This is a genomic window from Glaciihabitans sp. UYNi722 (assembly GCF_040549465.1).
In the GTDB taxonomy this organism is placed as follows: domain Bacteria; phylum Actinomycetota; class Actinomycetes; order Actinomycetales; family Microbacteriaceae; genus Lacisediminihabitans.
Window position 1 is genome coordinate 1 of sequence record NZ_JBEPTL010000013.1, and the last position, 106,795, is coordinate 106,795.

Genomic DNA, 106,795 nt, shown 5'->3' on the forward strand with positions numbered 1-106,795 from the left:
CTTCCCAGCCGGGAACAACGGTCCGATCACCGCCCACGCCTCATCAGAAACCACATCACGCGACATCCAACAAGACTCGCCCACGACCACCCAAACCCGCTTTAGCAACACGCCCTAGCCCCACTCGTCGGCGAGCCCGCGCTACCGGTAGCTTCCGGTCAGGCGTACCGCGCCGCCGTTGACGCCCTTTGCGCCCTGCTCGAAGCCCGCGATATCGCGCTCTGAGGTTGAGATGGTTCCGACCGTCCAGGCCGGAATACCGTCCGTCGCGAGCTTCTCGATGATGCCGTCTACGGCGTGCGCCGCGACGACGGCGATCATACCGATGCCGAGATTCCAGGTTCCTTCGGTCTCTTCGAGGCTGATGCCGCCCCACTCAGCGACTACATGGAAGACCGGCTGCGGCGACCAGGTTGCGCGATCGACCTCGACCCAGCTGCCGATCGGCAGTACCCGCGCGAGGTTGGCCGCGATTCCACCGCCGGTGACGTGGCTGAGCGAGTGCACGGAGGTGCCGAGGCGCGGGTCGGAGAGCAGGCGCAGCAGGGGGGCGGTGTACAGCTTCGTCGGCTCGAGCAGCACTTCGCCGACGAGTCCGCCGAGTTCCGCCGACTGGTCAGAATAGGAGATGTTGCGGCCGGCAAGAATGTGCCGCACAAGCGAGTAGCCGTTCGAGTGCAGCCCGGATGACCCGAGCGCGACGACCACGTCGCCATCGGCCACGAGGTGGGAGCCCAGCAGCGCGTCGGACTCGACGGCGCCGACGGCGGCACCGGCGACGTCGTAATCGTCCGGTCCGAGGAGGCCAGGGTGCTCTGCCGTCTCCCCGCCGACCAGGGCGGTGCGAGTCTCGCTGCAGGCACGTGCGATGCCGGCCACGATATCCGCGATCCTGGTCGGAACGACCTTGCCGCAGGCGATGTAGTCGGTCATAAAAAGCGGCTTGGCGCCGACGACAACGATGTCGTCGACGACCATTCCCACGAGGTCGAATCCGATCGTGTCGTGCTTGTCAATGGCCTGGGCGATCGCGACCTTCGTGCCGACGCCGTCGGTGGAAGTGGCGAGCAGTGGCTTGGTGAAGGTCTTGAGGAAAGACACGTCGAAGAGACCGGCGAATCCGCCGACACCGCCGAGAACCTCAGGGCCGTGGGTCTTCGAGACCGCCGACTTCATCAGCTCGACGGCCAGGTCGCCGGCCGCCGTATCGACGCCGGCCTCTCGATAGGAGGTGGAGGAGTTCTCGGTCACGCCTCAAGAGTACCGGCGGGCTGTTACTCAGCCTTCACGGGCCTGGGGACAAATGTCGTATGCGAGACTAGAAGCGGCCCGAATCCGGGCGACAGCCACCTTGAATAATGGAGCCCGCTAGCGCATGTGCGGCATTGTCGGCATCGTTTCTTCGGAACCCGCCAACCAACAGGTCTACGACAGCCTCCTGCTTCTGCAGCACCGCGGTCAGGACTCCACAGGAATCGCCACCGCAGAAGGCCGGACCTTCCATATGGTGAAGGCTAAAGGCCAGGTGCGCGAGGCCTTCCGCACCCGTGACATGCGCGCCCTACCGGGCAACATGGGACTCGGTCACTGCCGCTACGCGACCAAGGGCAACGCGGCCAACGAGCAGGAAGCCCAGCCGTTCTATGTGAACGCGCCCTACGGCATCGTGCTGGTGCACAACGGCAACCTCACCAATACGCGTGAGCTGACCGAAGAACTGTTCCACATCGATCGCCGGCACCTCAACACCACCTCTGACACCGAGCTGCTGGTGAACGTGCTGGCACACGAACTGCAGGAGCAGGTGACCGGGCCCGACCTCGATCCCGACCAGATCTTTGCCGCCGTCGAGCGGGTGCACGAACGCGTCGAAGGCTCCTACGCCACCATCGCGATGATCCCCGGATACGGCCTGCTCGCCTTCCGCGACCCATTCGGCATTCGCCCCCTCGTGCTCGGAAAGCGCACCAGGGGCTTCGTTGGCACCGAGTGGATCGTGGCATCCGAATCTCTGGTGCTGGAGAGCGGCGGCTACGACTTCGTTCGGGATGTCGCGCCCGGCGAGGCGATCTTCATCGCTGTCGACGGCGAGATGACCTCCAAACAGTGCGCGAAGAACCCGCGCCTCGTGCCATGCTCCTTCGAGTACGTGTACCTCGCTCGCCCCGACTCGATCATGAACGGTATCTCGGTCTACGAGGCCCGTCTGCGACTCGGCAACCGCCTCGCCGACACGATCGCGAAGTACACGCCGATGGGTGACATCGACGTGGTCATGCCGATTCCGGATTCCGCCCGCCCCGCCGCGATGCAGGTGGCCCAGAAGCTCGGCGTGGAGTATCGCGAAGGCTTCTACAAGAACCGCTACGTCGGCCGCACCTTCATCATGCCAGGCCAGGCGGAACGCAAGAAGTCAGTGAAGCAGAAGCTGAATGCCATGGGCAGCGAGTTCACGGGCAAGAATATTCTCATCGTCGACGACTCGATAGTGCGCGGCACCACCTCGAAGGAGATCGTGCAGATGGCCAGGGAAGCCGGGGCCAACAAGGTCACCTTCACCTCCGCAGCGCCGCCGGTTCGCTTCCCACACGTGTACGGCATCAACATGCCGTCACGGCAGGAACTCATCGCCCACAACCGCAGGATCCCCGAGATCAACACCGAGATGGGTTCCGACAACCTGATCTACCAGGAGGTCGCCGACATGCAGGCGGCCATTATCGAGGGCTCGGATGTCGAAGCGCTCGAGATGAGTTGCTTCACCGGCGAGTATGTGACCGGCACTGTCACCCCCGAATACCTGGCCTGGGTGGAGAAGACGCAGCTCAGCTAGCGGCGTTCGCGACCGCTCCAGCCGCGGTCGACAGCTTGTGTCGAAATCGACCGCGCGGGGTTGTGTTATCCGCGCGCCGGTTGCAACAGGCGCGCGGATAACACAACGCCGCGCCAATGCCCCAGCTTGGCGGGACGAAGCCGCAGTCGCCCGCAGCAACCCGGGCCAGCTCAGTCCTGCTGGATCTCACCCTCAGCAGGCTCCGCGTCGACCGGCTCCGCGCCAAGAGGCTCGGCGTCGACGGTGGTGTGCTCCGCGTCGAGCGTCTTCGCCCGCCGATTCGACAGCAGGTCGAGGAGGATCGCCACGAGGGCTCCCGCGACCGCTCCGACCGGAATCCCGTACAGCGCGAAATAACCGAAGAGTGCGCCGAACCCGACGTTGGGATCGATGGGGAAGAGCGCCGTGAGGATGAAGGTGACCGCAGCACCGAGCCCCGCACCCAGGATGATGAACACGGGATACTTGGGCGCGCGACGAATGCGTACCTGGGTGACCGCCGTGGTTCCCTGCGGTTCCGGGGTCTCGGTCTCGTTGCTCATAGGACTATTGTCCCTCGTCAGCCCGGTCCCACCTGATCGGCAGGTTCTGGCTGAGGTCCGCGCGCGAACCGGATGCCGAGATACGGCCCTCGGAGAGCACGGTCGCCCACTCCTCACCGCCGGTCGCGATCGCGAGCCAGGTGAGGGCATCCATCTCGACGACGTTGGGCGGTGTGCCCCTGGTGTGACCGGGTCCCTCGATGCACTGGATCGCCCCGAACGGCGGAACGCGCACCTCGACCGAGTTGCCGGGAACCTCGTCTGCGAGGAGCTGCAGGAGGTAGCGCACAGCGGTCGCCTCGGTGTTGCGGTCGGCCACCGTCGCTAACGCACGGCGCACGGCATCGCCGCCCACGGCATCCGGAATCTTGGGGAGTGGCATGTGTCAACGCTAGTGCGCCGCTGGACCGGCGGCGGGCTACAGCTGGCTTGGGTACGCTTACCGGGTGAGAATTCTCGTTCTTGGCTCCGGCGCGCGTGAGCATGCCATCGTCACCGCTCTCCTCAGCGAAAACGCCGGTCATGAGATCACCGCAGCTCCCGGTAATGCCGGCATCGCCGCCGACGTGTCGGTGATCGCTCTCGACCCGACGAACCCGGGTGTCGTCACCGAGTTCGCACTCGACAATGACATCGAACTGGTCGTGATCGGACCGGAGGCGCCCCTCGTCGCCGGCGTCGCAGATAAACTCCGCCAGCGCGGCATCGCCGTGTTCGGCCCTGGCAAAGCCGCAGCCGCGCTCGAAGGAAGCAAGAACTTCGCCAAGCGAATCATGGATGAGGCCGGCGTGCCGACAGGTCGCGCGGTTCGTGCCGGAAACCTCGGCGAAGCCATCACCGCCATCGACGAGTTCGGCGCCCCTTACGTGGTCAAAGCCGACGGTCTCGCCGCCGGCAAAGGAGTGCTCGTCACCCCCGACCGCGATGCGGCGATCGCCCATGCCACCTACTGGCTCGGTCACGGCAGTGTGCTGGTGGAGGAGTTTCTCGACGGTCCGGAGGTCTCGCTCTTTCTACTGAGCGACGGTCACAACGTGCTCCCGCTGTCACCCGCGCAGGACTATAAGCGGCTCGGCGACGACGACGACGGCCCGAACACCGGCGGAATGGGTGCTTACTCCCCGCTGCCGTGGCTGCCTGCCGGGTTCGTGGACGAGGTCATCGAAACCATCGCGCTGCCCACCATCCGCCAGCTCGCCACGGAACAGACACCGTTCATCGGACTGCTCTATTGCGGATTGATCGTGACGGACTCCGGCATCCGGGTGATCGAGTTCAACGCCCGCTTCGGCGACCCCGAGACACAGGTGGTGCTTCCGCGACTGGTCACCCCGCTGAGCGGACTGCTCTTCGCGGCTGCGGTTGGTGGCCTCGGCGAGCTGGAGCGTCCCGAGTTCTCGGATGACGTAGCGGTCACCGTGGTGCTCGCCAGCGAGGGCTATCCAGAGACCCCGATCACCGGACGCACCATCACAGGGCTCGACACCGCGCTGGCCATTCATGGCGTGTCCATCGCCCACGCGGCGACCGCCCACTCCGGCGACCACCTGGTGGCGACCGGCGGCCGGGTGCTGAGCGTCGTCGCTACCGGCGGCGACTTCACCGAGGCACGCTCCCGCGCCTACCGAGCGCTCGAAGCCATCGACCTCGAGGGTGGTCAGTACCGCACGGACATCGCGGCAAGAGTCGCCCAGTGAGTGCGATCGACCTGCCCGGCTGGACCCACGCCTACTCCGGCAAGGTGCGCGATCTCTACATCGACGAGAACACCCGGGACCTCGCCTCCGCGGATCGCGTGCTCATGGTTGCCAGCGACCGGGTGAGCGCCTTCGATTTTGTGTTGTCCCCCGGCATCCCCGGCAAAGGCGAACTACTCACCACGCTGAGCCTGTGGTGGTTCGACCAGCTGACCGGTGTGCCCAATCATCTGGTCGCCGACCATGAGATCTCCGACGATGGAACTGTCAACGATCTGATCCCGGATGCCGTGGCCGGGCGCGCGATGCTGGCCAGGACGCTCGACATGTTTCCGATCGAGTGCGTGGTGCGCGGATACCTCGTCGGCTCCGGCTGGGCCGAATACCAGCGGTCGCAGAGTGTCTGCGACGTGCCGCTGCCCGCCGGCCTGCGGAACGGCGACCGCCTGCCCGAGCCGATCTACACGCCGGCGTGGAAGGCCCCGATGGGAGAACACGACGAGAACATCTCCTTCGAGCGGACCGTGGACCTGGTGGGTGCGGATGCCGCGGAGGCACTTCGCTCGCTGAGCCTCGAGGTCTTCAGCCGGGCATCCGCCATCGCCGAGGCACGCGGTGTGATTCTCGCCGACACGAAATTCGAGTTCGGCGCGAACCGGAACAGCGGCGTCATCACCCTGGCCGACGAGGTTCTCACCAGCGATTCCAGTAGGTACTGGGATGCGGAACTCTACGCGGCGGGCGACGACGACCGGCTAGCCAGCTTCGACAAGCAGATCGTGCGCGACTGGCTGAGCGAGCACTGGGACCGTTCCGCTTCGACAGGCTCAGGGCAGGCTGGCCCTCCGCCGGAGCTCCCCCAGGAGATTGTCGAACAAACTGCCGCCCGCTACCGGGAACTCATCGAGCGGCTCACCCGCTCATGATCATCCGCGAGACCAGCTGGGATGACCCGGATGCGATCGCACTGAGGGACGCCCAGCGTGCGGAAATCGCTGAGCGCTACGGCACCCCGGACTCCGAGCCTGGCGTGGCGCCGAGCGCCGCCGACATCTCCGTCTTCTTCGTGGTCTTCGACGACGACGGGGCAGCGATCGGATGCGGCGGCCTGCGGCAGTTGGACGACACCGAGGCCGAGATCAAACGCATGTTCGTGCAGCCCGAAAGCCGTGGCACAGGGGCATCGACAGCGATCCTCGAGCGCCTCGAGCAGGAGGGTCGCGTTCGCGGACTCGGCCGCCTTGTGCTCGAGACGGGCAACCGCCAGCCCGACGCCATCCGTTTTTATCAGCGCCAGGGCTACACCCGCATCCCGAACTTCGGCTACTACGTTGACTCCGCCATCTCGCTGTGCTTCGCGAAACCCCTCATCGCGGACGACCCCGCCGGTGACGTCGCCTGCGAGGGCTGCGAGTAGCCTGGTGGACCCGACGATCGGCCAGCCGGGGTCCCCATCGCGGAGGAAGGCCACCGCAGCGCCGTGAAGATCGGTTGCGATGGCCCGGGGAGGCTCATCGCCGGCTATCGCCGTGACCCGTTCGGCGTCGAGACAGTCGAAGAAGAAGGGCACGTCGAGGCAGTGGACGGCGGACCCGTGTATGGGCGAACGCCAGGAGAATCGGTACATCCAGGTCGGGCGATACCCCGGCCTCGGCGATGCGTGGCACGGATGATCGGAGCAGTCGGTCTGTGTGGTAGCGGGCGAGCACGGCGGCGGTAGGTTCGGCGACCCTGTCGGGATTCGCGACGAGATACGATCTGCGGCGCGCACGGGTGAGCCCCAGCCGTCTGAGCCTGAGACCGGTCAGCACCCAGCGCAGCTGTCTCTTGACCGAGGAGAAGATCATGGAGAACTCATCGTCGGTCGCCCCGAGGACGAGCGGTTTGTCGGCACCCACCCCGCACAGATCGAGTCGATGGTGGGCCGGGGATGAGCACGCCATCGACGACGGGTCCGAGCCGGAGTCCATCGTCGGCTCGACGCCGGCGAGACCGGCGAGGTGCCTCGCGAGATCTTCCGCGCGCTCCTGGCTCAGGTTGGCAGTCGCGCCTGAAATGCTGTAGTCGCCACGAAAGAGATGCAGGGCCGCGGGCATCCCGAGCAGGGTCACTACAGCCCCGCCGCCCGCCGACTGACCAGCGCTAGTTACCCGATGGTCGATCCCCTGATGATGAAGATGATGTCGTCGTTCCCGATCGGAAGGCTCGCGAGCTTCCCAGGCCTGGGTCTTGGTGTGGAGGAGATCGCGCAGCTCATCGCTGCCGGCAACGCAGCGGGGTAGCGAGGAGGCGGTCTCGTTCCGCACGCACTCGTCGGGCACCTCCTGCCCACGGTGCGGGCGGAGCAGCTAGTCACCGCGACGGATGAAGCTGGCGATCAGCTCCCCGATGAGCACGGCGGTCGCGGCCGGTCCGCGCGTGGGCGTCGTCGGCAGGATGGAGGTGTCCGCCACGCGAAGTCCCTGGACCCCGTGCACCCGACCGTACTGGTCCACGACGGCGGCCGGGTCGGCTGCGCGGCCGAATTTCGCGCTGCCACAGAGGTGGATCGCGGTACCGAGGTGGCGCAGCATCCAGTCGTCGAGTGCGGTGTCATCATCGAGGATCGCGTCGGTCAGCTCGGTGAGGCGGCGGAACAGCGACCGGTAGGCATCCGTGCGCAGGATGCGCACCGTCGTACGGATGACCTCGCCCATGCGCCGCAGATCGCTCTCGGTCGACAGGTAGTTGTAGTCGATGCGCGGCTGCACATCGGGATCGGCGGAGTCGAGGGTGATCTGCCCGCGAGAAGTCTCGGCCTGCACCGCGACCAGGAAGGCGAGGTCACCCTGGTGCGCGACCTGCTGGGAGAACCGTTTGAGCGACACGCCCTTCATCGCCCGTGCGACGCGAAGCGGATGCCGCAGGAAGGTGCCTGCGCCGGCGACGGTGCCCTGCGCGCTGCCGGTGAGAAGATACCCCATCGGCTTGATCATCGGGAGTATCTCCAGGTCGCCATCGAATTGCGAACCCTCCGGCCCTTCCGAGGTGAAGTTGAGGCAGTCCGCCATCGACTGCGTCGTCGAGTAGTCGACGATGCCGCGGCGGGGCTGCCAGCCGACAGCGATGTCGGGATGGTCGCTGAAATCCGTGCCGACCCCCGGGCGATCGCTCACCACCGGGATGCCGAAACGCTCGAGTTCATCGCGTGGTCCGACGCCCGAGACGAGCAACAGGTGGGGAGACTTGACCCCGCCGGCGGACAGCACGATCTCTGCCGCCTCGATGCTGGAGACCGCACCGGCGTGTACGACTTCGACTCCGACGGCGCGCGTGCCGTCGAAGATCACCCGGCGCACGTAGCTGTCGCCCTGCACCGTCAGGTTCGCGCGCGAGCGAATCGGATTGATGTAAGCGATTCCGGTGTTGAGTCGTATGCCGTCGATGGCATTCATCGGGACTGGTCCGTATCCCGGCTCGCCCTGGTCGTTCTTGTCGGGTTCTGAGATGAAACCCAGTTCCTCTACGGCGCGGCGGAAGGCCACGGTCGCCGGATGATCCTGGGGCGGCCTCGAGATCGTCATCGGCCCCGAACCGCCGTGCACCGCTGTCTCGCCGTACTGCAGGTCGTGCTCGAGCTTGCGGTATAGCGGCAGCACCTTCTCCCACGCCCACTCGTCGTTGCCGCCTGCCGACCACCGCTCGAAATCCTGGCGTCTGGCGCGGATGAAGTAGGCGCCGTTCACCGCGGACGAGCCGCCGAGAATGCGACCACGCGCGATCGAGTACGGCAGCGAGGGCGTGAGATGCCCCATGAACGACCAGTTCTGCGGATGCCCCGGCATCGCACCCTGCACGGTGCCTGAGTCGAGCAGTTCCTTCGGGAAATCGTCGGTGGAATCGGGCACGGGACCTGCCTCGAGGAGAAGCACCGACCGTTCCGGATCTTCGCTCAGCCTCGCGGCCAGCGGCGCGCCAGCCGCGCCAGCGCCCACCACGATGACGTCGTATCTCACCCGGAGTCGCTCCATCCCTCGACTCCAGTATCAACCCGCCGGGTGGATCTCCAGGCTCGCGAAGACAGTCCTCAGCACGACGAAGGCCGCCTCGAGTAGCTCGAGCAGGTCGGCATCCTCATGCTTAAGCCACTGTTCGTAGGCGGCGAGGGATGCACCGAGAAAGGCCCACGCGATGGTCTGCGGTTCGAGATTGTCGCTTTCGATACCCAACCGCAGAGCGGCGTAGTCGGCCACGACCTGGCGCCACGCTGCGTAGCGCAGGGTCGAGTGGGCAACGAGGGCCGGAACGTTGAGCAGGAGATCCATCCGTTCCCTGTGGAACGGGATCTCCTCCGCGGGAAAGCGGTTGAACTCGACGACGGCCAGCGACAGGGCCTCAACGAGCGGGGTGTCGCTGGGAAGCATCCGCAGGAAGGAGCGCATCTGCTCGAGGCCCGCGTCGAAGTCACCCCATGGCAGGTCGTTCTTCGAGGGGAAGTAACGGAAGAGAGTGCGGCGACCGATGCCGGCGGCGATGGCCACCGCATCCACCGTGGTGTTCTCGAAACCATTCTCGATGAAGAGCTGCAGCGAGATGTGACTTAGCTCGGCGTGCGAGATAGAGGGCTGGCGTCCGATACGCGCGCCTGACGTTTTCGGCGCATTCGAAGCATCCATGGAGGTTCACCCCTTCCCTTCGGCACTCAGTGTCATTAGTCTCAGATTAGTAACGGATTTTCGCCGCTGTAGTCGATTTCTAGCACGAGGAGGACCTCATGGGACCCACCGAACAGTCAACCACCGAGACCGATGTAGTCGAGCTGGTCGAAGAAGACACCCTGGTCGAGGAGATCTCGATCGATGGCATGTGCGGCGTCTACTAAGTCGCCGACATGTCCGACCTTGATCTTGACCGCGGGTGGGATATCCATCCGCAAGTATCCGTACGACCTGAGCCCTTCGGCGCACTTCTCTATCATTTCGGCACCCGCAAGCTCTCGTTTCTCAAAGACACGACCCTCCTCGCGGTCGTGAAGTCCCTCGCGGAGTCTCCCTCCGCCCGGGCCGCCTGCCTCACCGCGGGCGTCGGCGAGTCCGATCTTCCCCGCTACCAGCGGGCACTCGCCACTCTCGCGCAATCATCCATGGTCGTCGAAAGGGCCTCATGACACTCCTCGATGCTCCCCGAACCTCCCCCTTCGTTCTCGCCCCGAAAGACACACCACGCAAGACCGAGCGTCTCGTCGATCTCTTCGAATACGGCCTGGACGCTCCCATCTGCCTCACCTGGGAGTTGACCTACGCCTGCAACCTCTCCTGCGTGCACTGTCTTTCCAGCTCCGGCCGTCGCGATCCCCGCGAACTGACCACGGATGAGGCCAAGGCAGTTATCGACGAATTCGAGCGGATGCAGGTCTTCTACGTCAACATCGGCGGCGGAGAACCCACGGTTCGTCCGGATTTCTGGGAACTCGTCGACTACGCATCCGACCACCACGTCGGGGTCAAGTTCTCCACCAACGGCGTGAAGATCTCGCCGGAGATCGCGCAGCGGCTGGTGAAGAGCGACTACGTGGATGTGCAGATCTCCCTGGATGGCGCGACCGCCGAGGTCAACGACCACGTTCGCGGACCTGGCAGCTACGCCACCGCCATGAAGGCCATGCAGAACATGTACGACGCAGGGTTCAAGGGCTTCAAGATCTCGGTCGTCTGCACCAGCCAGAACATCAGCCAGCTCGACGACTTCAAGGCCATCGCGGACAGGTTCGACGCGCAGCTGCGTCTCACCCGCCTTCGACCATCCGGCCGCGGCGCCGATGTTTGGGACGAACTGCATCCCACGCAGGCTCAGCAGCGCGAACTCTACGACTGGCTGGTCGCGCACGGCGAAGGCGTGCTCACCGGGGATTCCTTCTTCCATCTCTCCGCCTTCGGGGATGCCCTGCCAGGCCTCAACCTCTGCGGAGCCGGTCGCGTGGTCTGCCTCATCGACCCGGTCGGCGACGTCTACGCCTGCCCCTTCGCCATTCACGAGGAGTTTCTCGCCGGCAACGTCCGCTCGGAGGGCGGCTTCCAGGAGGTCTGGAAGCATTCGGAGCTCTTCCTCAAGCTGCGCGAGCCGCAGTCGGGAGGCGCATGCACCTCGTGCAATTTCTTCGACACCTGCAAGGGCGGCTGCATGGCCGCCAAGTTCTTCACCGGCCTGCCGCTCGACGGTCCAGACCCGGAATGCGTGCAGGGCTACGGCGAAGAGCTACTGAAGAACCGTAAGGAGAAGGACGGCGGACCGATCCTTCCGACCTCGTCGATCGTGGACCATTCCCACAGCACTACCCGCGCCGTACGCGAGGGCATGGGACCGGTGCAGCTCACGCTGAGCCGCCGCGCCGGGATGGCGCCGGTAAACGCAGCAGACTGCGAGCCGAGTCCGCTCACCGGGTTCAGCCCGGAAACGCCTGCGACCAGCGCAGCGCAGCCTCCGGCGAGCGATTGCGACGAGAGCCCACTGGCCGGAATGAATCTTTGGGCGAAATCAGATGCCGGTTGCGCATGCGGCAGCGGAGGAGAAGGTGCCTGCGGCTGTAGTTAGAGCCTGATTCGCAACGCGGATCGACGTGACAAGCGCCTGGTCCGCTTGCGACGGAGAGCCACGGATTACCACCCGGGATCCGCGTTGTAATGAATCGGAAGGAGCACGCGATGGGGCGTGTAGAAGGAAAAGTAGCATTCATCACCGGAGCCGCACGCGGACAAGGGCGTAGCCATGCCATCCGTCTGGCCCAGGAGGGCGCTGACATCATCGCGGTGGATATCGCCGAATCGATCCCCGGTATGGAGAGGTTCTACCCGGGTGCGACAGAGGACGACCTCGCCGAGACCGTCCGCCAGATCGAAGCCCTCGACCGCAGGATCGTCGCAACCAAGGCCGATGTCCGGGACTTCGACGGCCTGAAGGCAGCTCTCGACCGAGGTGTGGCGGAACTCGGACACGTCGACATCGTGAGCGCCAACGCTGGCATCTTCATGTTCGGCGACCAGACCCAGCTCGTCACCGACAGCGATTGGCAGACAGTGATCGACATCAACCAGACGGGCGTCTGGCACACCGCCAAGGCGGTCATCCCCCACTTGATCGAGCAGGGCACGGGCGGATCCATGATCCTCACGAGTTCGACCGCCGGGATCATGGGCACTCCGAACGTGGCCGCCTACACTGCGAGCAAACACGCCGTCGTCGGAATCATGAAGACGCTCGCGCTCGAACTCGCTCCCCACTCGATTCGCGTCAACACCGTGCATCCAACCGGTGTCGCCACGAACATGATCCTCAACGAGGCGACGTTCCGCCTCTTCATGCCCGACCAGGAGCACCCCTCGCAGGAGGAGGCTGCGAAGGTATTCCAGTCGACGAACGCGCTGCCGATCCCGTGGGTTGAACCTGTCGACATCTCGAACGCCGTGCTGTTCCTCGCCTCTGACGAAGCACGGTACATCACCGGCACCCAGCTCAAGATCGACGCCGGCTACACCCTGAAGTAGCCACTTAGCAAGTAACACACAACGAAAGGAGCACGCGATGGGGCGTGTAGAAGGAAAAGTAGCATTCATCACCGGAGCCGCCAGAGGGCAGGGGCGCAGCCACGCACGGCGACTCGCGCAAGAGGGTGCTGACATCATCGCGATCGATGCCTGCGAGGACCAGCCGAACATCCCCTACGCGGGAGCGACCGAAGCCGACCTCGCCGAAACCGTTCGCCAGGTCGAAGCTCTCGACCGCCGCATTGTCGCCACCAAGGCCGATGTGCGCGACTTCGCCGCGCTCAAAGCCGCCGTGGATGAGGGTGTAGCCCAGCTCGGACGTCTCGACATCGTGAGCGCGAACGCCGGCATCGGTGTGAACCCGCTCTCGACCGACGAAATCCCGGACGAGGTCTGGAAAGACATGCTCGACGTCAACCTGTCCGGGGCGTGGCGCGCCGCGAAAGCAGCCATCCCACACATCAAGGCTGGAGGGCGTGGCGGGTCGATCATTCTCACCAGCTCGGCGGCCGGGCTTCGCGCCTACGCCAACGCCGGTGCCTACGTGTCAGCGAAGCACGGTGTAGTCGGCCTCATGCGAACCCTCGCGCTCGAGCTCGCGCCGGACATGATCCGGGTGAACAGCATCCATCCAACCCAGGTCGACACCGACATGATCCAGAACGAAGCGACCTATCGGTTGTTCCGTCCGGACCTCGATCACCCCACGAAGGAAGATTTCGCTCCGGCCTCGCAGACGATGAACGCACTGCCGATCCCGTGGGTCGAGGCGATCGACATCTCGAATGCCGTGTTGTTCCTCGCCTCCGACGAGGCGCGCTACATCACCGGCGTGACCCTCTCGGTCGATGCCGGATCCAACATCAAGTAAGCGAAGTACAACACCCGAACACGAGCACAACCACAAACAGTCAGGAAAGAGAAGAGATCATGGGAAGACTCGAGGGCAAAGTCGCCTTCATCACCGGAGCAGCACGAGGCCAAGGCCGTAGCCATGCGCTGCGGCTGGCACAGGAGGGTGCCGACATCATCGCGATCGACATCTGCGAAGCGCTGTCGGAGAACACCTATCCCCCAGCGACCGAAGAGGACCTAACAGAGACGGTTCGACAGGTCGAAGCCCTCGACCGCCGGATCGTGGCCACGAAGGCGGATGTTCGCGACTTCGCCCAGGTGAAGAAAGCCGTGGACGACGGCGTCGCACAACTCGGCCGCCTCGACATCGTTTCGGCCAACGCCGGAATCGGTGGTACGCCGCACCACTCGGAGGACATCCCTGAAGACGAGTGGAAGAACATGATCGACATCAACCTGTCGGGCGTGTGGCGAGCGACGAAGGCTGCGATACCGCACCTCAAGGCGGGCGGGCGAGGCGGTTCCATCATCCTCACCAGTTCGGATGCCGGTCTCTTCGCCTACGAGAACATCTCCCACTACGTGTCTGCCAAGCATGGCGTCGTCGGGCTGATGCGTACGCTGGCGCTGGAACTCGCACCGGACTTCATCCGCGTGAACAGCGTGCATCCGACGACCGTCAACACGCTGATGGTGCAGAACGAGGGCACCTACAAGTTGTTCCGGCCGGACCTGGAGAATCCGACGCAGGACGACTTTGCGGCGGCGGCCACCACGATGAACGCGCTGCCGATCCCGTGGGTGGAGCCAATCGACATCTCGAACGCCGTGCTGTTCTTCGCCTCAGACGAGTCCCGCTACGTCACCGGCGTCCCCCTCGCGGTCGACGCCGGCGCCGCAATCAAGTAACACCCAAATCGAGAGAGAAGAGAACACCATGGCAGGACAACTCGAAGGCAAAGTGGCCTTCATCACCGGCGCTGCCCGCGGCCAGGGTCGCAGCCACGCGATCACACTGGCCAAGGAGGGGGCCGACATCATCGCGATCGATATCGCATCGCAGATCGACTCCGTGCCCTATCCGATGGCGAACCCCGACGATCTCGCGGAAACCGTGAAGCAGGTCGAGGCGCTCGATCGCCGGATCGTCGCCACGGTGGCGGACGTACGCGACAGAAGTGCGCTGCAGGCGGCCTTCGACAAGGGCGTCGCAGAGCTCGGACTGGTGCAGATCGTGTCGGCCAACGCCGGCATCGCACCGATGTCGCAGCATCCGACGGCGCAGGAATGGCAGGACGTGATCGACGTCAACCTCTCCGGCGTCTACCACACCGTCGAGGTGGCCAAGCAGCAGATGATCGACGGGGGCAAGGGCGGATCCATCATCCTCACCAGTTCGACGGCCGGCCTCACCGGAATCGGCGGGAATACTCCTGGCGGTCTCGGCTACACCGCGGCCAAGCACGGCGTGGTCGGCCTGATGCGCGCGTACGCGAACTACCTCGCCCAGTTCTCGATCAGGGTCAATACCGTGCATCCGACAGGGGTGAAGACACCGATGGTGCTGAATGACGCCATGCAGGCGTTCATCCAAGCGGACCCGGCGATGGGCCAGGCGATGCAGAATGCGCTGCCGGTGGACATGGTTGAGCCTGTCGACATCTCCAACGCCGTGCTCTGGCTCGCGTCGGACGCGGCACGTTACGTGACCGGAACCACCCTGCCGGTGGACGCCGGGTTCGTCAACAAGCGCTGAGCAATCGGCGGATGCCGGGTGGAGTCTCCGCCCCGCATCCGTGACCGACTGAGAAGCGTCAACAGCAGGACTGACTACAGAAAGAAGTTCTAATCATGGGAAGACTGGATGGCAAGGTCGCCTTCATCACCGGAGCCGCCCGCGGCCAGGGACGCAGCCACGCGCTGCGACTGGCTCAGGAGGGCGCGGACATCATCGCGATCGATATCGAAGACCAGATGAGCACCGTACCTTACGACATGGCGACACCCGCAGACATGGCGGAGACCGTCAAACAGATCGAAGCTCTCGACCGGCGGATCATCGCCACCAAGGCCGATGTGCGTGACTTCCACGCGGTCAAAGCCGCCCTGGATGATGGCGTCGCCCAACTTGGCAAGCTCGACATCGTCTCGGCGAACGCCGGAATCTTCAGCTTCGGCACGATGGAGGAGTTGAGCGACGACGAGTGGGACCAGCTGCATGACGTGAACCTCAAGGGCGTCTGGCACACGGCGAAGGCGGCGATCCCGCACCTGAGAGCCAACGGTGGAGGATCGATGATCCTCACCAGTTCGTCAGCGGGCGTGAAGGCCGTGCCGAACATCGGTCATTACGTTGCCGCCAAGCACGGCGTGATCGGCCTCATGAAGACGCTGGCTCTCGAGCTCGCGAACGACATGATCCGCGTCAACACCGTGAACCCGACCAGCGTCAATACCGACATGATCCAGAACGCGGCCACCGCGGCGCTCTTTGCGCCGGATCTGCCGGTCGAGGAGCGCACGCGTGAGGTTCTCGGTGAGCGCTTCAAGGTGATGAACGCGCTGCCGATCCCGTGGGTGGAGCCTGTCGACATCTCCAATGCCGTGCTGTTCCTCGCCTCCGACGAGGCGCGCTACATCACCGGAGTGGTCTTCCCTGTGGATGCCGGCCAGCTCGTCAAGTAGTCGATAGAAGCAAGTAGTCGATAGAAGTGGGGCGGCGTATCGTGCGCCGCCCCGCCACAACCCGAGGGAGAACCCGTGGCACAGAGCACCATCGCCGATACCCGGAAGCGGGTCGCGTCGCATCTCGTCGGCCGTGAGCGGGAGTTGGAACTCACGCTCGCCGCCGTCGCCGCAGGTCGCGACATCGTGCTCGAGGGGCCACCCGGCACGAGCAAGACGACGATGCTCAAGGCGATCACAGAGGAGTGGGGCATCCCGCTGCTCTTCGTCGAGGGCAACGCCGACCTCACGCCGGCCAAGCTCGTCGGGCACCACAACCCTGCACGCGTGCTCAAAGAGGACTACAGCGCAGACAACTTCGTCGCCGGGCCGCTCATCGAGGCGATGCAGAAGGGCGGGTTCCTCTACATCGAGGAGTTCAACCGGGCGCCGGAAGACACGCTCAACACTCTATTGACCGCCATGGCCGATCGCTCCATCGCCGTACCGCGGGTGGGTGTGATCGTCGCGGAGCCAACCTTCCGGGTGATCGCGTCGATGAACCCTTACGACAATGTGGGCACCACCCGCCTGTCGACGAGTGTGCACGACAGGCTCAATCGGCTCTCCATCGACTACCAGGATGCGGCATCCGAGGAGGGCATCGTGACCCTGCGCACCCATGCCGAAGGGTTGCTGCAGCAGCAGATGATGGTGGACGCCGTGGCGGTCACCCGCGCGACCCGTGAGCATCCGGACATCCGCCAGGGCAGCAGCGTGCGTGGTGCGATCGACTGCGTGCTGGTCGCTACGCAGCTGGCCGAACTGCGCGAAATCCTGAATCCGGAGGAATCGGGTTACCAGGAACTGTTCTACGACGCGATGATCGTGGCGCTCTCCGGCCGCATCCACCTCGATGAGGCGATCGAGTCGACGCCGGAGCATGTGCTGCGCGAGATCTGGGAAGACCACTTCATCCTTCAGCCCGCCATCGCGGAGCCCGGCTGAAGGGAGGTCGAGGCCGACACTCCGATGAAACGCGAGGCCTCTCCGAAGAAGAGCCGCACGCTGCAGCCGCTGAAGCGCAAACCGAAGCAGCTCGACCAACAGCCGATGGCTTACGAAGCCGGAAAGGGCGGTGCGGGCGTGGTGCTGCGCGCCGATCCGTCGCGTGAGCCGAGCACGGCAAAAGCGAAACCCGGGGTGTCGACGTCTGGTTCTACGGACGAGGACGCCGAACTCGTGCTCGCCACCGCGGACGCAGTGGATGCCGACCCCATCGTGCGAGCGCGCGCCAGACAGATCGCGGCGCGGCTGTCGATCCGCCGCCCGCGCGATGATGGCACCGGCCAGCGTGGCGTGGGATCGCTAGCCAGCCTGCCCTACCGCGGCGGCTCGGACGACATCGACCTCGACAAGACGATCGAGGTGCTCGCCGAGCGTCCGATGCCGGAAGACGAAGACATCATCGTGCACGAGCGCGTGCGAACCCGCCGTTCGGTGGTGCTCGCCATCGATGTCTCCGGATCGATGAAGGGCGAACGCGTGCCGACGGCAGCGGCGACCGTCGGCGCGCTGGCCGGCGAGTTGCAACACGATGCTCTCGCGGTGATCGCGTTCTGGTCGGATGCCGCGGTGCTGCTGCGTCTCGGCGAGCCTGTTCGCCCGATGGACCTGCTCGACACCATGTTGCGGATGCCGGCCCGCGGCCTCACCAACGTCTCGTTTCCGCTCGAGCTAGCCAACCAGCAGCTCAGGCGTGTTCCGGTGCGCGATGCCAGGGTCGTGATGCTGTCCGACTGCGTGCACAACGCGGGACCGGATCCCCGGGAAATCGCGGCGCGCCTGCCACGGCTCGACGTGCTCATCGACGTGAGCGGGGAGAAGGACATCGTCCTCGGTCGGGATCTCGCCCGAATCGGGCGCGGAAAGGCACAGCTCGTGCGCACCTATCGCGACGTGGCCCCCGCGCTGACCGTTCTCTTCGGATCGTGACCATTACTGTTATTTGGCACCGAGTGCCATTAAGCTGTGGGTAAGACTGTCCCGAGAGCGAACTGACAGATTAGGGAGAAATTCAATGGCGAAGAACGCATGGTTCGAGACCGTCGCCGAGGCGCAGCGTCGGGCCAGGAAGCGACTCCCGTCCTCGGTGTACGGCGCACTCGTCGCCGGCTCCGAGAAGGGGCTGACCATCGATGACAACATGGCGGCTTTCAGCGAACTCGGCTTCGCGCCGCACGTGGCCGGGCACAAACCGGAGCGTGACCTATCGACCACGGTGATGGGCATCCCGATCTCCTTTCCGGTGATCATCTCGCCGACAGGCGTGCAGGCCGTGCATCCGGAAGGCGAGGTCGCCGTCGCGCGTGCTGCCAAAAACCGCGGCACGATCATGGGGCTCAGTTCCTTCGCGAGCAAGCCAGTGGAGGAGGTCGCGGCCGCCAACCAGAACCTGTTCTTCCAGATGTACTGGACAGGCACCCGCGAAGCGATGGTGCAGCGGATGGATCGTGCCCGCGCCGCGGGGGCGAAGGGACTCATCGCCACTCTCGACTGGTCGTTCTCCAACGGACGGGACTGGGGAAGCCCCACGATTCCCGACAAGATGAGCCTGAAGACGATGGTCACGTTCGCGCCGAACGTGCTGCCGCACCCGAAGTGGCTCTGGGAGTTCGCGAAGACGCGTCATATTCCCGACCTGACGACTCCGAACCTCACCGCACCCGGCGGCGAGGCGCCGACATTCTTCGGCGCCTACTACGAGTGGATGCAGACACCGCCGCCCACCTGGGAAGACGTCGAATGGCTGCGCAAAGAGTGGGGCGGCCCCTTCATGCTCAAGGGTGTGACGCGCATTGATGACGCGAAGCGCGCCATCAACGCCGGCGTGACAGCGATCTCCGTCTCCAACCACGGTGGCAACAACCTCGATGGCACACCGGGGACTATCCGCGTGCTGCAGTCGGTGGCCGAGGTCGTGAACAACCAGATCGAGATCGTGCTGGACGGTGGGGTACGCCGTGGCAGCGACGTCGCGAAGGCCGTCGCTCTCGGAGCTCGCGCCGTGATGATCGGTCGCGCCTACCTCTGGGGCCTCGCCGCGAACGGGCAGGCCGGGGTGGAGAACGTGCTCGACATCCTGCGCGGCGGCCTCGATTCCGCGGTGCTCGGACTCGGGCACTCTTCCATCAAGCAACTCTCGCCTGCGGACCTCTACGTCCCGCCGACCTTCTCGCGCAGGCTCGGTGCGGATGCCGCAGCTCCGGCGACACCGGTGCGCCCGGCCCGCGCCGCGGCCGCCCCAAAGCCCATGACGAATCCTGCGACCAAGTCCCCGGCGAGGTCGACGGCCAAGGCCTGAGCGAAGTCGCGATAGCGTGATCCATAGGGAGCCCACGTGACGGCATTGCTGGCGGAGAGGGCGTGGCCCTCCGTCTCCGGCGCGCCGCTCGTACTCGTGCCGCTTGGCTCGACAGAGCAGCACGGGCCACATCTGCCGTTCTCGACCGACAGCGTGGTCGCCACAGCCGTGGCGACCGGGCTCGCCGACAGGCTCGATAACGCGATCGTCGCACCGACGATCTACTACGGTGCCAGCGGCGAGCACCAGTCCTTCCCTGGCACCGTGTCCGTCGGACATGAGGCGCTGCAGCTCATGCTCGTGGAACTCGCGCGATCGCTGTCGACCTGGGCGGGAAGCATCCTCATCGTGAACGGACACGGTGGCAATGTCGCCTCGCTTTCGGTTGTGATTCCGCAGCTGATCGCCGAGCAGCACCGAGTGGCGTGGGTGCCATGCACCGTGCGCCACGGCGATGCCCACGCGGGGCGGATCGAGACCTCCCTGATGCTGCACCTCGCGCCGCAGTCGGTTGATATGGCGAGCGCGAGCCCTGGCAACGTCTCTCCGATGAGTGAGTTGTTGCCCGCGATGCGCAAGGGAGGCACCCGGGCGGTTTCGGCATCCGGAGTGCTCGGCGATCCCATCGGAGCCACTGCCTCCGATGGGGTGGCGCTGCTCGACAAGATGATCGCGACGGCCCTGCGACGCTTCACCGCTTACGCCGTCGACGATCGAGGATGCCTGGCATGACTGACCAGCTTCCCGACGGTTTCACCGTGCGCCTCAACCGCCGGGTGCGAGTGCGCGACGGCGGCCGCGCCCTGATCGGCGGCTCCCCGACCAGGGTGCTCTACCTCGTCGACGCCGCGCGTGCCATGATTGTCGACCGCACACTGCGGATCGCGGATGCCGGCACCAGAACCCTGGCCGACCGACTCCTCGAGGCGGGCATGGCCGACCCCGTTCTCAGCTCGCTGCCTGATGCTGACGAGTCGGAGGTCACCTTCGTCGTGCCGGTGTTCGGCCGGCCGGCAGCACTTGATCGCCTGCTCACCAGCATCGGTCACGGGCGCGAGGTAATCGTGGTCGATGACGTCTCGCCCAACCGCGCCGCGATCATGAGCGTGGTCAACCATCATGGCGCACGCTTCCTGCCTCTCGAGGTGAACGGCGGACCAGCCGTTGCCCGCAATGAGGGGCTCAAGCACGTGACCACCCCCTTCGTGGCCTTCGTCGACTCGGACATCGTGCTCGATCCCCTCGCCACGTCGACACTACTCCGGCACTTCGTCGACCCGAAGGTGGCCCTTGCCGCACCGCGCGTGCTCGGGCTCGACGACGGCGGTGGCATGAACTGGATCGAACGCTACGAGGAGGCGCGGTCCTCGCTCGACCTCGGCATCCATCCGGCCACCGTCCGACCACGATCGCCGGTTTCCTGGGTGCCCGGTGCATTCCTCGTGGCCAGGCTAGACGCCATCGGAGACGGCTTCAGCGCCGAGATGCGCGAGGGCGAGGATGTCGACTTCGTCTGGCGTCTCGCAGAACAGGGCTGGCGTATCCGCTTCGAACCCGAGGCCAAGGTCTGGCATGAACACCGCCAGAGGGTCGGCGTCTGGCTTCAGCGCAAAGCCTTCTACGGCAGCTCCGCGCATCCGCTGTCGCAACGGCACCCGCACGACATCGCGCCGGCGGTGCTCGCGCCGTGGAGTGCTGGCGTCATCGTTGTGCTGCTGGCCCAACGACGCTGGTCCGTTCCCGCCGCTCTGCTGATCTCGGGCTTCGCCGTGTGGCGGATCGCCCGCAAGCTCAAGCGCAGCAAGCACCCGGTATGGGTCGCGACCGAGCTGACCACCGAGGGTGTGCTCGCGTCGATCACCCAAACAATGGCGCTATTGGTGCGACACTGGTGGCCACTCGCTGTGATCGCCGCGATCTTCTCGCGACGGATGCGGCGAGCCGTCCTGGTCTCCAGCGTGCTCGACGTCGTGCTCGAGTTCCGCCGCACGCGGCCACGGCTCGACCCGGTCCGCTTCGGGATCGCGCGCCGGCTGGACGACCTCGCCTACGGCGCGGGGGTCTGGTTCAGTGCGATCAAGGGCCGGTCTGCGCGGGCGCTGCTGCCCGACATCCGTCGCCACTGAATGTCAGTACCGAACCGTTGCGGAGGATCGAACAGGCCTGTCGTCCCTCGGGCGACGGTGACGGTGTGTTCTCCTCAGCAACGGTTGGTCACGGGCCGAGCAGCCACTCGTCGTCCGCAGACGATTTCTTCTCGCCTGAGATAGCTTTCTTCAGCGTCGCGTTCGCGATTCGTACGCCGCCGGCGCAGTCTGTACAGCGCGGATGACGGACAGGTCGAACTTCGGGACGCGGTCGAAGTCGACGAGTCCGTTCTGCTCCTGGAATGTGTCGGTCAATTGCGTATAGCAGTAACCGAACATGTTCTCGTCATCCCGAAGCACGCCGATGAGGCCCGCGAAGCGTTCGTGGAACTCGTCCCGACTGGAGACACGCTGACCGTAACCCCACGACTCGCTGCCGTCATCGTTTCGTGCAAGTTCTTCGTTCCACCAGATGCCGCCGAACTCCGAGACGAAGAACGGCTGGCCGCCGTAGGGGATGGAGATTCCCCGCTCGAACTCCCTGTTCATGAACGGCTCACCGTGTGCAATGCCACCTTGCTCTTCGGCGAAGCGTGCCGGGTCCTGCTCGTAGGAATGCGCATCCCACACATCGACCTCGCGCACCCGGTGAGAGTAACCGGACGCGTCGATGACGGGACGGCTGGGATCAGCCAGTTTGGTGGCGAGGAACATACCCCGCGTCACGTCGTCGAGCACGGTGATGCGGTCGTGCATGGCCTGATGCGTCTCATTGAGCGGGCACCAGCCGATGATGGCCGGGTGATTTACGTCGCGCTCGAGCGCTTCGAGCCACTGCGTGATGAACGACGCCGTCTGGCCCTGGTTGTGCCCAATGCCGCCGGCGCCGGACACACCCCAGTCGCCGAACTCGCCCCACACCAGGTAGCCAAGGCGGTCCGCATGGTAGAGGTAGCGCTCCTCGAACACCTTCTGATGCAGCCGGGCACCGTTGAACCCTGCCTCGAGGCCGAGCTCGATGTCGCGAACGAGGGCGTCGTCATCGGGCGCCGTCATGAGCGATGACGGCCAGTAGCCCTGGTCGAGCACGAGTCGCTGGAAGACGTGTTCCCCGTTGATGAGCACGGCGGTACCGTCGATCGCGATGCTGCGGAGTCCGGTATAGCTCGACACCCGGTCGGTAACGTTCCCGTCGCCGTCGCGCACCTCGATCTCCAGGGTATAGAGGAAGGGATTCGCGGGACTCCAGAGACGAACGTCGGCAGGGTCGAGCTGCAGACGGGCGGTGCCCGCAAGACTCATTCCGAAGCCGGCCGTCGCTGTTGCGACCAGGTCCCCCTCGGCGAAGAGCCGAATGGTGGCGGAAGCGCCTGCGGCATTGCGGCTCGGTACGAGTTCGCAGCTGAAGGAGCTGGAGTCGACGTCGGGTGTGATCCGGAAGCGGCGGAGGTGCAACGGATCGACAGCCTCCACCCACACTGTCTGCCAGATTCCTGTGGTGCGCGTGTAGTAACAGTCGGTGTTCGAGTACCAGGTGGCCTGCTTGCCACCGGCTTTCGCTTCGTGACGCGAGTCACGAGCGCGCACCACGATCGAAACCTCCTGCCCCGCGGCCAGTTCACCGAGTGGCGCCTGGAACGGGGTGAAGCCGCCGCGGTGTCGCACGGCTTCCACGCCGTCCACCCACACGGTGGCGTCGTGATCGACCGCACCGAAGTGCACGACGCCGCCCTTGCCGACCCACTCGCTCGGCACGGTGAAGCGCGTGCGATACCAGACGGCCTCCATGAAGTCCGTGTGCTCGATCCCGGATGCCGCCGACTCCGGAGCGAACGGCACCGTGATGCGGTCGGTGAGCTCTCGCTCCAGAACTCCGCGCTCTAGCCCGCTGTCGCCCTGGTCGATCTCGAACTCCCACCTGCCATTGAGGTTCATCCAGCCGTCGCGAACGAGCTGGGGGCGTGGATACTCCGGCCGTGGCTGAGGGCCGTCCTCGATGCGGCCGTTCGCTAGGGGTGCGGGAAAGGAAAGCGGGTGTTGTGTCATGTGGCGTGGTTCCGATGAATCGTGGGTGGGAGACGAATGCCGGGCAGGCCCCCGCTGCGACACACTCGCGTCGAGCGTGTCGCAGCGGAGGTCCGCGTGCTACTTCGCGTCTTTGACGGCCTTGGTCAGATCTGCGATGAACTCCTTCGCCGCTTCCTTCGGCGTCTTCTTTCCGAACTGCACGTCCTGGCTGTACCGACCGAGGATCGTATCGCTGTCTCCTGCGCCGACCGGCGTGATGGCCGGAGCATCGCCAGCGATGGCCGTCGCTTTCGAGATGACATCCGACACGATGACGTCGGTCGGTGAGAGTTTCGGCGCTATCGCTTTCTGGAAGGCGGGGTTGGCGGGCGTGCCGCGTTCCGTGCCGAACAGCTTGCCGACCTCGGGGTCGGTGGTCAGGAAGTCGATGAGCTCGGCCGCCTCAGCGGGATGCTTGGATTTGCTCGAGATCGTCCAGTACATCGAGGGCTTCAGATACTGGTACCCCTTGTGGGCGCCCTTGCGCGACGGCAGGGGGAGGAGGTCGAGCTTCTTGTCAGGTGCCGCCGCCTGGAAGGCCGTGAGCACAGCTGATGGCTGGAATGTCATGGCTGTCTTGCCGGTGGCGATGTCGGACTGGTCGATGGTGGCACTTGCGCCCTCGGCGAGCTGTGAGGCTCCTGGCGCCGCCCCGCTCTTGATCTGGTCGAGCATGTACTGCCAGTAGCTTTCGAGCACGGACTCCTTCAGCACCACGTTGCCGGATTTGTCATACAGTTCATTGCCATACTGCCTGGCCCAGAGGGTGAGCGAAGGAGTGTCACCGCCGAACGGGTTGATGCCGTGCACGCTGCCGCCGGACGCCTTGGTAACGGCCTGGGCTATGCCCGCGAGGTCATCCCAGGTCCACGAGTCGGTGTCGGGAAGGCTGATGCCGTACTTGTCGAGCATCGTTCGATTGACGATGATGCCGGTGGTCACGAGGCCGATCGGCACGCCATACATCGTGTCTTTGAGTTGACCCTGCCCTCGAATGGAGGCCGGAAGATCGGAGGTGTCGAGGATCTTGCTGTATTTGTCGAGGTCGGCGAGCGCTCCGCGTTGGGCGTAGGAGGCAAGGTACAGCTGATCGAACTGCATCACGTCAGGAGCCTGGCCGCCGGCGACAGTGGTCGCGAGCTTGTCCCAGTAGCCGGCCCACTCTGTCGACTGACCTTTAACGGTGATGTTCGGATGCTTCTTCTCGAAGAGGTCGATAGCAGTGCGCGTGAGCTTGTCGCGCGCGGCGGCTCCCCACCAGTTAAGCGAGATGGTGACGGGCTTGTCGCTGAGTGTGGTACTCCCGTCACCGCCGCCGACGGCGCAACCGCTGAGGATGAGCATCGAGACGGCGGCCGCGGCGATGCCTCCGAGCACCCGCGAATGGATAGTGCTTTTCATGATTCTCCTTCGAATGAGATGAACGGACGTGATGCAGGGTTGGGTTGTCGAGGCAGGGCTCTCACTTACCGCCGGTGGTCGCGATGCCTCGCAGGAGGAAGCGCTGGCCGAAGAGGAAGGCGAGGAACACGGGGAGGAGGGTGACGACGCTCATCGCGAAGAGCGCGCCGTAGTCGGACTGTGATTGCGAGTCGACGAAGGAGCGCAATGCCACGGACGCGGTGTATTTGTCGGGGTCGGTGACGTAGATCAGCTGGCCGAAGAAGTCGTTCCAGGTCCAGATGAAGGTGAAGATCGCGGTGGTCGCGAGCGCCGGCGTCATGAGCGGCAGCATCAGCTGCACGAAGATGCGCAGGTGCCCCGCACCGTCGATCCGTGCCGCTTCGTCGAGCTCTTTGGGGATGCCGCGGATGAACTGCACCATCAGGAAGATGAAGAACCCATCTGTCGCAAGGAACTTGGGGACGATGAGTGGCAGGTACGTGTTGATCCAGCCGAGCTGAGCGAAGAGCACGTATTGGGGGATGATCAACACGTGAATGGGCAACATCATCGTGACCAGCATCGCCGCGAAGGAGAGCCGTTTGAAACGGAAGCGCAGTCGCGCGAACGCGTAGGCCGCGAGCGAGCAGGTGACCACGTTGCCCACGATCGACCCGAACACGATGATCGCCGAGTTCAGCAGGTAGCTGCCGAACGGCTGGGCGAGCGCGTTCCATCCCTTCGTGTAGTTCTGGGTCGCGAAGGTGTCGAGCAGCAGCCCTGGATTGCCGAAGATGTGGCCATTGGGTCGGAGCGAACTCACCACCATCCAAAGCACCGGATAGAGCATGAGCAGTCCGAGCAGGATGAGCCCGACGTGCTTCCCGATGCTCGCCAGACGCTGGCGCCGCAGCAGTGCAGCTCTCTCGGCGGCACCACGGCTACGACGCTCCTCGTCGGTGAGCGGTGGCCGTGCCGGGTGGGTCGGCGCGGGGCGGGAAACGGTCTGTTGATCAGTCATCGTAGAAAACCCAATACTTTGAGGCCCAGAAGTTGATGGCGGTGGCGCCGGCAATGATGATCAGCAGAAGCCAAGCGATCGCGGAGGCGTACCCCATTTGGAAACTGCCAAATCCCTTCTGGTACAGGTACAGCGTGATGAAAAGGGTGGAGTCGGACGGCCCACCTGAGCCGTTGGACACCACGTAGGCCTGCGTGAACGACTGGAATGCGCCGATGATGCCGAGCACGAGGTTGAAGAAGATGATCGGGCTGAGCAACGGCAGCGTGATCGAGCGGAACTGCCGCAACCGGGAGGCTCCGTCTGTGGACGCTGCCTCGTAGTACTGCCTCGGAATCTGTCGGAGTCCCGCAAGGAAGATCACCATTGGCGCGCCGAACGTCCATACGTGCAGGATGATGAGCGTCGACAGCGCGGTATCGGGCGATGAGATCCATCCAGGCCCCGTGATGCCGAAGACGGCAAGCAGTGCGTTGACGAGGCCGCTCGTACCGAACACCAGCCGCCAGAGCACGGCGATCGCAACGCTGCCGCCGAGCAGGGATGGTAGGTACAGGATCGAGCGGTAGAACGAGAGGCCGCGCAGTCCGCGGTCGAGCAACACGGCGATGGCCAGCGCGACGATGAGCTGCACCGGCACCGAAACCACTACGTAAATGAGGGTCACGCCGAGCGACTGGTGCAGGCGCGGGTCCTCCAGCATTCGCTGGGCGTTCTCGAGGCCGGTGAAGTTCGGATTCTGCAACAGGTTGTAGTCGGTGAACGAGAGATACAGAGACACGATGACGGGACCGAGCGTGATGGCCAGGAAGCCGATGATCCACGGGGCGAGAAACAGTGCCGCGGCCTTGTTGTCGCGGAACTCGGACTTGTTGCGCAGCGCCGGGGTGCCCTTCTGGCCCTTCGGAACCTTGAGTGCTCGCAGCTCATTCAGGGCGCTCATCCGGCCCCCTCAATAATCTGAGGAATGGTGATTTGCATGACGCGCATCTCCTTCGATGGCTATTCTGAGTGCGGACTTGAGCTACGGTAACCGTTTGCGCTACGTAGCACAAGTCGTTCCTAAAAAAGGTTTGGTTATCCGGTGGCAGTACAATCATGACGGAATAGCCTGACTCAGGCTGGCCGACCAGGAGGTCGTGATGGCGGTGACAGCCCGGGATGTCGCGAAGTTGGCGGGCGTATCACAGCGCACGGTTTCCGATGTGGTCAACCTGCCGGGTCGGGTCGGCGCGGAGACCCGCTTGCGGGTTCAGGCCATCATCGACGAAGTAGGGTATCGGCCGAACCCGCACGCCCGCGGCCTGCGTACGAACCGCACCGGGCTCATCGCCTTCGTTGTTCCCGAGCTCAACATTCCCTATTTCTCTGACCTGGCACGCTCACTCATCTCCGAGCTCGATCAGCGGTCACTGACACTGGTAGTCGATCAGACCAACGGCGACCCTGTGCGCGAGCGGGCGGTGCTCAGCGGCGGTGCCGTATCCGCCACCTTCGATGGCGTGCTGCTGAACGCCCTCAACCTGACGGCGTCCGACGTCGAAGCCGCTGCGGCCACCCAGCCCATAGTCCTCCTCGGCGAGGAGGACTATGGGCCCAGCGTCGATCAGATCTCGGTCGATGGCGTGGGGGCAGCTTTCGCTGCGACGCGACACCTCATCGAAACCGGGTGCACTCGAATCGCGGCAATCGGCCTGCAGTCACAGGCCACGGGCACCACGGCGCAACGCGAGGCCGGTTTCGTCATGGCAATGCAGCAGTCAGGTCTCGATCCATATCGGTATATGACCGGGGTGGAATATACCCGTGAAAGCGGAGCCCAGGCAATGCGCGCCATGCTCGACCGCGAGGATCCGCCAGATGGCGTGTTCTGCTTCAACGACCTACTCGCCCTCGGGGCCATGCGTGCCGCTTGGAAACGCGGCTTCGACATTCCCGGGCAGATCGCCTTCGTCGGTTTCGACGACATCGAGGATGGAAGATACGCGATGCCATCGCTGTCGACGATCTCCCCGGATAAGGCCACGATCGCCCGACGAGCGGTCGAGATGCTCGTCGGCCGTATCGGAGGGGAGACCGGCCCCGGTCGGGCCGAGCAGGCGGGCTACGAGCTCATCGTGCGAGAGTCATCGAGGCCGCGCCGATAGGCAGCCGTGGTTCCTGCCGAGTTGCTGACCACGGACCCGGCCGGCGGGGTTGACCGCTGCGATTGCGGCGGTGGGTTGGCCGGTGCGGTTGCGGCCGTCACTCGTTCGGGTGGAGATGGGTCCATTCACCACCGCGGTCGAAGATAGTGAGGGTTTCGACAGTGCCCCGTTCCGCACTGCCCATCCAATGCGGCGTGCGGGTATCGAACTCTGCCGCTTCACCGGCGCCAAGGATGAACTCTTGATCGCCGAGCAGGATGCGCAGCCGCCCTGACAGTACATAGACCCAGTCGTAGCCCTCGTGGATACGCAACTCCGGTTTGCGGGCGCTCCAGGGAACGCTCATCCTGAAGGTCTGGTTCGACGCCGACTCCGTTGAGAGGGGCATAACGGATACCCGTCCGATCCGGCGGGCAGCCCGGGTGATGCGCGGATCGGGCACGGCGCCCGGCACCAGACCATCCAACCCCACACCCAACGCGCGAGCCAGCGGCAGCAGCAACTCGAGGTTCGGCTGGCGGTCACCGCGTTCGAGGCGCGAGATAGTGCTGGAGGAGATTCCGGTGCGCTGCGACAGCTCCGCGATGGTCTGGTCCTGCTTGCGACGGATGGATCGCAGTCGGCGACCCACCGTTGTTGCTATGGACGCCTCATCCATGAACGAATCCCTCCTGTGCCGATTCAGCAAGGATACTTGCTCTATCAGACCGCAACCTCGATGGTCGAGATATGGAACACCACACATTCGACATTGTCATCATCGGCGGCGGCCCCGGAGGGCTGAGTGCAGCCCTCGTAGCCTCCCGTGCCCGGCGATCGGTACTCGTTCTCGACGAGGGATCACCGCGCAATCGCACGGCACACGACGCCCACGGCTTCATCTCTCGGGAAGGGATCAACCCGCTCGAACTGCGGGAAATCGCTCGGGCCGAGGTCACCGGGTTCGGGGCCGAGATCAGCACAGCCCGTGTCGCATCGGTCGTTCGCGAAGACGGGGCATTCCGTATCGAGACCGACGGCGGGGACACGGTCACCGCTGGCTATGTCGTGGTCGCAACCGGCCTGCGCGACGAACTCCCTGCCGTGCCAGGGCTGCAGGAGAACTGGGGAGTCGAGGTGATCCTCTGCCCCTACTGCCACGGCTGGGAGGTGAAGGATCGGCGTCTCGGAGTTCTCGCCAACGACGTGCGCAGCCTTCACCAGGTGCAGCTGATCCGACAATGGTCGAGCGATGTGACCCTCTTCACGCACGATCTGGCGGAACCCGACGTAGAGGATGCGGCACGCCTGAACGCCCGCGGCATCCGACGGGTACCCGGCCGCGTCGAGAGGGTCGAACGCCGGGAGAAAGGGCTCGTGATCGTGCGGGATGACGGCGAGACCGAGGTCGACGCCCTGTTCATCGCGCCGCGTTTCGTTCCGAATGACGAGATCCTGCTGTCCCTCGGTGCGGAGACCGAGGACACCCCGATGGGGAGATTCGTACGAACCGACGGCACCGGCGCGACGACGGTGCCTGGGCTCTGGGCCGTCGGGAACGTCGCCGACCCCGGTTCCCTGATCGTGCATGCCGCGTCCATGGGTTCGAAGGCCGCCAGCGCCATCAACATGCAGTTGGTCGAGGCGGATATCGAGCGGGCAGTGGCCGGTCTCCGCTAGGAAGCGGGCTGATCGTCGAGGCCTTCGACGATCGCGGCGGTAATCGCGTCGAGCTGCTGCACTTGCTTCGTACTGAGCTGCGAGAACGCCCGTGCGCGTACTTCGGTCGCCTGGATCGGCGAGACCTTCTTCACCAGGCGGATGCCGACCTCGGTGAGTTGCACGATCTGCACGCGGCGGTCATCCGTCGATCTGCTGCGCTGCAGCCAACCCGATTTCTCCATGCTCACCACGGTGTGGGTGAGACGACTGGGCGAATAACGCAGCTGGGCGGCGAGCGCGCTCATCGCCAGGCGGCGACCGGATGTCTCGTACAGCACGACGAGCACCTTGTAGTGGGCGTGCGGCATGCCACCATCGCGCTGGGACTGGCGATCGAGTGCGCCGTCGAGCACGAGTGTCGCCGTCATCAGCGAGCGCCAGGCCTCCTGCTGCGCATCGGTCAATCTGCTCATCTCTCGACCATAGCGGAATAGTTGAAGCTTCAACTAAGTTGTAGCCATCATGACAACTCAGGATCTTCTCGCCGCCGACACCTCGATGGGTCCGGTAACCCTGCTCGTCGCCGACCTCGACGCGCTTACCGCCTACTACCGCGACGCCTTCGCACTCAGCGTGCTGGACGCGACCGCGGACACCATGACTCTCGGTCGAGACACGACCCCGCTCATCATCCTTCGGGCCGCACCCGAGCTGGTGCACGCTTCGCCGCGAGACGCCGGGCTCTTTCACACAGCGATCCTGTTCGACAGCGAAGCAGCCCTCGCCGCGGCGGTCTACTCGGTCGCGACGAAAGCGCCAGGCACCTTCACCGGCAGCTCCGATCACCTGGTGAGCAAGGCCTTCTACTTCACCGACCCCGAGGGAAACGGCGTCGAGCTGTACTGGGATCGCGACCGCACCCAGTGGAGCTGGACGCACGGCCAGATCGAGATGTCAACGCTCTTCCTCGACCCGAACGCGTTCCTGCAGGAGCATCTCACCCCGGAGGCCGTCGACGCTCCCAACTTCGGCGATGCCGTCGTCGGCCACGTGCACCTCTCCGTCGGTGACGTGGCGACGGCAAAGGAGTTCTACGTCGATCGCCTCGGCTTCGAACAGACCATCGCCATCCCCGGCTCCGCACTCTTCGTGAGCGCCGGTGGATACCACCACCACATGGCCATGAACACCTGGAACAGCGCGGGCGCAGGGCGCCGAGCTCGCACGCTCGGTCTCGGCCAGGTCGACATCGTCGTTCCGACGGCCGACGACCTCGGCGCGCTGGGCGAGCGGATGCAGCACTTCGGTCTCGGAGCCCGCGACGACGGTCAGACTCTCAGCTTCGACGACCCGTGGGCCAACCTCATCCGGGTGACGTCTGCGGTCTAGCGCGCCTTCCGCCAGCCGCGCTACCGCGACTTGCCATGAACCGTGGGTGCAGGTCGGCAGGCCACACTTTGTGACGAATGGCGGTGCACGCGCGACGTGGCGCTACTCGATCGGGTCGTTCCAGGACTTGATCACCTGCCAGGCGACCGCGGCCGCCGGCACCGAGATGAGGGTGCCAAAGATTCCGCCGAGGATCGTGCCGGCGGTGAGGGCGAGAATCACGACGAGTCCGTGAAGTTTGAGCGACTTGCCCATCACGAACGGCGAGAGGAAATTGCCCTCGATCTGCTGCACGACGACCACGACGATCACCACGGCGATCGCCGGCCCGAGCCCATTCGTCACCAGGGTGACCAGGGCCGCGATGATTCCCGTTGCGGTAGCACCGATGAGTGGGATGAATGCACCGATGAAAACCAGGATGGCCAGGGGGATCGCCAGCGGAACCCGCAGGACGAGCATCGCGACACCGATGAACACCGCGTCGACCAGGGCGATGAGTGCCGTCCCGCGCACGTATCCCCCGAGCGTCTGCACGGCGCTGTCACCCGCCCGGCGAGCCTTGGCGTGCACCACAGGCTTGAACGGCTTGATCAGGAAGGCCCAGATCATCGGGCCATCCTTCATGAAATAGAAGAGCACGATTATCGCCAGGATTGCGCCGGTCACCAGTTCCGCCGCTGTCGAGACTCCGGCGAGCGCACCCGATCCGAAGTTCGCGCTTGTCACGAAATCGACGAGCGTCTTCTGGATGTCGCTGATCTGCTTGGCCCCGATGTTGAAGGGTCCGTTTTTGATAAAGTCCGCGACCTGGTTGACGCCGGAGGTCACTGATTTCTGCAGGGCGGGGAACTGCGCCTGCACCTGGAACACCGCGATGGTGATGATGCCGCCGAAGACGATCACCCCGGCCAGCAGGGACAGGATGGCCGCGATCACGCGCGGCATCACCCTCTCCAGCACCCGCACCAGCGGGCGGAAGGCTGACGAGACGATCAGCGCAATGAGAATCGGGATGACCACGAGCTGGAGTTTCGTCGCCGCGAACACGATGAGCGACACGACGGTGAGAACGATCAGCACCTGGCCGCATCTCGTTGCGAGCCGACCGAAGGTGTCGGTCCACAGCGCTGCCGGCGTTCGTGTCTGCAGCGCTGCCGCCGTGGCTGTGGCGTGTGATTTCTTGAACATTGACTACCGTCCTGATCGATTGCTCCCGACAGTACTGTGCGGTCCTCGCTGTTTACAGGCCTTGCGCTGGCGAGTTGGTCGTGTAGGTCAGTCGAGCGGCTCGGCCCCAGCGTTGGCTCGGCTAGAATCGAAGCATCCATCCGCAGGCGAACTCGTTGGAGTTATCGGTGCCCACAATCGTCGTCGAGGTAATGCCCAAAGCCGAACTGCTTGACCCCCAGGGCAAGGCAGTCGCAGGGGCGCTCACCCGACTCGGCAAGACCCAGTTCAGCGCTGTGCGCATCGGCAAACGCTTCGAGGTGACAGTCGACGGCGAGGTCACGGATGCCGTGCTCGCCGCGGTCACCGGCCTCGCGAACGACATGTTCTCCAACTCCGTGATCGAAGACGTCGTCTCGATAACGGTGCTCAACTCGGTCGCTGCGCCTGTCGAAGCTGCGCCTGTCGAAGCTGAGCCTGTCGAAGCTGAGCCTGTCGAAGCGGCCTCCTCAGCGGTCGCGTCATGACCAGCATCGGCGTCGTCACCTTCCCCGGTTCGCTCGACGACCGCGACGCACAGCGCGCCATCCGTCTGGCCGGAGCGACGCCGATCGCCCTCTGGCACGGGGAGCACGACCTTAGGGGCGTCGATGCGATCGTGCTGCCCGGCGGGTTCAGCTACGGCGACTACCTGCGCTGCGGTGCTATCGCCAGTTTCTCGCCGATCATGAGCGAAGTCATCGACGCCGCGGCCAAGGGGATGCCGGTGCTCGGCATCTGCAACGGTTTCCAGATGCTCGCCGAGGCGCACCTGCTGGCGGGTGGGCTCATCCGCAATGCCCACGGCAGCTTCATCTGCCGCGATCAGAAATTGCGAGTGGAGAACACCTCGACGGCCTGGACCAACGAGTTCGACGACGGTGCGGAGATCACCATCCCGCTGAAGAACGGCGAAGGCGGTTTCATCGCCGACGCCGAGACCATCGCGCGCCTCGAGGGCGAAGGCCAGGTGGCGTTCCGCTACCTCGAGGTGAACCCGAACGGTTCGATCAACGACATCGCCGGCGTCACGAATGAGCGCGGCAATGTGGTCGGATTGATGCCGCATCCGGAGCACGCGACCGAGGAGGGCTTCGGCCCTGACACCGCTCTCGCCATGCGCAACGGTACCGACGGACTGAAATTCTTCACCAGCGCGATCCGATCGCTCGTCTCCGCCTGACTGTTTCGCCGCCTGACTGTTTCTCCACGGGTCTGTCTGTCCACCGCTCTGGTTCTCCACCGGTCGAAGGGAAAGAGGCACGATGGCTCTGAGGAACCACCGGGTTGCTGTGCTCGTGCTCGAGGGCGCGAAGCCGCTCGACGTCGGCATCCCCGCGCAGGTGTTCACCAGCCGACCGAGCATGCCATACGAGGTGCGGGTGTGCGGCGCCGCAGCCGGAGCAGTGACCGGCGGCGACGGTCTCACCTATTACGTCGCCGAGGGGCTTGAAGCTCTGGAGCACGCTGACACGATCTTCATCCCCGGCTACCGGGAGCCGGCGACCACGGAACCATCGGCGGTGGTCGTGGACGCTCTACGGGCGGCCCACCAGCGCGGAGCCCGCATCGCGGCCATCTCGACGGGGGCGTTCGCGCTGGCGGCGACCGGTCTGCTCGACGGTAAGCGGGCGACCACCCATTGGCACTACACCAGGGCTCTGGGCGTGAAGCACCCTCTCGTTCTGGTGGACGAGAATGTGCTCTTCGTGGATGAGGGCGACGTGCTCACGTCAGCGGGCGCGGCATCCGGCATCGACCTCTGCCTGCACCTGGTGCGGCGTGACCATGGCATCGGGCTCTCCAACCATGTGGCGAGGCGGCTGGTGGCCGCGCCCTATCGCAGCGGAGGGCAAGCGCAGTATGTTCCCCGCAGCGTGCCGGAGCCGCTCGGCGACCTGTTCGCGAGCACACGCGAGTGGGTACTGGAGCACATAGCCGAGAGGTTGACGCTCGAAGCACTCGCCCGCAATGCACGGGTGTCGGCACGCACCCTGTCGCGGCGTTTCCTGGAGGACACCGGATACACGCCGATGCAGTGGGTGCTCAGGGCACGGGTAGACCTGGCGCGCGAGCTCCTCGAGAGCAGCGGCCTGGGCGTGGAGCAGATCGCCGATCGCGTCGGACTCGGCACCGGCGCCAACCTGCGCCTGCACTTCCAGCGCATTCTCGGCACCTCGCCCACGGAGTATCGGCATACGTTCTCCGCCTGAACGGGCTTTGGCGACATCCTTGCGGCCTGTGACGCATGCTCTGGCGGGATCATTGCGCACACTGTCATTCAGGCCACTGTTGAGGAAGCATCCGGAGGCCGACGATGGAAGGCGGAACGAAAGGAAGCTCCATGACTCGCATTGCCATCAACGGCCTCGGCCGTATCGGACGCAACACTCTCCGCGCACTCCTCGAGCGCGACAGCGACCTCGAGGTGGTCGCTGTCAACGACCTCACCGCCCCCGAGACCCTCGCCCATTTGCTCAGGTATGACAGCTCACTCGGCCGCCTCGGCCGCTCCGTCGAGGTCGACGGAACGGACCTCGTGGTCGACGGCCGCCGCATCAGGGTGCTCGCCGAACGCGAGCCTGCTGACCTTCCATGGGCAGAACTCGGAGTCGACGTCGTGCTCGAGTCCACCGGCCGCTTCACCTCGGCAGATGCTGCCCGCGCCCACATCCGCGCCGGGGCTAAGCGCGTGCTGGTGAGCGCTCCCTCCGATGGAGCCGACGTCACTCTCGCCTATGGCGTGAACACGGATGCCTACAACCCCGCCGAGCATGTGATCATCTCGAACGCGTCGTGCACTACGAATGCGCTGGCTCCGCTGGCATCGGTGCTGGATGACCTGGCCGGTATCGAGCACGGCTTCATGACCACCGTGCATGCCTACACACAGGAGCAGAATCTGCAGGACAGCCCGCACCGCGACCTGCGCCGCGCTCGCGCAGCCGGTGTGAACATCGTGCCGACCACAACCGGTGCCGCGAAGGCTATCGGCGTTGTGCTGCCAAACCTCGACGGCAAACTGTCCGGGGACTCGATCCGTGTGCCAGTCCCGGTCGGGTCGATCGTGGAGCTGAACACGACGGTCTCCCGTGAGGTCACCCGCGAGGAGGTGTTGGCGGCCTACCGTTCAGCGGCGGACGGTGCGCTCGCGGGCATCCTCGAGTACTCCGACGAACCGCTGGTCTCCAGCGACATCACCGGCCAGCCGGGGTCGGCGATCTTCGACGCCGCACTCACCCGCGTCCATGGCACGCATGTCAAGGTGGTGGCCTGGTACGACAACGAGTGGGGTTTCTCGAACCGCGTCGTTGACACGCTCGAGTTGCTCGCTCGCGACTGAGCCCGCCTCGATCCTCTGCCATGTCCTGTGCCAAATGAAGGCACTCGTGGAGCGAGCCCCTGAATCTACGGGCAGCGATCATCCCGAAGGTCCACGATCCCCTTCATTTGGCACTGCCGAACACTGCCGAACACTGCGGCACGACACTGCACTGTGCGGCGCGACCCTTACACGTCCACCCGCTGCAATGCATCCTCCAGCGCGACCCAGGCGAGCATGGCGCATTTGACCCTGGCGACATAGCGCGAGACGCCGCCGAGCACGATCGCATCGCCGAGCAGTTCGTCGTCGCCCTGGAGTTCACCGCGCGAACGCATCAGTTCGCGGAACGCGTCGATGCGTTCGCGCACCGCTGCCTCATCGAGGTCGATGACCAGATCGGAGAGCAGTGACGCCGACGCCTGCGAGATCGCACAACCGTGCCCTTCCCAACTGATCGACGCGATGCCTTGGTCTCCGACGTGCACCTGCAGAGTGATCTCGTCGCCGCAGGTCGGGTTGATCTGGTGCGACTCGGCGGCAGCGCCATCCGTCAGGCCGTGGCCGTGGGGCTTGCGGGAGTGATCCATAATCACCTCCTGGTACAGGCCTTCCAACCCGGAGCTCATCGGCCAGCCCCAGAGGTACTGACCCCGAAGAACGTGCCGACACCGCGCACACCGTCGAGGAAGGCATCCACCTCGTCCGGCGTCGTATAGAGGTAGGCGCTCGCACGGGTCGTGGCCGTGGCGCCGAATCGTCGGTGCAGGGGTTGGGCGCAGTGATGGCCGACGCGGATGGCGATACCGAGGTCGTCGAGATACTGGCCGACATCGTGCGCGTGCACGCCATCGAACACGAAACTGGCGAGCCCTGCGCGATCGACACCGGATGCCGGGCCGAGCACCCGCACGCCGGGGATCTGCTCGAGTCCCGTCACGAGTCGCTGGCCGAGCGCCGCCTCCCAGTCGTGGATGCGGTCCATGCCGACCGCGCTGAGGTAGTCGACGGCCGCGGCGAGCGCGATCGCCTGCGACACCCGCTGGGTGCCGGCTTCGAAGCGCTGCGGCGCGGGCAAAAACTCCGCCTTTTCGAGGGTGACCGTGGTGATCATGGAGCCGCCGGTGAGAAATGGCGGCATCGCGTCGAGCAACTCCGCACGCCCGTAGAGCACACCGACACCGGTCGGGCCGAGCATCTTATGGCCCGAGAAGGCGGCGAAGTCCACATCGAGCGCCACCACGTCGAGGGGCCGATGCGGCGCGGACTGGCAGGCGTCGAGTACGACGAGGGCGCCGACGGAACGGGCGAGGGCCACCAGCTGCTCCACCGGGTTGATGGTGCCGAGAACGTTAGAGATGTGGGTGAAGCAGAGCAGGCGGGTGCGTTCGCCGATGATCGCGGCCGCCTCATCCATCCGCAGCGTTCCGTCGTCGCCCAGGCCGATCACGCGCAGAGTCGCGCCGGTGCGGGCGGCCAGCTCCTGCCAGGGGATCAGGTTGGCGTGGTGCTCCATCTCGGTGACGACGATCTCGTCGCCCTCCGTGAGTCGAAAGCGCTCGGCGTCGGCGCCGCCTCGACCCAGGCTGGCGTTGGAGAAGGCGTAGGCGATGAGGTTGAGCGCCTCGGTCGCGTTGGAGGTCCAGACCACCTCGTTCTCGCGAGCGCCGATCAACCTGGCGACGGTGCCGCGGGCGTTCTCGAACAGCTCGGTTGCCTCGGCCGCCAGCGTGTGAGCGCCGCGATGCACGGCCGAGTTGCGGTGCTCGGCGAAGTCGCGCTCGGCATCCATCACCGACGTCGGTCGCTGCGACGTGGCTCCAGAGTCGAGATAGACCAGCGGATGCCCGTTCACCCGTTCTCGGAGGATCGGGAAGTCGGCCCGCAGACGTTCGACCTCGGCGAGGGTCAAGGCTGTGGTCACCGTCTGCTGTTCTGTGATGGACATACTCGTCAACTCTTCCCGCGGCGCCCGCGTGCGCCTCCGTCAAGGCTACGCGCCTCATGGGGTGCAAGTACCGGCCGCAATACCGCCTTCCTGGGCAGCCCCGGTTGCGTTGCGCGGTTTTTTGGGGGGGGGGGGGGGGGGGGGGGGGGGGCCCCCCCCGCCCCCCCCCCCCCCCCCCCCCCCCCCCCGGGGGGGGGGGGGGGGGCCGCCGCGCCGCCGCGCCCGCCCACCGAGGGGCGGCCCCCCGCGGGCGGGGGGCCCCGGGGGGGGGGGGGGGTTTGTGGGGGGGGGCCGGGGGCGCGCCCCCCCCCCCCCCCCCCCCAAAACAACAGCGCACGGAACGGAAGCAGCGAGACGCGTTGTGGCGCCCGGTAGAATTGGCCTATCCGGCACACCCTCGAACCAGGAGCTATTACGCCCTTGAGCACCTCAGCCAGCCCGGCCACCTCAGCCAGCCCGGCCAGCCCGGCCACTCCCACAATTTCTGCCGCCGACACCGTCTCGAACGCCGCGGTCACCCCGGACAGGGAGCAGCCCTACGCTTCGCTCGGCCTCAAGGAAGACGAGTACCTCACAATCCGCGAGATTCTTGGCCGGCGCCCAACCAGCGGTGAACTCGCCATGTACTCGGTCATGTGGAGCGAGCACTGCTCCTACAAGTCGTCGAAGAACTACCTGCGCCAGTTCGGCACGAAGACCACCGAAAAGATGCGCAAGAACCTCATGGTTGGCATGGGTGAGAACGCAGGGGTCGTGGATGTCGGCCAGGGCTGGGCGGTCACCTTCAAGATCGAGAGTCACAACCACCCCTCCTACATCGAGCCTTTCCAGGGTGCTGCCACCGGGGTCGGCGGAATCGTTCGCGACATCATCTCGATGGGTGCCCGCCCGGTCGCCGTGATGGACGCTCTCCGCTTCGGCGCCATCGACGACCCCGACACCGCCCGTGTCGTGCACGGCGTCGTCGCCGGCATCTCGTTTTACGGCAACTGCCTCGGCTTGCCGAACATCGGCGGCGAGACCTGGTTCGACCCGGTGTACCAGGCCAATCCGCTGGTCAATGCGCTGGCCGTGGGAGTTCTGCGCCACGAAGACCTGCACCTGGCCAACGCCCGCGGCGTGGGCAACAAGGTGGTGCTGTTTGGTGCCCGCACCGGCGGGGACGGCATCGGCGGGGCATCCATTCTCGCGTCGGACTCGTTCAGCGCGGGCGGCCCGACCAAGCGACCCGCGGTGCAGGTCGGCGACCCCTTCGCCGAGAAGGTGCTCATCGAGTGCTGCCTCGAGCTGTTCCAGCAGGAGCTGGTGGAGGGCATCCAGGATCTCGGCGCTGCCGGCATCAGCTGCGCCACCTCCGAGCTCGCCTCCAATGGCGACGGCGGCATGTTCATCGAGCTGGAGAAGGTGCTGCTGCGCGACCCGACCCTCACGGCTGAGGAGATCCTCATGTCGGAGAGCCAGGAGCGAATGATGGCAGTGGTCACTCCCGAGAAACTCGCTGGATTTTTAGAAGTCACAGCGAAGTGGGATGTCGAGACCAGCGTGCTCGGTGAGGTCACCGACACCGGCCGCCTCATCATCAATTGGCACGGCGAAGAGATCGTGAACGTGGAGCCGCGCACCGTGGCCGTGGACGGCCCGGTGTACGACCGCCCGGTGGCCTACCCTGACTGGATCGACGCGCTGCAGCGCCACTCGGCATCCGCTCTCCCGCGCGCCGCATCGAGCGATGAGCTGAAGAGCCAGGCGGCAGCGCTGCTCGGCAGCGGCAACCTCGCCTCGAAAGACTGGATCACCAACCAGTACGACCGCTACGTCATGGGCAACACCGCCCTCAGCTTCCCCGACGACGGCGGCATGGTGCGGGTCGATGAGGAGTCTGGCCTCGGTTTCGCCGTCGCGACGGACGCCAACGGTCGCTACGCCCAGCTCGACCCTTATCGCGGCGCGCAGCTCGCCCTGGCCGAGGCCTTCCGCAACGTCGCGGTCACCGGCGCCACTCCCGTCGCGGTCTCGGACTGCCTCAACTTCGGCAGCCCGGAGAACCCGGAGGTCATGTGGCAGTTCTCCCAGGCTGTCGAAGGGCTGGCCGACGGATGCCTCGCCCTCGAGATCCCGGTGACCGGTGGCAACGTGAGCTTCTACAACCAGACCGGCGACGTGCCGATCCACCCGACACCGGTCGTGGCCGTCCTCGGCGTGATCGACGATGTCGCCGATCGGATCCCCTCCGGCTGGCAGGACGAGGGCAACAACATCTACCTGCTCGGCGTCACGCGCGACGAGCTCGACGGCTCTGCCTGGGCTGGCGTCGTGCACGACCACCTCGGCGGGCACCCGCCGATCGTCGACTTTCCGGCGGAGCAGGCCCTCGCCGGGCTCATCAGGGCGGCCTCGAAGCAGAACATCATCGCGTCGGCCCACGACCTCTCTGACGGCGGTCTCATCCAGGCGGTATCGGAGTCCGTGCTGCGCTTCGGCATCGGCGCGCGCCTCTGGATCAGCGAGATCATGGAGCGCGACGGCGTGGATGCCACGGCCGCACTCTTCAGCGAATCCACCGCGCGCGCCATCGTCTCCGTTCCCCGCGAAGACGACGTGCGCTTCATCGGTCTCTGCGAGGGCCGCGGCGTGCCCGTGCTTCGCGTGGGGGTCACCGACGCTTCGCTCAACGGAGCGGCCGGCGCCCTCGAGGTTCAGGACCGGTTCACCTTCACCCTCGAGGAACTCCGCGCCACGCACCGCGGGACTCTCGCGCAGCACTTCGGCCCGGTGATCGGCTACTAGTTTCCGGCGTCCGCTGGCGCTTCCGGCGAGTAGTGCGCGTCGGGCGTCCGGCAATTGTCGCATCCAGTGGCCTCCGCACGTCCAGGCCACAGTTCGTGCCAGGTGACGGCTCGACTTTCAGGACTGTGGAGAAACATTCCTCGGCGAGAGCCGAGATGCCAGGATCGTCGGATGTCTCGCCGCCGCTCCCTCCCGCCGACGCTCGCTCAGCGTCCCTTCGCGACGGCAGATGCGCTGACGAATGGATTGGGCGAGTGGCGTCTCCGAGCGGACGACCTCGCACGCCCGTTTCATGGCGTCCGGGTGACGCATCCATTTCTCCCGACAGTGGACGGTCTCGCCTTCGCGTACGCGACTCTTATGCCGGCGGAACAATTCTTCAGTCATCTCACCGCCGCGCATCTCCTGGGCCTTCGACTCCCTGAACGCCCGGACCTGACCAGCCTGCACGTGAGCACGCCCGCTCCAGGCCGTGCACCGCGGCGGCGCGGCGTGATCGGACATCAACTTGCCACCAGCGTTCCTCTCGTAACCGTCGGCGGTGGACTCCGTTGCAGCGGGCCGGTCGCCACCTGGATCATGCTGGGCGCCACACTGTCGCTCGACGATCTCATCGTGATGGGTGACGGCCTGATCGGACGGCAGAATCCGCTCGCCTCGATGTCGGAACTCGAAGTCGCGGTCGCAGCCCAAGCTGGCTGTCCTGGGGCGTCGCGACTTCGCGAAACTCTCAGTCACCTACGTCCGCGAACCGATTCGGCACGAGAGACGATGTTGCGCTTGATGATCGTGCGGGCCGGGTTTCCCGAGCCGTTCGTGAATCATGAGATTCGCAATGAGTACGGGGCCTTCGTCGCGCTGGGCGATCTCGCCTATCCGGAGTATCGCGTGCTGCTCGAATACGACGGCGGTGACCACCGCACCGACGAAAAGCAATTCCACCGCGACATCGACCGACTCGACGACGTGATGGAGTTGGGTTGGCGGGTCATCCGCGTCAACAAGAGCCTCATGGCACGACCGCCTTCGCTCTTCGGCAAGCTGCGGACGGCGCTGATCGCCGCTGGCTGGTCGGGCGCTAATCCATCCTGACCTGCCACCAACCGTGGTGTGGATGCCGTCGGTCCACAACTATCACGCTCACCTGTCACTAACCGTGGTGTGGATGCCGTCGCGCCACCGTTTGTGACAAGCGACCGTTGCTGGGGCCTGTCGGGCGACCGGACGGACCACAACCTACCGACGGACCACAACTTACCGGGCAGTCCAACCGCCATCGATGGGCAGTGTCGTGCCGGTGATGAGCGATGCTGCGCGCGAGGCGAGGAAGACGACCGCGCCGGAGACCTCGCGGGGGGCGCCGATGCGGTGCAGCGCTGCGATCCTGTCTATCGTGTCAGCGCGGAAAGCCGGATCGGACAGCGCGGCGCTGGTGCCGTCGGTCTCGATGAAGGTCGGGGCGACGGCGTTCACCCGGATGCCGAACTCGCCCCATTCGACGGCCAGCGCCTTGGTCATGTGGATGATCGCAGCCTTAGAGATGGCGTAGGTTGATTCGCCCGGCAAGGCAACGAGACCTGCCTGCGAAGCCATGTTGATGATCGCGCCGGAGCCGACCGACCTCATGTGACGGGCGGCGTGCTGCGAGATGAAGAAGGTCGCGCGAGTGTTGAACGACCAGACGGCGTCGAAGTCGTCCTCGCTCACGTCGATCGCCGGCGCGACGATTCCGCCGCCGGCGTTGTTGACGAGGATGTCGAGCGCGCCCAGTTCCGCGACGGTGCGATCGATGGCTGCGCGGCTCTGTTCGAGGTCCCGCACATCCATCGGCAGCGCGAGGGCACGGCGACCCAGCGCGGCGATCTCGGCCGTGAGACCGCCATCGTGTGCAGGGTCGCGAAGGCCGAGCGCGACATCCGAGCCGGCGGCAGCCAGCTCGAGCGCTATCGCCCGGCCGAGCCCACGGCCCGCGCCGGTGACCAGTGCGACGGTACCGCCGAGGTCGAAAAGAGAGTCGGTCATAGTGCGAAGGTCTCTCCGACGAGGCGCTCCGACTCACTCCAGAGCCGGCGGCCGAATGACTCGGCGTGGCTCGACTGGACAGGCTTCGCGAGCACAGGCTGGCCGGTGATATTGCCGCGCGGTCCCCAGTACTGGCCGCCCTCGGCATCCGGATCCGTCGCCGCGCGCACCGCGAACCAGGCTGCCTTGTCTTTGCCGCCGCCCACGAAGAACAGCAGGGTGGCGCGTGCTCGTTGACCCGCTGTCGGCTCCATGACGCCCGGCCGCTCCGGACTGTTGCCGTCCTGTCCGCCGCCCGGATGCGCGACCAGCGCGGTCACGGAACTTCCGGTGGCCCTCAGCCTGCGATCCAACTCGAACCCGAAGGCCTGCGTGGCGTGCTTGGACTGGGCGTAGGCGGCGAACGACCGGAATCTGCCCGTGCTCTGCAGGTCGTCCGGATTGAGCGCGACCAACCGGGTTGCGCCGCTACCCATCGTCACGATCCTGCTTCCGGGCGTCGTGGCCAACGTGGGGAAGATCAGGGCGGTGAGCAGGAAGTGGCCGAGGTGGTTCGTGCCGAACATCAGCTCATTGCCGTCGACGGTCTCTTCGCGCCGTTTGGTCGGCACGACCATGCCGGCGTTCTCGATGATCCCGTCGATCCTGTCGAGGGATGCCAGCTCGGTTGCCGCTGCCCGCACGGAGGCGTAGGAGGCGAGATCGAGCACCACCGAGCTCAGCTGCGCTCCCGGCTGGCGCGAGTGGATCGCCGTGATGGCGGCATCCGCTTTCGTCGGATTGCGGGCAGCGATGACGACCCTCGCACCGGCACCGGTCAGTTGCTCACTGATGAAGTAGCCGATTCCGGCGTTGCCGCCGGTGACGACGAAGGTCTTTCCTGCCTGCGAAGGGAGCTCCAGCGGGTTCCAGGTCACCTCAGGACTGCGTCTCGATGACGCCGGTGTTCGCGATCTGCTCATGCTGGTGGATGACCTCGGCGATGATGAAATTCAGAAACTTCTCGCCGAAAGCGGGGTCGAGATGCGACTCGGCCGCGAGCGCCTTCAGCTTCGTGATCTGCTGGCGTTCGCGTTCCGGGTCGGCTGGCGGCAGGTCGTTGGCCGCCTTCAGACGGCCAACCTGCTGGGTGAACTTGAATCTCTCCGCGAGGAGATGCACCAGGGCGGCATCCACGTTGTCGATGCTCTGCCGAAGGCTCAGGAGCTGGGCTGCTGGATCGCGTTCTTCTGCCATGACAAAAGGCTACCGTCGGATCAATCGACCAGAGTCAGCGTGACTTCGATGTTGCCGCGGGTGGCGTTCGAGTACGGGCAGACCTGGTGGGCGGCATCCGCGAGTTCCTGGCGACGCTCGGCCGGCACGTTGGGTGCGTAGATGTCGAGTTCTACGGCGAGACCGAAACCACCTTCGCCATTCGAGCCGATGCTGACGCTCGCGGAGACCTGGGAATCCTTGGTGTCGACACCGAGATTCTTGCCTACCGCGTGGATGGCGCTGAGGAAGCAGGCCGAATACCCCGCGGCGAAGAGCTGCTCCGGATTGGTGCCCTCGCCTGAACCACCCATTTCTTTCGGGGGCCGGGTGTCGAAGTCGAGGCGGTCGTCTTCTGAACGGACATGTCCGTCGCGGCCGCCTCCGGTTGCGTGGGCGATTGCGGTGTAGTTGATTTCCATTGCTTCAGCCGACCACCAGAATCTGGGCGTTTGCCTAGTGCGAGGTCACCGCGCATGTGGAGAGCAGAATCGTGGCGCTCGCGGGGGCGGCTGAACACGAGCCCTACGCCAGCGGTCGGTCGCGGAACAGCACCGGGCGCCCTGCGTAGCGCACGAGCCGCTTCTCGAGTCCGGTTTTGACGGCGGGCCATTCGTCGACGACCACTGAGAAGACGACGGTGTCGCGCCACGTGCCGTCCGCGCGCGGGCGATCACGGCGCAGGATGCCCTCGAAGGTCGCACCGATGCCGGCGATGGCGGCACGGGAACGGCTGTTCATGGCATCCGCTTGGATCTTGACCCGGCCGAAACCGCTGTCGAAGGCGAGACCCAGCATCAACAGCTTGGTCTCAGCGTTGACGGCGGTGCCCCAGACCCGCGGGTCGAAAGCCGTCCAGCCGATGTGGGTGCTCTCGTTCTCCGGATCGAAGTCGCCGAGCGTCGAGACGCCAACGACGGCCCCGTCATGCGGCCCGCCGACGAGGATGACGGCGTACGGGTTGCCGGTCTCCCAGGTGAAATAACCCTCAGCCCATTCGACGAAACCGGCCTCGGTATCGCGGTAGCCGGCAGGACCGCGGCCGAAACCACCGGCGAAGGTAATCGGATGCCCGATCGCCAGGAACAGTGCGGGCAGGTGTTCTTTCGCCAACGGCTCCAACCGAACGAAGTCTCCACCGATGGGCGCGGGTACGGGGCGTGTCGCAGTCACGCTGCCCAGTCTGGCAGTGGGCGGTGACACGATGATAACCGTGAGCGATGCAGCCCTCATCCATGGTCCTGAGACGTCAGAGCTGCGGGACGATCTCTGCCAGGTGGCGGCCCCAGCGACGGTAGAGGGAAGAGTAGCTGAATACCTCGCCGACATAGTCCGATGCCTCGGCCTCTGGCAGGCGAACCAGGTGCACACCCTTCTCCTCTGCACAGACACTGCGCGCGTCCGCGTTGAGCGTCTGGACGTGATCCTCCAGGACCCCCCTCACGATGGGTCGGACCTGGACGTGTCTGGCGACATCCTGCACTTCGCCCACCAGTATCTTCGCGGTCCTGGCCGAAGTCGTCGTCAGGTAGGCGAGCAGACGCTGAAGCTCAGCGCGCCATCGGCTATGGCTCGCGAGGGCCAGCGCATCCGCGACGCCGGGAAGCACAAGCACGATGTCGAAACTCGGCAGAGAGTTCAACTCCCGCAGGCAGGCAGCTACGCCGGCGAGTTTCAGGTTCGGGGTCGGGAGCGACTCCCAGTCGACGCCGCGGCCTGTCGTCTGTGCCAGCGCCATGGCGAACTGGCAGGCGAGGGCCTGCTCGAAAGTCTGCACGCCGATCCCTGCACCCGCTATTCCGCCGACGACCAGAAGGGAGAGCGGATCGCGCCCCTCGATCGCGCCGTGTGGGGCATCGGACGGTGTGCCGGCGGAGAGCCTGGTCGGAACCCCGGAGGAGTAGTTCCAAGCGATGACAGGCCGCAACAGGACACGAAACGGTCGCATTATGAAGTGGCTCATCGTCGGAAAGACTCGTCGTCCGGTGAACTCAGCCGAGGAGGTCGTAGCGCTGCAGGATGGCCTCGCGATCAGGTCCGACGCCGATCGCGGACATCCGCGATCCGCTCATCGCCTCGAGCGCTAACACGTAGTCCCGCGCGTTCTGCGGAAGCTCCTCGAAGGTGCGTACGCCGGTGATGTCCTCTGACCAGCCGGGAAACTCCTCGTAGATCGGCACCGCGTGGTGGAAGTCGGACTGGGAGACCGGAACTTCTTCGACCCGGGTTCCGTCGACGTCGTAGGCGACGCAGACGGGGATCTTCTCGAGACCGGTAAGCACGTCGAGCTTGGTCAGCACGAAGTCGGTCACACCGTTGACCCGCGCGGAGTAGCGCGCGACGGGGGCGTCGTACCAGCCGGTGCGGCGCGGGCGACCTGTCGTCGTGCCGAACTCGAAGCCCTTGGACCGCAGGAACTCGCCCGACTCGTCGTGGAGTTCGGTGGGGAAGGGGCCGGCCCCGACGCGGGTCGTGTAGGCCTTGACGACGGCGATCACCCTGTCGATGCGGTTGGGTGCGACACCGGAGCCTGTTGCGGCGCCACCACTGGTGGCGTTCGAGCTCGTGACGAAGGGGTAGGTGCCGTGGTCGACATCCAGCATTGTCGCCTGGCCGCCCTCGAACAGCACCGTTTTGCCGGCCTCGAGCGCCTGGTTGAGCACGAGTCCGGTGTCGGCGACCATCGGGCGCAGCCGATCGGCGTAGGAGAGCAGGTCGTTCACGACCTCGTCGACACCGATGGCACGACGGTTGTAGATCTTCACCAGCAGGTGGTTCTTCTGGTCGAGGGCTCCTTCAACCTTCTGGCGCAGGATGTTCTCGTCGAAGATGTCCTGGATTCGGATGCCGACGCGGTTGATCTTGTCGGCGTAGGCCGGTCCGATGCCTCGCCCCGTCGTCCCGATCTGACGCTTGCCGAGGAAGCGCTCGGTGACCTTGTCGAGGGTGCGGTGGTACTGCGTAATGACGTGGGCGTTCGCGCTCACCAGGAGCCTGGAGACATCCACTCCCCTGGCGCCCAGCGCATCGAGCTCGTGGAACAGCACCTCGATGTCGACAACTACACCATTGGCGATCACCGGTACGACGTCGGGGCTGAGGATGCCGGAGGGCAGCAGGTGGAGCGCGTACTTCTCGTCACCGACCACGACAGTGTGGCCGGCGTTGTTGCCGCCGTTGAACTTGACGACGTAGTCGACGCGGCTGCCGAGCAGGTCGGTCGCTTTGCCCTTGCCTTCGTCGCCCCACTGGGCGCCGATCAAAACGATTGCGGGCATGGAGGGATCCCTTCGATTGGGTGGGGATTACACCCCATTCTACCTGTGACGCCCCGTCGGGCTGGGATCGGGCGGATCGTCTCCTGTCGGATGCCGGACCGGGGCCATCACGGGTCTCGCCGAATTTAACTTGCACAAGTATGTGCAAGTTATTACGATGGAACGATGAGCACAGAAAATGCACGGGCCCCTCGCCGAGATGCCACGGAGAACCGCGCAGCACTTCTCGATGCCGCCCGCCTACTGCTCAACCGCGACCCGAGCGCCTCACTCGAGGCGATCGCGGCGGCGGCGGGCCTCAGCCGTCGATCCGTCTACGGCCACTTCGCAAACCGGGACGACCTGCTACTCGAACTGGTGACTTCGGGAACAGCACGTGTCGCATCCGCCCTCGAAGGCGTCGCCCACCCGGACCCGACAGTGCGGCTGGCCCTCATCGCCTCGCGACTGTGGCGCGAGGTCGAAAGCGTGCGGGTGATGGCGGTCGTCGCCATCCGCGGTCCGCTCGCCTCCCACACGACAGCGGCACTGGCACCCGTTCGCACGGCGGTTCGCGAAGCGATCGATGACGGCCAGGGCACAGGAGCCATGCGACAGGACCTGCCCGTCGAGCGGCTCGCTCGCCTGGTGGAAGAGACGGCACTTGTCGTGCTCGAGGAGTCCGCCGAGCATCCGCTCGGAGCTCGCGACGGCCACAACCTCGTGATGCTCATGACCCTGGGGGTCGTGGGATACGGATGGCGCGACGCCCAGTCCGTGATCGATGGCGCACCTGAACTCAGCTGGTCTGCTCCGCAGGAAGAGGACGCATCATGACGCGAATCACCCTCGACAGCGCCAGCGTGGGACAGGGTCTCGGCGCGGCCGTCCCGTCGCTCAGTGTCACCATTGAGGCCGGCACCGTCTCGGTTCTCGCCGTGGAGTCCGACGAGCGCCCCATGCTGGTCTCGCTGCTGCTCGGCGGCCGCCTGCGCCCCGATTCCGGCACCGCGCTCATCGATGGCCGTGACGATCTCGACGAGCTGCGCAGGAGCACCGCACTCGTCGACACTCCCGTCGTCGCCGAGCCGCCGGCCGGCGTCCCGCTCGCCAGGGTCGTCGCCGAAGAATTCTCCTTCTCCTCCCGTCCGGCCTCCCGGCGCGACGTGCGCAGCTTTCTCAAGCGTCACGGAATCGATGACTACGAGAAGCTGCCGATCCGCGCGCTTCCCGCTGTCGAACGCATCCGGCTGCTCTGCGAACTCGCCGTGCTGCGACCCGGCGTCACGGCGATCGTGGTGACGTCCCCGGAGCGGCACGGTGCCGCGCCGTCCTACTGGTTCGAGGTCCTCACCGAGATCGCAACCCGCGGAACCGCCGTCGCCATCGTCACGGATGCCGCAACCGCCGGCATCCTGCTCGGGCTCGGCGCGTGTGACGCTCTCGCACCTGCCGCACCTGCCGCACATATCGCACCTGCCGCACCGGTCGCACCTGCCGAACCTGCCGAACCGGAGACCGTCGACGAGCACGACGAAGAGCCAGCCCTCCCCGATCCGATCGACGAGCCTTCCGCGCCGTCGACCCCCGAACCTCTCGGCGACGCTGGCCCTTCCGCACCAGCCTCCCTCGAAAGCTGAAGCAATGACAGTCATCAACCTGGTCCGCAGCGAGTTCGCCCGCCTGATCTCGAGCCGCATGGGCCTCATCTCGCTCATCGCGCTCATGTGCGTACCGATCGTCTACGGCGGTCTCTACCTCTACGGCAACAAAGATCCCTATGCCAATCTCGAGCAGGTGCCCGCGGCACTCGTCGTGAACGACAGGGGCGCGATGATCGACGGCACGGCGACCAACTACGGCGAGAAGGCCGCCAAACAGCTGCTGAAAGATAAGGACTTCGGCTGGGTGAAGGTCAGCTCCGCCGAAGCGAAAAAGGGTATCGACAACGGCACCTACGATTTCGGAATCACCTTTCCGGCATCCTTCACCAAGGATCTGAGCTCGGCATCGGGCGACGACCCCAGCGCGGCGAAACTCGTGCTCACCACCAACGACACCAACAGTTACCTCAGTACGACGATCGCCAAGCAGGCCGCGGAGGCGGTGCGCGTACAACTCGCCAAGCAGGTGGGTGAGAAGGCATCGTCGACGCTGCTGAACTCGATCGGTTCGATTCGCGACGGCCTGCTCACGGCCGACGACGGAGCCAAGCAGCTGTCGGATGGCGCGGCCGCCGCCTCGACCGGTGCGACGTCGCTCGCCTCAGGTGCGGCCGCGCTCACCAGCGGACTCGCCCAGCTCGACTCGAAGGCTGCGGCCCTGCCGTCGAGCACCGCACAGCTCAGCGCCGGCGCGACCAAAGTCTCCAACGGGCTGGCGCAACTGAACAGCGGCGTGCAGGGGCAGGCGGCACTCATCGCCAATGCCCAGAAGGCCGCTACCGACGCTCAGGCCTACCAGAGCCAGGTGAGGCAACAGCTTCTCGACGCTGGCGTCGACCCGGCACTCGTCGGCCAGGTCGATGGCGAGCTGGTGAAACTGGTCTCCGCCACCAACGGTGCGGCAACCGGCGCCGCCGCGCTCAACCAGCTCTCCGCCGGCGCTGCCCAGGTCTCCGCGGGCGCCTCCCAGCTGAACACATCGGCTCCGGCTCTCGCCAAGGCTGTGCACTCGGCGGCGACCGGCGCATCCGGCCTGTCGTCCGGCGCGAATCAGCTCGCATCGGGTACAGCCACTCTCGCCACCGGCGTGCGTGAACTCAGCACCTCGCTGAACGACGCGACCGGCAAGATCCCCGACTCGACCAGCACACAGAACACGGATACCGCCAAGGCCATCGCGAATCCGCTGCTCGTCGACCAGAAGGCGGTCACCGAGGCGCAGAACTACGGCGCAGGGCTTGCGCCGTTCTTCCTGAGCCTCGCGGCCTGGATCGGCATGTACGCGCTGTTCCTCATCATCCGTCCGCTGTCGCGTCGTGCGCTCACCGCGGTTCGTCGGCCGATTCGCACGACCCTCGCCGGCTGGTTCACCCCGGCCGTGCTCGGCGTGGTGCAGATGATCGCCCTGTTCCTCATCGTGACACTGGTGCTGCATCTCACCGTTGCCAACGGACTGGGGATGCTCGCCTTCCTGGCCTTCACCTCGATCACCTTCGCGGCCATCATCCTGGCGCTCAATGTGCTGCTCGGCAGTGTCGGGCAGTTCCTCGGTCTGATCCTCATGGTCGTACAGCTGGTGACGGCCGGCGGCACCTTCCCCTGGCAGACGCTGCCCGGCCCGTTGCGCGCGCTGCACGAGGCGCTGCCGATGAGCCATGCGGTGGATGGCGTGAGGCAGCTCATGTACGGCGGTCCGGGCAATCTGTGGTCGGCCGCCCTGCCGCTGCTCGCCTGGCTGGTCGGAGCCCTCGTGGTCTCCTGTCTCGGCGCACTCAGGCAGGGCAGGTTCCGCACGCTGCGTGAGCTCCGGCCGTCGCCGCTCGGGGCCTGACCCCTGACGCCGGACGCCGGACGCCTGACCCCTGACGCCATCCCGGTAGCGCTGTCGTTTCGGCCGTCCGCTGCTGTTTAATCGACAGCATGAGGCCGAAACGACAGCGCTAGGGATTCACGGGCGGTGCGGGATCGGCAGGTGACCGCAGCGGCCTAGCCGAAATTGGCGCGCTGGAGCACCCAGGCGTGCATGGTCACCGCGGCCGCGGCGGAGGCATTGATGCTGCGGGTCGAGCCGAATTGGCTGATCTCCACGATCGCGTCGGCTGCCGAAAGGGCTTCGGGTGACAGTCCGGGTCCCTCCTGGCCGAAGAGGAGGATGCAGGCCGCTGGGAACGCGTAGGTCTCCATGATCACCGAGCCGGGCACGTTGTCGATCGCGATCACCGGGAGCCGTGCATCCGCCGCCCACTCGGCGAAGCTCGCCACATCCGCGTGGTACCGCACGTGCTGGTAGCGGTCGGTAACCATGGCGCCGCGCTTGTTCCAGCGCTTGCGGCCGATGATGTGCACCGTGTCGGCAGCGAAGGCATTGGCACTGCGCACGATCGATCCGATGTTCATGTCGTGCTGCCAGTTCTCGATGGCGACGTGGAACGGATGCCGCGTCAGATCGAGGTCGGCGACGATCGCATCCATGCGCCAGTAGCGATACCTGTCGATGACGTTGCGCGAGTCGCCCTTCGCCAGCAACTCCGGATCGTAGAACTCCTCAACCGGCAACTCGCCCTGCCACGGGCCGACACCCTGGGTGGTGAGCTCGACGCTGGGGTTCTGGATGTCTTCTGCCACGAGGTCGAGGGTATCCGCGATTGCGGGGGACTCGTCGGATGCGACATCGGGGAGTAGCGTCTGACTCTGGCGCCTCCACCGTGGCCGTCTTATTTGAAGGAGAGAACATGCCCGCACTCACCGACCACTTCACGCTCGCGAACGGTGTCGAGATTCCGAAGATCGGTTTCGGAACCTGGCAGATCCCCGACGGTACCGAAGCCTACGATTCGGTCGCCGCCGCCCTGCAGGCCGGATACCGGCACATCGACACAGCCCGGGCCTACGGCAACGAGGCCAGTGTCGGCCGCGCCATCCGCGACAGTGGAATCGCTCGCGACCAGATCTTCGTCACCACGAAGCTCCCCGCCGAGATCAAGGACTACGACCAGGCGAAAGCCAGCTTCGAGAAGACCATCACGGCACTCGACATGGACTATGTCGACCTCTACCTGATCCACGCGCCGTGGCCGTGGTCCGAGCACGGGGCGGACTACCGCGAGGGCAACATCGCGGTGTGGCGCGCGATGGAGGAGATCCAGGAGGCAGGGCGTGCCCGTTCGATCGGGGTATCCAACTTCAGCGTGCAGGACATCGAATCGCTGGTGGGCGCATCGAAGACCGTGCCGCAGGTCAACCAGATCCGGTACTTCGTCGGCCATACCCAGAACGAGGTCACCGAGTATTGCAAGGCGCACGACATCCTGGTGGAGGGCTACTCGCCCCTCGCCACCGGCGCCATCCTCGACAATGCGGATGTGCGCAGCATCGCCGACAAGTACGGCAAGTCGGTGGCGCAGCTCTGCATCCGCTACCTGCTCGAGAAGGACGTGCTGCCGTTACCCAAGACGACGACACCATCCCGCATCGTGGAGAACGCGGACGTCGACTTCACGATCTCCGCTGACGACATCGCGTTCCTCGACGGGCTGGTGGACACGGCCCGTTGAGTGGCCGAGAAATAGAGTTCCGGCGTTAGCGGTCACGACGGCGGTCGTTTCCGCTTAGGGCTGGCCGACAAGCGTCGCGCAGGATGCCCCGGAGCTGGTTCGCCGGCTCACCGAATTGAATCGCCAAATCAGCGAGGGCGAGCGCCCGTACGACCCCTTCAGCGTGCAGTCTCCTCTCGCCAAGAAAATTTCGGCAGATACTGGCATCCGAGGCCATCGGCGAGTCCGTTCGAATGTCGGTGGTTGCTGGTTGGGTAGAGCCATGGAAGGCACAGCAGGCAACCCGATCGACGCGAATCGCGTCGTGGAAGACATGCCAGATATGCCAGATGTGCCGCTGTCTGCCGCCATGGCCGACACGTTCGGAGACCTGCTCGACGCGGTTGCGGCCAGCGACAGGGTGCTTGCCTCGGTGAGCGCCGCCCGCGCCGAGCTGATCGATCAGGCGCGGCAGTGGAGCGAGCTTTCCCACGCCGCCACTCCCACGACCGGCGGATGGGATGCCGCGACAACGGCTCGCCGTGTGCTCGTGACGGAGCTGGCCTGCGCGCTGCGGCTACCAGAACGCACCGTTGAGAACCTGGTGGAGCAGAGTCGATCGCTGCTGCATGAGCTTCCCGCCACCCTCGAATCGCTCCGCGCTGGCAGAATCACCTACCGTCACGCGCAGTCGATGATCGATCACGCCGACTCTCTGCCGGAGGAGGCCCGCGGTCCCTTCGAGCAGCTCGCGCTGCCGTTCGCGCAGAGACTCACGGTCGCACAATTCGACCGCAGGGCGCGGGTGCTGCGCGAGCGGGCCCATCCCGAGACCATCGACGCCCGACAGGAGAAATGCGCGACCGACCGTTCGGTGACCGTTCAACCGGCACGAGACGGCATGGCATGGCTCAGCGCCTACCTGCCCGCCGTAGACGCGCACGGCATCTACGCGAGAATCACCGACATCGCCCTCGGCCTCCACACGGCCGACGAAGCCCGCACCCTCACCCAGCTGCGCACCGACGCGTTCGCCGACCTGCTCATCGATGGCGTGACCTCCGCCGGGGTCGGGCACGACATCCGGGCCCGTGTGCTGGTGACAGTTCCCGCGCTCACCCTCCTCGGGTTGAACAGCGAGCCCGCCACTCTCGACGGATACGGCCCCATCGACACCGATACCGCCCGACGGCTGGCGGCGCACGCACCGAGCTTCATTCGCATTCTCACCCATCCAGAAACCGGGGCCGTGCTCTCCGTCGGGCGCGACAGGTACGCGGTGCCCAGCGACCTCCGCACCTGGCTCGGCGTGCGCGACGAGACGTGCCGCTATCCGGGATGCAGCCGCAACTCCCGATGGTGCGACATCGATCACACCACCGACTGGCAGTACGGGGGAACCACCAGCCACACCAACCTCGCGCACCTCTGCCCCGGTCACCATCATCTGAAACACCAGACAGAGTGGAAAGTGAAACAGGCGGGCAACGGCACCCTCCAATGGACCTCACCCAGCGGCAGGTTGTACAACACCGAGCCAGCGAACATGTTCGAGTCGGCACCAGCACCCTAAAGTTCCGTGCCCCAGCGTTCCGCGCCCTAGAGTTCCGCGCCCCAGCGTTGCACCGGCGCACCCAGATTTAGAAGAAAAAGCGCGCGGCTCAGTGCCCCAGTAGCGCCGCGACCACGACCAGCACCGGAATCGACCCGATGGTGGTGATCAGCACGGCATCCCGCGCGATGATCTCGCCTCGCTGGTAACGCTGGGCGTAGTTGAAAACGTTCTGCGCCGACGGGAGAGCAGCCAGTGCGACGACCACGAAGAGGTGCAGTCCGCTCAGATCGAAGACGAAGCGACCAAACAGCCAGGCGACCACGGGCATCACGACCAGTTTGATGGTGCTGGCGAGCAGTACATCCCGTCGCCCGCTGCCGGCCTGCAGAATTTTCTGGCCGTGCAGCGACATGCCGAAGGCCAGCAGCACGACGGGCACGGCGGCGCCCCCGAGCAGCACGAACGGCTGGAGCACCGACGCGGGCAGATGCACGCGGGTCACGGCCAGAATGACGCCGAGCACCGATCCGATGATGAGAGGGTTGGAGACCAACTTGAGGACGATGCGACCAACCGATGCCCGCCCCGTGGTCGAGATGTCGAGCGCGGTCAGGATGATAGGCGTGAAGATCACGAGTTGCAAAAGCACCACCGGCGCGGAATAGGCGGCACTCCCGAGGACGTACAGCGCCACCGGGATGCCGATGTTGTTGGCATTGACGTAGCCGGACGCCATTGCGCCGACGACGAACTCCGGCATGGAACGCCGCCAGACGAATTTCGCCACGACGAAGTAGATCGCAAAACTCGTGACGGCGGCGATCAGCGACACCACCATCAACGACGAAAACAGTTCGCTGACTTTGGCTGATTCGAGCACCGTGAACAACAGGCATGGCGACAGTACGAAGAAGACGATCCTGTTGAGCACGAAACCGGCGTTCGGGCCGAGAAGGTTGAGGCGACCGACCAGGTAGCCGATCAGGATGATGAACGCGATAATCGCGAACCCGATCAGCACTCCCCCCACTGTCTCGACTCTCCCCCTGCTCGGTTCCAGCGTAGTGCGAGGGCGGCGCACCATCCGCTGCCCGGTACCATGAGCGCATGAGTAAACGTGGCGAAATCGAGTGCTGGCTGACCGATATGGACGGCGTGCTCGTGCACGAAAACCACCCGCTACCCGGAGCCGCCGAACTGCTGCAGCAGTGGCGCGACCAGGGCAAGCCCTACCTCGTTCTCACCAACAACTCGATCTTCACCCCCCGTGACCTGAGCGCCAGGCTCAGGGCTTCCGGCCTCGATGTGCCTGAGGAGTTCCTCTGGACCTCCGCACTCGCCACGGCTGATTTCCTCAAATCGCAGATGCCCGGCGGGTCCGCGTTCGTCATCGGCGAGGCTGGGATCACCACCGCGCTGCACGAGGCCGGCTTCGTGATGACCGAGAGCAACCCCGACTACGTCGTCGTCGGTGAGACGCGCAACTACTCCTTCGACGCCATCACCAAGGCGATCCGGCTGATCGGCAATGGCGCCCGTTTCATCGTGACCAACCCGGATGCCACCGGCCCGAGTGCCGACGGACCGATGCCAGCCACCGGTGCCATCGCCGCCCTCATCACCAAGGCGACAGGCAAAGAACCCTACGTCGTCGGCAAGCCGAACCCGATGATGTTCCGCTCCGCGATGAACAAGATCGGCGCACACTCCGAGAACACCGGCATGATCGGCGACCGCATGGACACCGACATCGTCGCCGGAATCGAAGCCGGGCTGCACACCATCCTGGTGCTCACCGGCATCAGTGACCAGGCCGAGATCGACCGCTACCCGTTCCGCCCGGACGAGATACTCAGTGGGGTCTCGGAGCTGCTCGAGACGGACCTGTTCGAGACCGAGCTTTAGAGATGTACTGCCCACGGACCTGATCCGGCGCCATCAGCGCGTGAGGATTGCCCTGGAAGGGCATAGAAGTGTACGGTGTCCACATTGCTCGATGCGCCAGCACGACGCAGAGAGGACAACCCTGTGACCATCGCCACTGTTGAACTCGCCGGTGTGCAGCGACGAACGATTCGGGTACTGGTCGTCGGCCAGATCCTCGGCGGCCTCGGCATCGGCGCGACGCTGTCGATCGGATCGGTTCTCGCCACCCACGTCAGCGGCAGCGAAGCCTTCGCGGGAGCCGCAGCCACACTGAGCACACTGGGTGCGGCGGCGGCGGCTATCCCGCTCGCCCGCCTCGCCCAGCGCTTCGGCCGTCGGGTTTCACTATCGACAGGCACGCTCACCGCCATGGCCGGTGCCGTGATCACCATGGTCGCGGCGGCGCTGATGGCCTTTCCGCTGCTACTTCTCGGCTTCGGCCTTCTCGGCTTCGGTGGCGCTGTCGGCCTGCAGTCCCGCTTCGCGGCGACGGATGTTGCGAACCCCCGTCACCGCGGCCGAGACCTCTCCATCGTGGTGTGGTCGGCCACCATCGGATCGGTGATCGGCCCGAACCTATTCGGTCCGGGTGAAGTCATCGCACGGTGGTTCGGGATGCCGGAGCTCACCGGTTCCTTCGTGATCGCCGTGGCGGCGCAACTCGCCGCCGCCCTGGTCTACTTCCTGGCGCTGAGGCCGGACCCCTACCTCACCAGCCAGGCGCACCCCGTCGAGCCGACGATGGAGCCGAGAACGGGAACGGTTCGAAGTCGCAACCTGGTGATCTTCGCGATCGCGGTGCTGGGCATCAGCCACGCCGTCATGGTCTCGGTGATGTCGATGACCCCGGTGCACCTGGTGCATCACGGTGCATCGCTCACCGATGTGGGGCTCACACTGAGCCTGCACATCGCGGGCATGTTCGCCCTCTCCCCCGTCTTCGGCTGGCTGAGTGACCGTCTCGGGCGCCTTCCCGTCATCCTCATCGGCCAGGTGCTGTTCGGCCTCGCGCTCGGCTTCGTCGCGGTCGGAGAGAGTTCCGAGAGCCTCGTGACGGTCGGCCTGGTGCTGCTCGGACTCGGCTGGAGCGCTTCGACAGTGTCGGCATCCGCCCTCGTCAGCGATCTCGCGACGGGTGCCGCGCGCCCGAAAATCCAGGGACGCAGCGACCTGGTGATGAACGCTGCGGGCGCCATCGGAGGCGCATCGGCAGGCCCGGTACTCGCGATGATCGGCTACGCAGGGCTGGCCGGCGTGGTGGGGGTACTCGTCGTCGCCAGCGTGATCGGCGTGCTGGTCGTCGCGGTCCAGCGCACGCGCCTCACGGCTGCGTGAACACACCTTGACGGCTGCGTGAACACGACTCACCGCGGCCCGATCGCTCGGTGCTAGCTCTGGTTTCCTAGCCCGCCGTGTGAAGGCTGCCCGTGATCGGGCCCGCGGCTGAGCGACTCACGAAGCAGAAATAGTCGTGGTAGCCACCGGTCCACTCCTTGTCGGTCACCGGATAGGCCGCCTGGATCTGGATGTCGTTGTAGGCACCAGCCGTCGCCAGGTCGATCACACCCGGCGCCGTGCACAGCAGGTTGATCTGCGCCTGGAGTGCCGGTTCGCCAGGGTAGGTGGCGGCATCCGGGAAGGTTCCGCGGAACACCATCTGGGCCGGATGCGGCGCCGCGCAGTCGACCACGGTGAACGTCTCCGCCCACGGTGAAGGGAAGGGGTCGAGGCATTCGCCGCCGAGCAGGGCGTTCCACTTGTGCGCGCCGACGGCGACCGGTCCCACGGCGGGAGGAGTCGGCGACGGCGTGACAGACGGCGTCGGGCTCGCGCTCGGCGTCTTCGAGGAGGTAGCGACAGCCGGAGCCGGGCCGAGGAGCTCGGGAAGCTTCGTGCCGAGCAGGAACAGCACCACCAACGCCAGGACCGCGACCAGCCCGCTGGCGATCCCGAGCATGATCTTCTGGTTCTTCGGGATCGGTGCGCGGGGCGGCTTGGGGCCTGCGGGCGGCGTAGTGCCTGCGGGCGGTTTCGGGGTGTCCGGCTTCTTCTCCGCGAGCACCGGAGGAACGCCGATCAACGGCTCGTCCTCGTAGTCCTTGAAGTTCTGCTCACCGAGCAGGGAGTCGATGGTGGATGCCGCGGGCGCAGCGGTCTCCGAAGGCACCGGTTCGCGGCGCACCGAACCCGCCTCACCGGAGTTCAGCAGCTCGGTCGCCGGCGAATCCGTCGGCATCGCTTCGGTGGGCGGCGGCTCGACCGGGCTGGCTTCGGCTGGCGACGGCTCGACCGTGGGCTGCGGCTCTTCGGGCCGATCGACCGGTTCCGCGGGTGGGGGTTCAGTCGCGGGCGCAGGTTCGGTCGCGGGCGCAGGTTCGGTCGCGGGCGCAGGTTCGGTCGCGGGCGCAGGTTCGGTCGCGGGCGCAGGTGCGGAGGCCGCGAAAGGCCCACCAGCCCCCGCCTTGAGACCCCAGGTGAAGCCTGGCGAGGCCGAGGCAGGCGGGGTCGCCAACGGGTTGTTCAGTATGGGTGGATCGGGGAAAGCGCTCTTCGGTTTCGGCTTCTCCGATTCGTCGTCGAGGCCGAACTGCTTCGCGAGCCAGGCCTCCGAATCGATCTCTTCCTCGCCGTCGTCCGGTTCGTCGTGACCGTTTTTCTCGTCCGTCATTGGGCCAGCCCGAGGTCGGCGAGGCCGATCGCCGCGAAGTAGGGGTAGCCGGCCGCTTCAATCACCTCGCGAGCACCGGTGTCGCGGTCGACGACAACGGCGACCGCGGCGATCTCGGCACCGACCTTCTTGAGCGCCTCGATGGCGGCGAGCGGTGAGCCGCCGGTCGTAGAGGTGTCTTCGAGCACGATCACGCGCTTGCCCTCGAGCTCAGGGCCCTCGACCTGGCGACCTCGGCCATGGTCTTTCGGCTCCTTGCGCACGACGAAGGCGTCGTAGTCCAGCCCGCGGGCGGCGCCCTGGTGCAGGATCGCGGCCGCGATGGGGTCGGCGCCCATGGTCATCCCGCCGACTGCTACGACATCCGGAACCTCGGCGATGAGGTCGAGCATGACCTGGCCGATCAGCGGTGCCACACGGTGGTCGAGGCTGACCTTCCGCAGGTCGACGTAGTATGTCGCCTTCTTGCCGCTGGTGAGGGTGAAATCTCCGTGGAACACGGCCCCCGCAGAAATATGGTTGATGAGTTGCTGCCGCGCATCCGTCACGCGCCCGATTCTACCGGGGACGGATGCCGAACCCCATGTCACGCCGATTAGGTCACGGCAATCACATCACACCGACCACGTCGCACCGATCACATCGCACCGATCACCTCAGCCGCGCTGGCTAGGCTTGGCGCATGCGTGTTGCGACCTGGAACGTGAACTCCATCCGAGCGAGAGTCGGGAGAGTCGTCGACTGGCTCGGCCGTGAAGACGTCGACGTGCTGGCGATGCAGGAGATCAAGTGCAAGGAGAGCCAGTTTCCCTTCGAGCCATTCGAAGAGGCCGGCTACCAGGTGCAGCTGCACGGCCTCAACCAGTGGAACGGTGTCGCCTTCGCCAGTCGACTGCCGATGGAGGAGGTGACCGTCGGGTTTCCGGACGCTCCGGGTTTCGGTACGGAGAACGAAGACGGCACACTGCCCCTCGAGGCGCGAGCGCTCGGCGTGACGGTGAACGACGTGCGGCTGTGGAGCCTCTACGTTCCGAACGGGCGAGAGCTCGGGCATCCGCACCTCGACTACAAGCTCCGGTGGCTCGCCACCCTCGCCGAGGACACCCGCGGGTGGCTCGCCGCAAACCCCGACCAGCCGCTGGCGCTGATGGGCGACTGGAACGTCGCACCGCTCGACACCGATGTCTGGCCCACCTGGCCTTTCGAGACCAGCACGCACACCTCCGCTCCCGAGCGCGCAGCCTTCGCGAAGTTCGAGGAGGTTGGGCTCACGGATGTCGTACGCGAGCGGGTGCCGGAGGGCTTCACCTTCTGGGACTATCAGCAGCTTCGATTCCCGCGCAACGAGGGCATGCGCATCGACTTCATCATGGGCTCGAAGGCGTTCGCCGACCTCGTGACGGATGCCAGCATCCACCGCAATGAGCGGAAGGGCGACGCCCCGAGCGACCACGTTCCTGTGCTCGTAGACCTTGCCGACGATGACGAGGACGACGATCGGCCGATGATCTTCTAAACGCGTTCTTCGCTCATGATCGATTGGTCGACGTGGCGAGGCGAGGCGCCCCCGGGCGTGTCGCTAGAGTCGACTTGTGAGCGAGGCCGACGAGAATCCCATCCTCGCGCCCGGTGAAGAATCGGAGTCGTTCGCCAGCAGCCCCGTCGTCACCACGGTCTTCGACACCGTGCTTTCCGCAATTCACAACGGCGAACTGCAGCCCGGCGAGCACATCAGTGACGCGGTGCTCGCCGAACAGCTCGGCGTCTCTCGCACTCCGGTGCGCGAGGCCCTGCAACGACTGCGCGAGATCGGCATCATCGAGGCATCAGCGAGCCGGTTCACCAGGGTCGCGATCGTCAGTCCGCAGCAGACCGCCGACGCCATGGTCGTTTGGGTCGCCCTGTACGCCGCGCTCGTGATGGAGGTCATCCCGATCGTTCCGGCCGAGGTCGTGGCAGCGATGAAGCAGGATCACGAACGGTTCCAGCAGAGCCTCACCACCCTCGACATGCAGACGATCGCCACGGCCAACGCCGAGTATTTCAACCATCTGGTGGCCCTGTCGAAGAATCCAGCCTTGCAGCGCGGCATCAACTCCGTCGTGCATCAGATCCGTCTCGGCAGCCTGCACCTGCCAGAGCGCATCGATCTCAGCGCGCTCAGCGAGTCGCAGGCGCTCCTCGTAGCAGCGGCCCGCGATCACGACACAGCGGCAGCGCGAGGTGCGCTGCGGATGCTCGGACTCATCACCATCCCGACCGAAGAAGACTAGGGAGATTCACCCCACAACGGGGGGCCGTGTCCGTATTATGGGGGACCAATATACTGGTAGCTTTCTTACACCGGCATGAAAATGTCGGCACGATGACGACCAGCAGATACCCCGCTCGAAACCCGAATGACAGCGCTGCGAAGTCCGAATCGGGCGAACGTCGCCACATACCCAGGCGATTCAGCGGATTGGCCACACCCGATTGGCCAGTCCGCTGACCTGTTTCTGGCCTACCCTCGAAATATGCCCCATCTCGATGTCGAAGGCGCTCAGCTCTACTACGAGACCGATAGTCACATCTCGTCTCCCGCGCTGCTCCTGATCCACGCGGGTATCGCCAACCTGCGGATGTGGGATCCCCAGGTTCCTACGCTCGCCGAGAACCACTTCGTCATCCGCTTCGATACTCGCGGCTACGGGCAGACCACGACCGAGGATGTGGAGTTCTCCAACCGCGCGGATGCCCTCGACCTGCTCGATCACCTCGGCATCCAGAAGGCCACGCTGATCGGATGCGCACGTGGCGGCGGCATCGCCATCGACCTCGCCGTCGAGAACCCCGACCGGGTCGCCGGACTCCTCACCATCGGTTCTGGCCCGAGCGGTTTCCCGGAGACCGAGCTGACATCGGAAGAGGACGACCTGTTCGACCAGCTGGATGCCGCGTTCGAGGCAGGCGACTGGAACACGCTGTACGACCTCGAGGTGCGTCTCTGGTGCATCGGCCCCACGCGCAACGAGGCGGATCTCGACCCGGATTTCGTCGCCGCCGCCTACGAACTCAACCGGATGAACATCGCGCACGTCGATGATCGACCCGTTCCGATCCCACTCGAGCCGCCCGCCTACGACAGGCTCGTGGATATCGCCGTGCCGACCTTCGTGATGGTGGGCGAGCAGGATCTCTCCGCCGCGCTCACCCAGTACGAGTACCTGCTCTCGACGATTCCGGGCGCGGACGGCGCCACCTTCCGCGATTCCGCGCATATCCCGAGCGTCGAACGACCAGACATCTTCGAGTTGCTGCTCACCGGATGGCTGGCCCGACACAAGCTCTGAGCGCGACCCCGCACATCGCCCGCGGGTGACCCGGGTCGACGCAGCATTCCCGCGCCGGTATCAACCAAACGCCGCGAATCGGCGGATACCCTCGAAGGTACGGCACATTTCGTGCACATTTTCGAGGATCGGAGGTCGAACCATGTCACACATCACGAGCGCTGCCCGCACCGCGATAATCGGGGAACCCGAGGTTGTCGAAGACGTCACGACCTCCACGGGCTGGCTGAGCCTCAAGGCTGCGGTCACGAGCCTGCGCGCGTTGCAAACTCAGGACGGCAGCATCCAAAGCTCCGACGATCACGCGGATGCCCGCACCCTGGTTGGGCAGATCAGCACCGATCTCCTGAACTTCCGTGAGGTGTTCCCCCACGATTCGGACTACCTCTCCGCCCTCACTGTGGACTTCACGCGCTGGGCCGACAGCGGTTTCGGCGTGCCCGACTTTCTCGACTCGCTCGACGCATTCCAACCACAGCTCAACCGCGTGAACGGGCTACGCCACCTCGTCGTCTTTCCGATGTACACGCAGAACGGCAGCACCGACCGCCTGGTCGAGGCTGTGCTGGTCGAGGTGATCTGGCCGGAGTTCGTGGCAGAACTCGAGGCCGGCGACTACTCGAACAAGCTGTTCGTGCCGATCCGTTTCCTCGACTTCACCGCGGGCTACGACACGAACTCCGCCGTGCTGTTCCCTGAGACGATCGCGATGCGCGCCATCCCGACCTTCACCTGGGGTGCCATCTTCGCCGACCGCGAGGCTGCCCGATTCCGTCGGGTGGTACGCGCCGCGGCGGAGACGACCAAGCTCGAGCTTCCGGAAGGCGCCGCACGACTGCTCGACGACCAGCAGCTCACGGAGGAGACCTTCGTGATGTGGGATCTTATCCACGACCGCACCCACATGCGCGGTGACCTGCCATTCGACCCGTTCATGATCAAGCAGCGGATGCCGTACTTCCTCTACTCGCTCGAGGAGTTACGCTGCGACCTCACCGCCTACCGCGAGGCGGTGCGGCTGGAACGCGAACTCTCACAGCTCGAACCGGGGAAGATCTCGGCGACGCAGAAGCAAATTCTGGAGCACGCCAAACTCGTGCAGTACGCCGTGCTCTTCGATCGCATCTTCCGCTTCGCTATCTCCGGCACCAGGGTGCGCAACTACGACGGCCTCGGCGGCCAGCTGCTGTTCGCCTGGCTGCACCAGCACCACGTGCTGCACTGGACCGATACCCAACTCACGATCGACTGGGACGAGGTGCCGGAGATGGTGATCGCACTCGGCCGCGAGATCGAGGAGCTCTACTGGCGCTCGATCGACCGCCCGAAGACGGCGCACTGGCTCGCCGCCTACGACCTGGTCTCTGCGACGCTCACGCCGCATCCGGCATCCAACTGGGCCAGGCGTCAACTACCTCTCGACGGTCCGCCGAAGGGCTACACGGATGCTGTGCTGAACGACGAGTTCCCGCTCTCCATGTTCTACGAGGCACTCTCCAAGAAAATGGCCGGCGTCATCGAGTCGACCTCCGGCATCACCGCGTGACGACCGCGAAACCCCCAGCCCTCAGCACGATGGTCGCGGTACCCGTGATGGTGCGCTGCTGCGCGAGGTTGCCCGACCCGTCGTAGCTGCGCACCGTGGCCCGCTGCCCGGCGGTGCCGACAGTGGCCGGCAGAGGCAGCCTCGAGGTGGAGTGCACCAGCTCCGTGGATGCCGCGGGGCCCGTGAGGCTCAGGCGCGAGACGAGCGGCCGCACGATGAGCGCGTCGAGTTGCACGGTTCCGGCGAGGGAGGTCACCGAGACATCCGACCGCGACTGCACGATCGGCAACAGCAGTGACTGCGGGAGCAGCGCGCCAGGCGAAGCCGTGATGCCCTGCGCGCCGACCGCATGCTTCAGCACACCGATGGGGAACTTGCCGGTCTGCCAGAGCGACCGCGCAGAACCCGGGTTGGGCTGCAGGACCACGGGTTCGACGTGCCGGGCTCCGCTGGAGGGGCCGAGGTCGAATGTCGCCTTCCTACCGGGCGCGAGGGCGAGGTAGGCACCGCCGCCGAACTGGGATTCGCCGGTCCACGCAGAATCGGGAGTGACCACGGTGCCGGTCGTCGAGGTCGATGTCTCCGCCTCGACCACGCTGAGGCCGTCGCGAGCGCCGAGCGCCGGTGTCGCCTGGGCGCGGGCCGCGACATCCGGATTCGCATCGAGGGCGAGCATCGACAGCAGGCCGTGGATGGTGCTTTCCGCGCCGGAGTTGTGGTTCACCGTTCCGTCGGCCTGCACGCCGTCGAAGGTGACGCCGGTCGCCGGGTTGTAGATCGGCGAGCCTGACCTGTTGGCGCCAAAATACCAGCTGCCCATCATGCCTGCGATCTCCGTGAGCCCCGGACGCTTCGCCGCGGACGCCACGGCGAGCAGTGACTGCAGCCGCGAGTCGACGCCATAGGCGATCTGGGTCTTGTCGACGGGTGTCGGGTACCAGGCGTTGTCGGGTCCACCCTCCGTGAGCATCGTGGTCGTGAAGCCCACCGAATCGGCGAGCGCCGGCTTCAGCAGCTCCGACTTTCCCAGGGTCGTGGATGCCACGGCGAGCGCCGCCGGCATCTGCGATGCGTAGGCGTGCCACATCGACCGCGACTCGGCCCACGGCAGGATGGCGCCGTACGGCCAGGTGGTCGTGTCGCCCGATCCCATCGCGGCGATGCCCTCGGACAGCTGGGACAGGGCCGTGCGAGACGTCGAGTCGGACGGCGCCGCGGCCGAATAGGCGGAGAGTCCGAGCACGGCTTCGGCCGAGGCATCCGCTCCGTCCACGATCAGCCAGGCCGGCACCTTCACGCCGTCGGCGACCGCGTACTGCCCGTACTTGTCGAGCACCTCGCGGTTGAGGGCGGCGACGCCGAGCTGTAGTCGCTGCTGCAGGAACGCAGCGAACTGCGGATCAACGGACTTGAAGTCGGCGTAGCCCTCGCCGAACGCCCAGAGGCTGCGGGCCAGCCAGTAGCTGGGGCCGCTGTCTGACGGGTCGGGCAGCTCCACGGGCACCGGCGACGGATTGAACTGGCCGTCGGGCTGCATCCAGAGCACGACGTTGCCGGCGTTCGAACCGGACGAGGTCTGAAAGTAGGCGACTGAGCGCAGCAGTTCGTAGGCCTTCTGACGGCTCGAATCAGATCCGGTCTGCTGCCAGTGGCGCAGGTAGACGACGGCGGCGCGCGTGATGTCGTCGGCGTTGTAGGCGCCCTGGCCCCAGTGTCCGGTGGTGGGATCAAGCGGGCCACCGCCGACGCGCGCGAATGCGCCTCCGTCGCGGGCATCCGCGTAGGTCCACGGCATGGTGAGCTTCGGCTGATCAGCGATGTCGTAGGTGGTGTGACCGTCGACGACATTCGGCGACGCGGTGTCGAGCAGGAAGTCGAGATGAGCGAGATTCGTGAGCGGAGCCGGAGCTGCGGATGGGGGCGCTGCGGATGCCGGCGTGGTGGTCGCGAGCGAGAGCCCACCGGTGAGCGAGAGGGCCGCGATGACGGCGACCCAGCGGCGGGAGGTCTGGTTCTTCATTGAACTGTCCTTTCGTTGTGACGGTGCTCAGCTGGATCACACGTGATCGATGCGCGCGACCCCGATCTTCGAGTCGGCCATGCCGTAGAACAGGAATTTCTGGCCGTCGATCTCCTCGATCGCTGTCGGGAACACGACATTCGGCACGATGCCGCTACGTTCGTCCTCGGTCTCTGCAGACAGCAGCGGCTCGGTCGTGCGGGAGAGCACGATGGTGGGATCGTCCCCGTCCAGGATCATGCCGCCAGCCGCATAGTTCACCTTCTGCTGCTGCGAGAAGGCGCTGTCGATCGTTCCGGTGACGCCGTGATAGAGCACGAGCCAGCCTTCGTCGACCCGCACGGGTGGCGGGCCGCCGCCGATCTTGAGCGCCTCGAATGGCGACTCTGGCGCGGCAAGCATCCGGTGCCCTCGCCAGTTGACGATCGAACGGATGTCGCCAAGCACCTCGTCCACCGGCACGAAGCTCATCCAGATGCTCTGTCGCACGTCGTCGATGCCGGCCGGCACGCGCACTCCTTCGCCGGGCTTGAGGTCGTCGAGATCCCACATCGGACGGTGCAGGATCGCAAAGCTCTCCACCCCGTCCGGCGCGGTGACTGGCTCCGGAAAGAACACCGTGTCCTTGTTGTGAAAGAGGTTGAGATCCATGTCGAGCGCGTCGTCATAGACGAAGAGCGCGGGCCCGAGCCTCGTCCACTCGCGCAGATCAGTCGAAGTCGCGATCGCCGTACGCGGGCCGAGCGGACCGAATGCGACGTAGGTCATCACGTGCAGGTTGAGGCGCGGGATGAAGGTGACGCGCGGGTCTTCGACCCCCGAGTTCTTGGCTCCACGCTCCCATCCGCGATCCGGTTCGAGCACGATCCCCTCACGCTCGACACCGACGGGGACACCGGCGTCGATGATCACGCGAGCCAGCCCCACCCTGCTCACGTTGCCGGTGGCGACGAGCCTCGGGAGCAGATAGAGCGTGCCATCCGCCGAGTGGCCCGTCGCCGGGTTGAGCACGCCTTCCGCCTCGAGATCGTTCCCCTCCTCCGGCGTCATGATCACGCCCGCACGGGTGAGTGCGTAGGGGAAATCTGTTGTGGATGAAGCCATGGTCAACCTTTCACGCTTGAGCCGATGTCGGTCGAGATGAAGTAGCGCTGGAACACGATGAACAGGATCACGACGGGCGCCGCGAGCACCGCAGCCCCGGCCAGGGTCGCCCCGAAGGGGTTGGATGCCGTCGCCGCAACGTTCGAGATGTAGTTGGCGAGCGACACGGCGAGCGGCTGGAGGGCGGCATCCTTCGTGATCAGGAACGGCCAGAGGAACTCGTTCCACGGTCCGATGAAGGTCAGCAGCACGACGGTGACCATCGCCGGCCGCACCAGGGGAAGCGCCACGCTCCAGAGCAGTTTGAGTTCACCCGCCCCATCGATTCGCGCCGCCTCGAACAGTTCCTTCGGCAGTTGGAGGAAGTACTGGCGAAAAATGATCACCGCCGTCGAATTGATGGCGAATGGCAGGATCATGCCGAGGAAGTTGTCTGCCAGCCCGTAGTTGCGCGCGATCAGCACGTAGAGCGGAATGATGAGCAACTGGAACGGCACGACCTGCACCAGCAGCGCCAGCGCGAAGGTCACGCCACGGCCCCGCCACTGCAACTGTGCCAGCGCGTAGCCGACGAGCAGTCCGAACACCATGGTGCCGATGAGTACACCGGCGGTGAAGATGCCGGAGTTGAGCAAGCCCTGGAACAGATTGATTCGGGAGTTGATGTCTGTGTAGTTCTGGCCGGTCATGTTCGACAGGTTGGGCAGCGCACCCCCAAGGGAGGCATCCGATTTCGTTTGGAGCGAACCGATGATCATGTAATAGAACGGGAAGAGGAACGCGACCGCCCCGATGGCGAGCACAACACCCCGCAGGATGGTCTGGCCCCTCGACATCTTCGGCGCTGTGCGAGATCGGCGCGGAACGCGCGTTTGGACTCCGGTGACAGCCATCAGTCTCTTCCTCCTGCGAAGCGGTTCTGCAATAGGGCGATGATCAGTACGAGGATCACCAGGATGACGCCGATCGCCGCCGCGACATCCGGCTGGCCCTGCTCGATTCCGCGCTGGTACATGATCAGCACGGGAGAGGTCGACGCCCCGTCGGGACCACCGCCGTTGGTGAGCAGATACGGCTCTGTGAACAGGTTCGCCCCGGTCACTGTCGAGACGAGCAGCACCAGTACGGTGGCGGGGCGCACGCCCGGCACGGTCACGGAGAAGAACTGGCGGAGAGCGCCCGCGCCATCCGTCGATGCCGACTCGTAGAGTTCCTTCGGTACGCCCTGCAACGCGGCGAGGTAGAGCAGGATGTAGAAGCCGAGCTGCTTCCAGGTGACGAAGAACGCGATCACCGGCATCGCCCAGTGGTCGTTGATGAGCCACGAGGGGCTCGGAGCAAGCGGACCGAGGATGCTGTTGACCAGTCCACCGTCGTTGAAGAGGAAGCTCCACACCGCCACCACGGCCACGCTCGCCGTGACGTACGGAATGTAGTAGCTCACCCTCAGGAACGTGCGGGCGTGCACCACCCGGTTGAGTGCCGTCGCGAGCAGCATCGAGAGCACGACGGTGAGAGGCACGTTGATCAGCAGGAACACCCCGACGTTACCGAAGGAGCGGATGACCGCGGGATCGGTCAGCACCGTCACGAAGTTCTGCAGTCCGACGAAGGGTCGCGGAACGTCGGCGCCGGGGGCGGCGAAGAAGAAGTCGTGGAAGGAGATCCAGACCGAATATCCGAGCGGATATGCGAAGACCGCGATCACGAAGACCAGGTACGGCGCGCTGAAGAGGAGCCCGAGTGGATTGCGTCCGAGCGGGCGACGCCTGCGGCGCCGACCCTCCGAGGTGGACTGGGCGGCTGGGGACTGCGAGTCCCGCGGGGAGGTAATCGTCGATGTCATGATGGCCGCCTAGGGTTGTTTCGCGATCGAATCGATCTTCTGCGCTGCGTCATGCAGCGCACTCTTCACGTCCTGATTGCCGAAGATCACCGATCTCGACCATGAGTCGCGGAAGGCCTGGAGCATCTGGACGGTATTCGGCCCGGTCGGTACCTCCACCGTGCGTGAGGCCGCATCTCCGAACGCCTTGTAGGAGGGGTTCTTGTCGAAGTAGGCGGCATAGGTGGTGGCCAGGTCCTTGCGCAGCGGCATCTGGCCGCTCAGCTCGAGGAGCTTGGCATCCTGTGCCTTGCTGGTGGAGAACTTGAGCACATCCCAGGCCGTGCCCTGGTTCTTGCAGGCCGTGTAGAGGCCGATGTTCTTGGCATCGCTGAAGGTCCAGGTCTTGTCAGCGGCCAGACCGTCCTTGGTCGGCACGGGAACCGAGCCCCACTTCACTTTGTCTTTGTAGACGGCGACCGCCCACGGGCCGACGATCGCCATGGCGGCCTTGCCGTCGGCGAATGCGTCGCCCTGGTATTTCTCCTTCCCGGCGAGTTTGTCTTTGTAGAGAGTCGCCCAGAAGTTGGCGACATCCCTGCCCGCCTGGTCGTCGAAGGTGGCCTTGTTGTTCTCGACTATTTGCTTGCCGCCGGTCTCGGCCGCATACAGCGGATAGAAGTCGAACTGGCTCTGGAAGAACTCGCTCGACGGGGCAGGCAGAATAGCGTTGGGCGCCACACCGGACGCCACCAGCTTCTTCGAAGCGGCGATGAACTCGGCATAGGTGGCGAGCTTCGGGTGGTCGGGGTCGAGGCCGGCCTTGGCGAACATCTCTTTGTTGTAGAAGATCGTCACCGGGTTCGACTTCCACGGCATCTGGAAGTAGTCGCCATCGGTGTTCTTGTATTGGTCGGCGACGGCACCACTACGGGCTTCGATGTAGTTTGCGGCGCCGGGGATCTTGGAGAGGTCGACGAGTCCGACCTGCTTTTCGAACTGTCCGACGGCGGAGGGCGCCGTGTTGTAGATCAGACATGGAGAGTTCCCGGCGGTGATGGCGGCACCGATGACCTCCTCGCTGGTCTTGCCCGCGGGGATCTCCTGGCCCTTCACCTGCTCGTCAGGGTGATCTTTGTTCCAGGCTGCGACCATCTGCTTGCCCCACTCGACCTCCTGCTGGTTGTTGGAGTACCAGACAGTGATGGGACCCTTGGACGAATTGGGCTTGTTCGTCGTCACGGTACCGCTGCCGCTGCAGGCGGCGAGCAGCAGAGAACTCGCGGCGAGTGCGGCGACGGCCAGCACCATCCGGCTCCGTCTTCCTCTATTGCGCATCGCGCGGTCGTTACGACTTCGGTGTCGTTCAGTCACGATCGGTTCCTTTCCTTGGGTAGGGGATATCGGTGGTGGGGGGCGGCGCGCTGGATTCGCGCACCACGAGCTGCGCGGGAGCGAGCTCGATGTCGTCGCCTTGCTCGCCCGCGATCACGCGCAGCAGCAGTTCTGCGGCCTGCCGGCCCCAGTCCTGTACGGCGGTGGTCACGGTGGTGAGCGACGGGTAGATGTAAGCTCCGATGTCGCTGCCGTCGAATCCGGTGATCGAGAGGTCGCGCGGCACGTCGAATCCGGAGCGCTGGGCCACACCGAGCCCCGCGATGGCCATCACATCGTTGGAGTAGACGATCGCCGTCGGCCGATCGGCGAGCTTGAGAAGTTCGCGGGTGGCCCGCGCGCCGTCCGCGGCGGTGAAGTCCGTCTCGACGACGAGGGTGTCGACCAGGCCGCGTTCCTGCAGCGCACTCGCGAAGGACTCGCTGCGGCGAATGCCGTGCAGCATGCGCGACGGACCCGCGACGTGGGCGATGCGCTGGTGACCGAGATCGGCGAGATGCGCCACGACGGAGCGGATGCCGGGGCTGTCGTCCACCGAGATCGCGGGGAACGGCGACTCGATGTCGGGGTGCCCGAGGGTGATCGCCCGCAACCCGAGCTCGTGGACCAGTGCGACACGCGGATCGTTGCGCCGCAGGTCGCTGAGGATCACCCCGTCGATACGACCGTGGTCGGCGAGCTGACGATAGCTGGCGAACTCGGCCGCCTCGCTCTCCACCATGCTCAGCACGAGCGTCTGTCCGACCGGTGCGAGCGCGGCCTCGACGCCGGAGATGAATGCCGGAAAGAACGGGTCGCCCGACATGATCTCGGGATCGCGGGCGATGACCAGCCCGAGTGCGAAAGCGCGGTCGGTGCTCAGCGACCGCGCACGAAGGCTGGGGCGCCATCCCATCTCGTTGGCGACGTCGAGGATGCGCAGGCGGGTATCGGCGGCGACTCCGGGCCTGTCGTTCAGGGCGAAGGAGACCAGTCCTTTGCTCACGCCGGCTTCGCGCGCGACATCGGAGATCGTCGGGCGTTGCTTCGCCATCGAGACCTCCACGTTGAGTTGTTGTCGCTGGTTCGATCATTCTGAACCGGTTTAGATAACCTATACCGGTTAAAAACATCCATCAACCCCTTGTTTTTCGGCGGCTTCTTTCGTTGAGGTGCGCCAAATGGTGTTGAGGTGCGCCAAATGGTCCTTCCGGGGGCTTGGGAGGCACCATTTGGCGCACCTCAATAGTCGAACACCCGCGCAATTCCGCCCCGCGGGGATTGCCAGGGCGGATGCCGCGGCTAGCGTTGTTTGCGTGAGCGCTGCAGCATCCGATCCCCTCGACACCGAATGGGTGCGCCCGCTGCCCGACCGACGTGGATACCGCGGCGACGGCATCCTGGCCGCGGTGGTGCTTTTCGGCACCACCATCAGCCTGCTGCTCTACAGCAGGTCCGGGATCTATCCGAACCAGGCTCCGATATGGATCGACGTACTCTTCCTGTTCGCAACGAGTGTGCCGCTCGCCTTCCGTCGTCGCGTACCGGAGATCGTCGCGATCGTGACATCCATCGTCTTCGCGGCGGCCCAGCTGCTCAGCGTCCCTGAGCTGCTGTTCAGCAACATCTCGCTCTTCATCGCCCTCTACTCGCTCGGTGCCTGGGGCAGAAGTCGGCCGCGCGCCACCCTCGTGCGCCTGCTCATCATCGTCGGCATGTTTGTCTGGATCCTGATCGAACTCATCGCTCGCGCCAGCAATCCGACTGCACTACCGGAGATCTCGCGGGTCGGGATGCTCTCGCCGCTCGTCGCATTCGGACTCATCCAGATCCTCACCAACCTCCTCTATTTTGGCGGCGCCTACTATTTCGGCGATCGTGCGTGGGCTGCGGCACGACAGCGTTCGGCCCTCGAGGCGCGCACGAGGGAGCTCGCTTCCGAGCGTGAGCGCAACGCCGACCGGGCGGTAGCGACCGAGCGCCTGCGCATTGCGAGGGAACTACACGACGTCGTCGCGCACCACGTCTCCGTCATGGGGGTGCAGGCGGGAGCTGCGCGCCGCGTGCTCTCGACGAATCCGGAGCAGGCCGCGGCATCCCTCGAAGCGATCGAGTCGAACGCCCGCAGCGCCATCGACGAGCTGCATCACATGCTGTCAACGCTCCGAGACGACGAGACGACGGATGCCGCGACCGAGAGCCCGAGCACCCGCGGAGTCGCGCAGCTCGCCGACCTGGTGCACGAGGCGGAGGAGGCAGGGCTTCCCATCCGTTTCAGCACCGTCGGACAGTCGCGCGCGCTCCCCGCTACCATCGGCGTGATCGTCTTCCGCATCGCGCAGGAGGCGATCACCAACGCACTCAAGCACGCCGGCCCCGGCGCCGACGTCGACATGCGGCTGCGCTACCTGGACACGGCGGTGGAGATCGAGGTGAGCGACACCGGAGCAGGACGGGTCGGTCCGGCCTCAGGTGTCACCTCCGGTCACGGACACATCGGCATGCGGGAGCGGGTGGGAGCTGTGGGTGGCAGCATCGAGATCGGAGCACGCACGCGCGGCGGTTACCTCGTGCGCGCGGCGATCCCCACCAACGAGGACAGGTCGTGAGCGACATCCGCGTGCTGCTGGTCGACGACCAGGAGCTGGTGCGCGGCGGATTCCGGGTGATCCTCGAGAGCGAGCCCGGCATCACGGTGGTCGGTGAGGCCGGCACGGGGGCAGAGGCGATCTCGCGCGCGAGGGAACTGCATCCGGATGTCATCTGCATGGACGTGCAGATGCCCGGCATGGATGGCCTGGAGGCCACGCGACGCATCGCCGAACTCGGCCTGGGCGGCGAGGTGCTGATCCTCACCACCTTTGATCGCGATGACTACCTTTTCGATGCGCTGCAAGCGGGAGCCAGCGGATTCCTGCTGAAGAATGCCTCGCCGGAGAAACTGGTCGAGGCGGTGCAATCGCTCGCTCGCGGCGATGCGCTGCTCTCACCGGACGTGACACGACGCGTGATCGAGCGCTTTGCCGGCCGTGCACCCGCGATCACCGAGAGCACGGCGGCGCACGACCTCAGCACCCGAGAACGCGAGGTTCTTGGGCTGATCGCGCTCGGCATGAGCAACGCCGAGATCGCCACGCGGCTGTTCGTCGGTGAGGCGACCGTGAAGTCGCACGTGTCGAAGGTGCTGCAGAAACTGGGGCTGCGCGACCGGGTGCACGCCGTGGTCTTCGCCTACGAGAACGGGATTGCGGTTCCCGGCGCGTAGCACTCCGCATCGGTAGCACTCCACATCCAGGATGACCCCGAAAACCCGTCTCCCGGGGGATGCCGACAGCACCCCGCCTCTTCTAGCGTGGAGTCACGACACGAGAGGGAGCGGCATGCTGCAGATCGACGGGGTTTCGAAGACATACGGTGAACGCGCCGCGGTCTCCGACGTGAGTTTCGCGGTGGGAGACGGACGCATTACCGGTTTCGTCGGCGGCAACGGCGCCGGCAAGACGACAACGATGCGCATCATCCTCGGCGTACTCGACGCGGATTCCGGGCAGGTCACCCTCGGCGGAGAGAAGCTGACGGCATCCGATCGTCGCATCTTCGGCTACATGCCTGAAGAGCGCGGCCTCTACCCGAAGATGCGGGTCTCGGAGCAGATCGTCTACCTCGGGCGGCTGCACGGCATGAGCCAGCGCGACGCCCAGGCGAGCACCACACGGCTGCTCGACCGCCTGGAACTCGCGGCCCGCGCCAACGATCCGGTGGAGAGTCTTTCGCTCGGCAACCAGCAGCGCGCACAGATCGCCGCAGCCCTCGTGCACGAGCCGGAGGTGCTCATCCTCGACGAGCCATTCTCCGGCCTCGACCCGATGGGTGTCGAGACAGTGCTCGGCGTCCTTCGGGATGCCGCGGCCGGCGGTGCACCCGTGCTGTTCTCCAGCCACCAACTCGACCTGGTCGAGCGCCTCTGCGACGATCTCGTCATCATCTCGGAGGGAACGATCCGCGCCAGCGCCTCACGCGACGAATTGCGCGCCCAGCACGGACACGCCCGCTGGGAACTCGTGGTCGACGGCGACGTCGGCTGGATTCGCGACGTGCCAGGCGTGACCGTGATCGAGTTCGACGGCGGACACGCGCTGTTCGAGGCTACCGATCCGTCGATCGCCCAGGGCGTTCTCCGCCGGGCGATGGACTCGGGCGGAGTCACACAGTTCGCTCCGCAGCATCCATCACTCGCGCAGATCTTCACGGAGGTAATCGAATGACCAGGACGGTAGCCCCCACATTCGCCCAGAGCACCTGGCTCGTGGCCCATCGTGAGATCACGATGCGGCTTCGCAGCAAGGCGTTCCTGATCTCCACCGGCATCCTCCTGCTGGCGGTACTCGCCTCGATAGTGATCGGGAGCATCGCCAGCGCCAACGCGTCCGAGCCGAAGGTCGCCGTGGTGGGATCCGCAACGGCAGTGGTGAAGCATGCCAAGGGTCTCGACGTGCGTGAATCCGACTCCGTCGCGGCCGCCACCAGGCTGGTAAAGAACGGCACTGTCGACGCCGCAGTTGTGCCGGCCGACAAGAGCGATTCGCCGCTCGGCATCAGCGTGATCGCCAACGACTCGGCACCGGAGGGCGTGATCACGCAGCTGAGCGTCGCGCCGACGGTCACGCTGCTCAATCCGCCGACACAGAACGGGCTGCTGGTCTACTTCGTCGCTCTCGCCTTCGGCCTGGTCTTCTTCATGTCGGCCATCACCTTCGGCAGCACCATCTCGCAGAGCGTGGTGGAGGAGAAGCAGACCCGCGTGGTGGAGATTCTGATGTCCACCATTCCGGTCAGGACACTGCTGGCGGGCAAAGTGCTCGGCAACAGCATCCTCGCCTTCACGCAGATCGCGGTGATCGCCCTGCTCGCGGGGATCGGTCTGCTGGTGACCGGCCAGTCCGGGTTGCTCGGAACCCTCGGGCCATCCATCATCTGGTTCGTGGTGTTCTTCGCCTTCGGGTTCGTCCTGCTGGCTGCGCTGTTCGCGGCCGCGTCATCCCTGGTCTCCCGCCAGGAGGATGTCGCCTCGGTCACGACGCCGGTGACGATGCTCGTGATGATCCCCTACTTCCTGGTGATCTTCTTCAATGACAACCCGCTGGTGCTCGGCATCATGTCCTACGTGCCGTTCTCGGCGCCGGTGGGGATGCCGATGCGCATCTTCCTCGGTACAGCACAGTGGTGGGAGCCGATCCTGTCGCTGGTGGTCCTGCTGCTGTCGACGGCTTTCGTGATCGCGATCGGATCGCGGATCTACTCCAACTCGCTGCTGCGGATGGGCGGCAGGGTCAAGCTCTCCGACGCCCTGGCCAGCCAGCGCTGAGTTTCTGGAGAGCACTGAGTTTCTGGAAAGCACTGAGCTTCTGGAAAGCGCTGGGACTCCGGATGCGAGACTAGAGGAATGACGCGACTGCATGACCCGGACTACCGTGGCTTCGCCTCCGACAACTACGCGGGTGCGCACCCGGAGGTGCTGGCGGCGATCACCGAGGCCAACGGTGGACACCAGATCGCCTACGGCGAAGACGTCTACACCTCCCGCCTGCAGGAGGTAATGAAACAGCACTTCGGCGAGCCGGCCGAGGCGTTCCCGGTCTTCAACGGCACGGGTGCGAACGTCACCGCGCTCACCTCGATCCTGCCGCGCTGGGGCGCCGTGGTCGCAACGAGCACCGCGCACATCCACACCGATGAGGGTGGCGCACCGGAGCGCATCAGCGGCCTCAAGCTGCTGACCATCCCCGCGCCCGACGGCAAGCTCACCCCGGAACTGATCGACCAGGAGGCCTGGGGTTGGGGCGACGAGCACCGCCCACAACCGCTCGCCGTGAGCATCACCCAGACGACAGAGCTCGGCACCCTCTACACGGTGGACGAGGTGCGCGCCATCGCCGACCACGCCCACTCATTGGGCATGACCCTACACATGGATGGCGCCCGCATCTCGAACGCGGCCGCGGCCCTCGCGGTGCCGTTCCGCGACTTCACGACGGATGCCGGGGTCGACATCCTGAGTTTCGGCGGCACCAAGAACGGCCTGCTCTATGGCGAGGCGGTCGTGGTGCTGAACCCGCACGTCTCCGATGGTCTGGTGTACCTGCGCAAGCTCAACATGCAGCTCTCGAGCAAGATGCGCTTCGTGAGCGCACAGCTCATCGCGCTGCTGACCGACGAGCTGTGGCTGAAGTCCGCGCACCACTCGAATGCCATGGCGACGCATCTGCGTCACTCCCTCGAATACGCGATCGCTGGCGGCACCATCTCAGGCCTGTCGTTCAGCCAGCAGACCCAGGCCAACGCCGTTTTCGCCGTGCTGTCGAACGATGCGGCCGACCGCATCCGCGAGAGGGTGCGCTTCTACGACTGGGATCGCGCGAAAGGCGAGGTGCGCTGGATGACCGCCTTCGACACGACGGAGGCGGATGTCGACACCTTCGTGGCTGCGATCACCGAGGAGCTCGGCGCCTGAGCCCATCCCGACCGCGCGGTATTTCGTCAACGGCGCGGCGGTTACAACATCCGCGCGGTTGACGACACCCCGCGCTGACGGGAGTGCTGCGCGCTCAGTGAGCGGGGAGCGCGCTGGTGATGGCCTTGCCGATGAGGTTTGCGAGGGTGAGCGTCCAGGTCACGGTGAGGTGATCCTGATCGCGGTAGACGTTCGCCCCACCGACCACGCTGAAGCAGTCCGTCGTGTCGCAGTACTTGTCGGTGAAGTCGAGGAGCGTGGCTCCGCTGTCCTTAGCCGCGACCCCGATCGGGTCCGTCTTCGACAGCACGTCCGCGCGCTTCTCTGTACAGTCCTTCGGCGAGCTGAGTCGAAGGCACTTGTTCGGATCGGTGAGAAAGTCCGGATTATCGACGAGCGCCACGATGGGTGCGCCCTTCGCCTGGGTCCACGCCTTCGAGAATCCGGCGGCAATCTCCGCGGTCTTTTCTGCGCTCGTGGTCGCTGTCGTCACGTAGGGGGTGGCGTGCAAGGCCGTCACGAAGATCGCGCCATAGGCCGGCTGTTTACCAAGTTCAGCCTTGAGATTGACCAGCCACTGCTGGCAGGAGTCGGTGAAGGCAACGCTCGGGCCACCGATCGGGGTGGTGTTCCACGGGCACGCTCCCTTGAGATAGGTGGTGAGCGACCAGCCGTTCTTCGCGGCGAGCTTCTTCATCGTCTCGATGTACTGGTACGCGTGGCTGTCGCCGATGAGCGCGACCTTCGGAGCGTTCGGCGACGTTGACCCGAAGTGGCAGGCCTTCACGGCCGACTCGTTGAGCTGCACGAAGCAGTCGTTGTTGCCTGGCTTGTCCGCGTTGCCGAAGCCGGCGTCGGGGATGACCTTGCCGGCGAGCTTCGGATTGCTGCAGTCTGCGGTCTGTTCTGCCCCGAAACACTCCGGCGGATTCGCGCTGATCTTCTGCAGTTCCGCTGCGGCCGCCTGGTACTTGGGATTGTTGATCGCGAAGGCGCCGGCCACGAACAGGGTCGAGACCAGCATCAGCGCGATCATGAAGCCGTAGGTGAATCGTGGCTTCCGTGTGGTGAAGAACTTCCAGGTTCGCGCCGGGTCTTCGATATAGCGCTTGGTCAGCCAGCCAAGCACGAAGGAGGCCAGCAGCAGCGCGATGCGGTTGATGCCGTCGAGCCCCCAACCCGGAATGTATGGCGCGATGATGATGAGCGGCCAGTGCCAGAGGTAGACCGAGTACGAGATGTCGCCGATGAACCGCTGAGGGCGGCCGCCGAGCACGCTGCCGATGTCCCACCAGTGCTCCGCACGCGATGAAACGAGGATGGCGGCCGCCCCGAGCACGGGCACGAGGGCCGCGTATCCGGGGAACTGGGTGTTCGGGCCAAACTTGTATGCCGAAACGAGAATGGCTACGAGACCGGCATAGCCGATGATGTTCGGCCACCATGCGCCGCGGGGGCGGAACCTGGGCAGCAGGGCGAGAATGGCCCCCGCGCCGAACTCCCAGACCCTGGTGAAGGTGACGAAGAAGGCCTCCGCCGGGTTGTTGTGCGTGTAGAGCACCGAGGCGACGAGTGAGATCAGGCTGACCAGGACCACGAGGACAACCATCGCGAGCCATCGGCGCCGCCCGAAGAACCTGACGCCGAGCCAGGTCGCCGCGAGCAGCAGCAGCGGCCAGAAGATGTAGAACTGCTCCTCGAGCGAGAGCGACCAGTAGTGCTGCACGGCCGTAGCGTCGTGCGAGGCCAGATAGTTGACCGAGCTGGCGGCGAGGGACCAGTTCTCGAAATAGAAGGTGCTCGCCAATATCTCGCGCAGCGAGTCGACGAGGCTCGACAGCGGCAGGATGAAGAAGGTCGCCAGTGTGGAGAAGATGAGCACGGTGATGGATGCTGGCAGCAGGCGTCGCACCCGCTTGCCCCAGAAGCTCGGCAGCGCAATCCGCCCCGTGCGCTCGATCTCGCGCGCGAGCTGGCCGGTGATCAGGAACCCGGAGATCACGAAGAAGATGTCGACGCCGATGTACCCGCCGGAGAGCCGGCCTGGCCAGAAGTGGTAGAGCACCACGAGGATGACCGCGATCGCCCGCAGGCCCTGCACATGGGGCAGAAAGTGAGTCGGCTTGGTCTGTGCGGTTCGCTCGCGGTGGCGGCTGCGGGTTTCAGACATCGCGGATCAGGCTATCATCCCCGTGTCGATCGGGAGCCGCGCCCACGCGACAGCCCGCGCATCGATCCCGACCACGCGCGCGCGGCCGCTACAGCTCGCCTTTACGGATGCTCAGCGTGTCGTTGTCGGAGTCGAGGTCCACCATCACAGTGTCCCCGTCGCGGATGTCGCCGCTGAGCAACGCGGTCGCCAGCCTGTCGTCGATCTCGTGCTGCATGAGGCGCCGGAGTGGGCGGGCACCGTAGCTCGGGTCGTAACCGCGCTCGGCCAGCCATGAACGGGCATCCGGGGTCACGGCCAGGTCGAGGCGACGGTCCTGCAGTCGCCGCGACAGCCTGTCAATGTACAGTTCGACGATTTGGGCGAGATTGTCTTTCGACAGCGCGGTGAAGATGACGATGTCGTCGAGACGATTGAGGAATTCCGGCTTGAAAGCCTGGCGCACCATCAGGTTGACGGCCTCCTCTTTGGCGTCCTGGCTGAGGGTCTGGTCGACCAGGTACTGGCTTCCGAGATTGGAGGTCAGGATCAGGATGACGTTGCGGAAGTCGACGGTGCGACCCTGCCCATCCGTCAGTCGGCCGTCGTCGAGTACCTGCAGCAGCACGTCGAAGACATCGCTGTGCGCCTTTTCCACCTCGTCGAGCAGGATCACGGAGTAGGGACGCCGCCGCACCGCCTCGGTCAGCTGGCCTCCCTGCTCGTAGCCGATGTAACCGGGAGGGGCACCGAGCAGCCGCGCGATGGAGTGGCGTTCGCCATACTCGCTCATGTCGATGCGGATCATGGCCTTGTCGTCATCGAAGAGAAACTCGGCGAGCGCCTTCGCCAGTTCGGTCTTGCCGACGCCGGTCGGACCGAGAAACAGGAACGAGCCGGTGGGGCGGTCGGCATCGGCGATGCCCGCTCGCGAACGTCGAACGGCCTCGGCGACCGCCCTCACCGCCCTCTTCTGGCCGACGAGTCGCTTGCCGAGCTCCGCCTCCAGGTTCAGGAGCTTCTCTGTCTCTCCCTGCACGAGACGCCCCACCGGGATGCCGGTCCACATTGCCACGACCGCCGCGATGTCCTCATCCGTCACCTGCTCGTTCACCATGCGCGGGCCGGTGCTCTCCACCTGCTCAGCGGCGACGATGTCCTGCTCGATCTTTTTGATGACCTCGTAGTCGAGCCGCGACGCGTCTTCGTAGCGGCCCTCCCGCATCGCCCTGTCGAGCTCGATCCTCGCGTCGTTGAGCTGCATCCTCAGGTCTCCGACGCCCTGCAGCGACGCCTTCTCGGCGTTCCAGCGGGCGTTCAGCTCGTCGAGTTCGTGCTGCCGATCGGCCATCTCCTGCCTCAGCTTGTCGAGGCGGATCTTGGATGCCGCGTCCTTTTCCTTCTTGAGAGCGAGCTCCTCGAGCTTCATCCGGTCGATCGCGCGCTTCAGCTGGTCGATCTCCACCGGGGACGAGTCGATCTCCATTTTGAGCCGTGACGCCGCCTCGTCGATGAGGTCGATCGCTTTATCGGGCAGCTGACGCCCCGAGATGTAGCGGTTGCTGAGGGAGGCTGCGGCCACCAGTGCGATGTCGGCGATGGCCACCTTGTGGTGGGCTTCGTAGCGTTCCTTAAGCCCACGGAGAATCGCGATGGTGTCTTCGACGCTCGGCTCGCCGACATAAACCTGCTGGAAGCGGCGTTCGAGCGCGGCATCCTTCTCGATGTATTCGCGATACTCGTCGAGCGTCGTCGCGCCAATGAGTCGCAACTCGCCGCGGGCGAGCATCGGCTTCAGCATGTTGGATGCCGCGACCGACCCCTCGCCACCGCCCGCGCCCATGAGCGTGTGCAGCTCGTCGACGAAGGTGATGATCTCGCCTTCGGCGTCGTTGATCTCTTTGAGCACGGCCTTGAGTCGCTCCTCGAACTCTCCGCGGTACTTCGCGCCGGCGACCAGGGCCGCCAGGTCGAGGGAGACCAGTCGCTTGCCTTTGAGCGAGTCGGCGACATCCCCGGCGACGATGCGCTGGGCGAGTCCCTCGACGACAGCGGTCTTGCCGACCCCCGGTTCGCCGATGAGAACCGGGTTGTTTTTGGTGCGCCGGGTGAGCACCTGGCTGACCCGGCGGATCTCGGCGTCACGACCGATCACCGGGTCGAGCTTGCCCGTGCGGGCGATGGCCGTGAGATCGACGCCGTAGCTCTCGAGAGCGGTCTTCTGCTTCTCGTCGGAGCCGGGCGCACCCTGCATGTTGGCCATTGACGATTCCTTCCACCCAACTTGAGTCGTACTGGCTCAATTTTACGCGACTGCGGCCCTCGGTGACTAGCGCGATTGCTCGCCCGCGGCTGTGGGTTCTCGTTTTACCTGTCAGAATCTCTCGATGAGAACCGCCAGAACAGCGAAGTGGTGCTCGCGATCGCAGTTGCCCGGAGGTTGCAATAGTGTGGCGGTAACGGTTCATCGGTCAACGAAGGATGAGTGATCGCAAGTGGCGGGTGGCGCGACGATCCGCGATGTCGCCCAGCTTGCGGAGGTCTCACTCGGGTCGATTTCGAACTATTTGACTGATAAGAAGCCCGTCTCTCCCAAGGCGCGCGGTCGCATTGAGTCGGCAATTGCCGAACTGGGCTACATACCGAACGCCGCCGCACGAATTATGCGGGGCGCGCGCAGCCACGCCATCGCCTTCATGATTCCGGATGCGGGAAACCCCTTTCTCACTGAGGTCGCGCGCGGTATCGAAGACGTTGCCATCAGATCGGGCTATGTTGTCGTGTCGTGCAACACTGACGGTGATCGCAGCCGTGAGGACCACTACGCGCAGGCACTTTCGGAGATGCGGGTGGTCGGCGCCGTCGTGATGGCCATGAGTACGTCGGAAAGTCATCTTCGCAAGCTGGAGGCGAGCGGCGCAGTCGTTGTCATTGCGGGGTCGGGTCATCGTAACTCGGGATTTCCGACTGTCGAGGTCGACAACGTCCACGGCGGGTATGTCGCGATGAAGCATCTGCTGGAGCGCGGCCACCGCAAGATTGTCTTCTTCGGCGGACCGGGCGCAGAACCGCAGATCGACGACCGATACGCCGGATGCCAGCAGGCTATCGTCGAGGCTGGGCTCGATCCCAGAAACCTTACCCGTCTCGATGCGCACGGCAACTCGACAGCCGCTCGTGTCACGGGCGCCGAGAGAGTCGCCGACATCATTCCCGAAGTCACTGCCGCGGTCTGCGCAAATGACTTGCTCGCCCTAGCGCTTGAGGCGACGCTCATTCGTCGTGGTGTCTCGATCCCGGAGCAGTTCGCGATCGTCGGCTACGACGACATCGATACGGCCGAGCTGGCGCCTATCCCGCTCACGACAGTGCGCCAGCCGCAATACGACCTCGGCCGGGTGGCTGCGCAGCTGGTGCTCGACCTCGCCGACGGCAATGAGGCCGCCGTGATCGAATCATTCGTGCCCGAACTCGTCGTGCGCTCGACCACTTAGCCGCGGCCAGCGACCATTACTTTATAGCGCCGGCTGAGAGACCCTTCTCGAAGAACTTCTGGAGGGACAGGTAGGCGATCACAATCGGCAGGCAGATGAGCACGAGCGCCGCGAAGATCTTGGGCTGGTCAGAACCGTATGTGCCGGTGAAATACAGGGGAATGGTCGTCACAGTTTGAAGCGACTGATCCTGCAGGAACAGCAGCGGAAGAAAGAATTCGTTCCACGCCTGGAGGAAGGCCCAGACGACGAGCACCGCGGTTATCGGCTTGGCAAGCGGAAGCACGATGCGCACGAGCGTCCCGAAGCTTGAGCAGCCATCGATGCGCGCGGCTTCGAGCACCTCATCGGGAATCGCGGCGAGGTAGTTGCGTGTGAGCAGCAGCGTGAACGGAATCACGGTTGCGGCGAGCGGCACGATCACCGCGAGATAGTTGTTGAACAACCCCAGCTTCTGGACGATCAGGAACAGCGGCACAACAAGGGCGATGGTCGGCAGCACCAGCCCCACCAGGATGGCGTTGAAGACCAGCTTCTTCCCGGCAAAGTTCATCTTGCCGAACGCGTAGGCCGACAGCATCGTGCAGACGTATACGAGCGCGATGACGCCGGCAGAGATGATCGCGCTGTTGAGCGCTGATTGGAGGATAGGAGTCTTGGTCAGGACTGCCTGATAGTTCTTAATGAATCCTTCGCCCTGGAGGGACTCGGCCACAATCGCGACGAGCGGTAGCAGGAAGGGTAGGGCAAGAGCGGTCGCCGCGATCTGGGCGATGAGGCGGGTGCGTTTGTTGGGGCGTCCGAACATGGTCAATCCTCCCCGAAGCGGTAGGCGCGAATTTGAATGGCGGTGAGGGTGAGGGCGAGTATTAGCAGGATGATCGACAGCGCCGCAGAATAGCCGGCGTGGTACTGCTCGATGACCTGTTTGTAGACGTAGGTCGTCAGGAACTCGGTGCTTCGACCGGGCCCACCACCCGTGGTCAGGTAGACGATGTCGAAGGTCTTGAGGGCACCGATGCAGCCGGTGAGAGCGAGCGTCGCTGTCGTTCCCCGCACCTGCGGAAGGAGAATGTATCGGACGACCTTGAACGTTCCTGCTCCGTCAATGGCTGCGGCTTCGAACAGCGTCTGGTCGATTTGCGAAATCGCCGCCTGGTACAGAAGGAAGCTGAAGCCGGTCCACTGCCAGATGTTGATTGCGGCGATTGAATACAGTGCGAAGTGCGGGTCGGCGAGCCACGCGGAGTTAGCGCTGCTGATGCCAAGTGCATGCAGAAGGCCGTTGAACTGGCCATCGGGAGCGAGGATGCCGCGGAACGCAGTTGCGACAGCTGCCGGTGCGAGCACCACCGGGAGAAACATGACCACCTTGTAGATCGGGCGCCCGAAGACCGCGTTGCTCCCGAGCAGGATCGCCATGATGAGCCCCAGAACCATCTGGATCACGATGGTCAGAATGCCGAAGACGAGGACGTGCCCCAGAGCTTGCCAGAGCACGGGGTCCTCTGCGGCGGCGATGTAATTATCAAAGCCGACCTGCCGCCCGGAGGCGTCGATGCCGTTCCAGTTCAGCGTCGAGACCCAGCCTGTGTAGCCGATTCCCACGTAGATGACCCCGACAACGAGGATGGCAGCCGGAAGGATGTAGAGCCACGGCGTGATCGCCCGCTGGCCTGGGGTCCTTCCGTTCGACCGTCGTGAGGCTGGCGGTTTCACGGACGCGCTCTGCACCGGTGGCTTGTTGATGACGGTGGTGGTCATGGTGTCTGTCGGGCCCGATGATGTGCCACCGAGCCCGACATCCCTTCCTGTTGGATATCGGTGACGCTTACTTGCCGAAGGCGGTGTCGATAGCTTTCTGGACGGAAGCGGATGCCGCCGCCGGCGTCATCTGCCCAGAGGCGACTGACGACAGCGCCTGGCTCAGCGCGGTCGCAACATCGGCGTTCGTGATCTGTCGGGAACCGATAAGGTTTCCGATCTGCTTGGCCTGCTCAGCGAGAGCCGGCTTCTGCACGGCCGGATCTGCAAGGCCAGTGTCGGGCACCGGTACCGATTTGAGCGCGGGCGTCTGCAATGATGTCGCCATCATCGTCTGTGCCGTCTTGCTGGAGGTGAGCCACTGCACGAGAGTGAAGGCGGCTGCCTGCTTCGTGCTCTTGGCAGAGATAGCCCACCCAACGTCCGGTCCGCCGAAGAGACGCCCGGTTTCCTTGGCGCCACCGACAACATCGGGGAATGCTATCGGGACGAAGACGCTCGACTTGATCTGGTCACCGTAGGTCGCAGTGTTAGCAGCGAGGGTCGCGGTCGTCATGTGGTCGTCGTTCCAGGTTCCGAACGCGATCATCGCGGCCTGACCCTTGTTGAAGGCATCATTGGCATCCGGGTACTGTGTCGTTGCGAGCGCACCGGACTGAATGATTCCGTCGCTGAACAAGCTCTTCCAGATCGTGAACGCTTTGGTGAAGTCAGCGGAGTTGAACGAGGCCTTACCGTTGACCGCCTTATAGAAGGTGCCGGGCGTGATCTGATTGGCGATGGTCTGGTACACGTCGAGGTTGACCCAGTCATCCTTCGCACCCTGTATAAAGCACTTGACCTGGATGGCTTCGATCTTGGCGCAGGCCGTTTGCCATTCTGCGAGGTTGGTGGGCGGCGTCGCTCCGGCTTTGTCGAAGATGGTCTTGTTGTACCAAACCAGCCCCCCGCCTGTGATCATCCACGGGAGACCAACCTGCTTGCCACTGACGACGAGCTGGTCCGTTGCGTTCAGCTTCGACTTCCAGTCGGCGCCGATGTTCTTGGCGGCGAGCGGGGCGAGGTCGGCCGTGAGCGGCGCGAACTGCGTCGTCATAGCGCCCACCTGCAAACCGAAGACATCCGGACCCGAGCCCGAGGTGGCGGCTAGGCGTACGGCGTTCGGGTAGTCCGCGATCTGGATGAAGCGGTGCTTGACAGTGATGTTCGGGTGTTCCTTCTCGAACGCGGTGATCCACGCCTTATCCTGCGTGTTGTCCGGGTTCCACGACCACCAGTTGATGGTCTGCTTGGCGCTTGAGCTTGTCGTCGACGAGCCGGTCGAACAGGCGGTCATGCCGACAGCGGCAATCGCGATGACGGTGACGGCGGCGACCTTTGTCATCCACCCTTGTGCGGTGATTTTCATTGCTTTTCTCTCCAGTACTTCGGTGTAGGGAAGGTGGGTTTGTGTTCGGTTTGTCTTCTTGGGAGTCGCTTTCCGCTTATGGGCGGAAGGCGTTTTCGATCCAGAGCGCGCTCGGGAGCTCGACGAGCGCGATGACCCACTCGGCCACGTTTCGTGTTACCGGCGGTTTCTTGACCACGACTGTGAGCTCATGAATACCCACGGGCATGGAGAAGTCGATGAACTGTCCCACCGGCGCCATGTGCGGGGCAGGGAACAGGAGGTTGCTGCCCTGAGCTCCGTGGAGGTATTCCCCGTTGAGCCAGATGCGGTATTCCTCTGTCGAATTGAACATGAGTCGCACCTTCTCTCGGCCGCGGGCATCCACGCGGTAGCGCAGCAGCAGTAGTCGGTCTGTGAAATCATCGCGCGGCATCTGAACCCAGGTGCCGGGGAGGCTGGAGGCCGTGGTCGATATCTCGGGGAGTACGCTGCCGACGGGCGGCAGCTCCGAGTTGTCGCGCTCGGCCCACGAGCCGAAGGTCGTGTTGAAGTGGGCGACTTCGACGGCGATGGTGTGGCTGTTCGGGTCGAACTCTGAGCTCGTCGCCGAGGGGTGGTCGCCCGACAGGCGGTCGTGCAGTGAAATGACCAGGTCGGTGAATCCATCGAGCGTCGCTGGAGGGGTGATGCCGGTGATCTCCTTGTTGAGTACGAGATCGTTGCCGATAGGGGCGAGCCACTTCTCTTCAATGGAGTTCGGGTCGAGGATACCGAGGAGGGCGCCGATGGTGGCCGTCGAGCTGTCACAGTCTTCGCCGCAGTTGTTGGTGATGCTAATCCGCTCGGAGAATGTCGTGCCCATGAGCCAGCCCACGATGACGAAACCGGTGTTCTGGCGAACGTCGGTGAAGTCGTCGCTCCCGTACGTGTCGACAATGAGCTGGCGAACCACAGTCCAGTCGTCGTTCTCGAGCACCCATGCACGGGTATCGGTCACCACACCGAAGAGCTCACTGTCTTTCGGGATTCCGGTGAGGGCGCCATCCAAGAGCACGTCCGGGTCGGTCTCGACGAAGGCGAGGGACTGAAGGCGGGCGAGGAACTGCGCGGCATAGATGCCCTCGCCGTCGTGGTCGAAGCAAGCGTCTTCGTAGGCGTATGCGGCGGCGAGGTCTGGATTGCCCGGGGCAAGACACGCCCAGAGCTCTGAGCGGATTGCGGCCCCTTCGCCCTTGGTGAACCAATTGTCAAAGCTGCCTGTGTGGGGTGGCTCGAGTCCTTCGGCCAGGTTGCGCATGCCAACGCCGTATTCATTCCATGGGAACGAGACATGATCGCGCCAGGCCGCGGCGAAGACGTGGCGGTCGACTACCGGCGACTCCATTTCCCCCAGCACACAGGCGTAGAGCACCTGCAGGTCGAGGTCGTCGTTGGGGACCATTTCGGTCGGGACCGGGTAATAGAAGTCGGCGGTGAGGGGACCGGTCAGACCTTCGAACGTCTGGCCCAGAGTGCCACCAACGGCCTTTCCGAGCCAGCAGCCTTGGATCCTGTCACGCAACGTGGTCATCAACCAGTCCTTCACAGCGTCGTAAAATGAAACGGTTCACTTATGGAACCATGCTTTGATATTCTTCGCAAGTCCGAGGGGCAAAAGTTATGGCATTGGATTCCTTTTCCGGTCACGTTCCCATCCAGCGCACTGATACGCGGCGCGGGCCTCGTCGCGCCTGACACCGTCATCGCCGACAGCCGGCGTGTGGGCGCCTGGGTCCCTGTGTCGCATGGGAGGAAGCATGCCGGGTCGGGAGCCCGACCTGGGCCTGGTGTTAGTGAGCGCACTGGAACGCGGCCCACTCGGACACTCAGTCTGAGCGGGATCAGGCCCGCCGCGACGCGGCCACGGTGAACTTCGCGTTGCGGGCGACCTCACGGGTGTGGCCGACGATGCGCTGCAGCGCTGGGTGATATCCGAGGTGCGAGTTGTAAACAGTCCACAGCTCTCCACCGGAGCGCAGCACACGCGCGGCCTCCTCGAACAGTCCGTCCGCGATTCCGACGTGCACCGTAGCCCCGACGTGGAACGGCGGATTGAGCACTACCAGGTCCGCGCTCGAGTCCGACCGGCCGTTCAGCCCGACCTCGCGCACCACGGTCACGTCCAGTTCGTTGGCCGCCATTGTGGCGCCGGCCGACGCGACAGCAGCCCAGGACAGGTCCGTGGCGATCACGGTGGCGGTCGGGCGGTCCCTAGCGAGCGACGCGGCCAGGATGCCGGTGCCGCAGCCCAGGTCGATGACGGTCTCGGCATCCGGAACCGCACTATCGAGCACCGAGCGCAGAAACCGCGTGCCGATGTCGAGTTTTGCGCCGGCGAAGGCGGCGCCGTGCGCACAGATCCAGAGGCCGAGCTCCGGGTTGAACTCGCGCACCGGGTACTGAGATGGCGCAGGGTTGGCTGGGTCAGACCGAGGTGCACTGGCAACGAGCACCCGCGACTTCTGGCGGGCATGCGAGACGTCGAGTCGCTCGAAATGTCGCAGGAGCACCTCGTTCATCGCCACCGAGATGTGCTTGATGCGCCCGCCGGCGTACACGACCACCTCCGGGTCGGCATGCTCGGCGATGAGCCCCGCGAGCTCGTCGAGCTCCGCAAGGCCGCGCGGCAGCTGGAGGAGTACGACGCGGGCGCCATCGAGTACGTCTGCGCCGAGGGGCAGGCTCCGATAGTCGATGCCCGAGGCATTGCCGGCGAGAGCTTGCTCGCCGAGCAGCGAGTCCTGGAAGACACGGATGCTGCGTGCCCCCAGCCGCGCCGCGCCGATGGTGAGCGCACCGTAGTGGTCGCCGAGCACCACGATACCGTCAGCGGGCGCTGCGAACACGGCGGATGTCGCCTCGTCGAGGATCAGCCGGTCGCTGGCGTCCACGGCGAAGAGGTTGTCAGCCTCGACATCCGGAAACCGGCGGAGGCCGGAGAAGTCGAGGGAGGTCATCCGTCCAGTACAGCACGGTGCCGAGGGCGGAACTGCAGCGCACACGTTTCTCCGGAGGATCGCGGTTCGAAATCGATGCCGACCACGAATTCGTGCGGTCGGATGCCGAAACCTCCGGAGAAACGAGTTGGACGAGTCAGAAACGAACTGGCTAGTGAACCGCGACCGGCGCGCTCTCGCCGATGCTGCTCGAGCTTGAGGTTGAGGTCGAGGTCGAGGTCGAGACACCGTGCGGATTGGAGAGCGACACCCCGTGCCCGCGGCGCCGGAACAGCAGCGCAGACAGCACGGCTCCGACGGCGAAGAATCCTGCGCCCCACCAGTAGGCCGTGGCGTAGCTGTGGACAGCGGCCTGGGCTGCGACGGCGGCCGAAGGCGGCAGGTGCGAGGCGAGATAGTCCGTGGCCGCTGTTGCCGCGAGGGTGTTCAGCAGGGCGGTGCCGATCGATCCGCCGACCTGTTGGCTGGTGTTGACCATCGCCGAGGCGACGCCCGCAAATCGGCGGTCGATGCCGAGGGTCGCTGTCTGCATGGAGGCCGGCATGATCGATCCCATGCCGAAGCCGAGGATCATCAGCGGCGGGAGCAGATCTGCGGCGTAGGTGCTGGTGAGATCGACGTGGGTCAGGTAGACCATCCCGATGCCGGCGAGAGTCATGCCGAACGGAACCATGATCTTCGGCCCGAAGCGCGGCACGAAGATGTTGGTCGACAGTTGTGCCGCGAGCACCAGCATCCCGATCATCGGCAGGAATGACAGGCCGGTCTGGATCGGCGTGTAGTGCAGCGACGCCTGCAGGTAGTACGTGACGAACAGGAAGATCCCGAACATGCCCGCACCGGCGATCAGCACCGAGCTGTAGGCCGCACCGCGGTTGCGATCCAGCACGATGGAGAGTGGAAGCAGCGGATGCTCGGCACGGCGCTGCCAGAGCACGAAGGCGACCAGCAGCAGGCCGGATGCCACGAGGAAGCCCCAGGTGAGCGGAGAGCCCCAGCCCTCAGACTCCGCGTTCGAGAATCCGTAGACCAGGCTGAAGAGCGCGCCGGAGACGAAGAGCGTGCCCGGAATGTCGAGTTTCGGACGCGGGCCGGTTCGCTCTACCTGACTGACGAAGATGGCCGCACCGATCACGGCAACCACGGCGATGACGACGTTGATGTAAAGGTTCCAGCGCCAGTCGAAGTTTTCGGTGAGCACACCGCCGAGCAGCAGGCCGACGGCACCGCCGGCCCCAGCGATCGCGCCGAAGACCCCGAATGCGCGAGCGCGTTCCTTCGGGATGGTGAAGGTCGTGGTGAGCACGGCGAGCGCGGTCGGAGCGAGCATGGCACCGAAAGCGCCCTGCAGGGCGCGGGCACCGACGAGCATCCCGAAGCCGCCGGCAGCGCCACCCAGCGCGGAGGCTCCGGCGAAGCCGATCAGGCCGATGATGAAGGTGCGCTTGCGACCGATCAGGTCAGAAAGACGACCGCCGAGCAGCAGGAGGCTGCCGAATGCGAGGGAGTAGGCGGTGACGATCCACTGGCGCTCCCCGTTCGAGAAGCCGAGGTCGGCCTGGGCGGAGGGCAGAGCGATGTTGACCACCGTCGAGTCGAGCACGACCATGAGCTGGGCGAGGGCCACTGTGGTGAGCGTCCACCAGCGGCGAGAGGAGACAGGGGGCGCGATCACGGCGTCGGGTGAAACCAGGGAAGTGTGAGACATGAACGCCACTATATACGGTACTGTGGAGTTTCGGATCTTAACAGTTCCTAAATTGCCCATCAGGTCGAAGAATTAACCGTGCGGTAATATAGCCCGCATCAGGAAAGGGAGATTGCCGCAATGACGCAGCTCGATCTCGACCCAGTCACCGACCCCGACCCGGCGGAACAACCGTCGAAGCTGGGGCGAAAACGTGACCACACCCGCGACCCCGAGATTCTGGATGCCGCCCTCGAAGTGCTCGCCGAAACCGGGTACGACGGCATGACCATCGACATGGTCGCGGCGAGAGCCAAAGCAGGCAAGGCCACCCTCTACCGCCGATGGCCGTCCAAGGGTGAACTCGTGATCGATGCGGTCGCCTGTATGAAGACTGGCGACATCGACTACTCGCAACTGCCGGACACCGGGACCCTGCGCGGCGACCTCATCGCGATGATCAAGCCACATTCCATCGAGGACGGCGAGAAGAAACTGCAGATCATGGCCGGTCTCATGTCGATGCTCTCGCGGGCACCGGAGCTGGCGGATGCCGCCAACCAGGCGATCATCGAGCCGCGGGCGAGCGTCAATCGCATCCTCATGCGCCGGGCGATCGACAGGGGTGAGATCGCGGCCGACTGCGACGTGGAGACCCTGTCGCTCATCAGCCCGTCAATGGCGGCCTATCGCGTGCTGATCCTGCGGAAGACCGTGGACCGGGCGTTCCTGATCTCGCTGATCGATGGCGTGCTGTTGCCTGCCGTCGGACTCGGTCGCCCCGCCAGTGATGCCCCCGCCGGCAGTCGCCCTGCAAGCAGTCGCGCCGCGCGAAACTAGGCGCGCGGGCGCATAGCGTGCGCCATCCACCACCAGGCGAGCCAGCCGATGGCCGCATTCACGGCCAACGCGATCACAGCCGAGACGCCGAAGAAGGTCCAGAGGCCTGGCCAGAAGTCGTTCGAGCCCGACCCCGACGCCGACGCCGACGCCGAAGCGGAGGTCACGACCGTCGAGACGATCTGGCTGACAAAGCTGCCGATCCCGCCGATGATCCAGGAGGCGACGACTGCGATCGCCGTGCCGGCCCAGGTCACGCCCCACGGATGATTCACCCGGTGCGAGCGCAGGATGCGGCCGCTGACCAGGATCGCGACCGCCATCACGATGAAACCGAGCAGGGACACCAGTACGAGTGGCAGGATCCAGGCCGAGATGTTGATTCCGTCGAGGAACTGGCTCAGGCCATCCAGGCCGCGACCGGTATCGCTCGAACTGCTCGCCGCGTGCACAATGAAGGCGAAGAGCCCGACGAACAGTGCGATGCCGACGGGTATCGCCGCCAGCGCCCAGCCGATGCCGAGCAGCACGAAGCCGATGCTTCCGGCCAGGACCGTGCCGCGTTTCGCCCGCTTGGTGAGGGGCGGTCGCACCGGCTTCGGCCCGGCGGGGTAGGCGGGCTGCGAATACTGGATCGGATACGTCAACGTTCTCCCCGTTCGATCGATTCGTGGCTAAGCGGTCGCCAAACCACGACCTGCGTGTTGCGCTGCGACCTGGTACCGGCCCTCAGCGAGACGACTTCTCCGGACTCACCGCCGGCGAAGACCCGGCGACCGGGACGACTGAGAAGCTCTTCGGCCAGGGCATGCTCGAGGTCGCGGATGCGCTCCGACAGTTCGGCAACCTGGTTCTCCAACTGCAGGATACGACGGATGCCCTCCAGGCTCACGCCCTCCGCGCCCAGTCGTGCGATCTCCCGCAACTGCACGATGTCGCGCATCGAGTAGCGACGCGACTGCCCTGAGGTGCGCTGCGGCACCACGAACTCAAGGCGGTCGTACTGTCGAAGCGTCTGGGGATGCATGCCAGCGAGCTCCGCGGCGATCGCGATCGCAAAGACGGGGTCGGTGGCTTCCATGGTCAGCCCTTCGATTTCGCGAGCAGCTCCGCTCGCGGGTTCTCATCCGGTTGAAGTGCGGCGAACTTCTCCAGTGCCTCCTGGGCTTCGCCGCTGAGGTGGGCGGGCACCGCCACCTGCACGGTGGCGAGCAGATCTCCCGTGCCCTTCGGCGAGGTGACGCCGCGCCCCTTGACGCGGAGCACGCGGCCGCTCGGCGTACCTGCGGCGACCTTGAGTTTCACCGGCTCGCCGCCGAGAGTGGGAACCTCGATGGTCGCTCCGAGAGTGGCCTCAGTGAAGGTGACCGGCACATCCACCCGCAGGTTGATGCCGTCGCGTTCAAAGACTGGATGCTTGCGCACGGTGATCGTGAGCGTCAGGTCGCCGGGTGCGCCGCCATCCACGCTCGGCTCGCCTTTACCCCTGAGCCTGATTTTCTGGCCGTCGCTCACACCGGCGGGAATCTTCACACTGATCGGCTTGCCCTCTGCGGCCTGCAGTTTGACGGTGTCGCCCTGGATCGCGGTGAGGAAGTCGAGAGTGGTCGTGGCGGTGAGGTCGCGACCCTTGGTTGGACCGCCTGCGCCGCGGAATCCGCCGGATGACTGGCCGAACAGCCCACTGAAGATGTCGTCGAAACCACCGCCACCACCACCGGGCGAGTAGGCCGTGCGCTGGTTGCCGCCCTGGTTGAACATGCCGCCGAAGACATCCTCAAAGCCACCGGACTGGCCCTGGCCGCCGGAGGTGAAGCGCGCACGGCCTGGACCCATCGCGCGCATCTGGTCGTATTCTTTGCGCTGTTCGGAGTCGGCGAGCACGGCGTGCGCCTCACTGATCTCCTTGAACTTCGCCTCAGCCTTCGCATCCCCGGGGTTGGAGTCGGGGTGATATTTGCGGGCCAGCTTTCGGTAGGCCTTCTTGAGCTCGGCCGCTGAGATGTCTTTGGAGACGCCGAGTACGGCGTAAAAGTCCTTGTCGAACCAATCCTGGCTTGCCATGGGCGCCTCCGTTCTTTCTCAATCTACGTTGTGAATGCCGAACGAGGCCGCCGGTCGAGCCAGTCGAGACCGATCTCGACTGGCTCGATCGACGAAACTGCTCGATCGGCGCTGTCTTATTCTGCTGGTACTGAGACGGCGACCTTGGCCGCGCGCAGAAGTCGCTCACCCAACTTGTAGCCAGGAGCGATCACGTCCGCCACGGTATTGACCGTCACATCGGAGCTCGGCAACTGCACGAGAGCCTCGTGCTGGTGCGGGTCGAACACATCGCCCTTCTCGCCAACCGCGGTGAGCCCGAACTTCTCGAGGCTCGCGCGCAGCTTCTGGGCGATGACCGCCATGGGGCCGTCGGCGAGATCGCCGTGGGCCTCAGCGAGGGCCAGGTCGTCGAGCACCGGAAGGAGACTCTTCACCACCTCGGCGATGTTCAACTCGCGAGTCGCCTCCCGATCGCGCTCGACGCGCTTGCGATAGTTGGCGAATTCGGCCTGCACTCGCTTGAGGTCTCCGAGGATTTCGACGGCGGGGTCGACCGCGGCGTTCCCAGGGCCTGGTGAAGGAAGCTGCTCCCCTGCCAAGAACGCGAGATCGTCATCAGAAAATGACGTCTCGACATCCGGACCTTCGGCCTCGACGAGCCCCTCGGCCGCATCGTCGGCAGCCGAGGTCGGCTCCTCCGATGCGTCCTCGGGAGTCTTGTCGTCGACCATGATTACTTCTTCTCCGAGTCGGCCGCTGGCTCTTCGTCGTCCACAACTTCTGCGTCGACGATGTCCTCGTCATCGGCCGGTGCCTCTTCGGTAGGAGCCTCTTCCGAAGCACCCTCAGCGGATGCCGCCTGCTCCTGCGAGTAAATGGCCTGACCCAGCTTCTGCTGGCTTTCGCTCAGCGTGTCGAAGGCGGTCTTGACGGCCGTCTCGTCGTCGCCGGCCAGCGCGCTCTTCAGGGAGTCGACATCCGCCTGCACCTCGGACTTCACGTCGTCGGGCAGCTTGTCTTCGTTGTCTTTGATGAGCTTGTCGGTGGAGTAGGCGAGCTGCTCCGCGGTGTTGCGGGTCTCGGCCGTCTCGCGACGCTCCTTGTCTTCTGCGGCATGCTCCTCGGCCTCGCGCACCATGCGCTCTATGTCCTCCTTGGAGAGCGACGAACCACCGGTGATGGTCATCGACTGCTCCTTGCCGGTGCCCTTGTCTTTCGCGGACACGTGCACGATGCCGTTGGCGTCGATGTCGAAGGTGACCTCGACCTGCGGGATGCCACGGGATGCGGGCGCGATGCCCTGCAGCTCGAAGGTTCCGAGGTTCTTGTTGTCGCGGGTGAACTCGCGCTCGCCCTGGAAGACCTGGATCGCGACGGAGGGCTGGTTGTCGTCCGCCGTGGTGAAGGTCTCGCTGCGCTTGGTCGGAATGGCCGTGTTGCGCTCGATGAGCTTGGTCATGATGCCACCCTTGGTCTCGATACCGAGGCTCAGAGGGGTGACGTCGATGAGCAGAACGTCTTTGCGCTCGCCCTTCAGCACGCCGGCCTGGAGTGCGGCACCGACGGCAACGACCTCGTCAGGGTTCACGCCCTTGTTCGGGTCCTGGCCACCGGTGAGCTTCTTCACGAGGTCGACGACGGCCGGCATACGGGTCGAGCCACCGACGAGTACAACGTGCGCGACATCCGCGACCTTGATTCCGGCTTCCTTGATGACGTCGTTGAACGGCTTCCTGGTGCGCTCGAGCAGGTCAGCGGTCAGTTCTTCGAACTTGGCGCGGGTGAGTGTCTCGTCGAGGTTGGCTGGGCCATTCTCCGTGAGCGACAGGTACGGCAGCTGGATGCTGGTGCTCATGGAGCTTGAAAGCTCCTTCTTTGCCTGCTCCGAGGCCTCCTTGAGGCGCTGCTTGGCGATCTTGTCACCGGAGACATCGACACCCGTGGAGTCCTTGAAACGCTTGACAAGGTAGTCGACGACGCGCTGGTCCCAGTCGTCTCCACCGAGACGGTTGTCTCCGGCGGTCGAGCGAACCTGAATGGTCGAGAAGTCGTCGTCCTTGCCCACTTCGAGCAGCGAGACGTCGAAGGTTCCGCCACCGAGGTCGAAGACCAGGATGAGTTCGTCTTCCTTGCCCTTGTCGAGTCCGTAGGCGAGTGCCGCAGCGGTCGGCTCGTTGATGATGCGCAGAACGTTGAGTCCCGCGATCTCTCCAGCCTCCTTGGTGGCCTGGCGCTCGGCGTCGTTGAAGTAGGCGGGAACGGTGACGACGGCGTCGGTCACTGCCTCACCGAGGTACTGCTCAGCGTCGCGCTTGAGCTTCGCGAGGATACGCGCCGAGATCTCCTGCGGGGTGTACTTCTTGCCGTCGATGTCGACGGTCCAGTCGGTGCCCATGTGGCGCTTAACCGACGAGATCGTGCGGTCGACGTTGGTGACGTTCTGGCGCTTCGCGGTTTCTCCGACGAGCACCTCGCCGTCTTTGGTGAAGGCGACCACGGATGGGGTGGTACGAAATCCTTCAGCGTTCGTGATGACTGTGGGTTCTCCACCCTCGAGAACCGAGACCACCGAGTTAGTGGTTCCCAGGTCAATACCTACTGCTCGAGCCATGTGCGGTTTCTCCTTCTGACGCCGGTCGAGCTTGTCGAGACCGGCACGTTACTCAGCTGGTTTCGACAAGCTCTACCAGCAGACCTTGCGAGACTTGAGTCTCACGTACTCAAGTTTGAAACCTGTGGATAACTTTGTCAAGTTGATTTCGAAAAACTTGAGTCGAGTCGACTCAAGGTCGACCGGCCGGCGTGGCGAGAATGCCGTTGAGCAGCACCCGGAGCTTCCACGCGTCGCGCTCATCACCGCTCCCGGCCATGATCTCATCGTGCATGCCGGCGATCAGAGGGTAGCGTTCGGCGGGAAGTGCGGCGAAGAACTCGGATGCCTCGCTCACCACGTCGTGCTCGTTGGAGGAGCGCGCGATGTAGGAGGCAAGCTCGGCTCCCGCGGCCGTGGCGTGCATGTAGAGCAGATCGGTGCTCCAGGAAATGGTGCGGTCATCGAGGCCGCCTTCCCGCAGCAGGCCGATCAGGTCGTTGAAGATCAGCAGCACCTTGTCGGTGCGTGGGATCGTGCCGAGTGCCACCAGGGCCAGGCCCTCGTGAGAGGCGGTCGCGTGCACGATCGCCTCGATCAAGGCCTCGACTCGCTCTCGCCAGGTGCCGGCCAGGTGCGCCGTCCTTGGCACCGAACCCATGGCCTCGTCCAGCATCGCGAGAAGCAGGTCGTCGCGGTTCTTCACGTAGACGTAAAGCGAAGCGGCGCCGGTGTCAAGTTCCTGTGCGACCCGACGCATGGTGAGTTCTACGATGCCGGACCGATCGAGAATGGCGAGCCCCGCCTGCACGATCGCTGCGCGGCTGAGCGGTGCCTTGGCTGGCCGATCGCGGCGACTGCGCGGTTCAGCAGCGGGCGGTTCAGCTGGTGGCGGTTCTGGAGCTGGCGGTTTAGGGAGGGTCGGCACCCTCTCATCATAGTGATAACGAACAACGTTTGACACGAACGGTGTTCGTGATTTATGGTATCAACGAACGTTGTTCGTGATGACGTTCACTCCGCCATCAAGAGAAGGTCCATCCCCATGTCCACTACCGAAGCGGCCTCTGCGGCCATCACCGTGAGCAGCACCCGCCGGTGGCTCATCCTCGCCATTGTGCTCATCGCGGATGTGCTCGACCTTCTAGACTCCACGATCACAACGATCGCGGCTCCGACAATCGCACGCGAGCTCGGTGGCGGCAACGCGCTCGTGCAGTGGCTCGGTGCGAGTTATGCTCTCGCGCTCGGCGTACTTCTCGTGGTCGGCGGTCGGCTCGGCGACAGGTTCGGTCGCCGACGCATCTTCCTTATCGGCATCGTCGGCTTCACCGCGGCATCCGTAGCCTGTGGCCTCAGCTGGAGCCCGGAGTCGATCATTGTCGCGCGACTGTTGCAGGGGGCGTTCGGTGCCGTGCTCATTCCGCAGGGCTTCGGCATCCTCGGATCGGTTTTCTCGCGCGACCAGATCGGTAAGGCGTTCAGTCTGTTCGGGCCGGTCATGGGAATCTCCGCGGTCGGCGGTCCCATCCTGGCCGGGTTTATCATCCAGGCAAACCTGTTCGGCCTCGGCTGGCGCCCCATGTTCCTGGTCAACCTTGTACTCGGCGCGATCGGCATCGTCGCCGCATTCGCGCTGCTGCCGAAGGACTCCGGCGACCGGGCCGTGTCTATCGACGGCATCGGATCGGGTCTGCTCGCCGGCACGATGCTCGGTCTGCTGTACGGGCTCATCGCCGGCTCCACCGACGGCTGGAACGCGTTCGCGATCGTCTCGGTCATGCTCGGGCTGGTTTTCTTCGCGCTGTTCGTGATCCGTCAGCGTACGGCCGCGATGCCCCTCATCGAACCGAGCCTGTTCCGCAACCGCGGCTTCACCTCTGGGCTACTGGTCGGGCTCGCCTACTTCGCCGCGATCGCCGGACTCGTGTACGCGTTCTCCCTGTTCCTGCAGGGCGCAATGCACTACTCGGCCTTCGACGCATCGCTCGGCCTCGCACCGATCTCGGTCGGCATCATCGTTGCCTCGTTCGCTGGCTTCGCGCTGATCGGCCGGCTCGGCCGCCGACTCATCGTCATCGGCCTCTCGGTGACTCTCGTCGGCGTCGGCTGGTTCCTGGTGCTCGTACTCGCCTTCGGCAGCGCCATCGTGCCGGCCGCGCTGATCGCCCCCATCTTCGTGATCGGCCTCGGCATGGGGGCATGCTTCGGGTCGATCTACGATGTCGCGATCGGCGACATCACTCCGAGTGAGGCCGGCAGCGCGAGCGGCTCGCTCTCCGCGGTGCAGCAGCTCGCCAACGCGATCGGCGCGGCGGTCGTCACAACGCTCTACTTCCAGCTACGCGCCAGCTCCGGCGCCGACCACGCGATGGTCGTGGCGCTCGCGGTCGTCGGGGTGCTCGTGGCGCTCTGCTTCACCCTGGTCGGGATAATGCCGAAAAAGGCTCAGCCGGAGAACCATTAGCAGTCAGAGACCAATAGGTCGGCCCAAATCGCCGCTCGATCGTGTCACCGCCCTTCGTCGACTCGAACATCAACGGGACATCGTCGGTCGGCGCGATGTTCCACGACGGGTCCATTCAGGCCGCCAGTTCTCCGGTGACTTGCCGGTGACCTGCACGAACTCTGAATCGCCTGGGTTTCGTTCGTAGTTGCTTGCTGTCTGGCTTTTGTCGGCTGGGTGATTCTTGGTTGGCGTCATACGCTTGCTCGACTTCGATCGGGGTGCCCATGTCAAGCTCCCCGTGGAGGCGCTGGATGATCCAGCGCCACTCGCTGACCACTAATAATCGTTAAACGCCCGGTCTCTGGGTGCCGAGTAAGTGATGTTCACAAGCTGCTCGATACTGCTGTCCAAAACTGTCCAGAATCAAATGTGCTGAAAGCTCGTCGTTTCGGTAAGGGGTTCCTGACACCGTTTTCGGCGTTTGGCTGCAGAACCGTCACCGGCGGCACTTGGTGTCCGCAAGCCGAACCTCAACCGGTGCTTCAGGTTCTGGCATTCGGGACTGCTGTGGACTCTCCCGCATCTGACCGTTAGTCGATTCGCGACTCAGGCGCTTGCGAGGCGGCAACGTCGGCAGTCATCTCGGGTGGTAAGTGCAACCAATGAAGCGACCAGGTGCCTGAAACTGCGACGATCTGCGGCCGGCACTTCACCGTGATCCCCGAAAGCAGATTTGAGGGCACATTTGGACTTCGAGCGGTGCCCGTAGCCGGAACCTTCACCGGGGCGCCTTAACATTCCCAGAAGTAGCTCCCAACTGCGGAAACACTTGTGTTGGACACGGGGAGACTCATCGCTGAAAATTCACCATTGTGAGAAGCTGACCGTGATGACGATGTTCAGTGCGCAGCGGAAAGCAGCCCTGGTTTGCGCTCTTGTGCTGACGGGGGCGCTGGCTGGTTGCAGTACGGGATATCACGGTCACGACAGCGGCATCGATGGCGTTCTCTGGCGACAGGTCGCCAGTTTCGAAGATCCTCTGTCTCCCAATCTCTTCGATTCGCACGCGAATGAACCGGGAGCGTACCTCGATGCTCTCGGTATCGCGGATTGGGACGGCACAGCAGCCTCGGTAGCGCACCTCGGACTCGAAGACGGCGGAGTCGCCCTCTACGACATCACCTCGACCGACGCGGCGGTGGAGCTCTCGGTGTTCATCAGCTCTGGATCTCGATCCGACGGTCTGACCGACGAGGGCCACGACTACAAGGGCCCGAGCGCGGTGATCACCTGTTACGGAATCAACGCGCACTTTCGCCCCGGAGCGACACCACTGGTGGATCGGATCATTTTCGATAAGTGCCCAGCAGCTCTGGTGAAGACGGCGCCAAAGGACGCGGCGTTCGCCAGCGGGGAAGTATTCGACGGATAGTTCGACAAGAGCGACTATGGCAGCGTTGTTGGGATCCACCAATCCGAACTATGTACGCCGAGGGACCATGCCAGGGCTGCCCGCAAGCGGAACGCTCTGCGTGCAGCAGTAACCGTCGGGGCCGCTCATCGTTGCCGTGGTACCTGTGGCGGCGGCGTTGATCCTCGAAGCAGTGATTGTTCACGCTTGGACGCGTCAGGCTCCGCCAGCCTTCGTGAGGAGGCGCAGGAGCTCGGTGCGCTCCGGGGCGGTGAGGGCGCCGACCGTCTCGTCGAGCACGTCGTCGAGTACGTCGGCGCCCGCCGTCCTTGCCTTCTCGCCGCCGTCGGTGAGCCGGTGCTGCACGATCCGGCCGGGGCCGGCCTCTCGCCGGAGCAGACAGCGGTCGACCATGCGTTTTGCAAGCTCACCCATCGCCTGATCGGTCTGGAACGTCAGCTCCGCTAGCCGGTGCAGCGACGCGTCGGGCTCGACTGAGAGATGCCGCAAGACGTCCCACTGCACAAGGGAGAGGCCGACCGGCACGAGCCGCCGATTGCCTTCCCGGTGATGTCGCCACTGCAGCCGTTTCACCGCGAGACCGATGTCCTTGAGCGAAGCCGTCATACTCAGACCATATCAGGAACCTTGCTTAAATACGGACCCTTGTATAAGGTTCCTGATATGACGAACGCAAACAGTCCCGCAACTCCCGAGCAGCGCACCATCACCGTTGACGTCGATGGTCTCCCCATCACAGCGACCCGTGTCGGCGCTGGGCGCCCCGTGCTTCTCCTGCACGGCGGAGGAGGACCCATGACCGTGCTGCCATGGGCTGCAGGATTCGCCGCAGCGCGGAACGCCGAGGTGATCGTGCCCGTGCACCCGGGATTCAACGGCACGCCCCGACCCGAGTCACTCCACTCTCCCCGTGGTCTGGCCGAGCTCTACCTCCAGATGCTCGACGCGCTCGAGCTCGAGGAAGTCACGGTTGTCGGCAACTCGATCGGCGGATGGATCGCGGTGGAGATCGCCGCGCTAGGCTCCTCCCGAGTATCCGGAGTCGTACTCGTCGACGCCGTCGGTCTCAGCGTTCCAGGCCACCCCTACCCTGATTTCTTCTCCCTGACACCAGCAGAGATCGCTATGCGGACTTACCACGACCCCGAACGGTTCGGCGTGGACCCGTCACAACTCCCGCCCGAGATCCAGGCCGCGATGGCAGGCAACCGGGCCACCCTGGCGGTGTACGGCGGCGACATGGCCGATCCGACGCTCGCGAGCCGGCTACCGAGCATCCGTGTCCGCGTGCTCGTCGTGTGGGGAGCCGCCGACCGCATCGGAGACCCCGAGGTTGGCGCAGCCTACGCGCAGCAGATTCCCGGAGCGCGTCTCGAGATCATTTCCGACGCGGGCCACCTCCCGCAGATCGAGACCCCGACTCGCCTCACCGAGCTCGTTGGATCGTTCTCCGACCCCCGCTAGATCCGCGATCAGCGAACGACCACAGGTAGCGGGACCGCGACGCCGGCGAGAGTCACGCCCGCACCGCTGGTGACGCCCCATCATCCGCTGACCTCCCACGTAGACGACCCCCAGACCAGATACTGCTCACGTTTCCCTACAGTGGAACGGCTGGCGACACCAACGCAGACTGCAGCGCTCCAGGTCGGTGAGCAGGCCCAGCTGCTCGGGTTCCGATTCGAGGGTTCGGCGGGTGGCGTGCGAGCCGGAATGGCCAGTACCGCACCAGTGACGAAATACGCGCACACTGCTGCCTCGCGAGGCTCTTCTTTTTGGCTTAGGCCGCCTTGCGGGCCCCGCGCTCAGCGAGCTTGCGCCCTTCGGCCTCTGCTGCGCGCGCTGCCTCGATGCGCATCTCGTCGGCCATGTCCTTGAATGCGTCGAGGGCGGGGTTTACCCCGACCAAAGTGAACCGGCGGTGGACGGGGCGAGGTCGAGCCCAAGGACGTCAACGAGGACGCGTTGCAGCCATGAAGAGGAGTGGTCCCATCCTTCCTTCGGCGTCCCGGGAGCGTAGTTGCCGCCGGTGACGGTGACCAGCAGGGCGGGTCGGTCTCGTAGTTCGGGGCCGCCTTTGTTTATGCGGGGCTCGGTGTAGAGGATGTCGAACCAGGTTTTGATGTGCTGGGAGACGCCGTAGTTGTAGAGCGGCACGGCGAACAGGAAGGCGTCAGCCGCGATCAGTTCATCGGCGAGTGTGGTGGCAAGTTCGACGGCGGCTTGTTGGGCAGGGGTGCGGGCGTCTTCGGGGAGTTGCTGCCCGACGACGGCGTCTGCCCACGCGGTGGCGGGGAGTGGGTTTGTGCCGATGTGGCGGCGGATCACCGACTCGCCCGGGTGTGCGGCGGTCCATTCGGCTTCGACGATGTCGGCGAGTTCGCGGCTCACGGATTGGTCGGGGAAAATGCTCGCGTCTACGCGGAAGAGGGTCATGGTGGATTTCTTAGTTTGTTTGATTGTTGATGGGTTTGTTCGAAAGTTGGACGTCGTATGCGGGCGGTGATCATTGCCGCCCGCATACGTTCAGATCACGGTCGCGCCGCCGTCGGCGACGAGTTCCATGCCGTTGACATAGCTGGAGTCGTCCGAGGCGAGGAACAGCGCGACCGCGGCGATCTCTTCAGGGCGACCCATTTCCCGTCGCGGGATCACGGACTCGAATGCCGCCTTCATCTCCGGGTCCAACACAGACTCCATCATCGGGGACGTAACCGAGCCGGGGGTCAGCACGTTCACCCGGATCTTCCGGTCTCTTAGCTCGGACACCCATACCCGGGCGAGGGCGGGCAGCGCGGCCTTGCTCGCTGCGTACACGCTCCAATCCGGGTGGCCGCGCAGCGATGCGTTGGACCCGGTCATGAAGATGGACCTCCGTCGTTGAAAAGGGGTAGCGCTTTCTGGACGGTAAATAGGGTGCCGCGGACATTCAGCGAGAAGGTTGCGTCGAACTGCTCCTCGGTGATCGCGCCGAGCTTGCTTTGCGCGCCTCCACCAGCACTCGCCCACAGTACGTCGATCGAGTCCTTTTCTTGCTTGACCGTCTCGAATAAACGGTCCAGATCGTCGAGGTTGGTCGAGTCGGCCTGCACGCCGGTCACGTTCCGGCCGATCTGCTTGACGGCTTCGTCCACCGCGTCCTGCCGCCGGCCCGTAATGAAGACGTGAGCTCCTTCGTCAACGAACAACTTGGCGCCGGCCAGAGCCATGCCACTTGTCGCGCCGGTGATTACCGCGACCTTGCCATCGAGCTTTCCCATGATTATGCCTTTCCTGCAGTGTCGACGCCGAGGAAGAGGTTCCACCCCAAGCCGTTCTGGGCGAGCCCCATTTCGATCAGGCTCGCGCCCTCCAGCCAGTGCGCCATACTGAGATTGCCGACGTCCTGCGGGCGGTGCCCGAGGCTCGTGATGAACGCTGACACGCTCGCCTTGGACTGTGGGTCGTTGCCGGCCATGAACACATCTCACCCTTGCCGGCCTGAACGTGGGGGCCATGCCCAAGCAGTCAATCTTCCGACTTGACGACGGTTATGAGCGCGCTTACCGCTCGCGCTTCTGCTTCAGCGGTCGATCGAGCTGCGGGACCAGCTCACGTCTGTCGATCCGTCGGATCCGGCAGCAACACATTTTGTGTGCGCGGGATCCCCCGCGCTCCTCGCCGAGGACCAAGTAGGTCGCTCTCCTATCCGACACAGGCTGACCCTACCGATACCAGTCTCGACGCGGCCTTCCACCCCTGATGCGACGAGCTGCAAGCTTTCGGTATCCGCCCACTCGATATGGCGCTATTACACCGGTGGGCGTCGGACGCACCTAGGAAAGAGTTGACATGACAAGCACCGCCTGGACATATGCAATGCCTGAAGATCGGATCCAGGAATTCCGGGATCTGATCTCAGATTTGATGAAGGATCTCTCTGGGCTAGCGGCCCGCGCCGACGCCGTTGGCTATAACCGCGAACGGATGTGGCTCCAACATAACGAGGACGGAAGCGCGGAGTTCATCGTTTACCTCGAGTTCGATGATGGAGTGGATATGACCACGTTTGCGCAGCGATTGTCAGCATATGAGTCCGAATTCACGAAGTGGTGGAGGCCACGTTATGAGTCCTTCGGCCGTCCGAAATCATTCGGCGAACCTCTTCTCTCCTGGGACAAGGGAGCCTAAATGGATTGCGCAACGTTGCCTAAAACGCCCCCTCGAATGAACAGGAAAGAATCATGACCGACGCTGCAAGAAGTACCACGACCCAAGCCGCGCTCGAACTGGCAGAAGAATTCATTAGAGCTGTTGAGGCGAAAGACTTTGATGCCGTTGCGCGGACCCTTTCCCCCAACGCCCGTCAGCTCTTCATGCACTCGGGCCGAACGCGGACCGCGGAGGACATCGCGAACATCGTCTCCAGTCGGAAAAAAGGTTTTTGTGTCGCCGACCTGAAGGGAAAGGCTGACATCATGGACTACTACAGCGCCTTGTTCCGGAAATTCACGCCCTTAATATGGCGTAACCACGAGTGGACCGTGTCCGACAAGGGCCAGGTGTTCTTTAGCGGAAACGGCGACATGGCCGTCACCTGGAATCAGAAGCCGTATAGAAACAACTATGTGACGAGGTTCGACGTCGAGAACGGCCAGATCGTGAAAATGGCGGAATATGCCGACGCCTTCATGTACTCACGGCTCGGCGTGCGGCCAAACGGCGCAGAATTCAGATCGCTGATTCGGGCAATCGGGCGGATGGTCAACCCTTGGCAGTCAGCCACGTCGGGCAGCTAACGCCTTCCTGGAGGCGCTGACCTATTGCGGCGTGTAAAGCATGATCCAGTGATCGTTCTCGGGGTCATGCAGCATTTCGCTTTCAAAGTTCAGCCAGCCACGGGTCGGATGGTGGAGGCTTTTCGTCGCAGATCGCCAAGTACCAACTTCCGCATCCTCCCAGCGAGCGCGGAATCCTTCGCTAATCGCGGAGAGTTCTTGAAAGACAGCCTGCAAGTAGTCATCGTTTGGGTATCGAGTCAGCGCCGTCCGCAATTCCGACGTCGCCACCCGCGCGAGTTGCTCCGCGCCGTCGGCGCCGACAATCTGGTGCAGCGCGGTTGAGGTGAAGCATTGATAGACGATGTTCCGCCCGAACGGACCATCGCTGATCAACGGGCTAAGCATCTCTAACGCCGCAACGTTGGCCGCGAGCAAATCCAATCGTCCGTCATGAACGGTGACGGGCATGATGCTGTCGAGACCGTCCAGCAGCTGCAGTATGCCGGGCCGAATCGCGGTCGAGGGCGCTTGAGGTTCCGGGGGCAACTCGCCCGCGAGTCGAAATAGGTGATCGCGCTCGGCAGATGAAAGCCCGAACGCTCGACCGAGCGCGTAGAGGACTTCGCGCGAAGGACGCGGTGCCCGGCTTTGCTCCAGTCGGGTGTAGTACTCAACAGAAATACCGGCGACCTCAGACAGCTCCTGACGCCGCAGTCCGGGGACGCGCCTCACTGACGTTCGCTCGTTGCCCGACCGGGTTGGCGGGGTCATCAGCGCTCGGCGATGACGCAGAAACTCGCCGAGCTCAGGTCGACCGATTTCTTCCATAACAGCCATTCTGCCTGCCCCTCCCCGGAGGACTCGCCTGCATGGCCCCACCAATACCAGTTTCGACCGGGCGTTCCTCGTACCGATTCCGTCCTTCAGACTGGAGACATCCCCAACCGCGGTGATCGGTTTCATCACGGTTTAGCGACTAATTCAAAGGAATAAGCATGTCTCTCGACCGTATCGCCCTCGTCACCGGCGCCAACAAAGGTGTCGGCAAACAGGTCGCCAAGGAACTCCTCGCCAACGGACTCCAGGTAATCGTCGGATCCCGTGACCTCGACCGAGGTGAGGCCGCCGCAGCCGAACTCGGCGAAGGAGCCACCGCTCTCCAGCTCGATGTGACCGACCCGGTGTCGATCGCCGCCGCGGCGCAATGGATCCGTGACGAATTCGGCCGCCTCGACCTACTGGTAAACAACTCCGGTATCTCGCACACAAGCGCAGACTTCGACATGGAGCAGTACAGGCTCATGTCGCAGCCGAGCACTGCGCCGATCGACGAGATGCGCGCTGTGTGGGAAGTCAATGTCTTCGGCGCCCTTGCGGTCTATCAGGCCATGCTCCCCTTGCTGCACGAATCCGCTGATGCTCGCATCGTGAACGTCACGAGCGGCCTGGCCTCCCTAACGTCGCTCGCCGATCCCGAATACCCGTACCGGGCGACCTACGGCCCGATCTATCCCGCATCTAAGACCGCCCTGAACGCCGTGACGAGGTCGATGATGATCGAACTCGAGGGCACCGGCATTAAGGTCAACCTCGTCTCACCTGGCTTCACAAGCACGGCGCTCAATAACTTCGCAGGAACCGAGTCGATCGAGGAGGGTTCCCGTGAGGTGGTGCGGGTGGCACTCCTCGGGCCCGACGGCGCCAATGGCACATTCACGCTGTGGCCCGGCGAGGACATCCCGTGGTAGGGACCCAATCGCTTGCCACCCACGCATCACACCGAACCACGAACGACAAATACGCTGGCCTCCGGTGCCCGGTCGAGCATCCCGACACCGGAAGCCCTACTCCGCGAAATCGCGCCGTCATGAACCGGTAGGGGACGGTGAGCGGGTGCGAAATTCGATCCTTTCGAAGTGGCCAATTGTCGGGATTCACAGCTTCAGACGGGTGCCCGCTTGGGGGCCGCTTGCGGGATCGTTCGTGACCTCTGGCTCGGCCGACGAGCAGCGTTCCAGTTATGAATGAATTCCTGATCGGATACGCACGCGTGTCCACGAATGAGCAAGATCTCACCGCCCAATAAAACGCCCTGGAAGCTCTCGGCGTTAGATCGAACCTGATCTACACCGACCACGGACTTACCGGCACCAATCGAGTACGCCCGGGTCTTCGCGAGGCCCTGGCTGCCTGGCGGAACGGCGACACTCTCGTGGTTGCCAAACTGGACCGGCTTGCCCGCTCGCTTCGGGATGCGAAAGACATCATCGATGAACTCACCGTCAAGGGCGTCAAACTCAGCATCGGCGGATCCGTGCATGATCCGACCGACCCGGTGGGGAGACTGTTGTTCAACGTCCTCGCGATGGTGGCCGAGTTCGAATCCGACTTGATTCGCGCCCGAACGCGAGAAGGGATGCACGTGGCCAAAGCGAAGGGCCACCTGCGCGGCAAACAACCGAAGCTGTCGACAGCCCGGCAACGTCACCTCATGGACGTGCACCGCGCAAGGACGCATTCCACGAGCGAGCTCGCTGAGCTGTTCAACGTCGCCCGCTCCACCGTGTACCGCACCGTTCAACGACAATCCGTCGACCACTGAAAGACACATTCACCGGCTCTCGTCGCAGACCTCTGGGAGGATCTCTACGAGCCCTGCAACGAGAACCCCTGCGACGAGAACCCCTGCGTTTCAAAAAATTGTCGTTCCCTGCGAGCTAACCGAACCTTCGCGGGATTTTGGTCAGCACCGGATCAGCTCGCCGAGGGGAACCTGGCCGACACCACGACGTTTTGATCAAAGCAGAAGGTCGAGATATTGCGGACGTGCCTTCATGGCATGAATGAGAAGCTCGTTACCGCTGTCGAATCGAAGGACGACAAGTTCGAGAAGGCGACCGTCAGGGTCGAAGCCGAGCCTGAACTGCCGTGCTGGATTGTCGTCATCTATATCCGCTTCAAACATGCTGTGTTCGGCAGCATGAACGCCGGCTTCTGCGCTGACGCCGTGCTTCAATGCGGACGGATGCGCTCGCACTAGATGAGTGAGTCCTATTAGGCGGATGCCGCGTGGGCGCTGTTAATCGGAGGCGGAGGGTGTTAAACCCAGCGTGTGAAAACAGACCTCAACA

The 106,795-nt window shown here is 64.8% G+C and carries 103 protein-coding genes and 1 pseudogene; 53 read left to right on the top strand and 51 right to left on the bottom strand.

All coding sequences use genetic code 11. The features are described 5' to 3' along the window. Positions 1–141: 141 nt before the first annotated feature. Positions 142–1,251 carry a phosphoribosylformylglycinamidine cyclo-ligase gene (gene purM / locus ABIB56_RS10745; protein WP_354569202.1) on the bottom strand — a complete coding sequence of 370 codons (1,110 nt, stop codon included), beginning with the start codon at positions 1,249–1,251 and terminating at the stop codon, positions 142–144. 124 nt (positions 1,252–1,375) lie between these two features. On the opposite strand from purM, the gene purF reads away from it, so the two are divergent. After that, entirely contained in the window at positions 1,376–2,833 is a 1,458-nt protein-coding gene (purF, locus tag ABIB56_RS10750; RefSeq protein ID WP_354569203.1) for an amidophosphoribosyltransferase, read from the top strand. A 170-nt stretch (positions 2,834–3,003) separates the two neighbouring features. Here purF and ABIB56_RS10755 read toward each other — a convergent pair whose 3' ends face one another. Further along, on the bottom strand, positions 3,004–3,375 hold the full coding sequence (locus ABIB56_RS10755; RefSeq protein WP_354569204.1) for a hypothetical protein: 372 nt from the start codon (positions 3,373–3,375) through the stop codon (positions 3,004–3,006). 4 nt (positions 3,376–3,379) lie between these two features. Further along, entirely contained in the window at positions 3,380–3,757 is a 378-nt protein-coding gene (locus ABIB56_RS10760; RefSeq protein ID WP_354569205.1) for a sterol carrier family protein, read from the bottom strand. Positions 3,758–3,821: 64 nt separating this feature from the next. On the opposite strand from ABIB56_RS10760, the gene purD reads away from it, so the two are divergent. Genes purD through ABIB56_RS10775 form a run of 3 tightly spaced genes read left to right on the top strand, consistent with a single transcriptional unit; the run spans position 3,822 to position 6,489 of the window. Beyond that, positions 3,822–5,072 carry a phosphoribosylamine--glycine ligase gene (gene purD, locus ABIB56_RS10765; protein ID WP_354569206.1) on the top strand — a complete coding sequence of 417 codons (1,251 nt, stop codon included), beginning with the start codon at positions 3,822–3,824 and terminating at the stop codon, positions 5,070–5,072. Then, positions 5,069–5,998, top strand: a complete 930-nt coding sequence (locus ABIB56_RS10770) for a phosphoribosylaminoimidazolesuccinocarboxamide synthase (RefSeq protein WP_354569207.1) — start codon at positions 5,069–5,071, stop codon at positions 5,996–5,998. The genes purD and ABIB56_RS10770 overlap by 4 nt, the downstream gene beginning before the upstream one ends. Next, a complete protein-coding gene (locus tag ABIB56_RS10775) occupies positions 5,995–6,489 on the top strand; it encodes a GNAT family N-acetyltransferase (RefSeq protein WP_354569208.1) in 495 nt (164 codons plus the stop codon). Before ABIB56_RS10770 ends, ABIB56_RS10775 begins: the two co-directional genes overlap by 4 nt. A 94-nt stretch (positions 6,490–6,583) precedes the next feature. Here the strand turns inward: ABIB56_RS10775 and ABIB56_RS10780 are convergent, their stop codons facing one another. Further along, on the bottom strand, positions 6,584–7,168 hold the full coding sequence (locus tag ABIB56_RS10780) for a hypothetical protein (RefSeq protein ID WP_354569209.1): 585 nt from the start codon (positions 7,166–7,168) through the stop codon (positions 6,584–6,586). Between the two features lie 57 nt (positions 7,169–7,225). Here ABIB56_RS10780 and ABIB56_RS10785 point away from each other — a divergent pair, with 57 nt between their 5' ends. Next, positions 7,226–7,354, top strand: coding sequence for a hypothetical protein (locus ABIB56_RS10785; protein WP_354569210.1), 129 nt, complete (start codon positions 7,226–7,228; stop codon positions 7,352–7,354). 66 nt (positions 7,355–7,420) lie between these two features. Here the strand turns inward: ABIB56_RS10785 and ABIB56_RS10790 are convergent, their stop codons facing one another. Together ABIB56_RS10790 and mftR are read right to left on the bottom strand one after the other, a co-directional pair. Next, the gene (locus ABIB56_RS10790; protein WP_354569211.1) at positions 7,421–9,082 is read right to left on the bottom strand and encodes a GMC family oxidoreductase; all 1,662 of its coding nucleotides are present in this window, start codon (positions 9,080–9,082) and stop codon (positions 7,421–7,423) included. 15 nt (positions 9,083–9,097) lie between these two features. Beyond that, complete coding sequence (gene mftR / locus ABIB56_RS10795; RefSeq protein WP_354569212.1) at positions 9,098–9,727, bottom strand: mycofactocin system transcriptional regulator MftR; 630 nt, start codon at positions 9,725–9,727, stop codon at positions 9,098–9,100. Between the two features lie 98 nt (positions 9,728–9,825). On the opposite strand from mftR, the gene mftA reads away from it, so the two are divergent. The 13 genes from mftA to mftF all read left to right on the top strand — a co-directional run bounded on the left by mftA (position 9,826) and on the right by mftF (position 21,601). Further along, positions 9,826–9,933 (top strand): mycofactocin precursor MftA, encoded by a 108-nt coding sequence (gene mftA / locus ABIB56_RS10800; protein WP_354569213.1) that lies wholly within the window; start codon positions 9,826–9,828, stop codon positions 9,931–9,933. Between the two features lie 9 nt (positions 9,934–9,942). Then, complete coding sequence (mftB, locus tag ABIB56_RS10805; RefSeq protein WP_354569214.1) at positions 9,943–10,218, top strand: mycofactocin biosynthesis chaperone MftB; 276 nt, start codon at positions 9,943–9,945, stop codon at positions 10,216–10,218. Further along, positions 10,215–11,642, top strand: coding sequence for a mycofactocin radical SAM maturase (mftC, locus tag ABIB56_RS10810; protein WP_354569215.1), 1,428 nt, complete (start codon positions 10,215–10,217; stop codon positions 11,640–11,642). The genes mftB and mftC overlap by 4 nt, the downstream gene beginning before the upstream one ends. 110 nt (positions 11,643–11,752) lie before the next feature. Further along, complete coding sequence (locus ABIB56_RS10815; protein ID WP_354569216.1) at positions 11,753–12,592, top strand: mycofactocin-coupled SDR family oxidoreductase; 840 nt, start codon at positions 11,753–11,755, stop codon at positions 12,590–12,592. A gap of 37 nt (positions 12,593–12,629) precedes the next feature. Continuing rightward, on the top strand, positions 12,630–13,463 hold the full coding sequence (locus tag ABIB56_RS10820) for a mycofactocin-coupled SDR family oxidoreductase (protein WP_354569217.1): 834 nt from the start codon (positions 12,630–12,632) through the stop codon (positions 13,461–13,463). A gap of 59 nt (positions 13,464–13,522) precedes the next feature. After that, on the top strand, positions 13,523–14,356 hold the full coding sequence (locus ABIB56_RS10825; protein WP_354569218.1) for a mycofactocin-coupled SDR family oxidoreductase: 834 nt from the start codon (positions 13,523–13,525) through the stop codon (positions 14,354–14,356). 28 nt (positions 14,357–14,384) lie between these two features. Next, positions 14,385–15,203 (top strand): mycofactocin-coupled SDR family oxidoreductase, encoded by an 819-nt coding sequence (locus ABIB56_RS10830; protein ID WP_354569219.1) that lies wholly within the window; start codon positions 14,385–14,387, stop codon positions 15,201–15,203. 95 nt (positions 15,204–15,298) lie between these two features. Further along, a complete protein-coding gene (locus ABIB56_RS10835) occupies positions 15,299–16,132 on the top strand; it encodes a mycofactocin-coupled SDR family oxidoreductase (protein WP_354569220.1) in 834 nt (277 codons plus the stop codon). A gap of 75 nt (positions 16,133–16,207) precedes the next feature. Continuing rightward, positions 16,208–17,119, top strand: coding sequence for an AAA family ATPase (locus ABIB56_RS10840; protein ID WP_354569221.1), 912 nt, complete (start codon positions 16,208–16,210; stop codon positions 17,117–17,119). Between the two features lie 24 nt (positions 17,120–17,143). After that, positions 17,144–18,106, top strand: coding sequence for a vWA domain-containing protein (locus tag ABIB56_RS10845; RefSeq protein WP_354569222.1), 963 nt, complete (start codon positions 17,144–17,146; stop codon positions 18,104–18,106). 85 nt (positions 18,107–18,191) lie between these two features. Continuing rightward, positions 18,192–19,475: a pre-mycofactocin synthase MftD gene (gene mftD / locus ABIB56_RS10850; protein WP_354569223.1), complete on the top strand. Its 1,284-nt coding sequence runs from the start codon at positions 18,192–18,194 to the stop codon at positions 19,473–19,475. A 36-nt stretch (positions 19,476–19,511) separates the two neighbouring features. After that, the gene (mftE, locus tag ABIB56_RS10855; RefSeq protein WP_354569224.1) at positions 19,512–20,207 is read left to right on the top strand and encodes a mycofactocin biosynthesis peptidyl-dipeptidase MftE; all 696 of its coding nucleotides are present in this window, start codon (positions 19,512–19,514) and stop codon (positions 20,205–20,207) included. Beyond that, a complete protein-coding gene (mftF, locus tag ABIB56_RS10860; protein WP_354569225.1) occupies positions 20,204–21,601 on the top strand; it encodes a mycofactocin biosynthesis glycosyltransferase MftF in 1,398 nt (465 codons plus the stop codon). Before mftE ends, mftF begins: the two co-directional genes overlap by 4 nt. Before the next feature lie 150 nt (positions 21,602–21,751). Here the strand turns inward: mftF and ABIB56_RS10865 are convergent, their stop codons facing one another. From ABIB56_RS10865 to ABIB56_RS10880, 4 genes are all read right to left on the bottom strand, one after another. Further along, entirely contained in the window at positions 21,752–23,497 is a 1,746-nt protein-coding gene (locus ABIB56_RS10865) for a glycoside hydrolase family 2 protein (protein WP_354569301.1), read from the bottom strand. Between the two features lie 210 nt (positions 23,498–23,707). Then, complete coding sequence (locus ABIB56_RS10870; RefSeq protein WP_354569226.1) at positions 23,708–25,030, bottom strand: ABC transporter substrate-binding protein; 1,323 nt, start codon at positions 25,028–25,030, stop codon at positions 23,708–23,710. A gap of 61 nt (positions 25,031–25,091) precedes the next feature. Beyond that, complete coding sequence (locus ABIB56_RS10875; RefSeq protein WP_354569227.1) at positions 25,092–26,033, bottom strand: carbohydrate ABC transporter permease; 942 nt, start codon at positions 26,031–26,033, stop codon at positions 25,092–25,094. Then, positions 26,026–26,976 (bottom strand): carbohydrate ABC transporter permease, encoded by a 951-nt coding sequence (locus tag ABIB56_RS10880; RefSeq protein ID WP_354569228.1) that lies wholly within the window; start codon positions 26,974–26,976, stop codon positions 26,026–26,028. The genes ABIB56_RS10875 and ABIB56_RS10880 overlap by 8 nt, the downstream gene beginning before the upstream one ends. Positions 26,977–27,175: 199 nt before the next feature. Here ABIB56_RS10880 and ABIB56_RS10885 point away from each other — a divergent pair, with 199 nt between their 5' ends. Beyond that, entirely contained in the window at positions 27,176–28,180 is a 1,005-nt protein-coding gene (locus ABIB56_RS10885) for a LacI family DNA-binding transcriptional regulator (protein ID WP_354569229.1), read from the top strand. Between the two features lie 97 nt (positions 28,181–28,277). On the opposite strand, the gene ABIB56_RS10890 is transcribed toward ABIB56_RS10885, so the two are convergent. Beyond that, complete coding sequence (locus ABIB56_RS10890; RefSeq protein WP_354569230.1) at positions 28,278–28,838, bottom strand: helix-turn-helix domain-containing protein; 561 nt, start codon at positions 28,836–28,838, stop codon at positions 28,278–28,280. Positions 28,839–28,909: 71 nt separating this feature from the next. Between ABIB56_RS10890 and ABIB56_RS10895 the strand changes: the two genes are divergently transcribed. Beyond that, positions 28,910–29,839, top strand: coding sequence for an NAD(P)/FAD-dependent oxidoreductase (locus ABIB56_RS10895; protein ID WP_354569231.1), 930 nt, complete (start codon positions 28,910–28,912; stop codon positions 29,837–29,839). Here the strand turns inward: ABIB56_RS10895 and ABIB56_RS10900 are convergent. Then, positions 29,836–30,294: a MarR family winged helix-turn-helix transcriptional regulator gene (locus tag ABIB56_RS10900; protein WP_354569232.1), complete on the bottom strand. Its 459-nt coding sequence runs from the start codon at positions 30,292–30,294 to the stop codon at positions 29,836–29,838. The genes ABIB56_RS10895 and ABIB56_RS10900 overlap by 4 nt on opposite strands. 49 nt (positions 30,295–30,343) lie before the next feature. Between ABIB56_RS10900 and ABIB56_RS10905 the strand changes: the two genes are divergently transcribed. Beyond that, positions 30,344–31,210 carry a VOC family protein gene (locus tag ABIB56_RS10905; RefSeq protein ID WP_354569233.1) on the top strand — a complete coding sequence of 289 codons (867 nt, stop codon included), beginning with the start codon at positions 30,344–30,346 and terminating at the stop codon, positions 31,208–31,210. 102 nt (positions 31,211–31,312) lie between these two features. Here the strand turns inward: ABIB56_RS10905 and ABIB56_RS10910 are convergent, their stop codons facing one another. Then, positions 31,313–32,401, bottom strand: coding sequence for an AI-2E family transporter (locus tag ABIB56_RS10910; RefSeq protein WP_354569234.1), 1,089 nt, complete (start codon positions 32,399–32,401; stop codon positions 31,313–31,315). 167 nt (positions 32,402–32,568) lie between these two features. Here ABIB56_RS10910 and ABIB56_RS10915 point away from each other — a divergent pair, with 167 nt between their 5' ends. The 4 genes from ABIB56_RS10915 (at position 32,569) to gap (ending at position 35,762) form a co-directional block, all read left to right on the top strand. After that, positions 32,569–32,907 carry a phosphoribosylformylglycinamidine synthase subunit PurS gene (locus ABIB56_RS10915; RefSeq protein WP_354569235.1) on the top strand — a complete coding sequence of 113 codons (339 nt, stop codon included), beginning with the start codon at positions 32,569–32,571 and terminating at the stop codon, positions 32,905–32,907. Beyond that, positions 32,904–33,602: a phosphoribosylformylglycinamidine synthase subunit PurQ gene (purQ, locus tag ABIB56_RS10920; protein WP_354569236.1), complete on the top strand. Its 699-nt coding sequence runs from the start codon at positions 32,904–32,906 to the stop codon at positions 33,600–33,602. Before ABIB56_RS10915 ends, purQ begins: the two co-directional genes overlap by 4 nt. A gap of 82 nt (positions 33,603–33,684) precedes the next feature. Further along, positions 33,685–34,632, top strand: coding sequence for a GlxA family transcriptional regulator (locus ABIB56_RS10925; RefSeq protein ID WP_354569237.1), 948 nt, complete (start codon positions 33,685–33,687; stop codon positions 34,630–34,632). A gap of 131 nt (positions 34,633–34,763) precedes the next feature. After that, positions 34,764–35,762 carry a type I glyceraldehyde-3-phosphate dehydrogenase gene (gap, locus tag ABIB56_RS10930; RefSeq protein WP_354569238.1) on the top strand — a complete coding sequence of 333 codons (999 nt, stop codon included), beginning with the start codon at positions 34,764–34,766 and terminating at the stop codon, positions 35,760–35,762. Between the two features lie 167 nt (positions 35,763–35,929). Here gap and sufU read toward each other — a convergent pair whose 3' ends face one another. Both sufU and ABIB56_RS10940 read right to left on the bottom strand, forming a co-directional pair. After that, the gene (gene sufU, locus ABIB56_RS10935; RefSeq protein WP_354569239.1) at positions 35,930–36,370 is read right to left on the bottom strand and encodes a Fe-S cluster assembly sulfur transfer protein SufU; all 441 of its coding nucleotides are present in this window, start codon (positions 36,368–36,370) and stop codon (positions 35,930–35,932) included. Further along, on the bottom strand, positions 36,367–37,689 hold the full coding sequence (locus ABIB56_RS10940; protein ID WP_354569240.1) for a cysteine desulfurase: 1,323 nt from the start codon (positions 37,687–37,689) through the stop codon (positions 36,367–36,369). The genes sufU and ABIB56_RS10940 overlap by 4 nt, the downstream gene beginning before the upstream one ends. Before the next feature lie 480 nt (positions 37,690–38,169). Here ABIB56_RS10940 and purL point away from each other — a divergent pair, with 480 nt between their 5' ends. Further along, positions 38,170–40,476: a phosphoribosylformylglycinamidine synthase subunit PurL gene (gene purL, locus ABIB56_RS10945; protein ID WP_354569302.1), complete on the top strand. Its 2,307-nt coding sequence runs from the start codon at positions 38,170–38,172 to the stop codon at positions 40,474–40,476. Between the two features lie 171 nt (positions 40,477–40,647). Further along, positions 40,648–41,568 carry a putative endonuclease domain-containing protein gene (locus ABIB56_RS10950; RefSeq protein WP_354569241.1) on the top strand — a complete coding sequence of 307 codons (921 nt, stop codon included), beginning with the start codon at positions 40,648–40,650 and terminating at the stop codon, positions 41,566–41,568. 162 nt (positions 41,569–41,730) lie between these two features. On the opposite strand, the gene ABIB56_RS10955 is transcribed toward ABIB56_RS10950, so the two are convergent. The 7 genes from ABIB56_RS10955 to ABIB56_RS10985 form a co-directional block, all read right to left on the bottom strand. Next, a complete protein-coding gene (locus ABIB56_RS10955; protein WP_354569242.1) occupies positions 41,731–42,498 on the bottom strand; it encodes an SDR family NAD(P)-dependent oxidoreductase in 768 nt (255 codons plus the stop codon). Then, a complete protein-coding gene (locus tag ABIB56_RS10960; RefSeq protein ID WP_354569243.1) occupies positions 42,495–43,415 on the bottom strand; it encodes an SDR family NAD(P)-dependent oxidoreductase in 921 nt (306 codons plus the stop codon). Before ABIB56_RS10960 ends, ABIB56_RS10955 begins: the two co-directional genes overlap by 4 nt. 1 nt (position 43,416) lies before the next feature. After that, positions 43,417–43,734: a chorismate mutase gene (locus ABIB56_RS10965; protein WP_354569244.1), complete on the bottom strand. Its 318-nt coding sequence runs from the start codon at positions 43,732–43,734 to the stop codon at positions 43,417–43,419. A gap of 20 nt (positions 43,735–43,754) precedes the next feature. Further along, on the bottom strand, positions 43,755–44,174 hold the full coding sequence (locus tag ABIB56_RS10970; RefSeq protein ID WP_354569245.1) for an organic hydroperoxide resistance protein: 420 nt from the start codon (positions 44,172–44,174) through the stop codon (positions 43,755–43,757). A 103-nt stretch (positions 44,175–44,277) separates the two neighbouring features. Next, positions 44,278–44,925 carry a GNAT family N-acetyltransferase gene (locus ABIB56_RS10975; RefSeq protein ID WP_354569246.1) on the bottom strand — a complete coding sequence of 216 codons (648 nt, stop codon included), beginning with the start codon at positions 44,923–44,925 and terminating at the stop codon, positions 44,278–44,280. A gap of 76 nt (positions 44,926–45,001) precedes the next feature. Then, the gene (locus ABIB56_RS10980; RefSeq protein ID WP_354569247.1) at positions 45,002–45,700 is read right to left on the bottom strand and encodes an SGNH/GDSL hydrolase family protein; all 699 of its coding nucleotides are present in this window, start codon (positions 45,698–45,700) and stop codon (positions 45,002–45,004) included. A gap of 43 nt (positions 45,701–45,743) precedes the next feature. Beyond that, complete coding sequence (locus ABIB56_RS10985; protein WP_354569248.1) at positions 45,744–47,030, bottom strand: adenylosuccinate synthase; 1,287 nt, start codon at positions 47,028–47,030, stop codon at positions 45,744–45,746. Positions 47,031–47,195: 165 nt separating this feature from the next. Between ABIB56_RS10985 and ABIB56_RS10990 the strand changes: the two genes are divergently transcribed. Genes ABIB56_RS10990 through ABIB56_RS11000 form a run of 3 tightly spaced genes read left to right on the top strand, consistent with a single transcriptional unit; the run spans position 47,196 to position 50,504 of the window. After that, the gene (locus ABIB56_RS10990) at positions 47,196–47,846 is read left to right on the top strand and encodes a TetR/AcrR family transcriptional regulator (RefSeq protein ID WP_354569249.1); all 651 of its coding nucleotides are present in this window, start codon (positions 47,196–47,198) and stop codon (positions 47,844–47,846) included. After that, entirely contained in the window at positions 47,843–48,649 is an 807-nt protein-coding gene (locus ABIB56_RS10995; RefSeq protein ID WP_354569250.1) for a hypothetical protein, read from the top strand. The genes ABIB56_RS10990 and ABIB56_RS10995 overlap by 4 nt, the downstream gene beginning before the upstream one ends. Positions 48,650–48,653: 4 nt before the next feature. Continuing rightward, positions 48,654–50,504, top strand: coding sequence for a YhgE/Pip family protein (locus tag ABIB56_RS11000; protein ID WP_354569251.1), 1,851 nt, complete (start codon positions 48,654–48,656; stop codon positions 50,502–50,504). Positions 50,505–50,659: 155 nt separating this feature from the next. On the opposite strand, the gene ABIB56_RS11005 is transcribed toward ABIB56_RS11000, so the two are convergent. Beyond that, positions 50,660–51,298: a TrmH family RNA methyltransferase gene (locus ABIB56_RS11005; RefSeq protein ID WP_354569252.1), complete on the bottom strand. Its 639-nt coding sequence runs from the start codon at positions 51,296–51,298 to the stop codon at positions 50,660–50,662. 107 nt (positions 51,299–51,405) lie between these two features. Here ABIB56_RS11005 and ABIB56_RS11010 point away from each other — a divergent pair, with 107 nt between their 5' ends. After that, complete coding sequence (locus ABIB56_RS11010) at positions 51,406–52,227, top strand: aldo/keto reductase (protein ID WP_354569253.1); 822 nt, start codon at positions 51,406–51,408, stop codon at positions 52,225–52,227. A gap of 262 nt (positions 52,228–52,489) precedes the next feature. Then, on the top strand, positions 52,490–53,779 hold the full coding sequence (locus ABIB56_RS11015; RefSeq protein ID WP_354569254.1) for an HNH endonuclease signature motif containing protein: 1,290 nt from the start codon (positions 52,490–52,492) through the stop codon (positions 53,777–53,779). An 88-nt stretch (positions 53,780–53,867) separates the two neighbouring features. Here the strand turns inward: ABIB56_RS11015 and ABIB56_RS11020 are convergent, their stop codons facing one another. Then, positions 53,868–54,791, bottom strand: a complete 924-nt coding sequence (locus tag ABIB56_RS11020) for an AEC family transporter (protein ID WP_354569255.1) — start codon at positions 54,789–54,791, stop codon at positions 53,868–53,870. A 77-nt stretch (positions 54,792–54,868) separates the two neighbouring features. Here ABIB56_RS11020 and ABIB56_RS11025 point away from each other — a divergent pair, with 77 nt between their 5' ends. Together ABIB56_RS11025 and ABIB56_RS11030 are read left to right on the top strand one after the other, a co-directional pair. Then, positions 54,869–55,666: an HAD-IIA family hydrolase gene (locus tag ABIB56_RS11025; protein ID WP_354569256.1), complete on the top strand. Its 798-nt coding sequence runs from the start codon at positions 54,869–54,871 to the stop codon at positions 55,664–55,666. Positions 55,667–55,789: 123 nt separating this feature from the next. Further along, positions 55,790–57,022, top strand: a complete 1,233-nt coding sequence (locus ABIB56_RS11030) for an MFS transporter (RefSeq protein WP_354569257.1) — start codon at positions 55,790–55,792, stop codon at positions 57,020–57,022. Positions 57,023–57,089: 67 nt separating this feature from the next. On the opposite strand, the gene ABIB56_RS11035 is transcribed toward ABIB56_RS11030, so the two are convergent. Together ABIB56_RS11035 and pyrE are read right to left on the bottom strand one after the other, a co-directional pair. Further along, the gene (locus ABIB56_RS11035; protein ID WP_354569258.1) at positions 57,090–58,355 is read right to left on the bottom strand and encodes a hypothetical protein; all 1,266 of its coding nucleotides are present in this window, start codon (positions 58,353–58,355) and stop codon (positions 57,090–57,092) included. Then, the gene (gene pyrE, locus ABIB56_RS11040) at positions 58,352–58,903 is read right to left on the bottom strand and encodes an orotate phosphoribosyltransferase (RefSeq protein WP_354569259.1); all 552 of its coding nucleotides are present in this window, start codon (positions 58,901–58,903) and stop codon (positions 58,352–58,354) included. The genes ABIB56_RS11035 and pyrE overlap by 4 nt, the downstream gene beginning before the upstream one ends. 134 nt (positions 58,904–59,037) lie before the next feature. On the opposite strand from pyrE, the gene ABIB56_RS11045 reads away from it, so the two are divergent. The 4 genes from ABIB56_RS11045 (at position 59,038) to ABIB56_RS11060 (ending at position 63,233) form a co-directional block, all read left to right on the top strand. Next, entirely contained in the window at positions 59,038–59,871 is an 834-nt protein-coding gene (locus tag ABIB56_RS11045; RefSeq protein ID WP_354569260.1) for an exodeoxyribonuclease III, read from the top strand. Between the two features lie 76 nt (positions 59,872–59,947). Then, a complete protein-coding gene (locus tag ABIB56_RS11050) occupies positions 59,948–60,628 on the top strand; it encodes a GntR family transcriptional regulator (protein ID WP_354569261.1) in 681 nt (226 codons plus the stop codon). A gap of 243 nt (positions 60,629–60,871) precedes the next feature. Further along, positions 60,872–61,687 (top strand): alpha/beta fold hydrolase, encoded by an 816-nt coding sequence (locus tag ABIB56_RS11055; RefSeq protein WP_354569262.1) that lies wholly within the window; start codon positions 60,872–60,874, stop codon positions 61,685–61,687. Positions 61,688–61,829: 142 nt separating this feature from the next. Next, positions 61,830–63,233 carry a DUF6421 family protein gene (locus ABIB56_RS11060; protein ID WP_354569263.1) on the top strand — a complete coding sequence of 468 codons (1,404 nt, stop codon included), beginning with the start codon at positions 61,830–61,832 and terminating at the stop codon, positions 63,231–63,233. Here the strand turns inward: ABIB56_RS11060 and ABIB56_RS11065 are convergent. From ABIB56_RS11065 to ABIB56_RS11090, 6 genes are read right to left on the bottom strand one after another with little or no spacing between them, the layout of a single operon-like run. Further along, entirely contained in the window at positions 63,223–65,253 is a 2,031-nt protein-coding gene (locus tag ABIB56_RS11065; RefSeq protein WP_354569264.1) for a hypothetical protein, read from the bottom strand. The genes ABIB56_RS11060 and ABIB56_RS11065 overlap by 11 nt on opposite strands. A gap of 36 nt (positions 65,254–65,289) precedes the next feature. Beyond that, positions 65,290–66,357 (bottom strand): glycoside hydrolase family 130 protein, encoded by a 1,068-nt coding sequence (locus ABIB56_RS11070; protein ID WP_354569265.1) that lies wholly within the window; start codon positions 66,355–66,357, stop codon positions 65,290–65,292. Positions 66,358–66,359: 2 nt separating this feature from the next. Further along, positions 66,360–67,193: a carbohydrate ABC transporter permease gene (locus tag ABIB56_RS11075; protein ID WP_354569303.1), complete on the bottom strand. Its 834-nt coding sequence runs from the start codon at positions 67,191–67,193 to the stop codon at positions 66,360–66,362. 56 nt (positions 67,194–67,249) lie between these two features. Beyond that, positions 67,250–68,203 carry a carbohydrate ABC transporter permease gene (locus ABIB56_RS11080; RefSeq protein ID WP_354569266.1) on the bottom strand — a complete coding sequence of 318 codons (954 nt, stop codon included), beginning with the start codon at positions 68,201–68,203 and terminating at the stop codon, positions 67,250–67,252. A 9-nt stretch (positions 68,204–68,212) separates the two neighbouring features. Continuing rightward, entirely contained in the window at positions 68,213–69,556 is a 1,344-nt protein-coding gene (locus tag ABIB56_RS11085; protein ID WP_354569267.1) for an extracellular solute-binding protein, read from the bottom strand. Further along, a complete protein-coding gene (locus ABIB56_RS11090) occupies positions 69,549–70,610 on the bottom strand; it encodes a LacI family DNA-binding transcriptional regulator (RefSeq protein ID WP_354569268.1) in 1,062 nt (353 codons plus the stop codon). Before ABIB56_RS11090 ends, ABIB56_RS11085 begins: the two co-directional genes overlap by 8 nt. Before the next feature lie 262 nt (positions 70,611–70,872). Between ABIB56_RS11090 and ABIB56_RS11095 the strand changes: the two genes are divergently transcribed. The 5 genes from ABIB56_RS11095 (at position 70,873) to ABIB56_RS11115 (ending at position 76,067) form a co-directional block, all read left to right on the top strand. After that, positions 70,873–72,165 carry a sensor histidine kinase gene (locus ABIB56_RS11095; protein ID WP_354569269.1) on the top strand — a complete coding sequence of 431 codons (1,293 nt, stop codon included), beginning with the start codon at positions 70,873–70,875 and terminating at the stop codon, positions 72,163–72,165. Next, a complete protein-coding gene (locus tag ABIB56_RS11100; RefSeq protein ID WP_354569270.1) occupies positions 72,162–72,821 on the top strand; it encodes a response regulator in 660 nt (219 codons plus the stop codon). The genes ABIB56_RS11095 and ABIB56_RS11100 overlap by 4 nt, the downstream gene beginning before the upstream one ends. A 115-nt stretch (positions 72,822–72,936) precedes the next feature. Then, positions 72,937–73,821, top strand: a complete 885-nt coding sequence (locus tag ABIB56_RS11105) for an ABC transporter ATP-binding protein (protein WP_354569271.1) — start codon at positions 72,937–72,939, stop codon at positions 73,819–73,821. Beyond that, positions 73,818–74,921 carry an ABC transporter permease gene (locus ABIB56_RS11110; protein WP_354569272.1) on the top strand — a complete coding sequence of 368 codons (1,104 nt, stop codon included), beginning with the start codon at positions 73,818–73,820 and terminating at the stop codon, positions 74,919–74,921. Before ABIB56_RS11105 ends, ABIB56_RS11110 begins: the two co-directional genes overlap by 4 nt. 78 nt (positions 74,922–74,999) lie before the next feature. Continuing rightward, positions 75,000–76,067, top strand: coding sequence for a threonine aldolase family protein (locus ABIB56_RS11115; protein ID WP_354569273.1), 1,068 nt, complete (start codon positions 75,000–75,002; stop codon positions 76,065–76,067). 94 nt (positions 76,068–76,161) lie between these two features. Here the strand turns inward: ABIB56_RS11115 and ABIB56_RS11120 are convergent, their stop codons facing one another. Together ABIB56_RS11120 and ABIB56_RS11125 are read right to left on the bottom strand one after the other, a co-directional pair. Then, on the bottom strand, positions 76,162–78,237 hold the full coding sequence (locus ABIB56_RS11120) for an acyltransferase family protein (RefSeq protein ID WP_354569274.1): 2,076 nt from the start codon (positions 78,235–78,237) through the stop codon (positions 76,162–76,164). A gap of 88 nt (positions 78,238–78,325) precedes the next feature. Then, entirely contained in the window at positions 78,326–80,479 is a 2,154-nt protein-coding gene (locus ABIB56_RS11125) for an ATP-dependent Clp protease ATP-binding subunit (RefSeq protein ID WP_354569275.1), read from the bottom strand. Positions 80,480–80,711: 232 nt separating this feature from the next. Between ABIB56_RS11125 and ABIB56_RS11130 the strand changes: the two genes are divergently transcribed. Further along, positions 80,712–81,710, top strand: a complete 999-nt coding sequence (locus ABIB56_RS11130) for a LacI family DNA-binding transcriptional regulator (protein ID WP_354569276.1) — start codon at positions 80,712–80,714, stop codon at positions 81,708–81,710. Positions 81,711–81,726: 16 nt separating this feature from the next. On the opposite strand, the gene ABIB56_RS11135 is transcribed toward ABIB56_RS11130, so the two are convergent. The 6 genes from ABIB56_RS11135 to ABIB56_RS11160 form a co-directional block, all read right to left on the bottom strand. After that, on the bottom strand, positions 81,727–82,518 hold the full coding sequence (locus ABIB56_RS11135; protein WP_354569277.1) for a carbohydrate ABC transporter permease: 792 nt from the start codon (positions 82,516–82,518) through the stop codon (positions 81,727–81,729). Between the two features lie 2 nt (positions 82,519–82,520). Beyond that, the gene (locus ABIB56_RS11140) at positions 82,521–83,474 is read right to left on the bottom strand and encodes a carbohydrate ABC transporter permease (RefSeq protein ID WP_354569278.1); all 954 of its coding nucleotides are present in this window, start codon (positions 83,472–83,474) and stop codon (positions 82,521–82,523) included. A gap of 67 nt (positions 83,475–83,541) precedes the next feature. Further along, positions 83,542–84,882 carry an ABC transporter substrate-binding protein gene (locus ABIB56_RS11145; protein WP_354569279.1) on the bottom strand — a complete coding sequence of 447 codons (1,341 nt, stop codon included), beginning with the start codon at positions 84,880–84,882 and terminating at the stop codon, positions 83,542–83,544. A gap of 76 nt (positions 84,883–84,958) precedes the next feature. Continuing rightward, entirely contained in the window at positions 84,959–86,434 is a 1,476-nt protein-coding gene (locus ABIB56_RS11150; RefSeq protein ID WP_354569280.1) for an ADP-ribosylglycohydrolase family protein, read from the bottom strand. A gap of 310 nt (positions 86,435–86,744) precedes the next feature. Then, entirely contained in the window at positions 86,745–87,860 is a 1,116-nt protein-coding gene (locus ABIB56_RS11155) for a class I SAM-dependent methyltransferase (RefSeq protein WP_354569281.1), read from the bottom strand. 151 nt (positions 87,861–88,011) lie between these two features. Beyond that, positions 88,012–89,568: an MFS transporter gene (locus ABIB56_RS11160; RefSeq protein WP_354569282.1), complete on the bottom strand. Its 1,557-nt coding sequence runs from the start codon at positions 89,566–89,568 to the stop codon at positions 88,012–88,014. Positions 89,569–89,688: 120 nt separating this feature from the next. Between ABIB56_RS11160 and ABIB56_RS11165 the strand changes: the two genes are divergently transcribed. Then, positions 89,689–90,387 carry a TetR/AcrR family transcriptional regulator gene (locus ABIB56_RS11165; protein WP_354569283.1) on the top strand — a complete coding sequence of 233 codons (699 nt, stop codon included), beginning with the start codon at positions 89,689–89,691 and terminating at the stop codon, positions 90,385–90,387. On the opposite strand, the gene ABIB56_RS11170 is transcribed toward ABIB56_RS11165, so the two are convergent. The 6 genes from ABIB56_RS11170 to ABIB56_RS11195 all read right to left on the bottom strand — a co-directional run bounded on the left by ABIB56_RS11170 (position 90,384) and on the right by ABIB56_RS11195 (position 95,951). Then, on the bottom strand, positions 90,384–91,034 hold the full coding sequence (locus tag ABIB56_RS11170; protein ID WP_354569284.1) for a hypothetical protein: 651 nt from the start codon (positions 91,032–91,034) through the stop codon (positions 90,384–90,386). The genes ABIB56_RS11165 and ABIB56_RS11170 overlap by 4 nt on opposite strands. After that, entirely contained in the window at positions 91,031–91,468 is a 438-nt protein-coding gene (locus ABIB56_RS11175; RefSeq protein ID WP_354569285.1) for a heat shock protein transcriptional repressor HspR, read from the bottom strand. The genes ABIB56_RS11170 and ABIB56_RS11175 overlap by 4 nt, the downstream gene beginning before the upstream one ends. Before the next feature lie 2 nt (positions 91,469–91,470). After that, positions 91,471–92,451 (bottom strand): DnaJ C-terminal domain-containing protein, encoded by a 981-nt coding sequence (locus ABIB56_RS11180; protein ID WP_354569286.1) that lies wholly within the window; start codon positions 92,449–92,451, stop codon positions 91,471–91,473. 116 nt (positions 92,452–92,567) lie between these two features. Then, positions 92,568–93,164, bottom strand: coding sequence for a nucleotide exchange factor GrpE (locus ABIB56_RS11185; protein WP_354569287.1), 597 nt, complete (start codon positions 93,162–93,164; stop codon positions 92,568–92,570). Between the two features lie 2 nt (positions 93,165–93,166). Continuing rightward, positions 93,167–95,044 carry a molecular chaperone DnaK gene (dnaK, locus tag ABIB56_RS11190; protein WP_354569288.1) on the bottom strand — a complete coding sequence of 626 codons (1,878 nt, stop codon included), beginning with the start codon at positions 95,042–95,044 and terminating at the stop codon, positions 93,167–93,169. 172 nt (positions 95,045–95,216) lie between these two features. Beyond that, complete coding sequence (locus tag ABIB56_RS11195; RefSeq protein WP_354569289.1) at positions 95,217–95,951, bottom strand: TetR/AcrR family transcriptional regulator; 735 nt, start codon at positions 95,949–95,951, stop codon at positions 95,217–95,219. Between the two features lie 117 nt (positions 95,952–96,068). On the opposite strand from ABIB56_RS11195, the gene ABIB56_RS11200 reads away from it, so the two are divergent. Both ABIB56_RS11200 and ABIB56_RS11205 read left to right on the top strand, forming a co-directional pair. Next, the gene (locus ABIB56_RS11200; RefSeq protein WP_354569290.1) at positions 96,069–97,490 is read left to right on the top strand and encodes a DHA2 family efflux MFS transporter permease subunit; all 1,422 of its coding nucleotides are present in this window, start codon (positions 96,069–96,071) and stop codon (positions 97,488–97,490) included. An 871-nt stretch (positions 97,491–98,361) separates the two neighbouring features. Continuing rightward, on the top strand, positions 98,362–98,904 hold the full coding sequence (locus ABIB56_RS11205) for a hypothetical protein (RefSeq protein ID WP_354569291.1): 543 nt from the start codon (positions 98,362–98,364) through the stop codon (positions 98,902–98,904). Between the two features lie 195 nt (positions 98,905–99,099). Here ABIB56_RS11205 and ABIB56_RS11210 read toward each other — a convergent pair whose 3' ends face one another. Further along, a complete protein-coding gene (locus ABIB56_RS11210; RefSeq protein ID WP_354569292.1) occupies positions 99,100–99,510 on the bottom strand; it encodes a MarR family winged helix-turn-helix transcriptional regulator in 411 nt (136 codons plus the stop codon). A gap of 57 nt (positions 99,511–99,567) precedes the next feature. Here ABIB56_RS11210 and ABIB56_RS11215 point away from each other — a divergent pair, with 57 nt between their 5' ends. Next, positions 99,568–100,368, top strand: a complete 801-nt coding sequence (locus ABIB56_RS11215; RefSeq protein ID WP_354569293.1) for an alpha/beta fold hydrolase — start codon at positions 99,568–99,570, stop codon at positions 100,366–100,368. A 432-nt stretch (positions 100,369–100,800) separates the two neighbouring features. On the opposite strand, the gene ABIB56_RS11220 is transcribed toward ABIB56_RS11215, so the two are convergent. From ABIB56_RS11220 to ABIB56_RS11230, 3 genes and pseudogenes are all read right to left on the bottom strand, one after another. Beyond that, complete coding sequence (locus ABIB56_RS11220; RefSeq protein ID WP_354569294.1) at positions 100,801–101,340, bottom strand: FMN-dependent NADH-azoreductase; 540 nt, start codon at positions 101,338–101,340, stop codon at positions 100,801–100,803. Between the two features lie 90 nt (positions 101,341–101,430). Next, positions 101,431–102,164: pseudogene (locus ABIB56_RS11225) on the bottom strand (SDR family NAD(P)-dependent oxidoreductase). 2 nt (positions 102,165–102,166) lie between these two features. Next, positions 102,167–102,361 carry an NAD(P)-binding domain-containing protein gene (locus tag ABIB56_RS11230; RefSeq protein ID WP_354569295.1) on the bottom strand — a complete coding sequence of 65 codons (195 nt, stop codon included), beginning with the start codon at positions 102,359–102,361 and terminating at the stop codon, positions 102,167–102,169. Between the two features lie 374 nt (positions 102,362–102,735). Here ABIB56_RS11230 and ABIB56_RS11235 point away from each other — a divergent pair, with 374 nt between their 5' ends. Both ABIB56_RS11235 and ABIB56_RS11240 read left to right on the top strand, forming a co-directional pair. Further along, positions 102,736–103,074: a hypothetical protein gene (locus ABIB56_RS11235; RefSeq protein WP_354569296.1), complete on the top strand. Its 339-nt coding sequence runs from the start codon at positions 102,736–102,738 to the stop codon at positions 103,072–103,074. Between the two features lie 53 nt (positions 103,075–103,127). Continuing rightward, complete coding sequence (locus ABIB56_RS11240) at positions 103,128–103,682, top strand: nuclear transport factor 2 family protein (RefSeq protein WP_354569297.1); 555 nt, start codon at positions 103,128–103,130, stop codon at positions 103,680–103,682. A 21-nt stretch (positions 103,683–103,703) separates the two neighbouring features. Here the strand turns inward: ABIB56_RS11240 and ABIB56_RS11245 are convergent, their stop codons facing one another. Further along, on the bottom strand, positions 103,704–104,492 hold the full coding sequence (locus ABIB56_RS11245; RefSeq protein ID WP_354569298.1) for a helix-turn-helix transcriptional regulator: 789 nt from the start codon (positions 104,490–104,492) through the stop codon (positions 103,704–103,706). Positions 104,493–104,659: 167 nt separating this feature from the next. Between ABIB56_RS11245 and ABIB56_RS11250 the strand changes: the two genes are divergently transcribed. The 3 genes from ABIB56_RS11250 to ABIB56_RS11260 all read left to right on the top strand — a co-directional run bounded on the left by ABIB56_RS11250 (position 104,660) and on the right by ABIB56_RS11260 (position 106,704). After that, the gene (locus ABIB56_RS11250; RefSeq protein ID WP_354569299.1) at positions 104,660–105,412 is read left to right on the top strand and encodes an SDR family NAD(P)-dependent oxidoreductase; all 753 of its coding nucleotides are present in this window, start codon (positions 104,660–104,662) and stop codon (positions 105,410–105,412) included. 344 nt (positions 105,413–105,756) lie between these two features. Beyond that, positions 105,757–106,266, top strand: coding sequence for a recombinase family protein (locus tag ABIB56_RS11255; protein WP_354569304.1), 510 nt, complete (start codon positions 105,757–105,759; stop codon positions 106,264–106,266). A gap of 237 nt (positions 106,267–106,503) precedes the next feature. After that, positions 106,504–106,704: a hypothetical protein gene (locus ABIB56_RS11260; RefSeq protein ID WP_354569300.1), complete on the top strand. Its 201-nt coding sequence runs from the start codon at positions 106,504–106,506 to the stop codon at positions 106,702–106,704. Positions 106,705–106,795 lie beyond the last annotated feature (91 nt).

Coding starts and splice junctions, on each gene's coding strand:
- purF (WP_354569203.1), top strand. CDS start 1,376: ATGTGCGGCATTGTCGGCATCGTTTCTTCGGAACCCGCCAACCAACAG.
- ABIB56_RS10755 (WP_354569204.1), bottom strand. CDS start 3,375: ATGAGCAACGAGACCGAGACCCCGGAACCGCAGGGAACCACGGCGGTC.
- ABIB56_RS10760 (WP_354569205.1), bottom strand. CDS start 3,757: ATGCCACTCCCCAAGATTCCGGATGCCGTGGGCGGCGATGCCGTGCGC.
- ABIB56_RS10775 (WP_354569208.1), top strand. CDS start 5,995: ATGATCATCCGCGAGACCAGCTGGGATGACCCGGATGCGATCGCACTG.
- ABIB56_RS10780 (WP_354569209.1), bottom strand. CDS start 7,168: ATGCCCGCGGCCCTGCATCTCTTTCGTGGCGACTACAGCATTTCAGGC.
- ABIB56_RS10785 (WP_354569210.1), top strand. CDS start 7,226: ATGGTCGATCCCCTGATGATGAAGATGATGTCGTCGTTCCCGATCGGA.
- ABIB56_RS10790 (WP_354569211.1), bottom strand. CDS start 9,082: ATGGAGCGACTCCGGGTGAGATACGACGTCATCGTGGTGGGCGCTGGC.
- mftR (WP_354569212.1), bottom strand. CDS start 9,727: ATGGATGCTTCGAATGCGCCGAAAACGTCAGGCGCGCGTATCGGACGC.
- mftA (WP_354569213.1), top strand. CDS start 9,826: ATGGGACCCACCGAACAGTCAACCACCGAGACCGATGTAGTCGAGCTG.
- mftB (WP_354569214.1), top strand. CDS start 9,943: ATGTCCGACCTTGATCTTGACCGCGGGTGGGATATCCATCCGCAAGTA.
- mftC (WP_354569215.1), top strand. CDS start 10,215: ATGACACTCCTCGATGCTCCCCGAACCTCCCCCTTCGTTCTCGCCCCG.
- ABIB56_RS10815 (WP_354569216.1), top strand. CDS start 11,753: ATGGGGCGTGTAGAAGGAAAAGTAGCATTCATCACCGGAGCCGCACGC.
- ABIB56_RS10820 (WP_354569217.1), top strand. CDS start 12,630: ATGGGGCGTGTAGAAGGAAAAGTAGCATTCATCACCGGAGCCGCCAGA.
- ABIB56_RS10825 (WP_354569218.1), top strand. CDS start 13,523: ATGGGAAGACTCGAGGGCAAAGTCGCCTTCATCACCGGAGCAGCACGA.
- ABIB56_RS10830 (WP_354569219.1), top strand. CDS start 14,385: ATGGCAGGACAACTCGAAGGCAAAGTGGCCTTCATCACCGGCGCTGCC.
- ABIB56_RS10835 (WP_354569220.1), top strand. CDS start 15,299: ATGGGAAGACTGGATGGCAAGGTCGCCTTCATCACCGGAGCCGCCCGC.
- ABIB56_RS10845 (WP_354569222.1), top strand. CDS start 17,144: ATGAAACGCGAGGCCTCTCCGAAGAAGAGCCGCACGCTGCAGCCGCTG.
- mftD (WP_354569223.1), top strand. CDS start 18,192: ATGGCGAAGAACGCATGGTTCGAGACCGTCGCCGAGGCGCAGCGTCGG.
- mftF (WP_354569225.1), top strand. CDS start 20,204: ATGACTGACCAGCTTCCCGACGGTTTCACCGTGCGCCTCAACCGCCGG.
- ABIB56_RS10865 (WP_354569301.1), bottom strand. CDS start 23,497: ATGAACCTCAATGGCAGGTGGGAGTTCGAGATCGACCAGGGCGACAGC.
- ABIB56_RS10870 (WP_354569226.1), bottom strand. CDS start 25,030: ATGAAAAGCACTATCCATTCGCGGGTGCTCGGAGGCATCGCCGCGGCC.
- ABIB56_RS10875 (WP_354569227.1), bottom strand. CDS start 26,033: ATGACTGATCAACAGACCGTTTCCCGCCCCGCGCCGACCCACCCGGCA.
- ABIB56_RS10880 (WP_354569228.1), bottom strand. CDS start 26,976: ATGAGCGCCCTGAATGAGCTGCGAGCACTCAAGGTTCCGAAGGGCCAG.
- ABIB56_RS10885 (WP_354569229.1), top strand. CDS start 27,176: ATGGCGGTGACAGCCCGGGATGTCGCGAAGTTGGCGGGCGTATCACAG.
- ABIB56_RS10890 (WP_354569230.1), bottom strand. CDS start 28,838: ATGGATGAGGCGTCCATAGCAACAACGGTGGGTCGCCGACTGCGATCC.
- ABIB56_RS10895 (WP_354569231.1), top strand. CDS start 28,910: ATGGAACACCACACATTCGACATTGTCATCATCGGCGGCGGCCCCGGA.
- ABIB56_RS10900 (WP_354569232.1), bottom strand. CDS start 30,294: ATGAGCAGATTGACCGATGCGCAGCAGGAGGCCTGGCGCTCGCTGATG.
- ABIB56_RS10905 (WP_354569233.1), top strand. CDS start 30,344: ATGACAACTCAGGATCTTCTCGCCGCCGACACCTCGATGGGTCCGGTA.
- ABIB56_RS10910 (WP_354569234.1), bottom strand. CDS start 32,401: ATGTTCAAGAAATCACACGCCACAGCCACGGCGGCAGCGCTGCAGACA.
- purQ (WP_354569236.1), top strand. CDS start 32,904: ATGACCAGCATCGGCGTCGTCACCTTCCCCGGTTCGCTCGACGACCGC.
- ABIB56_RS10925 (WP_354569237.1), top strand. CDS start 33,685: ATGGCTCTGAGGAACCACCGGGTTGCTGTGCTCGTGCTCGAGGGCGCG.
- gap (WP_354569238.1), top strand. CDS start 34,764: ATGACTCGCATTGCCATCAACGGCCTCGGCCGTATCGGACGCAACACT.
- sufU (WP_354569239.1), bottom strand. CDS start 36,370: ATGAGCTCCGGGTTGGAAGGCCTGTACCAGGAGGTGATTATGGATCAC.
- ABIB56_RS10940 (WP_354569240.1), bottom strand. CDS start 37,689: ATGTCCATCACAGAACAGCAGACGGTGACCACAGCCTTGACCCTCGCC.
- ABIB56_RS10950 (WP_354569241.1), top strand. CDS start 40,648: ATGTCTCGCCGCCGCTCCCTCCCGCCGACGCTCGCTCAGCGTCCCTTC.
- ABIB56_RS10955 (WP_354569242.1), bottom strand. CDS start 42,498: ATGACCGACTCTCTTTTCGACCTCGGCGGTACCGTCGCACTGGTCACC.
- ABIB56_RS10965 (WP_354569244.1), bottom strand. CDS start 43,734: ATGGCAGAAGAACGCGATCCAGCAGCCCAGCTCCTGAGCCTTCGGCAG.
- ABIB56_RS10970 (WP_354569245.1), bottom strand. CDS start 44,174: ATGGAAATCAACTACACCGCAATCGCCCACGCAACCGGAGGCGGCCGC.
- ABIB56_RS10980 (WP_354569247.1), bottom strand. CDS start 45,700: ATGCGACCGTTTCGTGTCCTGTTGCGGCCTGTCATCGCTTGGAACTAC.
- ABIB56_RS10985 (WP_354569248.1), bottom strand. CDS start 47,030: ATGCCCGCAATCGTTTTGATCGGCGCCCAGTGGGGCGACGAAGGCAAG.
- ABIB56_RS10990 (WP_354569249.1), top strand. CDS start 47,196: ATGAGCACAGAAAATGCACGGGCCCCTCGCCGAGATGCCACGGAGAAC.
- ABIB56_RS10995 (WP_354569250.1), top strand. CDS start 47,843: ATGACGCGAATCACCCTCGACAGCGCCAGCGTGGGACAGGGTCTCGGC.
- ABIB56_RS11000 (WP_354569251.1), top strand. CDS start 48,654: ATGACAGTCATCAACCTGGTCCGCAGCGAGTTCGCCCGCCTGATCTCG.
- ABIB56_RS11010 (WP_354569253.1), top strand. CDS start 51,406: ATGCCCGCACTCACCGACCACTTCACGCTCGCGAACGGTGTCGAGATT.
- ABIB56_RS11015 (WP_354569254.1), top strand. CDS start 52,490: ATGGAAGGCACAGCAGGCAACCCGATCGACGCGAATCGCGTCGTGGAA.
- ABIB56_RS11025 (WP_354569256.1), top strand. CDS start 54,869: ATGAGTAAACGTGGCGAAATCGAGTGCTGGCTGACCGATATGGACGGC.
- ABIB56_RS11035 (WP_354569258.1), bottom strand. CDS start 58,355: ATGACGGACGAGAAAAACGGTCACGACGAACCGGACGACGGCGAGGAA.
- ABIB56_RS11045 (WP_354569260.1), top strand. CDS start 59,038: ATGCGTGTTGCGACCTGGAACGTGAACTCCATCCGAGCGAGAGTCGGG.
- ABIB56_RS11055 (WP_354569262.1), top strand. CDS start 60,872: ATGCCCCATCTCGATGTCGAAGGCGCTCAGCTCTACTACGAGACCGAT.
- ABIB56_RS11060 (WP_354569263.1), top strand. CDS start 61,830: ATGTCACACATCACGAGCGCTGCCCGCACCGCGATAATCGGGGAACCC.
- ABIB56_RS11065 (WP_354569264.1), bottom strand. CDS start 65,253: ATGAAGAACCAGACCTCCCGCCGCTGGGTCGCCGTCATCGCGGCCCTC.
- ABIB56_RS11070 (WP_354569265.1), bottom strand. CDS start 66,357: ATGGCTTCATCCACAACAGATTTCCCCTACGCACTCACCCGTGCGGGC.
- ABIB56_RS11075 (WP_354569303.1), bottom strand. CDS start 67,193: ATGTCGAGGGGCCAGACCATCCTGCGGGGTGTTGTGCTCGCCATCGGG.
- ABIB56_RS11080 (WP_354569266.1), bottom strand. CDS start 68,203: ATGACATCGACGATTACCTCCCCGCGGGACTCGCAGTCCCCAGCCGCC.
- ABIB56_RS11090 (WP_354569268.1), bottom strand. CDS start 70,610: ATGGCGAAGCAACGCCCGACGATCTCCGATGTCGCGCGCGAAGCCGGC.
- ABIB56_RS11105 (WP_354569271.1), top strand. CDS start 72,937: ATGCTGCAGATCGACGGGGTTTCGAAGACATACGGTGAACGCGCCGCG.
- ABIB56_RS11110 (WP_354569272.1), top strand. CDS start 73,818: ATGACCAGGACGGTAGCCCCCACATTCGCCCAGAGCACCTGGCTCGTG.
- ABIB56_RS11115 (WP_354569273.1), top strand. CDS start 75,000: ATGACGCGACTGCATGACCCGGACTACCGTGGCTTCGCCTCCGACAAC.
- ABIB56_RS11120 (WP_354569274.1), bottom strand. CDS start 78,237: ATGTCTGAAACCCGCAGCCGCCACCGCGAGCGAACCGCACAGACCAAG.
- ABIB56_RS11125 (WP_354569275.1), bottom strand. CDS start 80,479: ATGGCCAACATGCAGGGTGCGCCCGGCTCCGACGAGAAGCAGAAGACC.
- ABIB56_RS11135 (WP_354569277.1), bottom strand. CDS start 82,518: ATGTTCGGACGCCCCAACAAACGCACCCGCCTCATCGCCCAGATCGCG.
- ABIB56_RS11140 (WP_354569278.1), bottom strand. CDS start 83,474: ATGACCACCACCGTCATCAACAAGCCACCGGTGCAGAGCGCGTCCGTG.
- ABIB56_RS11145 (WP_354569279.1), bottom strand. CDS start 84,882: ATGAAAATCACCGCACAAGGGTGGATGACAAAGGTCGCCGCCGTCACC.
- ABIB56_RS11150 (WP_354569280.1), bottom strand. CDS start 86,434: ATGACCACGTTGCGTGACAGGATCCAAGGCTGCTGGCTCGGAAAGGCC.
- ABIB56_RS11155 (WP_354569281.1), bottom strand. CDS start 87,860: ATGACCTCCCTCGACTTCTCCGGCCTCCGCCGGTTTCCGGATGTCGAG.
- ABIB56_RS11160 (WP_354569282.1), bottom strand. CDS start 89,568: ATGTCTCACACTTCCCTGGTTTCACCCGACGCCGTGATCGCGCCCCCT.
- ABIB56_RS11165 (WP_354569283.1), top strand. CDS start 89,689: ATGACGCAGCTCGATCTCGACCCAGTCACCGACCCCGACCCGGCGGAA.
- ABIB56_RS11175 (WP_354569285.1), bottom strand. CDS start 91,468: ATGGAAGCCACCGACCCCGTCTTTGCGATCGCGATCGCCGCGGAGCTC.
- ABIB56_RS11180 (WP_354569286.1), bottom strand. CDS start 92,451: ATGGCAAGCCAGGATTGGTTCGACAAGGACTTTTACGCCGTACTCGGC.
- ABIB56_RS11185 (WP_354569287.1), bottom strand. CDS start 93,164: ATGGTCGACGACAAGACTCCCGAGGACGCATCGGAGGAGCCGACCTCG.
- dnaK (WP_354569288.1), bottom strand. CDS start 95,044: ATGGCTCGAGCAGTAGGTATTGACCTGGGAACCACTAACTCGGTGGTC.
- ABIB56_RS11200 (WP_354569290.1), top strand. CDS start 96,069: ATGTCCACTACCGAAGCGGCCTCTGCGGCCATCACCGTGAGCAGCACC.
- ABIB56_RS11205 (WP_354569291.1), top strand. CDS start 98,362: ATGACGATGTTCAGTGCGCAGCGGAAAGCAGCCCTGGTTTGCGCTCTT.
- ABIB56_RS11210 (WP_354569292.1), bottom strand. CDS start 99,510: ATGACGGCTTCGCTCAAGGACATCGGTCTCGCGGTGAAACGGCTGCAG.
- ABIB56_RS11215 (WP_354569293.1), top strand. CDS start 99,568: ATGACGAACGCAAACAGTCCCGCAACTCCCGAGCAGCGCACCATCACC.
- ABIB56_RS11220 (WP_354569294.1), bottom strand. CDS start 101,340: ATGACCCTCTTCCGCGTAGACGCGAGCATTTTCCCCGACCAATCCGTG.
- ABIB56_RS11230 (WP_354569295.1), bottom strand. CDS start 102,361: ATGGCCGGCAACGACCCACAGTCCAAGGCGAGCGTGTCAGCGTTCATC.
- ABIB56_RS11235 (WP_354569296.1), top strand. CDS start 102,736: ATGACAAGCACCGCCTGGACATATGCAATGCCTGAAGATCGGATCCAG.
- ABIB56_RS11240 (WP_354569297.1), top strand. CDS start 103,128: ATGACCGACGCTGCAAGAAGTACCACGACCCAAGCCGCGCTCGAACTG.
- ABIB56_RS11245 (WP_354569298.1), bottom strand. CDS start 104,492: ATGGAAGAAATCGGTCGACCTGAGCTCGGCGAGTTTCTGCGTCATCGC.
- ABIB56_RS11250 (WP_354569299.1), top strand. CDS start 104,660: ATGTCTCTCGACCGTATCGCCCTCGTCACCGGCGCCAACAAAGGTGTC.
- ABIB56_RS11260 (WP_354569300.1), top strand. CDS start 106,504: ATGAATGAGAAGCTCGTTACCGCTGTCGAATCGAAGGACGACAAGTTC.